The 115,343-nt window shown below is 59.2% G+C and carries 83 protein-coding genes, 3 tRNA genes and 3 rRNA genes; 42 read left to right on the top strand and 47 right to left on the bottom strand.

Annotated elements, in window-relative coordinates:
* Window positions 1–105 precede the first annotated feature (105 nt).
* Window positions 106–561, bottom strand: a complete 456-nt coding sequence (gene rplI, locus M8N44_RS08200; RefSeq protein WP_022398118.1) for a 50S ribosomal protein L9 — start codon at window positions 559–561, stop codon at window positions 106–108.
* Between the two features lie 245 nt (window positions 562–806).
* Between rplI and purH the strand changes: the two genes are divergently transcribed.
* Genes purH through acpS form a run of 3 tightly spaced genes read left to right on the top strand, consistent with a single transcriptional unit; the run spans window position 807 to window position 3,573 of the window.
* Window positions 807–2,354 (top strand): bifunctional phosphoribosylaminoimidazolecarboxamide formyltransferase/IMP cyclohydrolase, encoded by a 1,548-nt coding sequence (purH, locus tag M8N44_RS08195; protein ID WP_022398117.1) that lies wholly within the window; start codon window positions 807–809, stop codon window positions 2,352–2,354.
* A gap of 39 nt (window positions 2,355–2,393) precedes the next feature.
* Entirely contained in the window at window positions 2,394–3,134 is a 741-nt protein-coding gene (locus M8N44_RS08190) for a pyridoxine 5'-phosphate synthase (protein ID WP_022398116.1), read from the top strand.
* 37 nt (window positions 3,135–3,171) lie between these two features.
* On the top strand, window positions 3,172–3,573 hold the full coding sequence (acpS, locus tag M8N44_RS08185; RefSeq protein ID WP_215442325.1) for a holo-ACP synthase: 402 nt from the start codon (window positions 3,172–3,174) through the stop codon (window positions 3,571–3,573).
* A gap of 138 nt (window positions 3,574–3,711) precedes the next feature.
* Here the strand turns inward: acpS and M8N44_RS08180 are convergent, their stop codons facing one another.
* From M8N44_RS08180 to M8N44_RS08165, 4 genes are all read right to left on the bottom strand, one after another.
* Window positions 3,712–4,782: a hypothetical protein gene (locus M8N44_RS08180; RefSeq protein ID WP_102728693.1), complete on the bottom strand. Its 1,071-nt coding sequence runs from the start codon at window positions 4,780–4,782 to the stop codon at window positions 3,712–3,714.
* Window positions 4,783–4,784: 2 nt separating this feature from the next.
* Window positions 4,785–8,192, bottom strand: a complete 3,408-nt coding sequence (locus tag M8N44_RS08175; RefSeq protein WP_146021153.1) for a type 1 glutamine amidotransferase family protein — start codon at window positions 8,190–8,192, stop codon at window positions 4,785–4,787.
* A gap of 24 nt (window positions 8,193–8,216) precedes the next feature.
* Complete coding sequence (locus M8N44_RS08170) at window positions 8,217–9,266, bottom strand: carbohydrate-binding family 9-like protein (protein WP_102728695.1); 1,050 nt, start codon at window positions 9,264–9,266, stop codon at window positions 8,217–8,219.
* Window positions 9,267–9,952: 686 nt separating this feature from the next.
* Window positions 9,953–11,779 carry a phosphoenolpyruvate carboxykinase (GTP) gene (locus M8N44_RS08165; RefSeq protein WP_022398111.1) on the bottom strand — a complete coding sequence of 609 codons (1,827 nt, stop codon included), beginning with the start codon at window positions 11,777–11,779 and terminating at the stop codon, window positions 9,953–9,955.
* A gap of 252 nt (window positions 11,780–12,031) precedes the next feature.
* Between M8N44_RS08165 and M8N44_RS08160 the strand changes: the two genes are divergently transcribed.
* From M8N44_RS08160 to M8N44_RS08150, 3 genes are all read left to right on the top strand, one after another.
* Window positions 12,032–12,703 carry a peptidoglycan recognition protein family protein gene (locus tag M8N44_RS08160; protein ID WP_022398110.1) on the top strand — a complete coding sequence of 224 codons (672 nt, stop codon included), beginning with the start codon at window positions 12,032–12,034 and terminating at the stop codon, window positions 12,701–12,703.
* A 46-nt stretch (window positions 12,704–12,749) separates the two neighbouring features.
* Window positions 12,750–14,816: an ATP-dependent DNA helicase RecG gene (recG, locus tag M8N44_RS08155; protein WP_180975223.1), complete on the top strand. Its 2,067-nt coding sequence runs from the start codon at window positions 12,750–12,752 to the stop codon at window positions 14,814–14,816.
* 138 nt (window positions 14,817–14,954) lie between these two features.
* Complete coding sequence (locus tag M8N44_RS08150) at window positions 14,955–15,398, top strand: hypothetical protein (RefSeq protein ID WP_102721285.1); 444 nt, start codon at window positions 14,955–14,957, stop codon at window positions 15,396–15,398.
* A gap of 104 nt (window positions 15,399–15,502) precedes the next feature.
* Here the strand turns inward: M8N44_RS08150 and M8N44_RS08145 are convergent, their stop codons facing one another.
* The 4 genes from M8N44_RS08145 to M8N44_RS08130 form a co-directional block, all read right to left on the bottom strand.
* On the bottom strand, window positions 15,503–18,472 hold the full coding sequence (locus M8N44_RS08145) for a 4Fe-4S dicluster domain-containing protein (RefSeq protein WP_102728699.1): 2,970 nt from the start codon (window positions 18,470–18,472) through the stop codon (window positions 15,503–15,505).
* Between the two features lie 77 nt (window positions 18,473–18,549).
* On the bottom strand, window positions 18,550–19,128 hold the full coding sequence (locus M8N44_RS08140; RefSeq protein ID WP_102728700.1) for a DUF6714 family protein: 579 nt from the start codon (window positions 19,126–19,128) through the stop codon (window positions 18,550–18,552).
* A gap of 102 nt (window positions 19,129–19,230) precedes the next feature.
* Complete coding sequence (locus tag M8N44_RS08135; protein ID WP_102728701.1) at window positions 19,231–19,935, bottom strand: cytochrome c3 family protein; 705 nt, start codon at window positions 19,933–19,935, stop codon at window positions 19,231–19,233.
* A 32-nt stretch (window positions 19,936–19,967) separates the two neighbouring features.
* Window positions 19,968–21,173 carry a Gfo/Idh/MocA family protein gene (locus M8N44_RS08130; RefSeq protein ID WP_180971644.1) on the bottom strand — a complete coding sequence of 402 codons (1,206 nt, stop codon included), beginning with the start codon at window positions 21,171–21,173 and terminating at the stop codon, window positions 19,968–19,970.
* Between the two features lie 370 nt (window positions 21,174–21,543).
* Between M8N44_RS08130 and M8N44_RS08125 the strand changes: the two genes are divergently transcribed.
* The gene (locus M8N44_RS08125; RefSeq protein WP_022398103.1) at window positions 21,544–21,966 is read left to right on the top strand and encodes a hypothetical protein; all 423 of its coding nucleotides are present in this window, start codon (window positions 21,544–21,546) and stop codon (window positions 21,964–21,966) included.
* Between the two features lie 280 nt (window positions 21,967–22,246).
* On the opposite strand, the gene aroB is transcribed toward M8N44_RS08125, so the two are convergent.
* Together aroB and M8N44_RS08115 are read right to left on the bottom strand one after the other, a co-directional pair.
* Window positions 22,247–23,359 carry a 3-dehydroquinate synthase gene (gene aroB, locus M8N44_RS08120; protein ID WP_022398102.1) on the bottom strand — a complete coding sequence of 371 codons (1,113 nt, stop codon included), beginning with the start codon at window positions 23,357–23,359 and terminating at the stop codon, window positions 22,247–22,249.
* Between the two features lie 75 nt (window positions 23,360–23,434).
* Window positions 23,435–23,905: a hypothetical protein gene (locus tag M8N44_RS08115; RefSeq protein ID WP_146020123.1), complete on the bottom strand. Its 471-nt coding sequence runs from the start codon at window positions 23,903–23,905 to the stop codon at window positions 23,435–23,437.
* Window positions 23,906–24,890: 985 nt separating this feature from the next.
* Here M8N44_RS08115 and M8N44_RS08110 point away from each other — a divergent pair.
* The 6 genes from M8N44_RS08110 to M8N44_RS08085 all read left to right on the top strand — a co-directional run bounded on the left by M8N44_RS08110 (window position 24,891) and on the right by M8N44_RS08085 (window position 33,020).
* Window positions 24,891–26,402: ribosomal RNA gene (locus tag M8N44_RS08110) — 16S ribosomal RNA — on the top strand.
* Between the two features lie 170 nt (window positions 26,403–26,572).
* Window positions 26,573–26,648, top strand: a tRNA-Ala gene (locus tag M8N44_RS08105).
* 82 nt (window positions 26,649–26,730) lie between these two features.
* Window positions 26,731–26,807, top strand: a tRNA-Ile gene (locus M8N44_RS08100).
* A gap of 210 nt (window positions 26,808–27,017) precedes the next feature.
* Window positions 27,018–29,853: ribosomal RNA gene (locus M8N44_RS08095) — 23S ribosomal RNA — on the top strand.
* A gap of 237 nt (window positions 29,854–30,090) precedes the next feature.
* A 5S ribosomal RNA gene (gene rrf, locus M8N44_RS08090) occupies window positions 30,091–30,206 on the top strand.
* The 16S, 23S and 5S rRNA genes sit together here with 2 tRNA genes alongside, the layout of an rRNA operon.
* 255 nt (window positions 30,207–30,461) lie before the next feature.
* Window positions 30,462–33,020 carry an alpha-N-acetylglucosaminidase gene (locus M8N44_RS08085; RefSeq protein ID WP_102728365.1) on the top strand — a complete coding sequence of 853 codons (2,559 nt, stop codon included), beginning with the start codon at window positions 30,462–30,464 and terminating at the stop codon, window positions 33,018–33,020.
* Window positions 33,021–33,090: 70 nt separating this feature from the next.
* On the opposite strand, the gene M8N44_RS08080 is transcribed toward M8N44_RS08085, so the two are convergent.
* Window positions 33,091–34,959, bottom strand: a complete 1,869-nt coding sequence (locus tag M8N44_RS08080) for an OPT family oligopeptide transporter (protein WP_180975178.1) — start codon at window positions 34,957–34,959, stop codon at window positions 33,091–33,093.
* A 121-nt stretch (window positions 34,960–35,080) separates the two neighbouring features.
* Between M8N44_RS08080 and pyrF the strand changes: the two genes are divergently transcribed.
* The 3 genes from pyrF to M8N44_RS08065 all read left to right on the top strand — a co-directional run bounded on the left by pyrF (window position 35,081) and on the right by M8N44_RS08065 (window position 38,478).
* Window positions 35,081–35,866 (top strand): orotidine-5'-phosphate decarboxylase, encoded by a 786-nt coding sequence (gene pyrF, locus M8N44_RS08075; RefSeq protein WP_249853092.1) that lies wholly within the window; start codon window positions 35,081–35,083, stop codon window positions 35,864–35,866.
* A gap of 125 nt (window positions 35,867–35,991) precedes the next feature.
* On the top strand, window positions 35,992–36,765 hold the full coding sequence (locus M8N44_RS08070) for an energy transducer TonB (protein WP_022395974.1): 774 nt from the start codon (window positions 35,992–35,994) through the stop codon (window positions 36,763–36,765).
* 21 nt (window positions 36,766–36,786) lie between these two features.
* Window positions 36,787–38,478 (top strand): putative manganese-dependent inorganic diphosphatase, encoded by a 1,692-nt coding sequence (locus tag M8N44_RS08065; RefSeq protein ID WP_102722913.1) that lies wholly within the window; start codon window positions 36,787–36,789, stop codon window positions 38,476–38,478.
* A 111-nt stretch (window positions 38,479–38,589) separates the two neighbouring features.
* On the opposite strand, the gene M8N44_RS08060 is transcribed toward M8N44_RS08065, so the two are convergent.
* The 3 genes from M8N44_RS08060 to dnaX form a co-directional block, all read right to left on the bottom strand.
* Entirely contained in the window at window positions 38,590–39,630 is a 1,041-nt protein-coding gene (locus tag M8N44_RS08060) for an endonuclease/exonuclease/phosphatase family protein (protein WP_022395972.1), read from the bottom strand.
* 12 nt (window positions 39,631–39,642) lie between these two features.
* On the bottom strand, window positions 39,643–39,957 hold the full coding sequence (locus M8N44_RS08055) for a YbaB/EbfC family nucleoid-associated protein (RefSeq protein ID WP_102728367.1): 315 nt from the start codon (window positions 39,955–39,957) through the stop codon (window positions 39,643–39,645).
* Between the two features lie 81 nt (window positions 39,958–40,038).
* Window positions 40,039–42,204: a DNA polymerase III subunit gamma/tau gene (gene dnaX / locus M8N44_RS08050; protein ID WP_249853091.1), complete on the bottom strand. Its 2,166-nt coding sequence runs from the start codon at window positions 42,202–42,204 to the stop codon at window positions 40,039–40,041.
* 246 nt (window positions 42,205–42,450) lie between these two features.
* Here dnaX and M8N44_RS08045 point away from each other — a divergent pair, with 246 nt between their 5' ends.
* From M8N44_RS08045 to M8N44_RS08030, 4 genes are all read left to right on the top strand, one after another.
* A complete protein-coding gene (locus tag M8N44_RS08045; RefSeq protein WP_102722916.1) occupies window positions 42,451–43,200 on the top strand; it encodes a coiled-coil domain-containing protein in 750 nt (249 codons plus the stop codon).
* Window positions 43,201–43,247: 47 nt separating this feature from the next.
* Window positions 43,248–44,063 carry a hypothetical protein gene (locus M8N44_RS08040; protein ID WP_022395968.1) on the top strand — a complete coding sequence of 272 codons (816 nt, stop codon included), beginning with the start codon at window positions 43,248–43,250 and terminating at the stop codon, window positions 44,061–44,063.
* A 73-nt stretch (window positions 44,064–44,136) separates the two neighbouring features.
* Window positions 44,137–44,343 (top strand): hypothetical protein, encoded by a 207-nt coding sequence (locus tag M8N44_RS08035; protein WP_146018184.1) that lies wholly within the window; start codon window positions 44,137–44,139, stop codon window positions 44,341–44,343.
* Window positions 44,344–44,425: 82 nt separating this feature from the next.
* Window positions 44,426–44,518, top strand: a tRNA-Ser gene (locus M8N44_RS08030).
* Window positions 44,519–44,605: 87 nt separating this feature from the next.
* Here the strand turns inward: M8N44_RS08030 and radC are convergent.
* The 3 genes from radC to infA all read right to left on the bottom strand — a co-directional run bounded on the left by radC (window position 44,606) and on the right by infA (window position 47,134).
* Complete coding sequence (gene radC / locus M8N44_RS08025) at window positions 44,606–45,346, bottom strand: RadC family protein (protein WP_102728369.1); 741 nt, start codon at window positions 45,344–45,346, stop codon at window positions 44,606–44,608.
* Between the two features lies 1 nt (window position 45,347).
* Entirely contained in the window at window positions 45,348–46,838 is a 1,491-nt protein-coding gene (locus M8N44_RS08020; RefSeq protein ID WP_102728370.1) for an NAD(P)H-hydrate dehydratase, read from the bottom strand.
* Window positions 46,839–46,933: 95 nt separating this feature from the next.
* Complete coding sequence (gene infA, locus M8N44_RS08015; protein WP_031930865.1) at window positions 46,934–47,134, bottom strand: translation initiation factor IF-1; 201 nt, start codon at window positions 47,132–47,134, stop codon at window positions 46,934–46,936.
* 584 nt (window positions 47,135–47,718) lie between these two features.
* Between infA and rplM the strand changes: the two genes are divergently transcribed.
* From rplM to M8N44_RS08000, 3 genes are all read left to right on the top strand, one after another.
* Window positions 47,719–48,147, top strand: coding sequence for a 50S ribosomal protein L13 (gene rplM / locus M8N44_RS08010; protein ID WP_022396002.1), 429 nt, complete (start codon window positions 47,719–47,721; stop codon window positions 48,145–48,147).
* A 15-nt stretch (window positions 48,148–48,162) separates the two neighbouring features.
* Window positions 48,163–48,558 (top strand): 30S ribosomal protein S9, encoded by a 396-nt coding sequence (rpsI, locus tag M8N44_RS08005; protein WP_022396003.1) that lies wholly within the window; start codon window positions 48,163–48,165, stop codon window positions 48,556–48,558.
* A 291-nt stretch (window positions 48,559–48,849) separates the two neighbouring features.
* Window positions 48,850–49,110 carry a hypothetical protein gene (locus M8N44_RS08000; protein WP_146021118.1) on the top strand — a complete coding sequence of 87 codons (261 nt, stop codon included), beginning with the start codon at window positions 48,850–48,852 and terminating at the stop codon, window positions 49,108–49,110.
* A 4-nt stretch (window positions 49,111–49,114) separates the two neighbouring features.
* Here the strand turns inward: M8N44_RS08000 and M8N44_RS07995 are convergent, their stop codons facing one another.
* Entirely contained in the window at window positions 49,115–49,552 is a 438-nt protein-coding gene (locus M8N44_RS07995) for a 23S rRNA (pseudouridine(1915)-N(3))-methyltransferase RlmH (protein ID WP_022396005.1), read from the bottom strand.
* Between the two features lie 6 nt (window positions 49,553–49,558).
* Window positions 49,559–51,127: an excinuclease ABC subunit UvrC gene (locus M8N44_RS07990; RefSeq protein ID WP_257228257.1), complete on the bottom strand. Its 1,569-nt coding sequence runs from the start codon at window positions 51,125–51,127 to the stop codon at window positions 49,559–49,561.
* Between the two features lie 112 nt (window positions 51,128–51,239).
* Here M8N44_RS07990 and M8N44_RS07985 point away from each other — a divergent pair, with 112 nt between their 5' ends.
* From M8N44_RS07985 to ispF, 6 genes are read left to right on the top strand one after another with little or no spacing between them, the layout of a single operon-like run.
* Window positions 51,240–52,031: a MotA/TolQ/ExbB proton channel family protein gene (locus tag M8N44_RS07985; protein WP_022396007.1), complete on the top strand. Its 792-nt coding sequence runs from the start codon at window positions 51,240–51,242 to the stop codon at window positions 52,029–52,031.
* Window positions 52,032–52,067: 36 nt separating this feature from the next.
* The gene (locus M8N44_RS07980) at window positions 52,068–52,514 is read left to right on the top strand and encodes an ExbD/TolR family protein (protein ID WP_022396008.1); all 447 of its coding nucleotides are present in this window, start codon (window positions 52,068–52,070) and stop codon (window positions 52,512–52,514) included.
* A complete protein-coding gene (locus M8N44_RS07975) occupies window positions 52,511–54,943 on the top strand; it encodes a tetratricopeptide repeat protein (RefSeq protein WP_102728372.1) in 2,433 nt (810 codons plus the stop codon). Before M8N44_RS07980 ends, M8N44_RS07975 begins: the two co-directional genes overlap by 4 nt.
* 24 nt (window positions 54,944–54,967) lie before the next feature.
* Complete coding sequence (locus tag M8N44_RS07970; protein ID WP_102728373.1) at window positions 54,968–56,758, top strand: transglycosylase domain-containing protein; 1,791 nt, start codon at window positions 54,968–54,970, stop codon at window positions 56,756–56,758.
* Window positions 56,759–56,788: 30 nt separating this feature from the next.
* Window positions 56,789–57,553 carry an inositol monophosphatase family protein gene (locus tag M8N44_RS07965; protein ID WP_102722791.1) on the top strand — a complete coding sequence of 255 codons (765 nt, stop codon included), beginning with the start codon at window positions 56,789–56,791 and terminating at the stop codon, window positions 57,551–57,553.
* Window positions 57,554–57,579: 26 nt separating this feature from the next.
* Window positions 57,580–58,089, top strand: coding sequence for a 2-C-methyl-D-erythritol 2,4-cyclodiphosphate synthase (ispF, locus tag M8N44_RS07960; RefSeq protein ID WP_102728374.1), 510 nt, complete (start codon window positions 57,580–57,582; stop codon window positions 58,087–58,089).
* A gap of 865 nt (window positions 58,090–58,954) precedes the next feature.
* Here ispF and yidC read toward each other — a convergent pair.
* From yidC to M8N44_RS07875, 17 genes are all read right to left on the bottom strand, one after another.
* Complete coding sequence (gene yidC, locus M8N44_RS07955) at window positions 58,955–60,850, bottom strand: membrane protein insertase YidC (RefSeq protein WP_249853089.1); 1,896 nt, start codon at window positions 60,848–60,850, stop codon at window positions 58,955–58,957.
* A gap of 54 nt (window positions 60,851–60,904) precedes the next feature.
* Window positions 60,905–61,153, bottom strand: a complete 249-nt coding sequence (gene yidD / locus M8N44_RS07950) for a membrane protein insertion efficiency factor YidD (protein ID WP_022396015.1) — start codon at window positions 61,151–61,153, stop codon at window positions 60,905–60,907.
* Complete coding sequence (gene rnpA, locus M8N44_RS07945) at window positions 61,150–61,521, bottom strand: ribonuclease P protein component (RefSeq protein ID WP_180970901.1); 372 nt, start codon at window positions 61,519–61,521, stop codon at window positions 61,150–61,152. The genes yidD and rnpA overlap by 4 nt, the downstream gene beginning before the upstream one ends.
* A 62-nt stretch (window positions 61,522–61,583) precedes the next feature.
* Window positions 61,584–61,769: a 50S ribosomal protein L34 gene (gene rpmH, locus M8N44_RS07940; RefSeq protein ID WP_012420297.1), complete on the bottom strand. Its 186-nt coding sequence runs from the start codon at window positions 61,767–61,769 to the stop codon at window positions 61,584–61,586.
* A gap of 210 nt (window positions 61,770–61,979) precedes the next feature.
* Window positions 61,980–64,091, bottom strand: coding sequence for a glutamine synthetase III family protein (locus M8N44_RS07935; RefSeq protein ID WP_102728440.1), 2,112 nt, complete (start codon window positions 64,089–64,091; stop codon window positions 61,980–61,982).
* A 283-nt stretch (window positions 64,092–64,374) separates the two neighbouring features.
* Entirely contained in the window at window positions 64,375–65,211 is an 837-nt protein-coding gene (locus M8N44_RS07930) for a D-hexose-6-phosphate mutarotase (protein ID WP_102728375.1), read from the bottom strand.
* The gene (gene pdxH / locus M8N44_RS07925) at window positions 65,208–65,846 is read right to left on the bottom strand and encodes a pyridoxamine 5'-phosphate oxidase (RefSeq protein WP_022396019.1); all 639 of its coding nucleotides are present in this window, start codon (window positions 65,844–65,846) and stop codon (window positions 65,208–65,210) included. Before pdxH ends, M8N44_RS07930 begins: the two co-directional genes overlap by 4 nt.
* Window positions 65,847–65,866: 20 nt before the next feature.
* A complete protein-coding gene (gene nadC / locus M8N44_RS07920) occupies window positions 65,867–66,730 on the bottom strand; it encodes a carboxylating nicotinate-nucleotide diphosphorylase (protein ID WP_102728376.1) in 864 nt (287 codons plus the stop codon).
* Window positions 66,731–66,745: 15 nt separating this feature from the next.
* Window positions 66,746–67,642, bottom strand: a complete 897-nt coding sequence (locus M8N44_RS07915; RefSeq protein ID WP_022396021.1) for a polyprenyl synthetase family protein — start codon at window positions 67,640–67,642, stop codon at window positions 66,746–66,748.
* A 37-nt stretch (window positions 67,643–67,679) separates the two neighbouring features.
* Window positions 67,680–68,690 carry an aspartate-semialdehyde dehydrogenase gene (locus tag M8N44_RS07910; protein WP_022396022.1) on the bottom strand — a complete coding sequence of 337 codons (1,011 nt, stop codon included), beginning with the start codon at window positions 68,688–68,690 and terminating at the stop codon, window positions 67,680–67,682.
* A 155-nt stretch (window positions 68,691–68,845) separates the two neighbouring features.
* Window positions 68,846–69,535: a hypothetical protein gene (locus tag M8N44_RS07905; protein ID WP_022396023.1), complete on the bottom strand. Its 690-nt coding sequence runs from the start codon at window positions 69,533–69,535 to the stop codon at window positions 68,846–68,848.
* A 101-nt stretch (window positions 69,536–69,636) separates the two neighbouring features.
* On the bottom strand, window positions 69,637–71,016 hold the full coding sequence (locus M8N44_RS07900) for an L-serine ammonia-lyase (RefSeq protein ID WP_022396024.1): 1,380 nt from the start codon (window positions 71,014–71,016) through the stop codon (window positions 69,637–69,639).
* A gap of 69 nt (window positions 71,017–71,085) precedes the next feature.
* On the bottom strand, window positions 71,086–72,015 hold the full coding sequence (trxB, locus tag M8N44_RS07895; RefSeq protein WP_022396025.1) for a thioredoxin-disulfide reductase: 930 nt from the start codon (window positions 72,013–72,015) through the stop codon (window positions 71,086–71,088).
* Window positions 72,016–72,102: 87 nt separating this feature from the next.
* The gene (locus M8N44_RS07890) at window positions 72,103–72,924 is read right to left on the bottom strand and encodes an SGNH/GDSL hydrolase family protein (protein WP_146021119.1); all 822 of its coding nucleotides are present in this window, start codon (window positions 72,922–72,924) and stop codon (window positions 72,103–72,105) included.
* A gap of 130 nt (window positions 72,925–73,054) precedes the next feature.
* The gene (locus M8N44_RS07885) at window positions 73,055–73,639 is read right to left on the bottom strand and encodes a hypothetical protein (RefSeq protein ID WP_102728377.1); all 585 of its coding nucleotides are present in this window, start codon (window positions 73,637–73,639) and stop codon (window positions 73,055–73,057) included.
* Window positions 73,636–73,884 carry a hypothetical protein gene (locus tag M8N44_RS07880; protein ID WP_102728378.1) on the bottom strand — a complete coding sequence of 83 codons (249 nt, stop codon included), beginning with the start codon at window positions 73,882–73,884 and terminating at the stop codon, window positions 73,636–73,638. The genes M8N44_RS07885 and M8N44_RS07880 overlap by 4 nt, the downstream gene beginning before the upstream one ends.
* Before the next feature lie 23 nt (window positions 73,885–73,907).
* On the bottom strand, window positions 73,908–74,888 hold the full coding sequence (locus M8N44_RS07875) for a hypothetical protein (protein ID WP_102728379.1): 981 nt from the start codon (window positions 74,886–74,888) through the stop codon (window positions 73,908–73,910).
* Between the two features lie 200 nt (window positions 74,889–75,088).
* Between M8N44_RS07875 and M8N44_RS07870 the strand changes: the two genes are divergently transcribed.
* Window positions 75,089–75,634, top strand: a complete 546-nt coding sequence (locus M8N44_RS07870) for a GNAT family N-acetyltransferase (protein ID WP_180973164.1) — start codon at window positions 75,089–75,091, stop codon at window positions 75,632–75,634.
* Between the two features lie 361 nt (window positions 75,635–75,995).
* Complete coding sequence (locus M8N44_RS07865) at window positions 75,996–76,796, top strand: LamG-like jellyroll fold domain-containing protein (protein ID WP_102728381.1); 801 nt, start codon at window positions 75,996–75,998, stop codon at window positions 76,794–76,796.
* 101 nt (window positions 76,797–76,897) lie between these two features.
* Here the strand turns inward: M8N44_RS07865 and M8N44_RS07860 are convergent, their stop codons facing one another.
* From M8N44_RS07860 to M8N44_RS07840, 5 genes are all read right to left on the bottom strand, one after another.
* On the bottom strand, window positions 76,898–77,734 hold the full coding sequence (locus M8N44_RS07860; protein ID WP_102749493.1) for a hypothetical protein: 837 nt from the start codon (window positions 77,732–77,734) through the stop codon (window positions 76,898–76,900).
* 94 nt (window positions 77,735–77,828) lie between these two features.
* Window positions 77,829–78,503: a TatD family hydrolase gene (locus M8N44_RS07855; protein ID WP_022396031.1), complete on the bottom strand. Its 675-nt coding sequence runs from the start codon at window positions 78,501–78,503 to the stop codon at window positions 77,829–77,831.
* Window positions 78,504–78,506: 3 nt separating this feature from the next.
* A complete protein-coding gene (locus M8N44_RS07850) occupies window positions 78,507–80,234 on the bottom strand; it encodes a cation:proton antiporter (RefSeq protein ID WP_022396032.1) in 1,728 nt (575 codons plus the stop codon).
* A gap of 18 nt (window positions 80,235–80,252) precedes the next feature.
* A complete protein-coding gene (yaeI, locus tag M8N44_RS07845; protein ID WP_102722754.1) occupies window positions 80,253–81,107 on the bottom strand; it encodes a phosphodiesterase YaeI in 855 nt (284 codons plus the stop codon).
* The gene (locus M8N44_RS07840; RefSeq protein ID WP_022396034.1) at window positions 81,104–82,213 is read right to left on the bottom strand and encodes an aminopeptidase; all 1,110 of its coding nucleotides are present in this window, start codon (window positions 82,211–82,213) and stop codon (window positions 81,104–81,106) included. The genes yaeI and M8N44_RS07840 overlap by 4 nt, the downstream gene beginning before the upstream one ends.
* Window positions 82,214–82,294: 81 nt before the next feature.
* Between M8N44_RS07840 and purN the strand changes: the two genes are divergently transcribed.
* From purN to M8N44_RS07785, 11 genes are all read left to right on the top strand, one after another.
* Window positions 82,295–82,882 carry a phosphoribosylglycinamide formyltransferase gene (gene purN / locus M8N44_RS07835; RefSeq protein WP_102726386.1) on the top strand — a complete coding sequence of 196 codons (588 nt, stop codon included), beginning with the start codon at window positions 82,295–82,297 and terminating at the stop codon, window positions 82,880–82,882.
* A 140-nt stretch (window positions 82,883–83,022) separates the two neighbouring features.
* On the top strand, window positions 83,023–83,856 hold the full coding sequence (locus M8N44_RS07830; RefSeq protein ID WP_102728383.1) for an FKBP-type peptidyl-prolyl cis-trans isomerase N-terminal domain-containing protein: 834 nt from the start codon (window positions 83,023–83,025) through the stop codon (window positions 83,854–83,856).
* Between the two features lie 306 nt (window positions 83,857–84,162).
* Window positions 84,163–93,339, top strand: coding sequence for an autotransporter-associated beta strand repeat-containing protein (locus M8N44_RS07825; RefSeq protein WP_215709430.1), 9,177 nt, complete (start codon window positions 84,163–84,165; stop codon window positions 93,337–93,339).
* A 445-nt stretch (window positions 93,340–93,784) separates the two neighbouring features.
* Window positions 93,785–96,343 (top strand): DNA topoisomerase (ATP-hydrolyzing) subunit B, encoded by a 2,559-nt coding sequence (gene gyrB / locus M8N44_RS07820; protein WP_102728388.1) that lies wholly within the window; start codon window positions 93,785–93,787, stop codon window positions 96,341–96,343.
* 23 nt (window positions 96,344–96,366) lie between these two features.
* On the top strand, window positions 96,367–98,988 hold the full coding sequence (gene gyrA / locus M8N44_RS07815; RefSeq protein WP_022397204.1) for a DNA gyrase subunit A: 2,622 nt from the start codon (window positions 96,367–96,369) through the stop codon (window positions 98,986–98,988).
* A gap of 59 nt (window positions 98,989–99,047) precedes the next feature.
* Window positions 99,048–99,680: a lactate utilization protein gene (locus M8N44_RS07810; protein ID WP_102721756.1), complete on the top strand. Its 633-nt coding sequence runs from the start codon at window positions 99,048–99,050 to the stop codon at window positions 99,678–99,680.
* An 11-nt stretch (window positions 99,681–99,691) separates the two neighbouring features.
* On the top strand, window positions 99,692–100,963 hold the full coding sequence (locus M8N44_RS07805; protein WP_102726390.1) for a peptidase U32 family protein: 1,272 nt from the start codon (window positions 99,692–99,694) through the stop codon (window positions 100,961–100,963).
* Between the two features lie 443 nt (window positions 100,964–101,406).
* Window positions 101,407–104,952: an SUMF1/EgtB/PvdO family nonheme iron enzyme gene (locus M8N44_RS07800; protein WP_102749488.1), complete on the top strand. Its 3,546-nt coding sequence runs from the start codon at window positions 101,407–101,409 to the stop codon at window positions 104,950–104,952.
* A gap of 13 nt (window positions 104,953–104,965) precedes the next feature.
* Entirely contained in the window at window positions 104,966–106,828 is a 1,863-nt protein-coding gene (locus M8N44_RS07795; RefSeq protein ID WP_180975181.1) for a c-type cytochrome, read from the top strand.
* An 11-nt stretch (window positions 106,829–106,839) separates the two neighbouring features.
* The gene (locus M8N44_RS07790) at window positions 106,840–107,964 is read left to right on the top strand and encodes a Rid family hydrolase (RefSeq protein WP_102728391.1); all 1,125 of its coding nucleotides are present in this window, start codon (window positions 106,840–106,842) and stop codon (window positions 107,962–107,964) included.
* 78 nt (window positions 107,965–108,042) lie between these two features.
* Window positions 108,043–108,426, top strand: coding sequence for a hypothetical protein (locus M8N44_RS07785; RefSeq protein ID WP_102728392.1), 384 nt, complete (start codon window positions 108,043–108,045; stop codon window positions 108,424–108,426).
* A gap of 31 nt (window positions 108,427–108,457) precedes the next feature.
* Here the strand turns inward: M8N44_RS07785 and M8N44_RS07780 are convergent, their stop codons facing one another.
* From M8N44_RS07780 to M8N44_RS07760, 5 genes are all read right to left on the bottom strand, one after another.
* Entirely contained in the window at window positions 108,458–109,132 is a 675-nt protein-coding gene (locus tag M8N44_RS07780) for a phosphate signaling complex PhoU family protein (protein ID WP_022397210.1), read from the bottom strand.
* Window positions 109,133–109,160: 28 nt separating this feature from the next.
* Window positions 109,161–109,940, bottom strand: coding sequence for a phosphate ABC transporter ATP-binding protein PstB (gene pstB, locus M8N44_RS07775; RefSeq protein ID WP_022397211.1), 780 nt, complete (start codon window positions 109,938–109,940; stop codon window positions 109,161–109,163).
* 22 nt (window positions 109,941–109,962) lie between these two features.
* Window positions 109,963–111,717, bottom strand: a complete 1,755-nt coding sequence (gene pstA / locus M8N44_RS07770; RefSeq protein WP_102728393.1) for a phosphate ABC transporter permease PstA — start codon at window positions 111,715–111,717, stop codon at window positions 109,963–109,965.
* A gap of 19 nt (window positions 111,718–111,736) precedes the next feature.
* A complete protein-coding gene (locus M8N44_RS07765) occupies window positions 111,737–114,091 on the bottom strand; it encodes an ABC transporter permease subunit (RefSeq protein WP_102728394.1) in 2,355 nt (784 codons plus the stop codon).
* 96 nt (window positions 114,092–114,187) lie between these two features.
* Complete coding sequence (locus M8N44_RS07760) at window positions 114,188–115,150, bottom strand: PstS family phosphate ABC transporter substrate-binding protein (protein WP_022397214.1); 963 nt, start codon at window positions 115,148–115,150, stop codon at window positions 114,188–114,190.
* Between the last annotated feature and the right edge of the window lie 193 nt (window positions 115,151–115,343).

Genomic DNA, 115,343 nt, shown 5'->3' with positions numbered 1-115,343 from the left:
TGCCTTGTTTGTACAGGGAAGGGAAGTAAAAAGGGTGACAAAAAGAGGCCCGGTTCCCAAGGTGGGAACCGGGCCTGCCGGAAAAAAGAAAGGGATGCGCGCCGCTTAGGCGTTTTCCTTGACGACCACCTTGAGCGTGGCTTCCACCTGGGGATGCACCTTGATGGCGACTTCGTGTTCGCCTTCGCTCTTGATCGGCTTTTCAAGCTCAATCGCGCGGCGGTCCACTTCCACTCCCTGAGCGGTCAGGGCATCGTGAATGTTCTGGTTGGTGATGGCGCCGAACGCCTTGCCGCCCTGACCCACTTCAAGGGTAAGGTCTACGGTCAATCCGTTGATTTTGGCGGCCACTTCCTGGGCGGCGCTGAGTTCTTCCGCTTCACGCTTGGCGCGGGCGGCCTGAAGATTGGCGATGAAACGGCGGTTGGAGGCCGTTGCTTCGTGGGCGAGACCCTGGGGGATGAGGTAGTTGCGGCCATAGCCAGCCTTAACGGTCACCAGGTCGGCTTCCGCGCCGAGTCCTTCAATTTTTGTTGCGAGAATTACTTCCATCGTTGCCATGGCTAAAAAGAAATGGTTATTTGTGAGCGGTTGAAGTAGTAAGTATTCGCCCGAATGTCAAGACAAGAGCGATAAAAAGGGCGTTTTTTTATGTTTTGGGAGGAAAAAATCCCCCCGGCTGTCATGATAGGTGACATTGCGCTTGCTTCACGGGGCGGTAGTATGTAGGGAAAGGAACCGCATTTGTCGCGTTCGCTCCCGGAGAGGAGGGTTCGCCCGCGGGTACATTACAGATATTTGATCTTATGGCTATTCAGCGCGCATTGATATCCGTTTCCGACAAGACCGGCCTGGAGGAGTTTGCCAAGGGCCTGCACGAGTTTGGAGTAGAGCTTATTTCCACCGGCGGCACCGCCGCTTTCCTGAAAGGCCTGGGCCTTCCGGTGATTGAAATTTCCGACTATACCGGGGAACCGGAATTGTTTGAAGGACGCCTGAAGACGCTTCACCCCATGGTGCACGGGGGCCTGCTGCACCGCCGCGACAATGAAGAGCATGTGCGCCAGGCGAAGGAAAACGGCATCAAGCCCATTGACCTGGTCTGCGTGAACCTGTACCCCTTTGAGGAAACCGTCGCCAAGCCGGACGTCACGCTGGAAGAAGCGATTGAAAAGATCGACATCGGCGGCCCGTCCATGCTCCGTTCCGCCGCCAAGAACTACGCCTCCGTCACCGTCGTGTCCGATCCCGCGGACTACGCGCGCATTCTGGATGAAATGCAGACCCACAAGGGAGACACGACCCTGAAAACCCGCGAAAACCTGGCAGTGAAGGTGTTCATGCGCACCTCCAATTACGACAACGCCATTACCAACTACCTGGGCCACCAAAGCGCGGAAAGCACCAAGGGCAGCTTCTGCATCTGCGCGCCCCTGTACCAGGAACTGCGCTACGGGGACAACCCCCACCAGGAAGCCAGCCTGTACGGCAGCTTCGGGGACATTTTCAACCAGCTCCAGGGCAAGGAGCTTTCCTACACGAACGTGCTGGACATCGAAGGCGCCGCCGAGCTGATCACCCAGTTCCGCCGCCCGACGGTGGGCATCCTGAAGCACACGAACCCCTGCGGCGTGGGCCAGGATGACGAGGACCTGCGCAACGCCTGGCAGAAAGCCTTTGAAACGGACACGCAGGCCCCCTTCGGCGGCGTGATCGTGGTCAACCGTCCGATGACGGAAGGCCTGGCCCGCGTGCTGAGCGCCATTTTCACGGACGTCATCATCGCCCCGGAATACGATGCGGAAGCCCGCGCCCTTCTCCAGAAGAAGAAAAACTGCCGCATCATCCGCATGAACACGGAAGCCTGGATGAAGGCGCGCCGCGAACCCATCATCCGCTCCGCTCCCGGCGGCTTCATGACCATGAAGCGGGATACGGACGTGATGGGCCTGGACAATCTGGAAGCCAAGGTTGTGACCAAGCGCCCCCCGACGGAAGAAGAACTTACCGCCATGCGCTTCAACTGGCGCGTCGTGAAGCAGGTGCACTCCAACGCCATCGTCTTCGGCGGCACGGACCGCACGCTCGGCATCGGCGCCGGGCAGATGAGCCGGGTGGATTCCGCCCGCATTGCCGTCTGGAAGGCCGGACAGGCCGGCCTGGACCTGAAGGGCAGCGTGGTGGCTTCCGACGCCATGTTCCCGTTTGCGGACGGCCTCCAGGTAGCCATTGACGCCGGGGCCACCGCCTGCATCCAGCCCGGCGGTTCCATCCGGGACGAGGAAGTGATCGCCGCTGCGGACGCCGCGGGGATTGCCATGGTGTTCACGGGGCACCGCCATTTCCTCCATTAATTTGAATGATCGGCCCCGTCCCCTTGTCTTAAAACCGATATGTTGCTAGGTGTAAATATAGACCACATCGCCACGCTGAGGCAGGCCCGCTATGCGACCATGCTTGATTCCTTCAACGTGGAGCCGAGCGTTTTGGACGCCGCCTACGCGGCGCAAAGGGGCGGGGCGGATTCCATCACCCTCCACGTCCGGGGGGACCGCCGCCACATGCAGGATGCGGACGCCCTGAGCGTCCGTGAGAGCGTGGCCCTTCCCCTGAACCTGGAAATGGGGAATACCCCGGAGATGGTGGACTTTGCCCTTCGGCTGAAACCGGACTATGTCTGCATGGTTCCGGAAAAGCGTGAGGAAATTACTACGGAAGGCGGCCTGGACGCCGTCTTTCATGAAAAGGAACTGGCCCCCACCATGGCAAGAATGGCTGACAACGGCATTCAGGTGAGCCTGTTCATTGATCCGGAGCTGGCCCAGGTGGACGCCGCCGCCCGTCTGGGAGCGCCCATGGTGGAGCTTCATACCGGATGCTTTGCCAACCACGCCGGGAAGGAACGCACGGCGGAGCTGGCCCGTTTGAAACGCGCCGCGGAGCTGGCCCACTCCCTGGGCATCCAGGTGAATGCAGGCCATGGCATCAACTACCAGAATCTGGAACAGCTGATGGACGGCGTGCCTTACCTGCATGAGCTGAACATAGGCCATACGATCGTAGCCCGCGCCCTCTTTGTGGGGATGGAGCAGGCCGTGAGGGAAATGCGCCAGGCGATCGACCGCCTGAGCTGATATTCCCGTTTCAACTTTAACCCCCGGTTGCAGGAACATGAGCCGTATTGCAGGATTGGGAATGGATTTGATCGACCTGGACCGCGTGCGCCAGGCCCTCCAGAAAAACGGGGAGGCATTTGCCCTGCGTATCTGCACCCCGGATGAATGGGCCTATTGCCGGAAGCATGCGGACCCCGTGCCGAGCCTGGCGGCCCGTTTTGCGGCCAAGGAGGCCGTGGCGAAGGCCCTGGGAACGGGAATAGGGGAAAAATGCGCTTTTACGGATGTGGAAGTGGTGCGCAATGATGCGGGCGCTCCCTCCATCCTGCTGCACGGCACAGCCGGAGTGACGGCCCGGGAGCAGGGCGTCACGGGCTGGTTCCTGACCATGACCCATTCCCGCCTGAGCGCCGCAGCCGCCGTCATCGCCCTTGCCGAAGCCCCGGAATTTTCCTGACGCTTCAGAATCGCCGCAAGCCTTGGCCGCTCCCGGGACCGTTTTCCCTGAACCAAAGCCGGCTGGAACATACCGGGTCCTGAGCCCAGGAAATTTCTACAGGATGCCTTGCCAGCGGCGCCGATGAATACCGTGTTCCTACAGGTTTTCAAGGTTCTTCTTGATGACTTCCCTATTCAGTTCGCGGAGGGCGGCCAGAGTTTCAAAACTCGGCGCTTCGGAAAAATCGGTTTCCAGTTCTTTCACTCTCTTTTCATAGTCCGCCGCATGGCCGCCATCCCTTTTCAGGATGGAGATGTTTTTCCGGGTTTCATCCGCAAGCTCTGAAAACGTCTTCCGGTCGGGGATCGGGCTCCAATTGATGGACTTCAGGAAGCTCTCCACCTCCGGAACCGTCACGTTGAAGAATTCCGGGCGCACCTCCTCCGGCTTCCGGTCTTTGAAATAACTTATGGCAAAACTGAAGCTGTCCGACTCCGGCTTCAGCTCAAATTTGATATCATCTCCATGAATCCGGATCTGGCGGAGGGATTCTTTTTCAAAAACGATGAACGTGCCGAACTCCTTGTAAGCATAGCGGTTGAAGTTCATTACCCCGTTTCCCCCGGTTGTTTTCGTCAGAACCCAGTCCGGCTTTCCGCATGGTTTTTCCCCGTCTCCTTCTTTCAGGGCGAATTGCGACTTCAGTTCCGGCTTCCCGTAACCGTGAACCGGCGACGCCCAGACTTCATACAGTTGTCCGGGATAACTGACCTTGACGAACAGCCAGTCCGGGCGATCCTTGAACTGCGCTATCCTGACGTCCAGAACACTGTTTTCCGGGCGGAACGTGAATACGGCCATTTCCATCTTGCCGTTTTCTACGGTGTCAATTTTTTCCGCGACTTTCCGGTCCAGCAGTGTTTTGCCGTCCTTGCCGATCACGGCAAGGAAATTGACGGGACTCCAGCTTCCGGGAGTATTGGGGTTCCTCCAATATTCGATGCCGAATCTGAAATCCCCCCATTCCTGCTGAACCGGCTTGTTGTCATTGGGATTGGTAACGGTGTGGTAATTGATTTTTCCGTTGCCAAGGTTGACGGTATGGCGGGTCACAAGGACGGGAGTTCCCTTGCGGTCAAATTTCTCTTCTTTCTTTTCAATGGAGGGGGCGGCGTACAGCAGTGTGGTGCACAATCCGGCCAGTACGGTCAGGGTGAGTTTCTGCATGATTATTTTACCTCTATTTCGTGTTGGGTATTCAAGCCTGTAGCCGCGTCTTCAATGGTGATGCGGTATGCGCCGGGAAGATCGTTAAAGGCGAAATCCAGCGGGTATTCCGTCTTGCCGTAAATGGTTTTGCTGCGGTGCAGAATTTCCCTGCCGTCCGGGGCCGTTACCGTAATCCGGTACGCGCGTTCCCGGGGATTGGCCGGTCCGGAAATCTTAAGCAGGGCCCGGGCGCCTTTGGCCACCTGGGCCGGAGCGGTTACCACGGGCGGCTGCTGCTCCCGGTCAAACAGGGCAAAGCAGCGGAACGGCGCATTGGAGAATTTAAAGACAAGCTTGTCTGATTTCCCCACCAGTCCTTTGCGGCACTCATAGATGTATTTTTCTTCCGGCAATTTGGCGGTGAATGATTTGCCGAGGTCCTTTTCCTGGCCGAGGGCGCCCAGCAGTTCGAATTCTCCGGCCTTCCGCGGACGGACCATCAGGGTGTCGCTGAAATCGGGGATGACGGCCAGAGGACGGACTCCGGCGTTTTTCACCACCTGGTCAAGGAACGTGTTCAGGGAGGAGCCGGGCAGGGAATTATTTTCCAGAACGGAGAGGGAGGCATTCAGCAGGATGGCGTTTCCTTTGCCGGCCTTGCGGAGCTGCAGGCCCGGATTGCCGTGGACTGCATGGGCCTTTTCTCCCGCCAGGGCCAGGGCTCCGCTTGTGCTTTCATAAGGCTGGATTTCGAGCTCTTTCGCCTGGCCGAACGTCAGGTTCCCGAAAAGTTCGCCCAGGGGGTTCACAGTGCGTTTTTTCAGGTTTTCGTTCAGGATGGCGATATTGGCGTCAGCCAGTACGGTGCCGCCGGATTTGACGAAATCCAGAATGGCCGCGCACTCTTTGTCGCTCAGGGAGGAAGCTCCGCAGAGGAAGAGGAGCCGTGCGTTTTTCAGGCGTTCCAGGGTATTGGGCGAGACGAAATTGAAGCCCAGCCCGCGCTGGTAGCAATACCGGAGCAGCGGATTCATGCTGGCGTCCGGCTTGACGCAGCGGCTGTCCGCCTGGGCGGCGGAATTGGAGGTGTGGCTGTAGTAGAACAGGATGCCGGTATCCGGAAACGGGGTTTTGATCAGCAGCTGTGCGAGGCCGTAGTTCAAGTCATCAAGATAGGGCATGTACTGGCGCAGGTATTCCGCCTCGGAGAGATCGCCGGAATGGCTGGTTTCTCCCAGGGCGGGGTTGATCAGGAACCAGGCGTGGCCGTTGATCGCTCCCTGCAGCAGGTGTTCCCAAAGTTTGTATGGATAGGATGAACGCTCCGAGCAATACCCGCCCCACCAGATGGTCCGGACCCGGTCCGCGCCGAATGCGCGCAATGCCTCGTTCTCCTGCATGCCGCTGTAAGGGCCCCAGAAGTCCAGCCCTTTAATCATTTCTTCAAGGTTGCCGGGAGGGGAGCCTTCCGCGCCTACCCGGGCTCCGGGATGAACCTTTTTGATTTCCGCCGCCAGGAAATGATGCATGTCCACGTACATTTTTTCAATATATTCCCGGTGGTCATTGTAAGCGACCAGATTTCCCGTTTTTTTGGCCGCGTCCAGCCGGAGGTGGGGCACTTCACCGAATCCGGCATAGGAGGCGCCGTATTCAAGGTTCAAGTTTTCCATGGTCTGGTACTTCTGCCGCAGGAAATCGGCGAACGGCTGTTTATCCGATTCTCCGAACCCGGCGTCGTAAGTGTAAAAATTTTCGTCGCCCAGGTTGTACAGCATGGGGCTCAGGTCTTTCAGGTATTCTGCCTGGCGTCGCAGATCGTCGCTCCAAAGTTTCCGGACCAATGGATGGTAGAATGATTCGTCACCGTTCAACGTACCCAGCTGCTCCATATTTTCTTTCTGTTCGGACCACAGCTTGCGCAATACCCTGGTTTCATTGTTCGGCCCGGCTTCCATCCCGATCCGGCAGATGTACGGACACAGTTTTTCGTTCCGCAGGGCGTTTTCAATATCTCCCTTGGTGAAAAATTGCAGGGATACGTTCCAGCCGAGGCGGTCAATGATCCGTTCCCCGAAGGCCGGGTTGAAGGTGCAGCCAACCTGGCCCCAGGTAAGCTGGAGATAATCCTCCAGGGAATAATCCGGGAAAATCACCGGATTTTCAGCATGTGCCGCATTGCCCCGGGCATCGTAAACGGTGCACCGCAGATAACCGCCGATGGTCGGCATCCGGTAATTTTCAAGGTCGAATGAAAGCTCTTTCTTTCCGGCTTCCAAAGGAAGGGTCTTGCTGAACCATACATTGCGGTAGGGAGCGTCCATCAGCTCCACTTTGGCGGAATAACCGTCCTGCGCGGGTGAAGCCAGTTTCAACGTGACGGAGAAGGGGCCGCGGTCCTGCACCAGCCTGGGCGTTTCCACTGATACGGCCCCGAAAGCGGATTCCACCGTAAAGGGAAAGGCGCCGAAGTTGACCAGCGCGCCATCCCGGCGGACCAATACGTCTGCGGTATATCTTCCCGCCGGAAGGTTCGTGAAATCAAGGCTGTTCCGGATGACGGAATTATCCGCCTGCCGGATACGGCCCACAGCAACGGTTTTTTCCGGAGGGGTTACGGCAAATTTGCCGTTGTCCTGCCGTACTGAGAATGCCGGCAGTTCCACTCCGCTGGCGTAATAGAGCACCTGGGCCAGAAAAGCCTGAGACGTTTCATAGAGGAAGAACCAGTCCGTGGTGTAGCTGAAATACGGCGTCAGCCCCACCCCTGGCCGGTAGCCCGCGCCGTAATCGACTTCAACGATCCGGCCATTGCCGAACTGCCAGGCGTTGAAAATACGCGATTCAAAGTTTTTAGGCCTGGTTCCGGGAAGGCTGTTGCTTCCGGCAACCCATTCCGGCCGGGGCAACGGCTTGGCGTACGGTTTTTTATAAGGCAGTTTCTTAAGTTCGGACCAGGGTTCGCCGGATTGAATCCGGACCAGGCCGGTTCCGTTCCGCACCATCGACATCAGGCGGAATTTCTGCTCATCCGGCAGGACCGCAAAATCGACGTTTGCCACGACCACCAGATCATAATCCTTTGCCAGTTTGGCGGCCAGTTCCTGGCGTTTGTCGGCGGTGCTCAGCCCCGCAATCGGATTGCTGTAAATATCGTCCGCTCCGATGCTATGTTCATTGGCTGTGAGAACCACTTCATATTCAAAGCCCGGGAAGCGCTGGACCAGCTCAATGATCTCGCGCGAGGCCGTCTGCTGCATGATAAAAAGTATTTTCTTATGGGGAAGCTCGCCTTTTTCATCCCATGCGGCATGGGGCGTTTTCAGGGTCATTCCGGCCTCATTAATGTAAGTGCCGTCCAGTTTGCCGAATACGGGAGCAACAAGGCCCGTCAGCAGGATGCAGAGCAATAGCGGTAACCGTTTCATCAATTGGTATCTTTCTTTTTTGAGTTAATTCAGGCTTTCTTCCAGGGCAATTTTCCATTTGAGCGCCCGGCAGCGCTCTTTCAGGACGTAAAGGCGCCTTAATCCGCTGACCGTGGTTTTTTCTTTCTCCAGAACACGGCATTCACGGTTGATCGCATCCAGTTCTTCCCGGTACTTTTTAAAAGCGGATTTCCCGCAGGCCCGTGCCAGTTCGGCTGATAGCTTTTCAATTTCCGCGAATTCATTGTTCTTCACCTGGCCGGGTTCCGTAAGGACACTTTTACCTTTATCTCGCAGGATCAGGGTGTCGCCAGCCATGGCGCACCATGGCTCTTCCGCGGAACGCGACAGCAGGGCGGATATCTTTTCCGGCGAGACGGTGTCATTTGCTCCCTGGAAGTAAATATAGCCGAAGTTGCGCGGGCTCGAATATCCGCCCAGCACCGAACTGGCGGCTCCGGCAAAATTTCCGCCGGAGTAGGCATAACGGACGTGGCAGAACATCCAGATATCGGACGTTTCCGCTTTGGCGGGCAGGTCGCTCCAGGGGAAAAACGCTTCAATCGTCCAGCGGTCCTTGCCGATGGAGGTCCGGGCGGTCCAGTCGGTGCCGCTCCAGTCATTCTGATAAACGGCGGCGTCCCGGCGGCGGAAATCGGCGCGCGTTCCGATGCAATTGACCTTGAAACAATGGTAGCTTATTCCATTGGCCCTGGCATCGAAAAAGATTTCGGCGCAGTCGTCGGTCCAAATGGCGGCGTTGTCAAAGTCGGTAATGATCTTCCTCAATTTTTCCGGATGCTCCTCGAAATTGATGATGCCCAGGTAGATTCCTTTTTCATCATACAGCATACGGAATTCCGTCTTGAGTTTTCCCGGAGTCGGCTCCGCGCAATTGTAAACATAATAATGACGGAATACGGCCGCTTTTTCCCAGGCTGCCTCGTTCAGGCAGCCGTCGACCACCGGCGCTTTTCCCTCAACCGGGCTGACGACATAAAAGGAAAGCTCGCGGGGAGGGGCGGAGAGCGCCAGTCCGCTGACCAGGCTCAGTATAATGAAGCTTAATTTCATCTCTTTAACATCCTTGAAATGCCGTTTCCTTATATATCATGACCCTATTGAACCGGGTACTATGCAAGCCGTCCCGGATGAATGCGGAGGGATAAGTGGCCGCGGCATCATGCCGGGAATGACCCAGCAACACATGCCGCGGCCATAAAATTCCATCAAAACACACGGTTGGACATATTCTTACTATACCCGTTTTTCGATTTCTTTCTTTCAGAAGAACCCGGAATAAAAATAGCGGCTCAAGTAAAAATAAAACTGCAACCCACAAGATTGCTGAATATTTTACTCAGGAAGAAAACGATTTTTGCTTTTCTATCCATGCAGTATCATTACAACTCTTTAAGCCCTTCATTTTCCACGTACCCATAACATGGAAAGGACACGGATTTCCACGATCTTTTAATCGGTATCCGATGGCTGTTGGAGATTTTTGACCATGCCGTAAGAGTGAGCTGGCTGCATGGGTGAATCCCCCGGCATCTTCCTGAGCTTCAGGATTCGTACGTGCAGCGTCCCGTCATTCAAATTCCACTTCTTTTTGTAAGCTCCCTGTTTATGCCAGTTGCCGCAAGGGCGCGCGGCGCTCCATGAGCGTGTTTGGAGAAGATGCGGGGGAATAAAAAAGAGGCTGTCCCGCGGATGGGACAGCCTCTGCTGTTGAGTTGACGCTCAGTCAGGAGTTCCGCTTAGGAGAAGCTCTTGATGAGGATCTGGCGCTGTTCTTCCAGTTCGGCCGGGAGCTTTTTGCCCACCTTGTCGAACAGTTCGGTCTGGCTTTCCAGTTCAGCCTTCCATTCGCTCGGGTTGAGAGCCATGTTGGCGTTGAACTGTTCTTCGCTGTAGTCGATGCCGGTCTTGTCCAGTTCGTCGTAGGTCGGGGAGACGCCCAGCACGGTCTTCTGGCCTTCCGCCTTGCCCTTGGCGCGGCGGAGGATCCAGTCGAGGACGCGCATGTTGTCGCCAAAGCCCGGCCAGATGAAGTTGCCGTCCTTGTCCTTGCGGAACCAGTTCACGTTGAAGATCAGCGGAGGATTGGCAACGGTCTTGCCCATGTCCAGCCAGTGCTGCCAGTAGTCGCCCACGTTGTAGCCGATGAAGGGAAGCATGGCCATCGGGTCGCGGCGGACCTGGCCGATGTTGCCGAAGGCGGCGGCGGTCATTTCGGAACCCATCGTAGCGCCGACGTATACGCCGTGCGTCCAGTCGCGGGACTGGAAGACGAGGGGCATGGTGGTGGCGCGGCGGCCGCCGAACAGGATCGCGGAGAGGGAAACGCCTTCCGGGTTCTGCCATTCGGGGTCGATCGTCGGGCACTGGGCGGCGGGAGCGGTGAAGCGTGCGTTCGGGTGAGCGCACTTGCGGCCACAGTCCGGGGTCCAGTCATTGCCCTGCCAGTCGATGGCGTGGGCGGGAGCGGGGCCGTCCATGCCTTCCCACCAGACGTCGCCGTCGTCGGTCAAGCCTACGTTGGTGAAGATGACATTTTCCTTGATGGTGTCCATGGCGATCGGATTCGTCTTGTAGGACGTGCCGGGAGCCACGCCGAAGTAGCCGTTTTCCGGGTTGATGGCGTGGAAGGTGCCGTCTTCATGGGGCCAGATCCAGGCGATGTCGTCACCGATGATGGAGGTCTTCCAGCCGGCTTCACGGTAGGAGGCGGGGGGAACGAGCATGGCCAGGTTGGTCTTGCCGCAGGCGGACGGGAATGCGCCGCCCACATAGGCCTTCGTGCCGTCCGGGGATTCAATGCCCAGAAGGAGCATGTGTTCGGCCATCCACTTGTTCTTGCGGGCGATGGCGGAGGCGATGCGCAGGGCCAGGCACTTCTTGCCGAGCAGGGCGTTGCCGCCGTAACCGGAACCGAAGGACCAGATTTCTTCCGTTTCCGGGAAGTGGCAGATGTATTTTTCTTCGTTGCAGGGCCACGGCACGTCGATCTGGCCGTCTGCAAGCGGGGCGCCCACGGTGTGGAGGCAGGGAACGAAGGTTCCGTAGCCGTCGCGCTTCGGGTTGCCGCCGCCCTTGACTTCGTCTTCCAGACGCTTGAGAACGGTTTCGCCCATCTTGGTCATGATGCGCATGTTGACCACGACGTAGGGGGAGTCCGTGATTTCAATGCCGATCTTGGCCAGGGGGGAGTCCAGGGGACCCATGCAGAAGGGGATCACGTACATGGTACGGCCCTTCATGCAGCCCTTGAAGAAGCCCTTCAGTTTGGCCTTCATTTCAACGGGGTCGGCCCAGTGGTTGGTCGGGCCTGCGTCTTCTTCCTTCTCGCTGCAGATGAACGTGCGGTCTTCCACACGGGCCACATCGGAAGGGGTGGAACGGGCGAGGAAGCATCCGGGGCGCTTCTCGGGGTTCAATTTGATAAAGGTGCCCTTTTCTACCATCATGTTGCAAAGCTCATCATTTTCTTCCTGAGAGCCGTTGCACCAATAGATGGAGTCGGGTTGGCAAAGCTGGGCGATTTCGTCGACCCACTTCTTAGCTGCTTCGTGAGTGGTACTCATGGTGGAAATAGTGTATGCACGGAAATGGCCGTTGGCAAGTCTCCCGTGCGGCTTTTTATGGGGCGGTTTGGTTGCTCCCGGAGGGGAAACCCCGTGCAGGGGAAGGCGTTGCCCTGATTCCGGCGGTGGCCGCTCCGGAGCGTTCCGCGGGGGCTCCCGTTTCCCCGCTGCTGTGCTCCGGGAAGGGTGAAAAAGCCTGTTTTGACTGGAAATCTGCTTGCCAGCTCGCGCCGGATAGTCTAGGGAAGAATCATGAATGTTAGAACGTTGATGGCAAATGCGGTGTTTCTGGTGCTGCCGGCCCTGCTGGCGGCGTGTTCGGACGCCTCGCGCCCGCCCGCCGTCAGCTTCAAGATTCAGAACGTTCCCCCCGTGCCGCGCACCATGTCCCAGATGTCCCGGGAAGTGCACATCAGCCGCGATTTCATGTCCCCGCGCTCCCGCGCGCGGCGCGCCTCCCATTCCATGCATCCGCGCTTCATCACCATCCACAGCACGGCCAACCCCACGGGAGACGCCGCGGCGCATGCCCGTGCGCTGAAAAGGGGGGCCATGGGTTCCCTGAACTGGCATTTTACGGTGGACCAGTACCGGGCCATCCAGCATATTCCGCTGAACGAGACGGGGCGCCATGCGGACCGCGGCGGTCCCGGAGACATGTATTCCATCGGGATTGAGATGGGGGAGGTGAGGAGCCACAACCCCATCGTCACCTGGAACCGTTCCGCCAAGCTGACGGCGGTGCTGATGAAGCAGTACAACATTCCCCTCCGCAATGTGGTGCCCCATTATTACTGGACGGGCAAGAACTGCCCGGCCCCGCTGCTGACCAACGGCCGCCCGGGGCATAAATGGAGCTGGTTCGTCTCCCGCGTGGATTATTACAGGCGCTGTCTGGAAACCCGCCCCGCCGCCGCTCTCTGACGGGCGCGCAGGCATGATGCGATCTGTGAGGAATACGCCTGGACCCATGGCCGGAGAGCTGCTTTTAACGTCCCCCCTGGAGGAGTGCGCCTTCATCCGCCCCAGGGAGCTGGCGGCCATGCAGGCGGCGGGAATGGCCTCCGTGCGGGATTTGCTGTTCATGCTGCCGCGCAGGTATGAGGACCGCCGCATGTTTGACCGTTATGATTCCCTGTCATCCGGTGCGCCTGTCTGCCTGAGGGGGCGGGTGGTGGACGTGGGCTGGAAAGGCTGGGGAGGGAAGGGCGGCAAGGGCCGCGGGCGGTATGTGGAAGCCGTGCTGGTGGATGAGCAATCTTTGGGGCAGGCCCGTTTTTCCTGCCTGTGGTTCAGCATGCCGGGCATAGCCAGGATGCTGTGCGCCGGGCAGGAGATGATCGTGTACGGGCGCGTGAAGCCGTATGGGAAGAAGCTCAGCATCGTCCATCCGGATTTTGAGATCATCCGGGAAGGGGACGACCAGTCCATCCATTTGAACCGCATTGTTCCCGTTTACAGCGGCCGCATGGGGATTGCCGTGCGCAGGCTGCGGGAAATCGTGTGGGAGGCTCTGGCCCGGCTTTCCCCGGCTCCGGAACCGGAGATTTACGAGTTTGTGCCGGACATCCCGTGCAAAACGGCGTTGAGGGACCTCCATTTTCCGGAGACCGCGGAAGTGCGCGACCGGACCAGGCGGCGGTTTGCGCTGGAGGAGTGCCTGGCGCAGCAGTTGAACGTGGCTTACAGGAGAAGGCGAGCGGATGAAGTGCCCGGCATGCAGACGGCAGGCTCCAGCCATCTGGTGAAGGATTTGGCGGATTCACTGCCGTTTGAGCTGACGGAGGCCCAGAAGCGCTGCGTGAGGGAGATTTACCGGGATATGAAGGCGCCCCGTTCCATGAACCGCCTGCTCCAGGGGGATGTAGGGTCCGGAAAGACGCTGGTGGCCCTGTGCGCGATGCTGCTGGCTGTGGAACACGGGTATTCCGCCGTGATGATGGCCCCCACCCAGATTCTGGCGGAACAGCATTATTTGAAGTTCCGGCAGATGCTGGACAAGCTGGACGTTCCCGTGTCCCTGGTGACGGCGGACAGGAAGGAGGAATCCCACGTATCCTTCGGGAAGCAGGGGGGGATTGTGGTCGGAACGCATGCCCTGCTGTACGGGAAGAACGTGCCGGAACGTGTGGGCCTGGTCGTGATTGACGAGCAGCACAAATTCGGCGTGAACCAGCGGGAAAAGCTGATTGACCGCGAAGAGCGCCCCGACGTGCTGGTGATGACCGCCACCCCCATTCCCCGCACGCTGACGCTGACTTTTTACGGGGAGCTGGACGTTTCCATCCTGGACGGCGTTCCCGGAGGCCGTGGCGCGGTGGTTACGGCCATCCGCACGGAGAAGGACCAGGAAAAGGTATTGAAGTTCGTCCGGAGCCAGTTGGAGGAAGGCAGGCAGGTTTACGTGGTTTCCCCTCTCATTGACGGGGAGGATTCCCGGAAAGGGAAAGCCGTGACAAAGGAGCTGGACGAGTGGAAGGCGCTGCTGCCGCATGTGGATGTGGGACTGCTGCACGGCAGGATGTCCTCCGAGGAAAAGGAGGCGGTGATGAAGGACTTCCGCGCCAACCGCATCAGCGTGCTGGTAGCTACCACGGTGGTGGAGGTGGGGGTGGATGTGCCGAATGCTACGGTCATGATTATCAATAATGCGGAGAGTTTCGGGCTCTCCCAGCTCCACCAGCTCCGCGGGCGCATAGGCCGCGGGGCGCACAAGTCCTACTGCATCCTGATGACGGAGGCCCGGCCGGAGGATGAACAATGGGAAAAGCTGCATATTGTGGAAACCACGGCCAACGGTTTTGACCTGGCGGAACAGGATTTGAAGCTCCGCGGTCCCGGGGACGTGCTGGGCACTTCCCAGAGCGGCCTGAAGGGCGTGCGCTTTGAGGAATGGCTGCTGGACGCGCGCCTGATTCACCGCGGGCGGGAGCTGGCGGAGGCCATTCTGGCGGAGGACCCCAATCTGGAATCCGCCAAGTACCGCCCCCTCCGTTTTCTGCTGGAAAACGGGGAGGAAAAACGTGTGACGGGGTAAGATTGTCTTCCTGCCGTTTGCTGACAGTCAGACGGTAAGGACTGTATGACAGATATGGGGTGCAACGGTTTCTCTCTTGGAATGAATCTAAAGAGGCAAAGAAGATATTTCTTCTTCAACCCGAACGCCGATAAAACAATGATTCAAACGTACCAAATACTCCCCGTGGTGGCCATCGTATGCTCCGCCTCCGCTCTTGCTCAGAACGCTGCCGATCCCGTGCAGATGGTTAAGCAGAATGTCGACCTGATTTCGTCCGCCAACAAGGTTCTGGACGACGTGAAGGACAATGCGGCGGTTGAAATCGCCATCAAGCAGCTCAATGCCCTGACCCAGCAGGCCAAGCAATTGGACAAGGCCATGGAAAAAATGAAGCTCACTTCCGAACAGGCCATCCGGATCACCAAACTGAACGGAGATGCCCAGGATACCATCGTGGACATGCTGGAAAATTGCGAACGCATTCAGAAGGACAAGCTCATGACGCCCGCCCTGCTCAAGGCGGTGAACAATTTCGCTGACGCCGCCAACATTGAAGTGGTGGAAACGATTACGACCGTGGAACAAATTGTGGAAGACTAAATGATCAGCTTGTAAAGACCTTTGACTGGTAGGGCCGCTCCCTGAAAGGAGCGGCCTTATTCTTTGGTGGGAAAGGCGTCTTTAACAAGTCTTCCGGCGGGATTTCATGCTTCCATGGCGGGGTTGGGATTCCCGGCCGGGGCCAGGTATCCCGTTCCGGGGTCCGTGCCCAGGGAGGAAAGAAGGCTCCTGTGGCGCGGCAGGGATTTGGCGCGGGAGACGGCGGCGGCGGGGTCCAGCACGTTGCCGAAGGTGATGGCGCCCATAGGGCAGGCGAGCTGGCAGGCTGTTTGCGCCGCGCCGTCCGGCAGGAGCAGGTCTTTCTCCGTCACGTGGATGGAAGTGGAGGGCTGGCCCGGGTGTTCCTTCATCAGGCGGGATTTGTGCCTGATTTTGGCGCGTTCCACCATCTGGACGCAGTAGGTGCATTTTTCCATGACGCCGCGGGAGCGGACGGTCACGTTCGGATTGCGCTGGAGGCGCGTGGCTTCCCCGGAGGCCTTGGCATAATCAAAAAAGTTGAAGCGGCGCGCCTTGTACGGGCAGTTGGTGGCGCAGTACCGGGTACCCCAGCACCGGGCATATACCATGGCGTTCAGGCCCTCCGTGGTATGGACGGTGGCGTTCACGGGGCACACGGACTCGCACGGGGCCTTGCCGCACTGCTGGCAGGCCACGGGAATGGCGGTGAGTGCCCCTGCCTCCGTGAAATACCGGTCAATGCGAATCCAGTCCAGCGCGCGTCCCTTCGCCATCTGGTCACGGCCCACCACGGGAATGTTATTTTCCGCCCGGCAGGCGATCACGCAGGCATTGCAGCCGATGCAGCGGGACGTGTCGATCGCCATCCTCCATTGGTACACGCCCTCCGCGCCGGACGGCGTGAACGGAGCCGGAGAGGCGCCGGACTGAAGGGCGAAGGGGGAGGGCTGCACGACGGGGCTTTGAACAGCTTCCGTACGTTCCGGAAGGGCGCGCAGGGCGGCCTGTTCCGGGGAAATTCCACAGCCTGCCGTTTTTTTCACCTGACTGCGGAATGCATAACCGTCGGAATTCTCCTGCCTCTCCGCTACGTGGTTCATGCCGCCATACCCCAGGGGAAGAACCATCAGATTCTCCGCCACTCCGGGAATGGGGCAAAGGATGGCTTCCATCCGTCCGCCGGGGACGGTCAGAGTGCAGAGCATCGGCCCGGAATCCACGCCTCCCAGCCGCCGGAAGGTGGCGGGGGAAACCTGTGCGGACGCCGCCCAGCTGACGCCCGTTACGGGGTCCGGGCATTCCTGCATCCAGGCGTTGCGCTTCCAGCGGCCGTCCCCGATGGAATAATCCGGGCAGAATTGCAGTTCCAGCAGGCCGTTTTCCAATCCGCTTCCGCCGTTGCCGGAGGGAGCAACGGGCGCTTGCTCCATGGCGGTTCCGAGGGCTGTTTCTTCCTGCGGGGACAGGGGGGGATAAGCCGTTTCTTCCGAATAGCCGTGCTGGAGCGCCTGTGTCCAGGCCGCAGTCTTGTTTTCCGGATTCACGGCGCGTTCAAAACATTTGCGCGCCCGGTGGTAAACGGGGGAAAGGTGCGTGGGCGAATTGTCCGCCGTGATGAGGTGTCCCTTGGTGGAAAGCAGCCCGGAAAGCACTTCTTCCGCAGAAATGCCCCCGTACAGGGGAAGAATGACGGGCTGGCGGTAGCAGAATCTGCCGCGGCAGTCCCGTTCCACTCCCCATGATTCCAGAAAATGGGCCGCCGGCAAATGCCATCGGCAGGCGCGTGAGGTTTCATCCTCATACATCCCCAGATGAATGCTCTCCGTTCCGTTCAGGGCTTCCGCCAGTGCGGAGCCGTGCCCGGAATCCAGCACGGGATTTCCCGAATCCAGCAGGAAGGCGATATCCACCTCTTTCTTCCGGATATCCCGGATGAAATCCTCCAGCGTTCCGTGGGGCGGCGTGGACGGAGCCTTCAACAACTGGACGCACGTTCCGATAGAGCCGAGAAGGAGGTTGAGCTTCCAGACGCTTGCGGACAGTTCCGGATGATTGTCCCCCAGCAGGACCACGCTTTCTCCGGGATGGCTGGATAAATCGTCCGCGCAGTGGCGGAGCCAGGTGAATTCCCTTTCCGTCAGGGAGCGGTCCGTCTGCCGGGGAGGCTCTAGCGTCTGAAGGGAGGTTTTTTTACCGGAGAGATAGCGGAACAATTCCTCCAGAAAGACCGCCAGGCGCGCGGGGGAAACGGGCAGCCTGTGGTCGGCATGGGCTCCGGTCAGGGAAACGCGGCCCTCCACGGCGTAAAGGCGCGTGCGGTTCCGGTTTTCTTCCTTGTAATGGAGGCCCTCCGGGGAACGGGCGGCAATGAAATCACGCGTATTGCCGTAGGGATTCTCATGAAGGAAATCGCAATCCAGGGCAAGGATGCGTTTGGCGCGTGCGAAACGCACGCGGAAGCGGGCCTTCTGCGGCAAGCCTGCCTGCATGCCGGAGCCCGGCGTGGGAACGGGAGAATAGCGGTAAATCCGCACGCCGGGGTTTTTCCTGCCGATTTCCTCCAGCATGGAGTGCATCAGGGGAGAATCCGTGGCGGGAAGAAGGATGCCGATATGGCCGCCGTCCCGCAGGTTGCGGGACCAGGAGGAAAAGGCTCCGCGGAATTCGTCCCCGGAAGCCGGCTTGCCGTTAAAGAGGATATGCTTGCTGCGGCCTGGGTCGTAAAGGTCCAGAATGGAAGCCTGGGCCGTGGCCGGCAAGCCCGGGCCTTCCGGATATTGCAGGGAGGGAAGCAGCTTGACGGGACGCCCTTCATAACAGGCGGCCAGCACGGGCAGCGCGCTCCCGCCCATGGCCAGGCAGGTGGCGTAAGCCGTTTCCACGCCGGGCACGGACCATTCCGGTCCTTCATTATAGGGAACCAGGTATTTTTCCACACGGCGGCAGGCCGGAAGCCCCACCCCCACCAGGACTGCGCCCGCGCCCATCCATTTCATGAAGGAGCGCCGTGTCATTTCCCGCTCTTCTTCCGGAAGAAAAGCGGGGTGGCCCTGGGGAGCTTCATTCTGGTGAAATGGGGGAAGGGGAGTCAAACCGGAGGATGATGTGGATTAACGGGAAATGGGAACGGCTTGTTTTAGGCAATCCGGAAGGTGAAATCAAGCGGTGATTACCGGCTGCACCCATCTTCAGGGCAGCGGAAGTCCGTGGAAAAAGGGCATCCGTCCTTTTTTTGACGGTATCCAATGTAATTCATTACGGCCTCAAGCTGGGGATCGTTCAGCAGGATGGCCCTGGATTCATAATCCCCGCAATTTTCCGGAACGAGGGGAAGGTAGTCCATGGCGTCGCAGGTTTCAAGCTGGCCGCGGAGGTCCAGCGTCAGCCATGCCGGCAGGAGAAAACGGTATCCCTTTGGATCGGTAAAAACCAGGGCGTCCCGGCATGCCCGGATCATGGAAGGGGTGATGCGGCGCCAGTCGGTCCGCTCTTCACAGGGACCGATGGCGTCACAGGTTTCCCTGGGGGCGTACATGTCGATGAGTTCCGTCGTCATCAGGCCGATGCCGTCTTCCAGAATGACGCCGTCAAAGGCGGAATCTATTTGTTCCAGGAGAAGTTCTTCTTCATGCGAAACAGGTTTGGGGGCGGGGAAGGGGTTGGAAAATTCCTGCTGAAAATAAGCCAGAATATGCGGGACCGCTTCTTCCGGAGGGCAGGAGTAAACAATGCCGAGGTCCAATTCCATAACTTCATCATACAGTAACGGTCCGGCATTCATCTATCGCGAAAATGGAAGGTATGATGACTGGAAAGGCATGTTTGCCGGGAGCCGGCCTGCGCCCGGTGGTCAATGGTGGCAGGCGGTGCAGTCCATTCTTGGCTGAATCTTCCACTGGTGTTTCAGGAAATCTCCCAATTGAAGCGGAGTTTGGATGCGGTTTCCCTCCCCGTCCCGGATGGAATGCGTGCGAAGGTAATCCGCGGCGGAATAATGGGAGCTGGCCGTCTCCTCCAGCGGGCGCAGGTGCGGGGCGGGGTCGCGGTGGCAGTCCAGGCACCACTGCATGCGGGCATCGCGCGGAGCGCTGATGCGTTCCATGCCTGCCACGTCCCCATGGCAGGAAGTGCAGCCGATGCCGCGGTTCAGGTGGGCCATGTGGTTGAAATAGGCATGGCCGGACAGGCGGTTGACCATGACCCAGCGGACCGGTTCCCCCGTATAGCCGGGAAATTGGGGGTCCGCCGCCGCTCGCAGCGGAGCGATGAGCGGGCTGTCCGGGAGAATATGCTGGTGGCAGCCCAGGCAGGACTTCGTATCCGGAATGCCGGCCCTGGGAGAGCGCTGGGCGGCGCTGTGGCAGGCCGTGCAGCTCATCTTCAGGTCTCCGGCGTGGAGCTTGTGGGAAAAACGCACCGGCTGCACGGGTTCATACTCCGGAATCTGGAAATTGACGTAATACACCCCACCCAGCGCCAGCGCGGCGGCGAGCGCAATCAGCGCGACGCCTCCGTAAAAGCGCCTGTTGGTATTGGGTGGAAAGATGTTGGCCATGGTCCGGTAGAGAGAAAAGGCGGGACCCGCCGTCAGGCCGCTCTGCCCGGCCGCGGAATGCGGGCGGGAGGCAGAGGCGTATCCATCGTCAGGTCTTCAGGCACCAGCCGCGTGGCGCTCTTCTTAATCTGTTCCCAGGTGATGCGCTGCCCGGTATGGGCCGCTTCACGCCCCATGATGGCGACCAGCGTTTTATTGGCCGCGCTTTCCAGCGTTTGTTTCCAGGTTCCGGAGCGGAGGAAACGGTAAAAGGCCACGTGCGTGTCCGCGTACATATTGCCCCGTTCCCCGCGGAAACGCCAGCGCTTATCCGCCTGGATATGGGGGCGGTACGGGGTGACCAGCATCCCTTTTTCACAAACCGTCCGGTCCACGATCTCCCCGTGGCAGCCTACCCACTGCCTGCATGAAATGTGGGCGGCCACGTTGTGGTCGTACTCGAAATAAACGTCGTAATGGTCCCACACGTCGCCGTCGTCCCGGCGCTGGGCGCGTCCTCCGGAGCCGAAGGCCGCCAGCGGAAGCTGCTCGTTCATGGACCATACCATGCCGTCGATCGTGTGGACGATCTGTTCCACGAACTGGCCGCCGCTCAGCCAGTTCCAGGCGGTCCAGTTGCGGAGGGCCCACGCCACGTCCGTATCCGAGGAAGGGCGGGAATCCAGAGCCAGCGGGGATTTGGGGGGCGTGGTGTAATACAGCCCGTCAAAGGAAAGCACGCGTCCCAGTTCTCCGGAGGAAAGCTTGCGGTGGGCTTCCTCATTCGCCTTGTCATAGCGCCAGCAGAACCCGTCCAGAATCACCAGATTTTTAAGCTTTGCCAGACGCGCGGACTCCAGCACGGAAAGCACGCCGGGAACGTCCACCGCCACGGGCTTCTCCGCATAAATGTGCTTGCCGGCGTCAATGGCCGCCGCCAGATGCTCCGGACGGAAGGCGGGAGGCGTGCAGAGCAGCACCACGTCAATATCCGTTTGAAGCAGCTTCTTGTAACCGTCCAGGCCGTCGAACAGGCGGCTCTTGTCCAGCTGGACGCGGCTGCCGTACTGTTCCGTCAGCAAATTGGAGCCGAAATCAATCCGTTCCCGAAACACGTCCGCCAGCGCCCAGACTACCGTTCCGGGGTCGGCGTCCAGCGCGTTCTTCATGGCGCCCAGGCCGCGGCCTCCGCAGCCTACCAGGCCCACCTTGAGCGGTCTTGCGTCCGTCAGGGCTTCCGCGGCGTTCAGACAGGGCATGGCTGCCAGGAACCCGGCCGTTCCAGCGGCGGTTCTCAAAAAACGGCGTCTGTTCCAAATAGGGTAACCCATCTCAGCGGAATTATACGGCGTCAGCCCATGGAATCAAACGCTGTATTGAAATGGTGACGCAAAAAGTAGACGCAACCTCCGTTTCCGGAAATTGCGTCTACTGAGGGAACCAATGAATGCACTATATTCTGGCTATTAGGTTGAACAGGGCTACTCCCCCTGTTCAGAAAGCAAAGCGCACGCTGCGGAATATTTTGTCTGAAAAAACATTTCGTGAGAGTAAAAAACTGATTTGACTCCGGAATCCCCAGTGTTCATGATAAATCCAATGAGGCCTCCGGCTTTCCAACCAATCATCATGATGAAGCAAAATCTCATTCCTTTTACAGCGGTTTTGGCGGCATTTGCCCTTGTTTCCTGTGACGGCGGCAAAAAACAGGATCAATCCCCGGATGCCTCTGCCGCCAGCGAACAGGCCGTTCCCAAAACGCCGGGAGAAAAAATCCTGGCCGTTCTCCTTCTTATTCAGGACCAGGCTACGGCAAACGCCCATGCGGCGGAGGTGAAGGAGCTGGCCGTGGCCCTTCCCAAGGACATTCCCCATCAAGAAAGCGTGAACATCATGAATGAACTGCTCCGTCTGGCCAGCCGGGAATGCTATGGCTCCCTGTCCCTGGAAGACGCCTTGAAGGGCATCCAGTTTGACGCCGGGGAATACACGGGCAGCGTGCCTCTGGACGTGGATGGCTTTGAACCTACCCCGGACGAGCCGAAAAAGTAAATTCCCCGTGCCGGGAAACGATGGACTGTTTCTGCGCCTTTCCCATCCCGTTCTTCCGGGAAGGGAGAGGCGTTGCTTTTCGGGCGCCGGATACGGAAAATAAATGTCCCGGCTTCCAGGCTGTTCCGGAGGGGACGGTTTTTCTGCGGTTCAGGGAAACACTCTGAATCTTTCTCCTGCTGGAAAAACATGCTGGAGGAAAAGGAGCGGAAAGATGCTCCCCTTCCGTTCTCCGGAATTTTTTTGCCCGGCTGATGGGGCAACGCCGTAAAAAGGAAGCTCAGGGCAGGGGGCGGCGCAATTCTTCAATGGCTTCCGCCATATCTTCCCGCGTAATCTTCTTGGAAATGCCTGCTTCCCCCGCCTTGGAAAGCAGAACGAAGCGGATGGTTCCGGCCCGGAACTTCTTGTCGGACGCTGTCTTCTTGAGAACCGTTTCCGTATCAATGTCATCCGGGAGAACCAGGGGAAGTTCCAGAGCCTGGAGGGTGCAAAGAATCTTCTTGGCGTCGGAAGAGCTCAACCCGGCTTTCCGTTCGCTCAGGAACAGGGCGGCGCGCATGCCGAGCGCCACGGCTTCCCCGTGCAGGATGGTGCCGTAGGGAACAGCGGCTTCAATGCCGTGGCCGATGGTATGGCCGAAATTGAGCAGGGCGCGGATATCCAGTGTTTCCAATTCATCATTCTCCACGATGCGGGCCTTGATCGCCACGTTCCGGGCAATTAGATCGGGGAGTTTGGCGATGGTATTCAGGGAAAAGCCGATGGAAAGCTCCGGTCCCAGGCCTTTCAATTCATGGAGCATGGAAGCATCCCGGATGGCCGCGTGCTTGGCGGCTTCCGCCAGGCCTTCCGCCAGCGTGCGGCGGTCCAGGGTCACCAGTGTGGTGGGGTCGATCACGACAACGGCCGGCTGATGGAACGCGCCTGCCAGGTTTTTCCCTTCCGGAATATTGACGGCAGTCTTGCCCCCTACGGAACTGTCCACCTGGGCGACTACCGTCGTAGGAATCTGCATGAAAGGAATGCCGCGGTAATAAATGGAAGCTACGAAGCCGGCCAGGTCTCCCACCACGCCGCCGCCCAGGGCGGCAATGCACCCGGTGCGGTCAATGCCCGCCCGTACCAGCTCGGAACACAGTTCCTGGGCCTGCAGCATATTCTTGGACGCTTCTCCGGCATCCACCACATGCAGGCTGGGCATGAACCCAGCGCTCTCCAGGGACTTCATCACGCGTTCCGCATAAAGCGGGGCTACGCAGGTATCCGTAATAATCGCAATCTTGCCGTCCAGTCCGGCGCGGTAGGCAAACTCACCCACGCGGTCCAGCGCGCCGTTTTCCACGTGGATATCGTAGGAACGTTCCCCGAGAGCAAGAGAAATGGTAGGCATGGGGCCAGTATGAGGCATTCCGGAAGGAAGCTCAAACGGAAAGTGCGAAGGAGGCAAAGAAGATGCAATCCGCCTCTAATGCGTCCTTGTCTTAGGCGCCAGCGGGGAAAGGGTTTCCAGAATAACCTTTAAATGTTCCGCGCGTGCAGGCGTAAAGCCGCCGTCATCCTTCCAGATGATATTGCCGTTGCCGTCCAGCAGTACAATCGCGGTCTCCGCCTTCTTGTGGAGGGAAAGCCTGCGGCGCACGAAAGCCTGGTCGTAATAGGAAATAAGGGAATTGGTCTTCATGTAGAAATCCGGAATATCCCCCAGGGCCTGTGTAAAGGCGGGAACGTCCCCCTCAATGGGAGGCGGCTGCAGGACCAGCAGAATATTGTACTCCACCGGGGTGGGCGTATGCTTGTACTGCTTGCGGAGGTCTTCGCAGAACGGAAGCCACTTCTTCATGCTGTACAGGGTTTCCGGATGAAAAACGGTCAGCATGATATGGAAGCTTTTAGGCACGATGGGTGGAAGGGAAACGTTATCCCCCAGCAAATTCATGCCGTTGATATCCGGAAAACGGTAACGTCCGTTCCCTCCTCCATAAGGATGCTCGGGGTCGGGCGTTGGCAAGTGGATTTCCTGATTCTTCATGCGCGATTAGACAAAATTCAGGCGGGGATTGTTCATGGGAAGGGTTAAGTGAGACAGGTCGCGGAAAAAAGAATCTCCGTCCGTGCGTGGCCTTGGAGAAAAAGAAAGTAAGGGATAGAAATAAAGGTATCGGCAAAGAAGGCGAGCCGTCGGCCCTTGTAAAAGGAAAAAAGAAAACCTCTTCCCCCTTGAGCTGTTGAAACTCCTCGCTCGGCCAGCCCTTCTTCCCTCCTTCTTTTCTCCGGGGCGCCGATATCGTAAAAAGGAAGAACCCCCCCTCTCGTTCTCGCCGGCAAAGGGAAGGGCTCCTGGACCTTTGGGAAGACTGCTGCGCCATCTGAAAAGAAAATGTTCAAAAAAATGGCACGAAGAAGGGGGAGTATGACAAAAGCCTAACTATTTTATAAATTGGAAGTTATGAATGGACGTGATAAAATGGGTGAAAGACTCTCACAAAAAACGACTCGAAAAAAATTGACAAGGGAGGTGAAAATGGTAGACTTCTCGGCACGCCAACACGGCGACGGGATGAAAAGCCCGGCGGCAGGAGGGACTCGAAAGAGGGCCTGAATGAAGCCGGGGCCGGCCACCCGGAAGAGCCTCATTAAAGGGGCCGATAAGAAGATTTCAAGGGAATGACTACCGAACCCGCCGAGGGTTTTCCCGAATGCGTCGAGAGACGTGTGAGGGAGAAAAAACCCAAAGGAGCGACCTAGCTCCGAGAGGGGCGGATTGGTAGAAGCAAGGGGAAAGAAAAAAGGTCGTGACGCGCGCCGTGCTTGGCAGAGCGAAGAGGACTTCAAGAGACACAACTTGAGGGAAGAGCTGACTGAAGCATGGCGCAGATGAAATCGAAAGATTCCATTTGGTCCAGCAATTTCAAAAATTATATTTGATGGAGAGTTTGATTCTGGCTCAGAACGAACGCTGGCGGCGTGGATAAGACATGCAAGTCGAACGAGAGAATTGCTAGCTTGCTAATAATTCTCTAGTGGCGCACGGGTGAGTAACACGTGAGTAACCTGCCCCCAAGAGTGGGATAGCACCGGGAAACTGGGATTAATACCGCATAAAATCGCAAGATTAAAGCAGCAATGCGCTTGGGGATGGGCTCGCGTCCTATTAGTTAGTTGGGGAGGTAACGGCTCACCAAGGCGATGACGGGTAGCCGGTCTGAGAGGATGTCCGGCCACACTGGAACTGAGACACGGTCCAGACAACTACGGGTGGCAGCAGTCGAGAATCATTCACAATGGAGGAAACCCTGATGGTGCGACGCCGCGTGGGGGAATGAAGGTCTTCGGATTGTAAACCCCTGTCATGTGGGAGCAAATTAAAAAGATAGTACCACAAGAGGAAGAGACGGCTAACTCTGTGCCAGCAGCCGCGGTAATACAGAGGTCTCAAGCGTTGTTCGGAATCACTGGGCGTAAAGCGTGCGTAGGCGGTTTCGTAAGTCGTGTGTGAAAGGCGGGGGCTCAACCCCCGGACTGCACATGATACTGCGAGACTAGAGTAATGGAGGGGGAACCGGAATTCTCGGTGTAGCAGTGAAATGCGTAGATATCGAGAGGAACACTCGTGGCGAAGGCGGGTTCCTGGACATTAACTGACGCTGAGGCACGAAGGCCAGGGGAGCGAAAGGGATTAGATACCCCTGTAGTCCTGGCAGTAAACGGTGCACGCTTGGTGTGCGGGGAATCGACCCCCTGCGTGCCGGAGCTAACGCGTTAAGCGTGCCGCCTGGGGAGTACGGTCGCAAGATTAAAACTCAAAGAAATTGACGGGGACCCGCACAAGCGGTGGAGTATGTGGCTTAATTCGATGCAACGCGAAGAACCTTACCTGGGCTTGACATGTAATGAACAACATGTGAAAGCATGCGACTCTTCGGAGGCGTTACACAGGTGCTGCATGGCCGTCGTCAGCTCGTGTCGTGAGATGTTTGGTTAAGTCCAGCAACGAGCGCAACCCCTGTTGCCAGTTACCAGCACGTAAAGGTGGGGACTCTGGCGAGACTGCCCAGATCAACTGGGAGGAAGGTGGGGACGACGTCAGGTCAGTATGGCCCTTATGCCCAGGGCTGCACACGTACTACAATGCCCAGTACAGAGGGGGCCGAAGCCGCGAGGCGGAGGAAATCCTAAAAACTGGGCCCAGTTCGGACTGTAGGCTGCAACCCGCCTACACGAAGCCGGAATCGCTAGTAATGGCGCATCAGCTACGGCGCCGTGAATACGTTCCCGGGTCTTGTACACACCGCCCGTCACATCATGGAAGCCGGTCGCACCCGAAGTATCTGAAGCCAACCGCAAGGAGGCAGGGTCCTAAGGTGAGACTGGTAACTGGGATGAAGTCGTAACAAGGTAGCCGTAGGGGAACCTGCGGCTGGATCACCTCCTTTCTATGGAGAAAGTGCATGAAAAATGCACAGGTCGGATCTCTTCCCGAGGGAAGAGAGAGCGGAACCCGCGAGGGCCCGCAACGAACCAAAGATGTGTAAACAGCCAGTTCGCTTGGAGCGAAACTAGGCACGACGTGCGTGACGACCTTTTTTCAAAAAGAACCGCAACTGGGGGTATAGCTCAGTTGGTAGAGCGCCAGCTTTGCAAGCTGGATGTCCGGGGTTCGAGTCCCCGTGCCTCCACCAGTTTCGGTAAGAAGGCGGGAGCCGGAAAACTTTAGTAACTAAACTTTAGTATTTGGTAACTGTCTCTCAGAGACCCAAAGCCGGGCCTGTAGCTCAGTTGGTTAGAGCACGCGCTTGATAAGCGCGGGGTCACAGGTTCAAGTCCTGTCAGGCCCACCAAAAAAATCGATTATTGAGGGAAAGCGAAAATTGACATCTGCGTGGCAAAGAAAACAATTGCTGAGAAGCAATTGCTTTCCAACAAAGTGGGTAGTTGAAAAACAACTACAATACACAATTTAAAACATGCATACCAAGAAATAAGACAATACAGTAAGTCACGAAAGGGCTTTGTGGTATTGTGGAAGTGGTAAAAAACTTTTGCAATATGATGAAGTAAGTAAGGGCGTACGGTGAATGCCTTGGTGCCAACAGGCGAAGAAGGACGCGGCAAGCTGCGAAAATCCTCGGGAAGCTGCAAGCAAGCGATGATCCGGGGGTATCCGAATGGGGTAACCTGATCGAGGCAATACTCGATCGTTCATACCTGAATACATAGGGTATGAAACGCGAAACCCGCTGAAGTGAAACATCTCAGTAAGCGGAGGAAAAGAAAGAGAAATCGATTCCGTAAGTAGTGGCGAGCGAAAGCGGATGGAGCCCAAACCGAAGGTACTCCTTCGGGGTTGTAGGACCACGAGATATTCGACCATACTGGATAGTAGAACAGCCTGGAAAGGCTGGCCGTAGAAGGTGAAAGCCCTGTAGACGAAATCCAGCGTGGGAATTAGTGGAATCCTGAGTAATACATCACACGTGGAACGATGTATGAATCAGCGCGGACCACCGCGCAAGGCTAAATACTAGTTGGCGACCGATAGTGAACAAGTACCGCGAGGGAAAGGTGAAAAGAACCGCTGTGAGCGGAGTGAAATAGAACCTGAAACCGTATGTCTACAAAGTGTCAGAGCAGAGCAATCTGCGATGGCGTGCCTTTTGTTTAATGAGTCTGCGAGTCAGTGTTTGTGGCAAGACTAAGGGCTTCCGGCCCGGAGTCGCAGCGAAAGCAAGTCCGAATAGGGCGAATTAAGTCGCAGGTACTGGACCCGAAGCGGAGGTGACCTACCCTTGGCCAGGTTGAAGCATGGGTAAAACCATGTGGAGGACCGAACAGGTGAACGTTGAAAAGTTCTCTGATGAGCTGAGGGTAGGAGTGAAAGGCTAATCAAACCCCGTGATAGCTGGTTCTCTTCGAAATGCATTTAGGTGCAGCGTCACGTGCTGATGCGCGGGGGTAGAGCACTGACAAGGCTAGGGGGCACACCCGCTTACCAAACCTTATCAAACTCCGAATACCGTGCAATGGAACGTGGCAGTGAGACAGTGGGGGATAAGCTTCATTGTCGAGAGGGAAACAACCCAGACCAGCAGCTAAGGTGCCTAAATAACGCTCAGTGGAAAGGATGTGGGATTACACAGACAGTGAGGATGTTGGCTTAGAAGCAGCCACCATTTAAAAAATGCGTAATAGCTTACTCATCGAGTGATCCTGCGCCGAAAATGATTGGCGATCAAGCGTTATACCGAAGCTCTGGACTTTACCTTACGGTAGAGTGGTAGAAGAGCGTTGCATGCGCGTTGAAGGGTGATGGCGACTGACCCTGGAGCACATGCAAGTGAGTATGCAGACATGAGTAACGTAAAGCCGGGTGAAATCCCCGGCCGCCGTAAACCCGAGGTTTCCAGGGCAACGTGTTTCGTCCCTGGGTTAGCCGGGACCTAAGCCGAGGCCGAGAGGCGTAGGCGATGGATATCAGGTTAATAATCCTGAGCTCGCGACCCTTAAACTGGGGGGACGCATGAGAAAAGATGACTAGGTTATTGAATTCCGAGTTGAGTCCACGGACTCAGCGCATCATTGGATCGAGTGCCAAGAAAAGCCCCAGCGTATGCTAAGCGACCCGTACCGCAAACCGACACAGGTGGGTGGGTAGAATATACCAAGGCGTAAGAGTGAAACCTGGTTAAGGAACTCGGCAAATTAGCCCCGTAACTTCGGAAGAAGGGGTGCCTGCAGCGATGCAGGCCGCAGAGAAATGGCCCAACCGACTGTTTATCAAAAACACAGCACTCTGCAAAGACGCAAGTCGAAGTATAGGGTGTGACACGTGACCAATGCCGAAAGATTAAGGCAAGGGGTTAGCCGCAAGGCGAAGCTCTGAACCCAAGTCCCGGTGAATGTCGGCCGTAACTATAACGGTCCTAAGGTAGCGAAATTCCTTGTCGGGTAAGTTCCGACCTGCACGAATCGTGAAACGAGTTGGGCACTGTCTCAACCAGGCGCTCAGTGAAATTGTAGTGGCGGTGAAGATGCCGCCTACCCGCAGAAGGACGGAAAGACCCTATAGACCTTAACTGTAAGCTGTCATTGTTTCTTCGGTTTTAATGCTCAGAGTAAGTGGGAGACGCTGAAGACGCCCTTTAGGGGGCGTCGGAGTCATCAATGAGACACCACCCTTTGAAACTGGAGGATCTAACCCTGAGCCGTGAATCCGGCCAGAGGACCGTGTCAGCCGGTCAGTTTTACTGGGGCGGTATCCTCCCAAAGAGTAACGGAGGAGCGCGAAGGTGGGCTCAGCCCGGTTGGCAACCGGGTGTCGAGTGCATGGGCATAAGCCCGCCTAACTGTGAGACCAACAAGTCGAGCAGATGCGAAAGCAGGCCCAAGTGATCCGGCGGTAGAAAGTGGAATTGCCGTCGCTCAACGGATAAAAGGTACCTTAGGGATAACAGGCTGATCACGCCCAAGAGTTCATATCGACGGCGTGGTTTGGCACCTCGATGTCGGCTCGTCGCATCCTGGGGCTGGAGAAGGTCCCAAGGGTCCGGCTGTTCGCCGGTTAAAGCGGCACGCGAGCTGGGTTCAGAACGTCGCGAGACAGTTCGGTCCTCTATCCTCTGTGGGCGTTGGAAAATTGAGGGGTTCAGACCTTAGTACGAGAGGACCGGGTCTGACGCACCACTGGTGCATCGGTTGTACTGTCAAGTGCATGGCCGAGTAGCTAAGTGCGGACGGGATAAGCGCTGAAAGCATCTAAGCGCCAAGCCCATCCCAAGATGAGTTTTCCCTATAGGTTCGTGGAAGACCACCACGTTGATAGGTCGCAGGTGTAAGTGCAGCAATGTATTGAGCCAAGCGATACTAATCACCAATAGACTTCATCATATTACATCACTCCCGTTCGTGAATAACAACTTGCTGTTGTCTTGTTCATTGGATGTATGTTTAAAAGTAACACCACCAGCCACGCAGATGTCAGTTTACGCTGATTCCTTCCCCTCGTAACGAGAGGAAATCTTCTTAGCCACACACACAACAACCCTTAAAAAATCCCCCTCAAAGCCCCCCCAAGGGCTCCCGGGCAGGCAGGATGAAGAAAATGAAAAACTCTTCCCCCTGAAGCCCGGTGGCCAGAGCGCAGTGGTCCCACCCGGTCCCGTTCCGAACCCGGAAGTGAAACGCTGCCGCGCCAATGGTAGTCGGACGATAGGTCCCGCAAGAGTAGGTCGCCGCCGGGATTTTTTTTCATCAGGCCCCGCCAGTTCCTCAACTGGCGGGGCTTGTTCGTTTTCTTGATGGCGCGATCTTGAATCTCCTTCTCTTCCTATACTTTGCTAAAAGGAATATTTGGTACATGCCGCCTGTCCGAGCCGTCGCGCCTTTGCTTCCTCCAAGCTCTTCGGTAGAAAATTAATAGGGGGGCTATCCAGCTTTTCCCGCCATTGCATTACTCCTTGAAAGACGCCGCGGATTTTGCATGTATAGTTGGTGCTATGCTTTCACATGCTTTTGCAGTCGGTTCGGTTCTGGGAACGGTCATGTCCCCGCTTGTTTGCGTCTCTGCCGCGGAAATGTCTCCCGTAGCGGCCGCTGAAAGCGTGGTGGCTCGTGTGACTCCATCTGCAAAAGGCGCCGTGTCGTTCCGCTTGAATCCGGCCATGGGCAACAAGATTACTATTTCTGGCGCTCCTGGTGGCATCCGGGTGGAAGCATCTGACGTGCGCCGTCTGGTAGCGGGGTACGGATGGTATCTGAAAAATATTGCCAAGGTGCATTTTTCATGGAACGGAGACCGCCTGACGCTTCCCTCACCCCTGCCTGCTCCGTCCACCCCTGTCACGATTGAGTCCCCGTGGAATACCGTTTTTGCGTATAATTACTGCACGCTGTCCTATACGGCGGCTTTCTGGGACTGGAACCGCTGGCAGCGCGAGATTGATTTTCTGGCTCTGAGCGGGTTTACGCACGCGCTGGTGACGGCAGGCCTGGAGAAGACCTGGGAGGATTTCCTCATTGGCTTGGGATATCCCCGTGAAAAGGCTCTCCGCTTCATCCCCAATCCCGCTTTTGCCGCCTGGTGGAATATGGGCAACCTGGAAGGACACGGAGGACCGCTGACCCAGCAGCAGATTGACAGGATGGCGCAGCTGGGGAGGCGCATCGTATCCCGCATGGAGCAGCTGGGCATGACGCCCGTGCTTCAGGGTTATGTGGGGTTTGTGCCTGCGGATTTTGCGGAGAACGTGCGGATGAAGGGCCTGAAGCTTATCCCGCAGGGGGAATGGGTCAATTTCAAAAGGCCATGGGTTGTGGACCCCACTTGCGAGGCTTTTCCGAAGCTGTCCGCGGACTGGTACAAGGCTCTCCGCAAGGTATACGGCATTTCCGGAAAGATGTTCGGCGGGGATTTGTTCCATGAAGGCGGCTGCAAGGGCGACATTAACGTGACGCGCGCGGCACAGGCGGTGCAGGGCGCCATGCAGAAGGCTTCACCGGGTTCTTCCTGGGTGATCCAGGCCTGGGGAGGCAATCCTTCCCGCGAGCTGCTGGCCGGTACGGACCCGAAGCATGCTCTTGTGCTGCAGCTCACCAAGGACATGGCTGACGGTGGGAAGAATTTGAGGACTTTTGACGGCATTCCCTGGGTCTGGTGCGAGCTGGCCAACTTCGGCGGCAATACGGGACTATACGGAGGGGTTCCCCTTCTGTCCCGGCTGGGGAGTGATTTGGCCGGCTACAGGGATAAGGGCCTGGTGGGAATGGGCACCTTGTCCGAAGGGCTGGAAACGAATCCCCTGCATTACGCCCTCTTCAGCGACCGTTTATGGACGGCGGAGGATATTCCCGTCCGGGACTGGCTAAGGAAGTATGCGCGCCAGCGTTACGGCGCCGCTCCGGCAGCGGTTGTGCGGGCTTTGGAAATCCTGTCTTCCTCCATTTACAATCCCGCCCGTTCGCAGGAGGGGTGTACGGAGTCCATTATCTGCGCCCGTCCGTCCTGGGACGTCCGCAAGGCCTCCACGTGGTCCAGCGGAGAGAGGTATTACCATTTGGGCGACATCGTTAAAGCGGCCCGCGGTTATTTGAAGGCGGCCAATGACCAGCCGTCCCTGGTGAAGGAGGAGACCTTCCGCTATGATTTGGTGGATGTCGTCCGCCAGGCGCTCGCGGACGCCGCTTTTTACCAGCTCCAGCGGGTCAGGAGCGCTTTTGACGCCGGAGACGTACCTGCCTACAGGAAGCAGGTGAAGCTTTTCCTGTCCCTGGTTTCGGATATGGACGCCCTCCTGGCGACGGACAGCCAGTTCCTGCTGGGAACCTGGCAGAAGAAGGCGCTGGATTGGGGGAGCACCCGGCAGGAGAAGGCCTTGATGGACAAGTCCGCCAAGATGCTTATTACCACGTGGATTGACCAGGCTCCCCGCGCGCTGAATGATTATTCCAACCGCCAGTGGGCCGGGCTTGTGGCCGATTTTTATCTGCCCCGCTGGAAGAATTTTTTTGAATCCCAGCTGGATGTGCTGACTGGAAAGAAGGACCGTGCCGCCGCCCAGGCCGCCTTCATGGATAAGACGGTCCGGGAGGAATTGGCCTTTGCCGGAAATGGAAAGGTGTATTCCACGAAGTCGTCCGGGGATGCTCTGGCCGTCGCCAACCGCGTGATGAATGCCCACCGGGAAATGCTGGACGCCCTGAGCGCGGAAGAAAGACATTCCACGGGAACTCCGTGGGACCTCCAGCAGGGATCCCCGCTGCAATTTAACGTGACGGACCAGGTAACCGGACCAGGCACGTACACCGCCACCTTCCAGTGGAAGAACGGCCCCAGCGCCCTGAAGATTCATTCCGTCAAGTTGTACGAGGGGAACAGGGAGGTGGCCGCAGATAACCATGAAGGCTGGACCGGCGTGGAGAATAAGGATAATTCCTACAGGCTTGATCTGAAGAAGTACCGCACCAACCTGGATTCCTATATCCTGAAGGCGGAGGTGAGCGGCGTTTCCCCAGGAGATTCCAAGGGGGAAATGACGTTGAAGAAGAAAGCCCGCTGACGCGCCATCGGCCCTGGGCTGGACCTTCGGAATATGCTTTTTTCCGGAGAGCCGGAGTCCGTCAAGGTATTTAGCGTGCCGCCTGGTAAATGCTGAACATCAGGATGGCCATGCCCGTCAGGGCCGCGCCGGCAATGATGCCGGAGGCGGTGGGGATTTTATATTCCTTGGATTTGGCCTTGAAAAAGCGGTCCGCGGCCCAGCCGAGCACGGCCCCTGCAAAGAAGAGGAAGGAGTCGTTCCACTGGATGGCCCAGGCCAGCCCGAAGCCGATGGGGGTGGGGAGCCATTTTCCCGCGGCGGGAAGGTAGCGGGGGACAAGCACCAGAATGAGGCCGAGGATGCCGCCCGCGATGATGGAGAGAACCTTGATGCTGTGCAGGTGGCTGAAGCCCATGCCCAGCGCTTCCGCCGTGGCCGCCCATGTTCTGGCTCCAGGAGCATTGAAGGCCTGAAGCGCGTCCACGTCTGGGACCATGGAGCGGAAGGCCAGCACGGAGACGAGGGTTCCCAGGAAGATTCCGGAAAACTGGGCGATGAATTGCTTGCGGGGATTGGCCCCCAGCAGGTAGCCCACCTTGAGGTCCACGAGCAGGTCTGCCGAAGAACTGGAGGCTCCGGAGGTGATGTTGGCCGCCATCAGGTTGGCCGTCACGTGTCCCGGCGCGATTCCGCCGAAGATGAGCTGCGTGACTTTCCCCATGGCTCCGGTGGGCGTGATGTTGGCCTCCCCGGTGATCCGGCAGACGACCAGCGCCAGGAAGAAGGAGATGACTACTGCAATGCAGCTCATCCAGTACGGAACGTCAAAGGTGACATGGGCCAGGTAGCCGAGGGCCGCCAGGGAGACGAGCTGCCCTGCCAGGAACCAGCTCATGGGCGTTTCTATTTTTTCCACGTCCGTCAGCTCACGCCTTTTGGTCAGGGAAAACATGGCGCCCAGGGAGGAGAAGGAGCGGGCGATGCTTTTCCATTGGAACAGGAAGGCCACGATGCTGGCGACGACCATGCAGGCGGTTCCTCCCCACAGGGTCCAGCCTACGCTATCCCGGTAGCCCGCTCCCGCGGGAAGCAGTCCCTGGCTTTCCAGCCACGGTACGTAAAGCGCCCAGCAGACCGTGCCCCCGATGAAGAGGCTGAGGGAAGTTTTCATGCCTACCAGCGCGCCCGCGCCCACGAACATGAGGTCCCATTTGAAGAAAATGGTGCGCTGGTACCAGTTGCCCAGGATTTGCTGCTGGGCGGCGCCCAGCCATTGTTCCCCTCCCGCCGCCATGGCGATGGCGTTGGCGGAGGCGAAGAGGGCGGAGTAAAGGAGCGCTTTGGCCTGTCCAGCCGCCTTTTTGCCTTCTGAATAGAGCACCTTGAGGGTTTCCGCCGTGGCGATGCTGTCCGGAAACCTGATTTGCTCAATGTTGATCATCTGGCGCTTCATCGGAATGGCCATCGTGACGCCCAGCACGGCAATGAAGAATATCCAGGCGAAGGTGACGCCCAGCGGCATGTGCTGCCCCGTCAGCAGGAGCAGGGCGGCCACGGCGGAGGTGAGCGTGCCTCCCGTGGAGTAGCCCGCGGAGCTGGCGGCGGACTGCATGCACGTGTTTTCCAGAATGGTCATGGGGGATTTGGAGATGCCCAGGCGCACGAAGGCGTTCCACAGGGCAAAGGAGATGATGCCCGCCGTCAGGGCCACCCCGAAGGACCATCCCATCTTAAGGTTGGCGTACAGGTTGGTGAGGGAGAGGATGGAGCCGAGGAGCATTCCTACGATGACGGCTCTCCAGGTAAGCTGCTTCATTCTGTCTCCGGAGCCCAGGTAGACACGGTCATACCATTGCTGTTCGATTTCATCCGGCGTGCCCCGGAAGCCGTCCAGGGGCAGCGGCTTTTCCAGGCAGGAGAGAGGAGCGGGGGAAGACTGGGATTCCGTTGGTGCCATACGGGCCGGAACATAGCATGTGCGGGCGCGGTGGAAAAGCCGTATCTGCCTTTTCCTTTCCTCCGGAACGCCCCCCGCTTGGGGCTTGCCTGCCCGTGGAGCCCGTGGTTTAATGAACGGCATGAGCCAATCTTTTACGGATAAACTTGCCGCCCGCATCAGAAAGACCGGTTCCGCCCTGTGCGTGGGGCTGGACCCGCGCCCCGTCATGGATGATTTGCAGTCGGTTCCCTCCCTGTTGAGGAAGGTCGTGGAAGAAACCGCTCCGTATGCGGCGGCGTTCAAGCCGAATATCGCGTATTTTGAGGCCATGGGCCTGCGCGGCCTGGAGATGCTTGAGGAATTGCTCCCGGATATGCCGGAGGATGTGCCCGTGGTGCTGGACGCCAAGCGCGGCGACATCGGGGAGACGCAGAAGTATTATGCGCAGGCGTATTTTGAACGCCTGGGCGTGGATGCCGTCACATTGAGTCCCTTCATGGGTTATGATACGCTGGAGCCTTTTCTGAATTATGAAGAGAAGGGCATTTATCTGCTGGCGGTCACTTCCAATCCCGGTTCCGCGGACGTGGAGAGGCAGGAGCTGGCCGACGGCCGCAGGGTTTATGAACTGGTGGGGGACATGGTGCGCCGTTCCATGCAGGAAGGGCGCAAAACTTCCGTAGGCATGGTGGTGGGGCTGACCAATGCGGATTCCTCCATTCTGGAGCGCATTCCGGACGCTCCCCTGCTGATTCCCGGCCTGGGAGCCCAGGGCGGCGATCTTTCCAGCCTGAGCGGTTCCGGCCATGCGGCCCCCCCCCTGATTAACGTGTCCCGCGGCATCATGTACCAGAATCCGGAGCTTGGCTTTGCGGAAAAGGCCGGCAGATTCGCCCAGAGCATCCGGGAGGCATTGGGTTATTGATGTCCATGCGTTTTTCCGGCAGATAACAAAATGATAACGGGCTGCTTATGGCGGTGCAGGCGCTTGTCAAAGGGAAGGGCGCTGGTATATTGAACGGGCACTGCCCTTCTCCCTGCCCGTTTTTTATGGATGAAAAGCCCGGAATTGTAAGATTCACGCCCCGTTCCACTTCCAAGTCCGCCATGCTGATTGCGGTGGCGGTGGCCGTGGGCGTTCAGGTGGCTTTGTGCGCCGTGCTGGTAGCCATTCATTTTCAGGAGCTGTGGCTGCCCGCCGTGCAGAACGGGGAGGTGGAAATGGAGTTTGTGCCTCCTTCCGAGGAGGTTCTTCAGGAGCTGGCGGAAGTTCAGCCCGTGCCCGTAGAGCCGGTCGCGGCCCCTTCCACGGTCAGCCCCGTTCCGGAAATTTCCGCGGATGAAGACCTGCTTGCGATGAAGCTGCCGGAGAATGAGGATTGTTCCGACATGAAGGATTTTCTTCCGGAGGAGACTCCCACGGAGTATTTGCCGGAGGAGCTTTCCAGCATGCGGATTTCCATGAGGGAGGTAAAGCCCAGGCGTCCCGTGAAGACTCCGGCGGTTTCCCTGCCGGGGCAGCCTAGCCCGGATGAGAACGTGACTCCTGATAAAAAGGTGCGTTATAAACATGCTCCGTCCTTGCCCAATTCCGTCAATTCTTCTAGAGTCGGGAAGGTGAATGCCGTGGTGAAAGTAGTGGTGGGGGTGAATCCCCGTGGCGAACCTTCATCCGTCAATCTCCTTCAATCAACGGGAAATGCGGAACTGGACCGTCTTTTCATGCGCTGGGTGAAAGAGAATTGGACTTTCTATCCGGCAGAAAAAGACGGCGCGCCCATTGCTTCCAAGGTGGTGGTGCCCGTCAGGTTGAATATAGATTAACCTGCGCAGGAGATAAGAGAGATGCTTCCGGAGAAAATAGAGAAAAGGCCCATTTACGTGATCGGCCACCAGAATCCGGATACGGATGCCATTTGTTCCGCCATAGGGAATGCGGAGTTTTTAAGAACCCATGGCGAACCTGACGCGGTTGCCGCCAGATGCGGGGAGATGACGCTGAGGACATCCTGGGTGCTGGAAAAAGCCGGGGTGCCGGAACCGGTGCTGATTCATGACGTGACGCCTACCGCGGGAACCATCTGCCGCCGTGACGTGATCAGCGTGAGTCCGGACGACACGTTCCTGACGGCTTACCGCCGGATGACGGAGAACTCCCTTCAAACCATTCCGGTGATTGACGCGGACCACAATCTTTACGGCCTGCTGCGTTATTTTGATTTGCTGAGCCTGCTGATGCCCCTGAACATGACGGAGATGAATGTGCGCTCCGTTTTTTCCAGCCTGAGCAACATTGCCACCACCATTGACGGCAAGTGCCTGACCGGGGAGACCCTGAGCGAGGAGGAAACGCAGAATATTCTTCTGGTGGGTGCTTCCAGCGAGCCGAGCGTCCGGACGAGGCTTGCCAATTACAAGAGAAAGGGCATCGTCCGCGATCTGATCGTTATCTGCGGGGACCGCCCGAATGTCCAGCTGTATGCCGTGGAGCACGGCGTGCGCGCTCTGGTGACCACGTCCGGGGCTTTCCCTTCCCTGGATATTATTGAGACGGCCCAGACGACGGGTACATGCATTTTAAGCACCCCGTGGGATACGGCCAGCGTGGGGCAGCTTATCCGCTGCTCCCGGAAGGTGAGGGAACAGGTCCACAAGGATTACACGGTTTTCCCGGAGAACATGCCGCTGCCCGAGTTGAGGCAGGCCGCCGTGAAGCGCAAGCAGGCGCTGTTCCCCGTGATGAGCATCAAGACGAACAAGATGATCGGCGTGCTGAGCAAGACGGATCTGGTGGATCCGCCCCGTACGCGCGTGGCCCTGGTGGACCACAATGAGTTTTCACAAGCCGTGAAGGGAGTGGAGGAAGCGGAAATCGTGGAGGTGATGGACCACCACCGCCTGGGCACCCAGCTTTCCACACGGGACCCGATCCGCTTCCTGAATGAACCCGTGGGCTCCACTTCCACCCTGGTGGCGCGCAGGTTTTACCACCGTGATGCGGAGCCTTCGCAGGCGGTGGCGATTTGCCTGTGCGCCGGGATTCTTTCAGATACGCTGAACCTGACGTCTCCCACGACGGCGCGGGCGGACCGGGAAATGCTGGAATGGCTGACCGGCATTGCCAGGATAGACGCCAAGAAGTTCACGGAGGAATTTTTTGCCACCGGTTCCCTGCTGCGTTCCAAAACGGCGCCCTCCGCGATTGTCCAGGCGGACAGGAAAACCTTTACCGAGTACGGGCACAAGATCAGCATTTCACAGATTGAGGAAATAGGCATGTTCGGCCTGAAGGAAGTTCAGGATGATCTGGTGAAGGAGCTTCAGAAGCTGGTGGAAGAGGAAGGATTGAAGCTGGCGTGCCTGTTGGTCACGGACATTGTCACGCATGATTCCATGCTGCTGGCCGTCGGGGATGAAGAGGTGCTGGAGCACATCGAGTACGAGCGGCTGGGCCCCAACTTGTTTTCCGCCGCCGATGTGGTCAGCCGCAAGAAGCAGCTTTTCCCGGCTATTTCCCGTGCGCTGAAAACCTTGTAGGTTTCCGGAGAAAATTCTTTCCCCATAAAGTAAAAGCGCCTCCGTTTGGGGAGGCGGATGGAAAAATTCCTTCTGCCGGAGCGGAATGGCGCGACCGTGTGGAAAGGGGAATCAGGGCATGGCAATGTCTGCCAGGATGGAGCGGCGGACGGTGTCCGGTATCAGCACGGTGGCGGCTCGCTCGGGTTTGAGCGGCGGCGTGCAGAAAACACGGTCCAGGCGCAGCAGCGGGAAGTTGACGGGTTGAGTGGCTCCGTATCCGGCTCCCTTCAGTTTGAAGCAATCCTGAAAATCGGCGCTGAGCTTGGCGAAAATAGGGGATTGGGGCGCGGCGCTGAAGTTTCCGGCCAGGATGATGGGCAGTTCACCGTGCTGGCTTCCTACCTCCCGCAGGGTGTCAAACAGGTATTGAAGCTGTTTGCGGTGAATGAACCGGAGCGTGTGGAAGTATTTCCAGCAGGCGGGGGAGTACAAGTCAAAGCGGTGTTCAAAAGGCTCCAGGCTGATGTTGATGAGCCGTATCGCCAGGGAAGAATTTTCCGGTATCCAGTCCACGATGAGTCCGGCTGTGTCCGTGATGCTTTGGGCCGGACCAATCTGCCCGTGCCGCACGATGATGGCACAGCTGCCTATCTGCTTGATGTAGGAAGTGCGTCCGAAAATGCTGTAGGCGAATTTGAGTGTCCGGTTGTGGTTGCTGCATCCCTGGATGAAGATGACGTCTGCGCGGAGTTTGGAGATTTGTTCAATGGGCGGATTTTCCACACAACCCCCGTACAGGGTGAGAACCCTGATTTGCCGGGCATCCGGAGCCGGCGGCATTTTGTAATACTCCATTCCCGTTCTGGAAATGGGAGGAAGAAAGTCCGTAATGACGATGCCGTACGCAAACCAGATAATGACGCCAAGCAGGCCTATCCGGGAACCGAAGACCAGCCATGCAATAAGCGCCGGGAAGGAGAAGATGAGGCAGCATGCCCAAGTGGGCAGTGACGTCATGAAGGCCATCGTGTCCGAACCGGTCCAGAAGATGGTGACGACGATGACCCACAGGCACAGAGAGACGCCGCCCAGCGCTATTCCCAGGTGGTTGACCCCGGATAACGCTGGCAGTGGTTCCGCCAGATGTTTGCGTCTTCTGAGCCGATGCACGGTGGTGGTAGGTTAAAAGCCCATGCCGGGAGGGAGGCCCATGCCGCCCGTCAGTTTTTTCATTTCCGCCGCCGCGGTTTCCTTGCCCTTGGCTATGGCGGCATTGATGGTTTGCAGGAGCAGGTCCTGGAGGAATTCTGAATCGGACGGGTCGATGATGGAGGGATCAATCACCAGCTCCGTGAGGTTTCCGTCACAGGTGGCGGTGACTTTCAGCTTGCCGCCCGCGCCTTCCGTGGCAACGGTCTGGGAGGCCAGCTTTTCCTGGGCGGCGGCAAGTCCGGCCTGCATTTGCTGGACCTGCTTCATCATTTTCATCATGTTCATGGCTGTCGTATTTGGAAGTATGGGTTGATGTTGTTTATTGGGAAATGATGCGGGCGCGGAATATCTCCATGGCGGCGTCAATCAGGGGGTCCGTATAGTAGGAATTATCTTCATCTTTCTCCCGGGCGGGTTCCTGAACGGCTGCGGCGGGTTTTTCCCGCGGCGCCTGGGGTTTGGGAGAAGGTGCGGAGGCCGCGGGGGGGGAGGCGCCGGCAGCGGGGCCAGTTCTTCCTGAACCGGCTCCGGCACGGAGGAATCCTGGCGGATGGAAATGGTGACGGGGACTCCGCCGCGTTGGGAAAGGTCCGCTTCCAGGGCCGCCCGCAGGGGGCCGGATCCGAGGCTGTCCATTCCCTGATGGTCGGAGGGATGAAAGGAGATGGCGACGAATGCGCCGTCATGGCCGGAGAAAACGCTGTTGGCCAGAAAGTCCGCCTGGAGGGGGAAGTTGGCGGCGGCACGTTCCAGCGCCGCTTTCCAGTCCTCCTCCGTGATGGTTCTTCCGGATTGCGGGGCAGGGGCTTCCGGTTCCTCTTTTACCATGGGAGCAGGGGTGCGGGAAGGAGCGCTTGCCGTGTCGAACAGGTTGTCAAAGAAGCTGCTGGTGCGCCTTTCCGGCGGGAGGTTTTCTTCAGGGTCCATGAAAGTGGGTTCCGGAGAATCCGGAGGAGCCACCGGGGCATCGGAGATGGCAGAGGCGGGACGTTGAGGCTCTTCCGGGGTGTCGGAAGTGGGCTCCGGCCGCGGTTCAGGTGCGGGACAGGAAGGCTCTTCCTGCGGAATGGCGGGGGAGGGGGATTTTGCAGCAGTTACGGGAGGTTCCGGCGCGGGATCAGTGGGCTGCGGTTCGGGTTCTTCTGCGGGAGCCGGGGCTGGTTGCGCACTGGCAGGTTCGCTCGCCTGTACCGCGGGAGCCGGGAATGGGTTGGCCGGGGAAAAGTCCGGAACCGGGTCCATCAGGTGTTCTTCCGGAGCGGGCTCCGGTTTTTCCGCAGGAAGGGGCGGCTGGGCGTTTGCCGGAGGCTCCGGCGCAGGGACCGGAGCGGCGGGCGCGGGCATCTCCTGTTCCTGGCGCGGAGCGGGCGCCGGAGAGGAGGATGGGACGGAGGATGCCAGGGGGGCGCCTTCCAGCGCCATGATAATATCGCTGATGCTGGCTTCCGCGAGAGCGTGAACGGCCTTGATCAGGCCCATTTCCAGATGCAGCCTTTTGTTGGTGGACCAGCGCATCTTGTCTTCCGTTTCCGCCAGCACTTCCACCAGGCGCAGGATTTTGTCCGTCTGGGTGCGTTTGACGAGTTCGGAAAGTTCCTCCTTGGAGGATTCCGGCAGGGAATCGAAGCTGGCCTCCGGGTCAACCTTGGAGACCAGGATTTCACGCACGGCGGAGATGATTTCAGAGAGGAACTGGCCCATGTCTCTTCCAGCTTCCGCCTGTTCATGCAGGAGGTGCAGGAGGGAGGGGAGCTCCTTGTTCAGAATCAGCGCCAGCGCATGGGCTACGGTTTCCCGGGACGTGATGCCGAAGATGTGAAGCACCTGCTGTTCTTCAATGTGGTCTCCGCAGAAGGAAACAAGCTGGTCCAGCATGGATTGCGCGTCCCGCATGCCTCCGTCCGCCACCTTGGCGACGGCAAAGGCCGCTTCCCGGCTCAGGCTCACTCCTTCCGCAGAGGCGATGTGAAGCAGGTGTTCCGCAATGATTTCAGAGGGAATGGGGCGCAGGTCGAAGCGCTGGCAGCGCGACAGGATGGTCGGCAGAATCTTGTGGGGTTCCGTAGTCGCAAAAATGAATTTGACGTGGGGGGGCGGCTCCTCCAGCGTTTTCAGCAGGGCGTTGAAGGACTCCTTGGTGAGCATGTGCACTTCATCTATATAGACGATGCGGAAATTGCCCCTGCTGGGAGCGAATCGCACGTTGTCCCTCAGGTCACGGATGTGGTCGATGCCGCGGTTGGATGCGCCGTCTATTTCCAGGACGTCCAGGCTGCGCCCTTCCGCTATTTCCTCGCAGATGTCTTCGTGCGGGTCAAAGTCCACCCTGGGACCGCCGCTGCAATTCAGGGCTTTTGCAAAAATTCTGGCGGTAGATGTTTTTCCCGTTCCGCGGGGGCCTACAAAAAGGTAGGCGTGGGCGAGGCGGTTGTGCTCAATGGCGTTTTTCAACGTCTGGACGACATGATCCTGTCCAAGGACGTCATCGAATGTCAGAGGACGGTATTTTCTGGCAAAGACCTGGTAACTCACGGTTCAGAAAGACTAGAAGATGAGTCCGTGTTTGAAAAGAAAATAGAGCGTAATTGTTTTAAAATGTTGATAAGAGAACTCTTGCGGTATCCTGTTACGGAGCTTCCCTGAAAAAAATATCAAGAAAACAGTGAGGATGACATTTTGATGTTGAAATCTGAAAATGTTCATGCCAATCTCACAAAAGTAACAGGAACCTTCTCATCTCTATTATTTCCTATGTGGGTCAAAGTATCAATAGCAGCCTTGGTCATTGCTCTTCTCGGCGGAGCCATGTATTATCTTGATAACGAGGAAGCTCTAACCAAGGAGCGTAAGGAATGCGTCTCCCGTTATAAGAACCTGAACGGTCTTCGCGGCGAGTTTACGGAAGAAAAGACAAAATATGTCGACTTCCTGGTGAAGAATGAGGCTTTGACGAACGATATCAACGCCCTGACCAAGCAGAAGGACGAGCTGGAAGCCAAGAACCAGGAGCTGGCCGCCGCCAATGAGGCCAAGAAGACGGACCTCCAGGCGCAACAAACAGCCTTGGCGGAACTTCAGTCCAAGAGCAAGGACATGGAAAGTATCCAGGCCATTGCGGACAAGATCAAGGGACTGGAAGAAGAATCCAAGCAGCTGGAAGTAGTCAAGCAGGCGGAGCAGGGCAAGCATGACGCCATCGTTGCTGAAACGGAACAGCTTGTCGTGAACAATGCGGCCCTTCGCCAGCTCAAGGCGGACCAGGATGCGCACCTTTCCCCGCCCAATCTGAAAACGCGGGTTTCCCAGGTGATTAATGATTTCAATGTAGTTGTGATTGACGGCGGTGCTGCCGACCTGGGCGTAGTGCCCGGCTCCAAGCTGGCCGTGATGAGGGACGGCAACAAAATTGCCGAACTTGACGTAAGCGCCGTTGAATCCCGTGTTTCCACGGCCACCATTCTCCCCAGCACGGTAACCGCCGGCGAACGTGTTGAAGCCGGAGACGTCGTTGTATCCGTTCGTCCCTAGTCCTTTCCCGGTTCAATACACACCATACACTCTCACATACATACACAATGAAAACTGTCTTAGTAGTTTTATTGATTCTTGCAGCAGGTGCGGGCGCCTGGTTCTCCGGTCTCAGCGGCCTCTTCGGCGTCAACGGCCAGTATCAGGACTTCAAGGAGATGATCACCTACCGCAAGGTTCTGGACAAGGAAATCCGGAATTGGACGGGATTGCGCAATGACATGATCAAGAACCGCGGTTTGGCTGCGGAGGAAAACCTGAGCCTGACCTCCAACAAGGCCTCCGTGACCCAGCAGCGTGACGAACAGCTCTCCAAGGAAACGGAGCTGAAGGAAGAAGAAGTCCAGCTGAATGCGGACCTGTCCAAGATCAACAAGCAGATGGATGAGCTCAAGGCCAAGCTGAACGACTTCGGCGTTTCCAGCGTGCAGGAAATCCAGGCGAAGATGGAATCCATGGAAGCCTCCAACAAGAAGCTTCAGGAAGACATTGACCAGATCAAGAGCGCTACGGAAGTGGCCGCCAAGAAGCGTGCCGAGCAGGCTACCGAGCTGGCCGGACGCCAGAAGGAACAGGCCGAATACCGCGCCGCCCTCGCCAAGAATGGAGATGAATATCCCGTTCTGTCCGTGGACCCGCAGTGGGGCTTTGTGGTGATTGGCGCCGGGCAGGGCAGCAACATTGATCCGAATACGGTTCTGCTCGTTACCCGTGACGGCCGCAGCATCGGCAAACTGAAGGTGACCTCCCTGGAAAAGAACCAGACGGTGGCTGACATCGTCAAGGACAGCGTGCCTGCCGGCATGAGCATCCAGCCCGGCGACATGGTGCAGCTTCTGCGTCCGTTGCAGTCCGCCAAATAAGGTTTCTGCCGCGTATTTTCCTTGAACCCCGCTGTGCCCTCCGGCATAGTGGGGTTCAACTTTTTAAAAGGAAATGATGAAACGATTCACAGCCTCCCTTTTGCTTACGTCTTTCTCCCTTCTTCTGGTCTCTTCCTGCTCCTGGCTGATGGAGCCGAAGGAACGGGAGCGTGTTCCGCAGCCGCCCCCCGGCCCGGAAAAGAGCGCTCTTCCCCATAACAAGACCCAGAGATTTGAAGCGGAAGCTACGCTGGGACCGCTGGCTTCGCCAAGACGTTAAAGGCGTTCAAATAACGGTTGGCGGTGATTCTGTTCTTTACAGCATCCCGCAAACCGGATACAAACGCTTCCGATTTCCAAGCGGAGAGATGGCTGAGCTGGTCTAAGGCACTCGACTCGAAATCGAACGTGGGCTTTAAAACCCACCGTGGGTTCGAATCCCACTCTCTCCGCCAGTTTTTTTTAAGAGAAAGCCCGTCGCAAGACGGGTTTTTTGTTTTTATCAGGCGTCGTTCCGGAAGGAAATTCGCGGGAACCGTTGTTTAATGATAGAGAGGGAGACCCTTGTCGGCTTCCCGGAGCCGGTCTCCGTTGGGATGATTGTAGCTGTAATAGTTTCTGTGAACGGTTTCGGTAGGTTTTCCGATGATCACGTGGTCCAGGAACCGGACGCCCAATAGCTTGGCGCATTCCCGCACGCGTTCGGTCAGGAGGTCGTCCATACGGCTGGGTGCCGGGTTCCCGCTGGGATGGTTGTGCGCCAGGACGAAGCCGTAGGCATTGTGGATGACGGCGGGACGCAGAATGTCGCGCGGATGGGCGATGGATTCGTTCAGGGTGCCGCTGGAAATTTCCACGGGTTTGATGAGACGGCTTTTGGTATCCAGCAGCAGGACGAGTACCGTCTCCTTGTCCTTCCAGCGCATGGCTGTTACCAGGTAGTCATAGACGTCTTCCGGCGTCTGGATAGGTTGCCGGGCCAGCGTTTCCCGGAGAGCCCGCGCTCCCAGTTCAAAGGCGGCGCTCAGCGTGGCCGCTTTCGCCATGCCTATTCCCTTGCAGATGTCCGCTATTTCTGCGGCCTCCATGTGGGCCAGGGCGTCCAGAGAGCCTGCCGACTGGATCAGGTCCGAGGACATGTCCAGCACGTTTTTTCCCTTGATGCCCATCCGCAGGAAGATGGCGAGCAGTTCCGCATTGCTGAGGCTGTGCCTTCCCTGGCGGAGCAGCTTTTCCCGCGGCAGGGATTGGAAGGGAAGATCCTGGAGTTTTCGGTAGGCCATTTTAGTAACAGAGACGTGAGGTGGAAAGAATGGCGGCGGGCAGATGGCGCAGCGTGTCTCCCGCCGTCAGTGTCTGCTGGGTGGAATCTCCGGCGGAGATGGCTATTTCAGAAGCTCGCCCGCAGAGATAGGTTCCCAGAACGGCGGAGACCAGCAGGGATTCCCCCTGGGCCATGAATCCGCCGCAGACGCCTGCCAGCACGTCTCCCTGGCCGGCGGTAGCCATGCCGGGGCCTCCGGTGATGTTGTAGAAGAGAGGTTTTCCCTGCTGGGTGACGATGGTGCGGGCCCCTTTGTAAATCAGGGCCGCTTCATGCTCCGCCAGGAAGCAGTCTGCGATGTCCGCCCGGATGGCGCAGTTGTCCGCGTCCGGCAGCAGACGGCGGATTTCCCCATGGTGGGGTGTCGCCAGAATATGTTCTCCCAGGCTCCATTGCATGGCGGCGGCCAGATTAAGGCCGTCCGCATCCAGGACGGTGGGAGTGCCGGTTTCCAGAATGAGGCGGATGGCTTCCGCGTCTTCCTCCGATACGGAGCCGATGCCGGGGCCAATGAGAAAGGCGCTGAACGTCCGGATGGAGACGTCCGCATAACTGTCCACGGGTTTGACCATGATTTCCGGCGGCATGGACGGCGCTATGAGGGGATAGACGTTCCGGTGGACGTGGAGCGTCACCAGTCCGGCTCCGGCCCGGAGGGCGGCTTCACAGCAGAGCCTGGCAGCGCCCAGCATTCCTTCCGATCCGGCAATGACGCCGATGTGCCCGCGTTTGTTCTTATAGTCCGTATAGGGTCTTGCAGAGAGGAATTTAGTGAGCCGGGAGGAGGTGATGAGTTCCGTGGCGGGAAGCGCCTGCACATAGAGGCCGGGAAGGTCGATGCAGGCCAGGCGCCCCGCATGCAGGGTGGCGTCGTCATCCAGCAGCCCCTGCTTGACCGCTCCTATGCACATCGTGAAATCCGCCTCTACGGCATTTTCCTGGGGCATCCCCGTATCCGGGTCAACTCCGGTGGGAAGGTCGATCGCCACCGTGCGCACAGCTCCGCAGCGGTCCCGCAGGTAGTTCATTTCCGCGCAGAGGGCGGAGATTTCCTTGCGGAGCAGCCCTTTTGCTCCAATGCCCAGCAGGCCGTCCAGCAGAATCATGGGCTTGCCCGTACGGGGCAGCGGCGCTTCCTGGTATTCCTGGGGCGGAGGAGATATTTCAGCGAGCTGCCGCACGGGCAGTTCCCCCCATTCCGCGCGCGGGTAGGCGGCGCGGAAACCTGTTTCCCAGCCATGCTGTTTCAGGATATTGAGGACGGTGAGGGCGTCTCCGCCGTTGTTGCCTTTCCCCACGTAGGCTATGCATAACCCGGGGACGGGAAAGAACTGCATGACGGCTTCCGCAATGCCGGCGGAAGCCAGCTTCATGAGGGTTCTGGCCGGAGTTCCGTTGATGATGAGCTCGCGTTCCGCGATCTGCATATTTTCCGTGGAGCAAACTTTCATGGCGCGCTGATGGGATCAGTGTGCACTGTACGTTAAAAAACCTTCTCCTGCAAGCCGGAGAAGGTTTTTCGCAAAAGGAGTGAATCCGGGGGCGGTTAACCGATGCGGAACGTGATGCGCGCCTTGGTCATGTCGTAGGGGGACATTTCCATGCGCACCTTGTCGCCCACAACGATTTTGATGAAGCGCTTGCGCATCTTGCCGGAAATGTGGGCCAGCACTTCGTGCCCGTTGGGCAGGCGCACCTTGAACATGGTGCCCGCCAGCACAGCGCAGATGGTGCCTTCCACTTCAATTTCGCTTTCGGAGTTTTCTTCCTTGGGGGCCGATTTGCTGAAATGCCTCCTGCCCTTGGTGTGGCGGCCCCCGCCTCCCTGCGGGCGCGGCCGGTTGGGCCCGCCTCCGGGGCGTGGTCCTCCGCCTGTTCTGGCGCCTCCCGGGCCAGCGGACTGTCCGGCCGGGCGTGCCGGGCCGGTGCCACTCCCGGCGGGCCGGGGCTGTCCGGGACGGCTGGCGTTGCCGGCCGGTCTTGTGCTGCTGCCTGCCGGCCTGGGGCCGGGGCGGGAATTCTGACCGCCGCTGGGGCGGTTGCTGGGTCTTGGATTCGGGCTGATAGGATTCTCCTTGTAAGGTTAAAATGAACGCGCGTGTACGAATTTTCGCGCAGGCGAATAATAGGCCATATTTCCACGAGGGCAAGTCCTGAATGTGGAAACGCCGCAATTAAGCCGCGATTCTGCGGAAGGGACGGAAAAAAGGCCGCAAAAGGGGAGTAAAAGAGAAAAAGTATTTGACATTTACGCGAATAATCATTAGGAATGCGCCCCCGAATTGGAAGATTACGGCAGGATGCCGAAAAACGAGAACGAAGAATTGAACCATGAAGACCTTCTCAGCCAAACCGCAAGAAGTAGAGCGCAAATGGTATGTTATAGACGCTGCCGACAAGGTGCTCGGCCGTGTTGCCGTTGAAGCGGCTAACATTTTGCGTGGCAAGAACAAGACAATTTTCACCCCCCACGTTGATTGTGGCGACTTTGTCATTATCGTGAACGCGGACAAGGTGGTGCTGACCGGCAACAAGGAAAACGCCAAGATTTACACCCGTTTCTCCGGATACGTCGGCGGCAAGCAGGTGGACACTCCGCGGAAAATCCGCGCCCGCCGCCCCGAACTTCTTCTGGAACTGGCCGTCAAGGGCATGGTGCCCCACACCCGCCTGGGCCGTCAGCAAATGACCAAGCTGAAGGTTTATGCCGGCGCCGGTCATCCTCATGAAGCCCAGCAGCCCACTGCCATCACTCTCTAATTGATTTCCCCAGACATGAGTCAGACAACCCCATACAACGCCACCGGCCGCCGCAAGACCGCCATTGCACACGCTTGGCTTACTGAAGGTGCCGGCCGCATCACGATCAATCGTCGCGGTTTTGAAGAATACCTTCCCACCGTCCAGTTGCAGAACGCCGTTCTCCAGCCCTTCCAGGTTACCAACACCATGAACAAATTCGACGTGAACGTCGTCACCAAGGGCGGCGGCATTCACGGCCAGGTGGGCGCCATCCGCATGGCGATTGCCCGCGCTCTGGTTCAGGTTGATGAAGCTTCCCGCGCCCAGCTGCGTGAATTCGGTCTTCTGACCCGTGATTCCCGCATGAAGGAACGTAAAAAGCCCGGTCGTCCCGGCGCCCGCAAGCGTTACCAGTTCTCCAAGCGCTAAGCTTGGCTGGCTGCGAAGGAACTGGCTTTACCATTTCTTTCTCGGAAAAGGAGTGCTCCCTGCGGAGTACTCCTTTTTCGTTGCAGGGGAAGCTGGTTGCTGTTACGATTAATTATTATGGAAGAAGGTCGGCAGCAGGACGGAATTCCGGATTCTTCTCCGGAAGAAGAAAAAACGGAAAGAAGCGTTTTCCCTATTGCTCCTTTACTGCTTGCTCCGCTTTTTCTGGTGATAGCCTCTTTTCTGAAACATTCCCATCGCATGGCGGGCAATGTCTCCGGCCTCAGGAAGGTGGAATACGGTCCCGCTTTCCCTTTGTTTCAATTTGCAGGCGTGGCCTTGTATTTCTATCTGGCTTACGTGGCCTTTAAGAAAGGCTTTCCCGGCTGGGGCTGGGTGTTTGGTTCCCTTGCGGTGGCGTTCAATCCTTTTCCGGCGTTTGCCACGGGAATTGCGGGCGACTCCATGGCATGGGGTGTGGCCGTGCTCGCGGCCGTTTCCGTGACGGTGAAAGCCTTGATGGACTCACCGCGGCAGCAAGGAAAGCTTTAGCCGTTTACCGGTGGTACGGCGTTCCCGCCAGAATGGTATGGCAGCGGTAAAGCTGTTCCAGCAGGACGACGAGCGCCAGCTCATGCTGGAGGGTGAATTTGCTCAGGGCCAGGATATGGCCGCACCGGGAACGCAGTTCTTCCGTGTGGCCGTCCGAGGCCCCGATGAGGAACGCGATGCGGCGCACGGAACGCATCTGCCAGTCCCGCGCCAGTTTGACCAGCTTCTCCGTGGTCCAGAGTTCTCCGCGTTCGTCCATGGCGATGCGCAGGCAGCCCTCGCTGGCGGCCAGCAGGCGTTCTGAAACGTCTTTGGAGCTTCCGTCTTTGACGAGTTTGAGTTCCGTCTTGCCGAAAGGCTTGAGGCGGTTGAGGTAGAGTTCCACGCCTTCCCGGGCATAGCCCAGGGCCGGCTTGCCTGCGGCCAGAATCAGGAATTGCATGAGAAGTCAGGAGTTGGAGGATGAATTGAGGTAGTTCAGCAGGTTGCGGGCCCAGGTTTCCGAAATGCCGCGGATGGCGGCGATGGAAGCCGGGTCCGCCCTTTTGATGGCGGCCACGGACTTGAATTTTTCCAGCAGCATGCTTTTTTTTGCCGCGCTCATGCCCGGGGCGTCGTCCAGGGCGCTTTCCCGCATGCGCTTCCGGTAAAGCAGTTCGTTATAGCCGTTGGCGAAGCGGTGGGCTTCGTCGCGGATGCGCTGCATGAGCTTGAGGGCTCCCGTGCTGTGCGGCAGGCAGAGGGGCTGTGGCTGGTGGGGGAAGAAGATTTCCTCCCGCTGCTTGGCGAGGCCGACGATGGGCATGTCACCCAGTCCGATGGCTTCCAGATCGGCCAGGGCGGAGGAGAGCTGGCCTTTGCCGCCGTCCACCACCACCAGGTCCGGAACCTTGATGGGGGCTTTTCCTTCTCCGCTGAGCTTCTTGAGCCACTGGTACAGGGTCATGTCTGCGGGCCGTGAGGCTACGGCGTCGCTCTCCGCCAGAATGCGGGAGTAGCGCCTCCGGATCACTTCAGACATGGAGGCGAAGTCGTTCTGCCCGTCCACCGTGCGGATGCGGTAGCGGCGGTAGGCCTTGTTGTCCGGTTTGCCGTTGGTGAAGCGCACCATGGAGGCCACGATGTGGTTGGAGGAGACGTTGGAAATATCAAAACATTCCATGATGGCTGGAGGCTCTTCCAGGCCCAGGGCCAGCCCCAGTTCCTTCATGTCTTCTTCCGGGCGCACGGTGCCGGGCAGGTTGGGCGTTCCCTTCTGGAACCGCCGCGCGGGCTCCAGAACCTTGACCAGGTTGTCCCGGATGTCCCGCAGGTACGCTGCGCGCTCGAAGTCCAGCTCGTCGGAGGCCTGCATCATTTCCCGGGTGAGCTCGTCCAGAGTGCTTTTTTTGCCGGTCCCCTCCAGCAGGCGCGCCGCCTGGTCGAAGTTCCGGTTATAGTCGCTCACGGAAATGCGCCCGATGCACGGGGCGGAGCAGTTGCGTATCACGTCCGCATGGCAGTGCTTGAACTCGTGGAGACCCGGATTTTTGGCCTTGCAGGTCCGCAGCCGGAAATGCCGGTTCAGCCATTCCTGCGTGGCGTAAAGCGCCTGGGAGTGGACAAAGGGGCCGAAGTAGCGCGCTCCGTCGTCCTTGCGCACCCGCGCCAGCTGGAAGCGCGGCAGTTTTTCCCCCTTGGGAATCTTCAGCAGGGGATAGCGCTTGTCATCCTTCATCTGGATGTTGTAATGCGGGCGGTACTGCTTGATGAGCTTGCTTTCCAGCAGAAAAGCCTCCTGGTCGTTCCTGGTTTCAAAGTAGTCGAATGACGCAATGGCATTGATGAGCGCCCTTGTCTTGTGGTTGGACAGGGTGGCCCCCGTGGGGGAAAAGTAGTTGCCCAGGCGGCGGTGGAGGTCCTTGGCCTTGCCCACGTAAATGGTATTCCCCAGGGCGTCTTTCATGATGTAAACGCCGGGTTTATGCGGAGTTTGCCTCCAGAGTTCCTTCAGAGATGGTTTCTCACGATCTGCCACGGGGATTATTATGCCATATGCGGCAAGAAATGAAACTGCGGAAACGTACTGCATTACGGCTACTTGGCTTGCCTAGGAAGACTTCTTCTGTATAATCCCCTACGTCTTTTGTATGAATCCTGTACCGTTTACCACGCTGGCTGCCGCCATGGACTTTGTGGTGGGAGATAGAAATTATCCCCTCTCCGAGCTGTTTATGAAAGGCGGCTTCATCATGTGGCCGCTGCTCCTGTTATCCATCGCCGGGGTGGTGGTGCTGGTCATGTGCTGTTTTTCCACCCGCGCCTCCGCCGTTCTGCCCACCAAGCTGGTGGAGCAGGCGGAATCCTTCATCCGCAAGAGGGATTATACGGGCCTTTCCATCCTTTGCAAGGATGGGGACTCCTGCTACGCGCGCGTAATGCTGACGGTGGCCAGTTTCATGCTGCGCAATCCTTCCGCCCAGTTTGAGGAGGTGAGGGAAATAGCCGCCGCGGAAGGCGGCCGCCAGGCGGGCTTCCTGAGCCGCCAGATTTCCTGGCTGTCGGACATCGGCGCCCTGGCTCCCATGCTGGGCCTGCTGGGAACCGTAGTCGGGATGATGAAGACCTTTTTTGAGATCGCCAACGGTGATTTCTCCGGCGGCAAGCAGCGCATCGACATGGCGGGCGGCGTGGCGGAAGCCCTGATTACGACCGCGGGCGGCCTGATGCTGGGGATCCCCGCCATCCTGGCCTATGTGTACTTCCGCAGCCGCGTTCACAAGCGCGTGGGGGACCTGGAAGCCGCCGTGACGCACAGCGTTTCCGTAGTAGCCACCCAGCTCCAGAAGCCGCGTGCCGGCGTAGCCGGAGCCTTCCATGAGGAAGAACTTCCCAGGGTTCCCGTTGACCCCACCTCCCTGCGCGACGTGCGCGGGCTTTAGCCGGAAGCGGCCATCCCCACCACACCGGAAGAACGTATGAAATTCCACTATAAAATGCCCAGCCCCATCGGGTTCCAGCTCGCGCCCATGCTGGACATCGTGTTTCTGCTGCTGGTGTTTTTCATCGTGACCCAGACGTTTGAGGATGACGAGCCGGACCTTTCCATCAACCTCCCCTCCGCGGAGACTCCCAAGCCCGGTGAAAACGTTTCCAATGAAATCATCGTGAATATCCGGAAGGACGGCACCGTGGTGATCAACCGCCAGGCGTATACCATGCCGCAGCTGGAGGACAAGCTTCTTTCCGTCGCCCGGCTGGATAAAACCATGCTCGTCCGCATCCGCGTGGATGAGAAGGCGGAATCCGGCGTGGTGGTGCATGTGATGGACGCCTGCCTGAAGGCCGGGCTGAACAATGTTTCCTTCTCCACGCGGCCTCCGGCTCCCTCTTCCGTCAATGTTCCCAACCCCCAGGCTTCATGAAAGCGTTACTTTTCATCAATGCAGGTTTAATGACTTTGGCGGCGTTCGCCGCCGCGCAGGAAAACATTCCGGACGCCGCTCCCATTGCGGACGGTCCGCTGGTCGCCAATCCGGAGCAGGATTCCCTGGACATGGCGGACATGCTGTACAAGCAGGCCCAGGAACCGGCGACGAAGGCAAACCGGCAGGAATATGGCCGCCTGCTTGATTTGAGCCTGCGCAAGTATCTTGAATTTGCCCAGCGTTTCCCCCAGTCCGCCCAGGCTCCCCTGGCGGAGTACCGCGCCGCCATGTGCCTGGAGGAGCTCGGCAGGAAGGAGGACGCGCACACCCTGTTCCGCAGGCTGACCCAGACGGGCGGCCCGGCTCTGGTTGCCGCTTCCGCCTACCGCCTGGCGACGGACGCCTCCGCTGCCGGGGAAACGGACAAGGCTATCCAGTATTACCAGCTCGTGGTCCGCAATGCGGAACAGAATGATTTGAAAGTGGACGCCCAGTACCGCCTGGGACGTCTGTTTCTTGCCAGCGGGAATCCGGACGCCGCCGCCACCATGTTCTGCGCGGTGATAGGCAATCCGGAAGCGGATGCGAAATTTGTTTTGGTGTCCCGGATGGGGTATGCCGCCCTGTGTGCGGATACGGGCCGTCTGGGTGAAGCCTATTCCGAATACCGCAAGGTGCTGGAAACGCCAGGCGTGGATGACAGGAACCGGGGCATCGCCACCCTTCAGGCCGCCATGCTGGCAACCAGGCTGAAAAAGACCGCGGAGGCCCAGAACCTCTATGAACGGCTTTTGAAGGACGAATCCCTGAAGGAAATGGCGCCGGAAGCCCGCATGGGGCTGCTGCTGGGGCTGTACAACATGGGCAAGTACAAGGAGATCCTTTCCCAGCACGAGCAGCAGAAGGACATGAAGATGCCGACCAAGGACGGCCAGGTGCGCCTGCTGATGCTTCTGGGCCAGTCTGCCTACAAGCTGAAGGAGTACCAGAAGGCGGCGGATTTCTTCCTGGAGGCGGAGAAGGCCGTTCCCTATACGCAGGAAGCCATGCAGGCCTCCTTTTACCGTCTGCTGTGCTATAATGAACTCAAGCAGAAGGACCTTCCCCAGCGGGCACAGAGCTTCCTGAACCATTACGCCAAGGCCTTTCCGACCAGCGAACTGCACGACATGGTGCGCCTGATGGCCGCGGAGAACCTGTTCAACACCAATCCGGCGGATGCCGCCCGGTTTTACGCCAGCATTGATTTTGACAAGGTGCCCCCCAGGATGCGCGCGGATATCCTGTACAAGAGCGCGTGGGCGATCGCCCAGGCCGGGAACCGGGGCGTGGCCGCCAAACTGCTGACGGATTTCATCAACGATTTCCCGCGGGACCCGCGCATTTGCGAGGCGCTGACCCTGCGCGGGGACATGTACGCCAAGACCAAGAAGGAAGCGGAGGCCCTGATGGATTTTGACCGGGTGATCGCTCGCTGGCCGAAGGCGGAATCCGCCGCCGCCGCGTGGCAGCGGGCCGCCCAGATTTATGCGGGCCGCCAGGATATGGTGAACATGGCCAAGTATTATGAAGGCCTGATTCAGAATTTCCCGAAGGCGTCCCCCGCCGCTCTGGCGGAAGCTCATTTCCTGCTGGGGCGTGCGGCGTTTGATCAGGGAGACTTCAAATCCTCCATCAGCCACATGGCGGAAGCCAAGACGCTGGACCCCCAGAAGTACGGGGAACAGGTCAATGTGCTTTCCGTTCTGTCCTATCACAAGCTCCAGGACGTGAATAAATTGAAGGAGGCCCTGGAAACCCTGCAAAAGGAAAACCCCTCCGCCGTGGCCCGCGTGCCGGACGTCATCCCCGCATGGCTGGGCCTTCAGGCCTATGGCATGAAGGACCTGGAAACGGCGGACAAGTACATGACCTGGGCTACGCAGAACGACCAGCTTCAAAATGTGAAGAAAGTGATCTGGCGCAACCTGGCGAAGGTGCGCCTGGCGCTCAAGAAGTATGACCGCGCCCTGGTGGCTTCCAACAACTTCCTGAAGGATGAGGACCAGCCCTACCGCCGTGCGGACGGCATGCTGGACAAGGCCTCCATCCTGCTGGGGCTGGGCAAGTACTCGGACGCCCGGAAGACGGCGGAGGAAGCGCTGGCCCTGGGAGTGGAAGGCCCCCTGATGGCCTCCCTGAAAATTGTTCTGGGGGACATTTCCTATGCGGAGAAAAAGTTTGATGAAGCAGCCAAGCATTACGGCGTCACGGCCGAGTTGTTCGTCAATGACGCCGAATTGAAACCCAAGGCCCTGTTCAAGGCGGCGGAAGCGCTGGACAAGGCTGGCCGCAAGTCGGAGGCTTCCCAGTACCGGGCGCGCCTGCAGAAGGAGTTCCCGGATTGGAAGCAGGATGACGAATCACTGCCCCCGGATGCCCGCTAGGCGTCCCCAAGGATCGGAACCGGAATGGAGAACAGGCGTAAAAGATGGTATGATCTGTTCGGATTGCTGCCGCGCAATCTGGGCCGTCTGCTGCTGTGGCTGGGCCTCATTCCTATTGCCTTCATCATCGTCCTGCTCGTTTACGCCTGGAGGGCGGACCAGTATGAACTGGACGAGGTGCTGGCCCCACTGGAAAATTGCGCCGCGTATGACCGCAACGGCCAGTGGATAGGCACCCTGACGGACCACGACCGGGTGTATGTGGCCCGCAATGAACTGCCTGACAACCTGGTGAATGCCTTCATTGCCCGGGAGGACGAAGCCTTTTTCGATCACGGAGGAATCGTGTATTCCTCCATCATCCGCTCCATTTGCCGGAACCTGACCACGCTGTCCTATGCGCAGGGGGCTTCCACCATCACGATGCAGCTGGCGCGGAATTGCTATGAACTGGGGGGGAAGACCCTGGACCGCAAGGTTCTGGAAATGGCCGTGGCGCGCCGCATAGAAGGCAAATACTCCAAGGATGAAATTCTGACGGCCTACCTGAACCGCATTTACTTCGGACAGCAGTGCTACGGCATTGCGCAGGCGGCGGATTTGTACTTCGGCAAAAAAGTAGCGGACCTGACGCTGGCGGAATGCGCCACGCTGGCCGGGCTGGTGCGCGGACCTTCCATTTACAACCCGGTTTACAGTCCGGAGGCGGCCGTCAAGGTGCGCAACGCGACGCTGGAAAGGATGTTTGAGTGCGAATTCATCACCCAGGAACAACTATGGCAGGCGTCCCGCGAACCGATGACGGTGGCGGGAGAACGGGAAGCGCGTCCCGGCTCCTATCCCATCCTGGTCATTTCCCGTGAGCTGAGTGACCTGGACTGCTGCGACGAGCAGGAGGGAACTTCCAGCATTTTTGTAATGACTACGCTGGATTTGGAATTCCAGCGGATGGTGGAGGAAATAAGCGAGCCTGCGCTGACCGCGCTGGAAGCTTCCCCCGTGTGGGCCGGACTGCCCAGGAGAGTGGACAACCAGTTGAAGAATTGCGTGCAGGCAGCCGTGCTGTGCGTGGATTCCCGCAAAGGGGACCTGCTGGCCGTGACGGGGGGGCGCTCTGCGCTGGACGGCGTGGACCGGTGGCAGACGATGGTGATGCCCGGCGACCTGTTTACCCCCGTCGTCAACCTGTGCGCCGTGGACCAGCGCAGGACTGTTATTCGCAGCAGTCCTGAAGTGACCGGGCGCGGGGTAGGGTTCAATACGGTGATAGAAACGGCGCAGAAGGCCGGGTACAAGGGGGACCTTCCCCGTTCCCCGGATTTGTATGCCGGCAGGTTCCGCGCGCCTCTCTCGCATGCCGTCAATGCGCTGTACCTCATCGGCAACGACGGGCGCAACGTGCAGATTTCCTCCGTCAGGCAGGTGGGCACCACCAAGAAAAACCTGGTGATGGTGAACGCTCCCTCTCCGGAAGAAAGCCGCCGGGAAATCCTGCCGCGTGAATCCGCCCACCTGGTAGCGGCCCTTCCTCCCTTCCGTTACGACGAACGCTCCAGGAAGACGTCCGTCAATGTCAGGCTGCCGGAAAACACGGGGCATTTCTCCGCCGTCATGGGGCGTTATTTCACGGTCTTTGTCTGGGTGGGCTTCGACGAGCCGGATGAAGCCGTCTATAAAAAGAAGGGCGTTGCCTCCGCACTGGCGAAGACCTCCGCCGCGCTGGCCGGGGAAGTGTATGACCGGGCGGAGGAAAACCGCCGCAAAGCCGTCCGGGAGCGCCGGGAGAAGGAAGCTCCTGCGGAGCAGGACACCTGATGGCATCCAATTTTCCATTAATAGAATATCATGAACCACTCACCTGAAATGACCGCGGCCATCCTGGCCGCCAAATCCGCCGGAGCCTTCCTGAAAAAGCATTTTTACGACCAGAAGAAGGTGGATGAAGCCAGCCAGAACGACATCAAGCTGGAGCTGGACAAGCTCTCCCAGAAACTGATTACGGAGGAAATCCTCTCCGTGTTCCCCACCCACGCCGTTTTGGGCGAGGAAGGGTATACCGGAGACCGCAACAGTGAATATGAATGGATTGTGGACCCTATTGACGGGACGGTGAATTACTTTTACACCATTCCCTGGTTCTGCGTCTCCATCGCCCTGCGCCGCCGCGGGGAAATAGTGCTGGGCGTGATTTACGATCCCATGATGGACGAATGCTGGCATGTGGAAAAGGGAGGCATTCCGTACATGAATGACCATCCCATGCATTGCAGCCGCCGGGAAAAGATGGCGGAGGCCGTGGTGTTCGTGGGACACGGCAAGACGGACGGTTCCAAGGAAAAGGGAATCGAACGCTTCGCAAAAATCGCCTGGCAGGTACGCAAGGTGCGCAACAACGGTTCCGCGGCCCTGGCTCTGGCGTATATTGCCTGCGGCAGGTTTGACGCCTATGTGGAAAGCGTCATTTCCATCTGGGACATCGCCGCCGGGGTTCTGCTGGTGGAAGCTGCGGGAGGGAAGGTTGTCCTGGAACCAAAGGAGGACAATCCGGAACAATTCGCCATCGTCGCCTGGAACGGCCGCATTCCGATCATGGAAGCGCTGGACGAATAACTTGAACGACATTGCCGCAGTATTGTATGAAAGACATGATTGCACTGACCGGGCTGGGATATGACATCCACCGTTTTGCGGAAGCTCCGCGTCCCCTGATGCTGGGCGGCGTGCACATTCCTTCCGCCCGCGGGCTGGACGGCCATTCCGATGCGGACGTTTTGTGCCACGCCATTGCAGACGCGCTGCTGGGTGCGGCCGGATTGCCGGACATCGGCTACTGGTTCCCGCCGGGAGACCCTGGCTGCAAGGATATTTCTTCCCTGGACATCGTGGCGAAGGCCGTTTCCCTGATTCGTGAGCGCGGCGGCCGCGTGGTGAACGTGGATTCCTCCCTGATTGCGGAAGCTCCGCGCATCTCTCCCTACCTGGAACAGATGAAGGGCGCCCTGGGAACCGCCCTGGGCATCTCTCCGGCGCGCGTGGGGGTGAAGGCCACCACCAATGAACAGCTCGGCGCGCTGGGCCGCCGGGAAGGCATCGCCGCCTTTGCCGTGGCGGCTATTCTGATGCCGGAAGATTTGACTGCGCCGTAAGAAGACGTCCGCCATATTTCCTTTTTTGGGCTCTTTTTTCAGAAGGGGTGCGGGGGCGGCTGTGCCGCAGGCTGGGGTTCAGGCTTTAGAGCGGCAGACGGATTTGGAATCCGGAGTCAAGCCTACAAAACTGAAAGAAAAACGTTTTCAGGGGATTGAACTTGCCAATATCCTGGGAATTGCCATAGGGAGTTCGTGATGTGACGGGCTTTCTTTTCGTTCCGGCAATCATTAATAACCGTCTTTACACTTCGGCGGCGGTAGCCATCAGAGCCGGGTGCCCTGTCTCCCGGACGGTATGCGGCTGTGAAAGGGAACGGTGGAATATTGATGGAGGGCGGTTTTGCGGTTGCGGCGCCTGGGAACGGAAGGCTCCCTCCTTTCGTTGTTGAAACTCTTTCTGTAGCGCAGCGGAAGCTTCTTATCCAATAGCCCCCGGGCCTCTCCACAGGCGGTCCATCAGGACCGGGATGCCCTGTCTCCCGGGGCGATATGCGGCTGTGAAAAGGAGATGGGAGAAATATTGGCGGAGCGTCAATTTGGACCGTTTTGGAGCATAGCGAAGGGCAGTATTTCCGGCTATGGAATCCATACCGGATTCCAAATTCGCTAAGTTGATTCTGGTGGGTGTTTGGCATTTTCTGCCGGGCCGCTCCAATTAGCTACACAAAGAATATATGACGAGGAAAACCGGGCTTCTCCGAATGGAGGAGTCCGGTTTTTTTGAGGGGGCTGCCGTATGGAAATTTCCCTTTTCTTCCAGCGCTTGTCATGGAGGGATTTTCTTTCCATCATCCGCCCCAATAAAAAAGTGCGGCCGTGTGAACAGCCGCACTTGCAGGGAAGAGAGAGTAAAGGCGCGCCCCTACTTCTTGGGCGTTATGTTGCGCATGTTGCGGCCCTTGGCCTTGCGCTGCTGTTCCTCCAGGGCCACGCGCTGCTGGTCCATCATCCTCTGGAAGAAGCCGGGCTTCTTCTTTTTGGCGGCGGAGAGCACGGGCATGGGCAGGCGGCGGATGAGGGCCGTCTGGCCGATGGAAATCAGGTTCTGCGTGGTCCAGTACAGGGCCAGGGCGGAAGCGAAGTTATAACAGAACAGGAAGAACATCAGGGGCATCAGGTTCATGATGATGCGCTGGGAGCGTTCGCCCGCCTGCGGGGTCATCCGCATCTGGACAATCATGGTCACGGCCATGATGAGGGGCAGGATGTTGATCGGGATGCCGAACAGGTGGCCTACGGTGTCGGGCAGGGACAGGTCCGTCATCCACAGGCAGAAGGGCTGGCCCCTCAGCTCCGCGGAATACTGGAGCACGCGGTAGAAGGCGAAGAAGATGGGGATCTGGATGAGCATGGGCACGCAGCCGCTGGCAGGGTTGATGCCGTATTTCTGGTACAGCTTCATCATCTCCATGTTCACCTTCTGGGGGTCGTCCGGATATTTTTCCTTAAGCTTGGCCATCTCCGGCTGAACCAGGGACATGCGCTTCATGGCCATGTAGGATTTCTTGTGCAGCGGCCAGATGAGCGCGCGGACGACGATGGTCATGCAGATGATGGCCACGCCCCAGTTTCCGAACCATCCGTGGAAGAGGTTGAGCAGCCAGTTCATCGGCACGCTCAGGAAGACGAGCCAGCCGTACGCCATGATGTCGCTGATGGCGGGGTAGGTGAGGTTCAGGTCGCGCAGGTAGGCGTTGAATTTGGGACCGGTGTAGATGTCGTAGGTGAGCGTCTTTATTTCGTTGGGCGCCATGGTCAGGTTGGGGATGCCCATGGCTACGGTGACGCCGGGCACCAGCGTGTTGTTTTCATGCGCCAGCGGGAATTCCTGGCGGGTGGCGTACACGGTGGAGCCCTTGGATTCGTTCTGGGGAAGAAGAATGGTGGCGTAGTACTGGCTCATCACGCCGGCATAGGTCAGGTCCTGCAAGGGGCCTTCCAGGACGCGTGCCTTTGCGGTGCTGAAAAAGCCGCCCGTGAAGTAGGAGGGCACTTCCTGTTCCAGGGAACCGTCCGCATGGTAGAAGAAGTGGGTGTAGGTGTCCTTCGGTTCACTCTTGGCGATGGGGTAGGCGCTGCCGCCGAAGATGCCCATGTAGCGCAGATCCTGGACGTTGGGGGATTTGTTGAGCAGGGAGACGGTCAGACGGATGAGGTACTTGCTGCCGGGCAGTACTTTTCCTTCCAGATTCTTGACGGGGTGCAGGGTGTAGGTCTTGGAGATGAAGAGCTGCCGTGCGGGATCATAGCCCTCCAGGGTGACGGAGTCCGCCGTGCGGCTGACTTCCTTGTACACGGTGTTGTCATAGGACGGGTCCTGGGTGGCGTCCATGTTGAAGACGAGCTCGCCAATGCCCCTCTGCTGGGCTTCGTTGATGGTGATGTTGTGGTCCGCGACTTTTTGGGAGTCCACAATGTCGTTGTGGAGGGTAACGGCGCCGATGGAGCCGCCGATGCGGTTGAAGGTGTACGTGATGAAGGGTTCCTGCTTGCCGTCCGCTTCCTGCGTGGCCGTCAGCGTGATCGGGCTGGTCTTGTCTTCTTCAAGGGCCTTGTTGACGGAAGGCTGTTCCGGGGCGCTGGGAGCGGCGGGCGCCTGTGCTCCGGGAGCCGGGGCGCTTGCCGGGGCGGCGGCCGTCTGCTGGGCGGGGGCGGGGGCGGCGGGGACGGGCTCTTCCTTTTTATTGTTGCCCATGTAAATGTTCAGGCCCAGAAGGGCGGCGCAAACGCCTATGACGATCCATGCTGTGCGATCCATAATGTGATATAGCTTGATTGAAGTTGGTTGGGAGGGAGGGGAGAGAAAGGTAATTTAATGCGGCGTGCGGGCCGGAGGCACGGGATCATACCCTGAACCGCCCCACGGGTTGCATCTTAAAATGCGCCATGAGCCAAGAAGAAAGCCGCGCCAGGCTCCATGGACCCGGACGGCCTGGATGAAGTACTGGGAACAGGAGGGAGTATAGCGGCAGCCGCTGCCGGGGCCCCCCAGCGCATGCAGGGGGGCGCTGATGAAGGTTTGGTAGCCCCGTACCAGGGCAATGAGCAGCCATTTCATCATGCTTTGTCTTGTTCCCGGGAAAGAAGTTGAAGTTTGAGCTTGCGGGCGGCTTTCTGCCAGTCCCGCTCCAGGTCTGCATAGCTGGCTTCCACGGCCCGCCAGCGGAGGACGCACACCAGGTGCACGCCGTGTTCAAAGGGGGCTCCGTGCGCCCTCAGGATTTCCCGTACGCGTCTCCGCAGCTTGTTGCGGACGACGGCGCAGCCGATTTTTTTCGTGCAGATGATGCCGAATTTGGAGGGTTCCTCCGGATGTTCCAGCGGGGCTGCACTTAAAACAATAAGCCGACCTGCTACGGATGGTCCCTCGTTGCGCACCCGGGCAAATTGGAATGCCCTGGTCATGCTTTGTTGACGAGTAAGACGCATCTCCCGCGGGTCGGCCCGTGAAAAAGTTCCAAGGAGGCGTTAACCAAGTCCTGGCGGCTGAATTAACGGCCGTGCTGGATGGTATGGCGCTTGTACTGGATTTCGGCTCCCTTGGGAAGCAGGCGCTTGCGGCCTTTGGCGCGGCGGCGGCGAATGATGTCTGCTCCGTTCTTGGTAGCCATGCGTGCACGGAATCCGAACTGACGCTTGCGGCAACGCTTGGATGGTTGATAAGTCCTCTTGCTCATGATGTTGAAAGATGCTTCTTGTGAATTACTAGATTCAGTGCCGTCCGTCTAAGCGGCCTATGCACAACCGGACGGAAAGGATAACTATTTTGGCTGTTTTGTCAATCCGTCAGGCGATTAATTTGCCCTTTTTCTTGGGGAAGGTACTGGAATAAGTGATGTTTATGGTTGATAGCCAGTTATTTTCTGTTCCGGAGGGAGCCCTTTGTTTTACAGAAAGAGCAGTTCCGCATAGGTGGGAACGGGCCACAGGTCTGCGTCCGTCAGGCTTTCCAGCATGTCGATGGTGCTTCTCAGATTGTCCATGCCCGTCTGGATGACCTTCGTCTCGGCTTTGTCCACGGCGCGGCGGAGTTCCTGCACCTGGGTGGGGAGAAGGTCCAGCAGCGTGCCGATCTGGTTGGCGCGGTCCGCGGTGGCTTTCATGCCCGCCTTGATTCCGGCGGCTTTCATCTGGGCTATGGCGGTGGTGAGCTGCGTGAGCTGTTCCGTCACGGCGGGGATGTAGAGGGTTTCCACCATCAGAAGGGCGGTTTCCGCTTCAATGCTGATTTCCTTGTGGAATATTTCCGTCTGGATTTCATGGCGGGCGTGGAGCTCCACGGGGCTGACCACCTTGTATTTTTCAAAGAGGGTCTTGGCCTTGGGCGTTTCCAGCGCGGCCAGGGCTTCAATGGTGCCGGGAACGTTGGGCAGTTTGCGGCGTTCCGCTTCTTCAATCCAGGCTTCCCCGTAGCCGTCTCCGCTGAAAAGGATGCGCTTGTGCTTCTTGATGATGTTCTGAAGCAGCTTGTTCAGCGTGGCATGGAATTCCTCCGGCTTGTCCTTGACGGGTTCCAGGATGGTGCAGATTTCATCCAGGCTTTCCGCCACGATGGTGTTGAGCACCGTCATGGGCCAGGCGCAGGTCTGGGAGGAGCCTACGGCGCGGAATTCGAATTTATTGCCCGTGAAGGCGAAGGGGCTGGTGCGGTTCCTGTCGGAGGCGTCCAGGGGGAACATCGGCAGGGTATCCACGCCGATGTTGATGGTTTTCTGGGTGCACGCCTTTTTGGTGCCGCCCTTTTCAATCTGCTCAATGATTTCATCCAGCAGATCCCCCAGAAAGATGGAGATGATGGCCGGAGGCGCTTCATGGGCACCCAGGCGGTGTTCGTTTCCGGATTTGGCGACGGAGGCGCGCAGCAGGTCCGCGTGTTCGTCCACGGCCTTGATCGTGGCGCAGAGCAGGGTGAGGAAGATGGCGTTTTCCTGCGGGCTGGAACCCGGGTTGAGCAGGCTGCCGTAACCGGGCGCGGAGAGGGACCAGTTGTTGTGCTTGCCGGAGCCGTTCATGCCGGAGAAGGGCTTTTCATGCAGCAGGCAGACCATGTCATGCTTGTTGGCGGTCTTGCGGAGCACTTCCATGACCAGCATGTTGTGGTCCACGGCCAGGTTCTGGCTTTCAAAGATGGGCGCAATTTCAAACTGGCCGGGCGCAACTTCATTGTGGCGCGTTTTGGCCGGAATGCCAAGTTTCCAGAGGGCTTCGTCCACGTCCACCATGAATTCCAGCACGCGGTCCTTGATGGAGCCGAAGTAGTGGTCTTCCATCTGCTGGTGCTTGGGGGGGACGTTGCCGAAGAGGGTGCGGCCGCACATCATCAGGTCCGGGCGCAGGGCGTAAAGCTGCTTGTCCACCAGGAAGTATTCCTGCTCCGCGCCCAGATCGGCGCTGACGTGGATGTTGGACGGGCCGCCGAAGCAGGACAGCAGGCGCCTGGCCTGGCGGGTGACGGCGGTCATGGAGCGGAGAAGGGGAGTCTTTTTGTCCAGCGCCTGTCCCTTATAGGAGCAGAAGGCGGTGGGGATGCAGAGGGTTGCGCCGTTTTCCGTCCGCTTGATGAAGGCGGGGCTGGTGGGATCCCAGGCAGTGTAGCCGCGGGCTTCAAAGGTGGCGCGGAGGCCGCCGGAGGGGAAGCTGGAGGCGTCCGGCTCGCCCTGAACCAGGCTCTTTCCTGAGAATTTGAGTTCCAGGTTTCCTTCCGGGTCCACGTCCACGAAGGAGTCATGCTTTTCCGCCGTGCTTCCGTTGAGGGGCTGGAACCAGTGGGTGTAATGGCTGGCGCCCTTTTCCAGAGCCCACGTCATCATGGCCTGGGCCACTTCATTGGCAATGTCCGGGTCCAGCTTTTCGTCCTTGCGGATGGTAGCCAGCAGTTTCTTGTAGACGGGACGGGGCAGGTAGTTGCGCATGGTCTCCATGTTGAAGACATCCTGACCGTAAATTTCCGCAATGAAGGTTGCGGCGTTGCCAACATCGGAAGGTGGGTTTGTATGCATCTTGGTAGGGAACGCGCCAAAAGGCTCGGAATCTACCAAACCTTAAAAGGGGGGTTTTTGCAAGCCGAATCCTGCCGGAGAGCTCCACGGAGGGATGATTCAGGGAACAAAAGTTCCGGGGGAGTCCAATTTCACCTTTTGAAGGGGAGGACGGAAAGGCTGCCGTTCTTCATGCTCCCCTGTCCGGAAGCGGTACGGAACGGCCTGGGAGGTCATTCCCCGCGCATGGGGTTTCCTGCCAGCCGTCCGTTCATCCGGAGGCGGAAGGGAGGGGGAATGCCTGCTATTCCAGCGGTCCCACCGTGATTTTCTGGCACAGGGTGTGGGATTGTCCGGAGGCGAGGGGAATGCAACGGGAATCGGCATTGCCCATTTCCACGCACAGGAATTTGTTCCAGGATTCCGCGCCCAGATCCGCCATGTTTCCGGCTCCCTGCTGTCCCGGGTTCCAGATGATGACGGAAGAGGCGTGGTCCCGCTCCACGGTGATGGCGCGGTTCAGCACGAAGTCTTCCAGCACGATTTTCCCGGAACAGGCCGGGCAGTCGTAAACGCGGTCCAGGCACCCCAGGGGGGCCAGCGGGCGTTCTCCGTGCTTCATGGGCTGGGCCGCTTCTTCCCGGAACGGTACGTCGTCCAGCCCGTGTACGCGGCATTTGGTCAGGTTGCCGACGGCAAAGTAGTTGTGAAAGGCTTCCGTGAGCTTGCAGGGCTGCATGCGGGCGGTGGTTTCCAGCTTCATGGCCAGCGTGCGGCCCAGCGCCAGGCGCAGGATGGCGGCGGGGTAGGATTCGTCTTCCGGATAGAAGGCCAGGGAAAGCAGGGCGTTCCCCCGCTTGTCCGTCTCCTGGTGATGGAGGCGCCATTCCGAGGTGCGCGCCACGCCGTGGGACGGTTCGCCCTTCCGCGGACCGAACCAGGGCCAGCAGACGGGAATGCCGCCGCGGATGGCTTTGCCGGGCGCAAAGACCGCATTGGGGGAAAGGAAGAGGCATTCTTCCTGCCCCTCCGGCTTCCATGACGTGAGGTGCGCCCCTTGCAGGCACAGGGTGGCTGTACAGAGCGGTGTTTCCACGTCCAGGAAAGTGACTCCCTGGTCTGTTGCTCGCCGGGTAATCATGGCTGGAGGCGTTCGATCGTCCAGGAACCGTTTTCCTGGAGCTTGTACATGAAACGGTCGTGAACGCGGCCGGGACCGCCCTGCCAGAATTCAAAGGTGTCCGGAATGATCCGGTAGCCGCCCCAGAAGGAGGGCAGGGGGATTTCTCCCTTGGAGAATTTGTTTTTCAGCTCCATCAGCTTCATTTCCAGCAGTTTTCTTCCGGAGATGACGGAGCTTTGCTGAGAGACCCACGCGCCAAGCTGGGATTCCTTGGGACGGGTGAGGAAGTATTTCAGGGATTCCGCGCGGGAAACCTTGACGGCCTTCCCGTAAATGATGACCTGGCGTTCCAGCATCACCCATGGCAGCATCATGCAGACCTGCGGGTTTTCTTCAATGTCATGGGCCTTGTGGCTGCCGTAGTTGGTGAAAAAGACGAAGCCTGTCTGGTCAAAGTATTTGAGCAGCACCGTACGCAGGGAGGGCCTGCCGTGGGCGTTCACCGTAGCCAGGGAAAAGGCGTTGGGTTCCGGAATGTCCGCTTTCAGGGCCTGTTCAAACCAGGTCTGGAATTGTTCAAAGGGGTTTTCCGCCAGGTCTTTTCTGTGAAGCTGGCCCTTGAGGTATTCTTCTCTGAAATTGGACAGGTCCATGATAGGGTGAAAGGTAAGTGTTATTCCACGCTGAAATCCAGCCCCAGGTCCAGGGAGGGGGCGGAGTGGGTGACGTAGCCCACGGAAACGAAGTCCACGCCGGATTCCGCAATGGCGGCCACCGTGTCCAGGTTGACGCCCCCGCTGGCTTCTATCAGGGGTGTGGCGCGGTCGCCGCGCATGGCGACGGCCTGCTTCAGCATCTCCGGCGTCATGTTGTCCAGAAGAATGTGGTCCACTCCTTCCAGCTTGAGGAAGGCTTCCACCTGTTCCAGAGTGTCCGCTTCCAGCTGGATTTCCACGCCGGGCTTTTCCGCGCGCAGCCTGTTGATGCACTGCTGGAGGTGTTCCGTGTTGCCGTCCGTCATCAGGTGGTTGTCCTTCACCATGGCGCGGTCATAAAGGCCCATGCGGTGGTTGGTGCCTCCGCCGTGGGCCACGGCTGCCTTTTCCAGCAGGCGGTAGCCGGGAGTGGTCTTGCGGGTGTCCAGGATGCGGGCGCTGGTGTGGGAAACGGCCTTCACGTATTTCCTGGTGAGCGTGGCTACGCCGGAAAGGCGCTGGATGAAGTTGAGCGCAGTGCGTTCCGCTCCCAGGATGGAGCGGGCGGAGCCTTCAATGAGCATCACCACGGCGCCGGGCGCCACGGCCTCCCCGTCATGCAGGTAGACTTCCACCTTCAGGGAGGGGTCCACCTTGCGGAAGACTTCCGCCGCCACGTTGACGCCGGAAAGAACGCCCTTTTTCCGGGGCGTCAGAATGGCTCTGGCGGTCAGGTGTTCCGGGACGAAGTATGTGGAAGTCACATCCCCGGGGCCGAAGTCTTCGGCCAGCGCCAGATTGATCAGGGTTTCCACGTTGTCGGATACGGTTTCTGCGGGCATGAAAGAAAATGCGGCTTAATATTCGCGGTTGAGGAGATAGTTGGCCAGTTCCACCAGGCGGGTGCGGCGTTCTTCCGGGAAGATCATCAGGGCGTCCAGGGCCGCCTGGGTGCGGCATTTCGCTTCGGAACGGGCTCCGTCCATGCCTATCAGGGCCGGGCAGGTGGATTTCTGGGCGTTCACGTCCTTGCCGGCGGTCTTGCCGAGCTTTTCCGTGGAGGCGGTCAGGTCCAGAATGTCATCAATTACCTGGAAGGCGAGGCCAAGGTTGTAGCCGAAGTCCGTGACGGCTTCCAACTGGGCTTCCGTGGCGTTCGCGGACATGGCGCCGAAGCGGAGGGCCGTGGTCAGCAGGGCCGCCGTCTTCCCTTCGTACACGGCGCGCACTTCCGGTTCGGAGAGCTGCTTGTGCTCCCCTTCCAGGTCCAGAATCTGGCCGCCGATGAGCATCGTGCTGCCGCCGGTAGCCGCCAGTTCCCGGACATAATCCCGGACAGTGTAGCGTTCCGTGTCGTCCACCTGGGCGATCACGGCAAAGGCTTCCGTCAGCAGGGCGTCTCCCGCCAGAATGGCTACCCCTTCCCCGAAGGCCTTGTGGCTGGTGGGCTTGCCGCGGCGCAGGTCGTCATTGTCCATGGCCGGCAGGTCGTCATGAATAAGGGAATACGTGTGCATCATTTCCACGGCGCAGGCGGGCACCAGGGCATTCACCGCCAGACCGCCGCAGGCTTCCGCGGCCGCCAGGCAGAGCACGGGGCGCATTCTCTTGCCGCCCGCGAACATGCTGTAGCGCATGGCCTTGTGGATGGTTTCAGGGCTTTCGTCCTCTGCGGGCAGAAGCCTGTCCAGCGCGGCGTCAATCAAGGCGCACTGTTCTGTAATGTAGTCGTTCAGGGATTGTTCTTCACACATGACGTTAAGGAATGGGTGCGGGGATAGTAGATATAGTTCAGCGGCCGACCAGAAGTTCCGCAATCTGTACGGCGTTCAGGGCTGCCCCTTTCCGGACCTGGTCGCCCACGACCCAGAGGGTCAGGGCATTGTCGATCGCCATGTCCATGCGCATGCGCCCCACGTAGCAGGTGTCCCCGTTGGTGCTGTCCAGCGGGGTGGGCCACACGCCTTCCGAGGGATTGTCCATCACGGCGACGCCGGGTTTTCCGTCATAGGCGCGGCGAGCCGTTTCCACATCCACAGGCTGCTCAAACTGGGCAGTCACGGAAATGGAATGGGAGCGGTACACGGGCACGCGCACGCAGGTGCACGTCACCTTGAGGTCGGGAAGGGAAAGGATTTTGCGGCCTTCATTGAGCATTTTAAGCTCTTCCTTCGTGTAGCCGCTTTCCGTGAAGGAGTCGATCTGGGGAAGAAGGTTGAAGGCGATCTGGTGCGGATAAACGTTTTTCACCACGGGATGGCCGTCCACCACGGCGCGCACCTGGGATTCCAGTTCCGCAATGCCGTGCTGCCCGCTTCCGGAAACCGCCTGGTAGCTGGAGGCGATGACGGTTTTCAGCCCGAAGCGCTGGTGCAGGGGGAAGAGGGCCATCAGCGTAATGATGGTGGTGCAGTTCGGGTTGGCGATGATGTTGCGGGGGTGGTTGAGGGCCGCTTCCGGGTTGATTTCCGGCACCACAAGGGGCACGTCCGGGTCCTGGCGGAAGGCGGAGGAATTGTCGATGACCACGCAGCCCGCGGCCGCGGCAATGGGGGCGAACTTCAGGGAAATGCCGCCGCCTGCGCTGAACAGGGCGATGTCCACGCCGTCAAAGGATTTTTCCGTCAATTCTTCCACAGTCAGCATTTCTCCCCGGAAGGCGACCTGTTTTCCGGCGGACCGGGCGGAGGCCAGAAGCTTCAGGGAGCCTACGGGAAAGTTGCGTGTTTCCAGGCAGGACAGGATCTCAACGCCCACCGCTCCGGTGGCGCCGACGATGGCAACATGGGGTGCTTGGTTCATGGTTGTGTCAGAAAATGGCGGAATTCGGTCCGCATGGGTATGATGATAAAGGTTTTTTCCCGGAAAGGCAATACGGGATCGGCAGCAGATGAACAGCGCAGGTCAATATGCAAGGTATAAACAATATTAACTATTCACTGTTAACTATTACATGCCTATTTAACCCATTTGCCCACGCCTTCCGGCAGCCTGCCGTCGGAGACAGGGCCGTAGCGGGTGGATTCCGTGTTGCCCCAGAGGGGAACGCCCACGATGCGCTTCCACCAGCCGGACATGCTGGCCCCCGTGTAGCAGCCGAAGCTCCAGCAGTCGGACCGCGGGGTGAAAATGTCCCGGCGGATGCGGTTCAGGTCTGTTTCGTGAATCCATTCCGTGGAGACGGCCATGATGTTGTTGCCGTAGTCCAGCATCCACGCAAAACAGTTGGAATGGCCGAAGTAGTAGAAGGATTCCACGAAGTCTCCGCGGAAGCGCGGGGAGGAATTCAGCGCCCGGATGGCCTGGTCCGCGCTGTCCACCCAGACGAGCTTGATCTTGTACTTGGAAGCCAGGTCGGCAATCCAGCGGGTATAGGGCTTGCCGTCCTCCCTGCCCCGTGTCGCATAGCCCGGACGGTAAACGATCCAGGTGATTCTGGCGGAGGGGTCCTTCTGCTGGATCTGGGCGATGCGGATGGTGGAGGCCCTTACAAAGTTGGCCCACCAGTTGTCATGCCTGTCAGGCTGTATTCTCAGTCCTTCCCATTGTCTGAGGGCGGGACCGCCGCACATGACGACGTGGACGGCATGGGACAGTCCCGTGCCGCCCGCCAGCAGGGCCAGAGCGAGAAAAAGGCGTGAAAACATGCCCGCACCCTACCTTTGCTCCCCGTGTCTGTCAACCCGCCGGAGTGTTTTTTACCGGAACAGACGCACATGGAATCCCATGGGATGATTTCCGTTTCCCTTTAGCAATTCACCACGTTCACGGCCAGGCCGCCCTGGGCGGTTTCCTTGTATTTGGACTGCATGTCCCTTCCGGTATCCAGCATGGTGCGGATGACTTTGTCCAGAGGGACGAAGTGGGCGCCCGTGCCGCCCAGGGCAATGCGGGCGGCGTTGATGGCCTTGATGGCGGCGATGGCGTTGCGTTCAATGCAGGGTATCTGGACGAGCCCAGCGATCGGGTCGCAGGTGAGGCCCAGATTGTGTTCCATGCCTATTTCCGCGGCGTTTTCCACCTGGTGGGGCGTTCCTCCCAGGTACTCCGCAAGCGCGGCCGCGGCCATGGAGCAGGCCACGCCCACCTCCCCCTGGCAGCCGACGTCCGCGCCGGAGATGGAGGCGTTTTTCTTGTACAGGATGGCGATGCCACCCGCGGTGAGCAGGAAGCGATGCACGGCGTCCGGATACGGTGAAACGCAGAATTTGGTGGCGTAGTTGAGAACCGCCGGAACAATCCCCGCCGCTCCGTTGGTGGGGGCGGTGACGATGCGGCCGCCGGCCGCGTTTTCCTCACTCACGGCAATGGCGTACAGGTTGATCCAGTCCATGATGGAGAGAGGGTCTTTCAGGGCCGATTCTCCATGCACCAGAAGGGATTTGCGGAGCGTCTTGGCGCGGCGGGGCACTTGCAGGACGCCCGGCAGGTTGCCGCGCGCGCTCATGCCGCTGGAAATGGACTGCTTCATGGTGGCCCAGATCAGGTTCAACTTTTCACGGACTTCCCGTTCCGGAAGCAGGGCGCATTCATTGGCCATGACGATGGAGGAGAGGGGGCATTCCCGTTCATCCGCCATGCGCAGCAGTTCTTCCGCGGATTCATAGGGGAGGGGGAACGGCTCCCGGTCCGGTTCCTCCGGATGCAGAAGCTCCTGCTCGGAAGCGACGAAGCCGCCCCCCGTGGAATAAAACACGGCGTCTTCCACCGGTTCTCCCTCCTGGTTGACTGCGGTGAACAGCATCCCGTTCGGGTGCAGGCGCAGAGGCTGGTAGTGGGAAAGGTCCAGGTCGCGGGTGGGGGAGAAACGGACGGTTTTTTCCTCCGTGACAGGGAGCGTTTCCTGCTGGTGCAGGCGGGCGATTTTTCCGGGAATGCTGCGCGGCTCCACCGTGTGGGGCTCTTCCCCCAGCAGGCCCAGCATGATGGCCGTGTCCGTGCCGTGCCCGTGGCCGGTGGCCGCCAGGGAGCCGTAGCATTCACAGCGGATGCCCGTGATTTCCGGCAGCCGGGGGGAATGGCGTATCTGTTCCAGAAAACGGTGCGCCGCCCGCATGGGGCCTACGGTATGGGAGGAGGATGGTCCTATCCCGATGCTGAAAAGCTCAAAAATGCTGTAATGGTGCATGTCCGTTTTCCTGTAGCGGGGCGGGGCGGAATTTCCCGCGGAAACTCCGCCCCGTTCCGGAAGATGGGCTTACAGCCCCAGCAGGTAGCGTTCCGCTTCAATGGCGGCGCCGCAGCCCATGCCGGCGGAGGAAATGGCCTGGCGGTAGTGAGGGTCCGCCACGTCTCCGGCGGCGAACAGGCCCGGCGTCTTGGTCGCCATCAGGCCGGGTTCCCGGATGATGTAGCCGGCGTCGTCCCGGTCTACCAGATCCCCCAGGAAAGACGTATTCGGCGTGTGGCCGATCGCCATGAAGACGCACTTGACGGGCAGTTCCGTTACATCCCCTTCCACCAGGTCCTTCAGCATGACGGCCTCCAGTTCTCCCTTGTCGTCCGTCTTGTAGCTCACGATGGTGGAATTCCACATGGGGAAAATCTTTTCATTGGACAGCGTGCGCTCCGCCATGATTTTGGAGGCGCGGAGCGTGTCCCGGCGGTGGATCAGGTACACCCTGGAGGCGAAGCGCGTCAGGAACATGGCTTCTTCACAGGCGCTGTCTCCTCCGCCCACCACGCACACGGGCACGTCCCGGTAAAAGGCTCCGTCACAGGTAGCGCAGGCGGTGAGGCCGTGGCCTACCAGCCCTTCCTCCCCGGGTATGCCCAGGTAGCGGGCGGAAGCTCCCGTAGCCACGATGATGCTGCGGGCTTCGTAATTCTGGCCGCTGGTCTTCACGGTGAACAGCCCGGTGGCTTCATCCCTGATGACGCTCTTGACGTCTTCATACGCAAACCGGGTGCCGAACTTTTCCGCCTGCTGCTGCATCAGGAACATCAGGTCCGGCCCCATCACGCCGTCCGGAAAGCCCGGGAAATTTTCCACCTCCGTGGTGGTGGTCAGCTGGCCGCCGATCTGGGAGCCCGTAATGAGAAGCGGAGAGAGATTGGCGCGGGCGGTGTAAATGGCCGCCGTGTAGCCTGCGCAGCCTGCGCCGATGATAATGACTTGTTCGCTCATAATATGTGTAAGTGATCGCCGCAAGGTTAAAGGAACGGCGCCCGTTTTGCGAGTAGATTTTGCGCTATGCGGCAGCAGAGCGGCGGCCTATGGCCCTGCGGCTCCGGGGCGGTTTCCGGCAGAAGAGGAAAAGAGCTGTTTGCACGTATCCCTGGCGACGGTTTGCAGTATTTTGGCCCTGTCTGCGGGAAGGCTGCACAGCCGCACTCCTTTCAGGGACAGTTTGGCCGGGAGGCCCAGCGGAGACTTTCCGAACAGGGTGCAGTACATCACGCAGGCCGCCAGGTAGCTTCCCGCCTCCGTTGGGTGCTGGCCGTCCGCCTGGTACAGGGCAATTCCGGGATGGCGTTTGAGGCAGTTTTCCCAGGCAATTCCCACAGGGGCCACGGCGGCTTTTTCCTTCCGGGCGAGATTCAAATACGTGGCGAGGAGGGCTTTTTGCTCCTGCGGGTCCGGAACGCCGGAGGCGTCCTTTCTTCCCCACGTCAGCATCAGGACGGGCGTTCCCTGGGCGGCGCGTACCTGGGAGCACCATTTGCCGCCGAATTCCATGGTCCGCTCCGGGGCCACGACGGGAGTGGCGCTCTGGTCCTGGAGAATGACGAAGTCCCAGGCCGTTCCTTCCAGCTTTTCACGGGCGCGCCCGTCATTCCAGTGGGACTGGAAGGAGGCTGCCGGAGCCGCGTGCATGTGCACGTCCGGCCGCAGTCCTTTGGTGTCAGCCATGGCCTTGACCATGGCGGGCATGCGGTTGAAAAACGTATAGCTGTTTCCCAGGAAAAGAATATGGCTCCCGGAACGTGCAGGGGCACAGCGCGGCCAGGGGCTTTCCCCTTGCGGTTTTTCCTGCGCCTGGAGGGTGCATGGAAAAGCTGCCCAGGTGAAAAACAGCAGCGGGAAAATTTTCATGGGCGGCATCATGGCTTTAGCTGAATTCTAATGTTTCCGGAATGAAACTTCAAATGGATTTCATGAAGCACGCCACTTCTCTTTATGCATCAGGTAAAACGTGAATTGAATGGAGATGAAGGGGAAGCGTTCAATCCTTCCGTTTCGGCAAACCCTTGTACAGGTACCGGGCTTCAGGAATCCTGCCGACGGTTCTGTCAAGCAGGGCGGGGATATCCTTGTCGCCGTAGCCGGCCATGCGGAGGTATTTTTTGACTTCCACCGCTTTGGTCGGGAAGCACTGCATTAATTCGCGGACGAATATTCTTTCCCTTCTGGGTATGATGTTCTTAAGTTTATTGTTTCTTGCCTCGTTGGTCGCGAGCCTGTTGGCGAATTCGCCGGCTGCTTCCCGGTCGCCGGTGAGCTGGGGGGCATGGTCCAGAAGCATTTCCGAACAGATCCAGGTGGCCTCAAAGGCGTGATCGAAACTGCTCCGGAATTGCTGGAGAACCAGTGCTCTCGCTGTTAGAAAAAACCGCAGCGCTTCCTCCTTTTCCGGCAAGGTGGAATGCTTGTCCGTTAAGGCGGCTAGCGGCATGCTCCGGGACATGAAATCTTTAACTTTATAGTCCAGGTTAGTGTGGTTCATCAGCCACATGACGTTGCTGTGCCGGTTAACGTCGATGAATGGCGCGGTCGCAATCAGGCGGCACAGGAAGAGGCCGTCGGTCAATTCCTGTGGAGTGACATTTTTTTTCTGTAAAGGCTGGCCTCCTTCAGCATTTTGTCGGCTTCCTGGTAGAAGGGAATGATGCTGTCCTCGTCGAGCAGTCTTTTAAGTTGGAGCAGTTTCGTGTTCTGCTTGTTAAGGTTCCTGGTGGCTGAGGGAATGGGCAGGCGGATATCGGAGAAAGCGGGAGAATGGAACAAAAGGAGGGCCGTCCAAGCCAGGAGAATAGGTACATAAACAGGGTTCATGGAATGATATGGAAAAGGATTATTTATGAGTTGGTATGAAGCACTTTGCCTGTCGTACTGCGTGTCACGGTGCGGCGGAATTTGGAGACGGTTACTTTGACGTTTTGTAATCCTTTGGTTGGAGAATTCTCATCGGTTTCTTCTCCGTCATAAGTGAAATTAAAATCCTGGGGATAGGGTTTGCCATGAATCAGAAGGCAGCCCTTGTCACCGGAACGGACATGCCAGCCGCATGCCCATGAAAAGGGCTTGGGAAGATTGGAAGCCTGCAATTGGGGCAATCGAATTCCGGGTTTAAACTTCCATCCGATATAGTCACTGGGAATTGCCTTGTTTTTGGCGTTGGGGCGGAACAAAACGGCGCCGGGATCATGTTCCGGTTTGAATCCTTCCGGATCATTCGCCCGTTCAATGAAGGCGATATTACTGAAACTCACTTTTAATGGATGCAGGGTTAAATCCAGGACGGTGGATGCTCCCGCATGGTCTTTTTCTCCATCTGCTGCACACTTGGGCATTCGTTTCCCCGTATGTACTGCCATGATTTCAGATGGAATAAAAATATGAAGAATCAGAGGTTTTCTCTCCGGCAGTTCTTCGTCGAGATTTGTTTTGACTCGGATTGTAAGAATCTTGTTTTCAGTAATATCCTTGTTGAAGGTTAGAATTGCCTGATTATCTCCATCCTCCGATTTTTCAACGGTGGCCAGATTATCCGGTTCCATGGTCCATTCTATGGAATCCAAATCCACCTCTTTTAACCGCTTCCCGGTCACGGTCAGTTCAACTTCTTCTCCAATACCCACATCAGTCCGTTTTTTGTCGTCCTCCTGGTTTCCTCCGTCAATCATGCATTGGGCGGACGCCACATCCGTCTTTGATTCAATATACAGGGAGCAGTCGTCCATGTCTGGAGTTTCTTCCGCATGAAGAACCGTATTGGCGCCTCCCGGAAATATCAGGAACAGCAGAAGAAATAAAAGGCGGAGAATCGGTGTAAACATGGAGGATGGATGAACTATTTCTGCACTCTTATCACTCTATCTTCTTATTTTATTTATTGTCAACGGTTTATATAATATGTTAGAAAAGTGGTGAATCGTCTGGAAGGTGAATGGGTTAAGTCTGGCCACGTTGTTGCATGACTGGGGAAGTTTTTCCGGGAGCCTTGCCGAAGGAAGACGGGTGTGGTTGGATATGGGGCATGAAGCCTGAATCGCTGACCAAGCACCGTGCGACGGGAGTGGATGATCCTCTATTCCTGGATTCCCTGGATATTTACCGGACAAGTTTTCCGGTGCACGAACAGCGGCGCGTCCAGGATTTTCCGCTGGCGTTTCAAGACCCGGGCTTTTGTTATGAGGTATTTTTAAACGGGGCAGGCCGGGTGGTTGCCATGCTGGTGAGCTGGCAGCGTGAGGCATTCGTGTATCTGGAATATTTCGCCGTGGATGCCTCCCTGCGCGGACAGGGCGCCGGCCAAAGGATTCTGGAAGAATTGAGGGACGCTTTTCCCCACAAGGTTATTCTGGAGATTGATCCTCCGGAGGACGGGATTTCACGCCGCCGCCTGGGGTTTTACCAGCGGCACGGCTTTGTGCCCAATCCCCAGTTTGATTACATTCATGCCCCTTATACGGATGAAGGGAAGCCTTTCCCCCTCCTGCTGATGACGCATGAAACCTTGCTGGACGAGGAAACGTACCGGAGCTTTGTTGATTTCCACCACAATCACGTGGTGGCGAGGTAGGCGCATTTCCGGGAAAAGGGCCCGCCAGAAAAAGAGCTGTTGAATCCGGCGTCTTCTTCCTTTCCGTTTTAGCGTATTGGTTTTTATTTCCTGATCCTGTCACATCGTTTCCGTGCGTTCAAAATGCCGGGAGGATTGAGTATGATGGGGAATGATTTGCCAACGGATAACAAATCCGGTGTCAAGCGTGTATTTTTGATAAGTAAAGATTTATATTTCTCTTTTAATAGAGCGGCGGCCTTCCTTAAAAACGCTTCTTTAAGAAAAAGAACAGGCGGTTCCTTGTTCTATTTCAATTTATTTCATCATTTACTGCTTGTTTTTTTCAAATACCGGATTTGTTATCCGTTTCAGTGGACGCATGTTCAATCCCCATGGCCATTTAACTTTCAAGGGAACGGCAGTGGCGGCAGCCTTATGCCTCATTTCCGGCGTACAGGCTTCTTCCCTGTTGTACGGACTGGATTTCAACCAGCTTGGGAGCAATCAGAATTTCATCAATCTGGGAAGCGGTTCCACTGCCATTTCAAAAACGACCGGGTACATCAATTGGAGTAATAGTATTACACCCATGACGGACGGCGGTTATTCCCACTGTCCCAACGGTGGAACGTTCAACATCACCAGCACCAATGGCATTGACGGCCTGAATTTTGCCACCGGTTTCAGCGTGGGCATCCACATGTATTACAGTTCTTCCAGTGCTGACTGGAAGGATGCTTTTTCCATGACGATAGCGGGCACGACGATCAGGGTGGAGATGACGGCCGCCAATAAATGGGTGATTTACAACGGGGGGAATATCGGAATTCCGGACGGAACCGAGTTGTTTGCTGCTTCTGATGATACATGGAACTACCTTGGACTGACGTTCAAGGGAAATGAGATGCAGGTTTACCACGATGGCGAGCTTGTCAAAACGGTCACGACGAGTCTTTCCGGTGATTCCAAGGTTACCAGCATCAAGGGGAGCGGGGATCACAATCCTGGGGCCAACGGCCTTTTCGTCGATAACCTGGCTGTGTACGACAGCGTGTTGAACGGAAACGATTTTGCCTACCTGGATACGCACGGCATGCCCTTGTCCATCCCGGAACCGGCCACCGCTACGCTGGGGCTTCTCGGGCTGACGGCGCTCCTGGTGCGCCGCAAACGTGCCTGAGCTTGGTTTTTCTGAACATTAAAAGAGCCGTTCCTCATTTCCGTGGAACGGCTCTTTTAATTTATAAACGAAGTGGGCCTTGGTCCGCAGGGCGCGGAGAATCAGCTCCATGCCCGGTCAACGGCTTCCTGTTCTTCCGGTCCAAGGCGCCTGGAAAGCCGTTCCCTCATGCGCAGCCGGTATTCGGGAATGCTCCAGGAATGGAGCGGCTGAACGGCGGAGTTGGTGAATTGCCAGGAGGGGATGGGCACCACCACATCCAGGACTTCTCCGGCCCTGGACGGCATTCCGGCCAGTACCGCTGCAATGGCGGAGGAAAGCTCCGGACGTTCGTCCAGAACATCCAGCAGCCATCCGCAGCCCAGGTCCGTGGGAATGGCTTCCGTTCCGGCCAGCAGGTCCGCGAGGCGTTCGGAAGGAAGTTTTTTGGAGATGGAGGCCAGATAAGGGGCAAACCGCATGTCGCCCAGGCTCATCAGGGCGTCCAGCGCTGGGGCCATGCTCGCTTGGCCGGGTAGCGGATTCGCACAGATGATGTCTGCCAGCCCGGCGATTCCGGGAAAGCGTTCCTCCGGTTTGGGGGAGGCCAGCGTGTAAATCAGGAAGGAGGCCTGACGGCGGATGTCCGGGGCCTCATCCGTCATGGAGAAGGGCAGGAGGGCCCGCCATCCGTCCCCCTTGCGCTGGCGGATGAAGGTGGCCAGTTGCAGCGCGCATTTGCGCCGCGCGTCCGGTGCGCAGCAGGACTGGAAGATGTTGTAAATGGTGACGCCTTCTTCTTCCCTGCCCATTTCATTGCAGGTGACCAGCCCATAGGCGATCATGGCCAGGGGCCACTGGTCCGGACCGATTTCATCCCTGCGCGAGGGATCCATGACGAGGGCGGCAAGCCGCTTGATTTCCGACAGAGAACTGGTTTGATCCTGAAAAAGGCCCATGCCCGCATGATAGCCGGCGGCAGGAGCCTGCCAAGGAAAAAAGCCGCTGTTTCCTGCCACCCGCGTTCCGGCAGGGCGTTGCGCCTTCCGGCGGCTAGCGGGCGGAGATTCTCTCCATATTGTCCGCAACCAGGGCGGCCAGTTCTTCCTCTTTCATGGAGAGGGCTTGCGCGGCGTTCCGGTAAAGCTCCGGCAAGGCCTCCGGGTGTTCGTCCGATTCCAGCGCCAGCCGATGGAGCGGGATGGAGGAAAGGAGGCCCGGGCGATCCATTTCACGAGGCCCCACGGAGAGAAGCCAGTTGCCGGAAGGGAGCTGCGCGCCGGGGTTCAGGGCACCCGTCCAGCCGTGCAGCACGGCTTTCAGCCGGGGATATTCCTTCAGCATTCCTGCCAGCGTGCCCCACGCGCGGCAGCAGTGCAGGGCGGCGGGGCGGTTCAGGCGCGCGGCCAGCTCCAGGTGCTGTTTCAGCGCTTCCCGCTGTAGGGGCAGCCCCGGAATGCCGCGGCGGCACTTGTCCAGCCCCGTTTCCCCAATGCCCGCACGGGGGAATTTTTTCAGGAAGGATTCCAGCAGGCGCATTTCCTCCTTCCATGCAGCCGGGTTCAGGCGCCAGGGATGAATGCCGAAGAAAGGCGTGACGTTTTTATCCCGTTCCGCCAGAAGGGCCACCTGCTCCCAGTCCGCCGGGGAGGTGCCGCAGATGAAGCGCGGCGCCGTGCCGGGTGCGGCAGGAGCGGGGTGGGTGTGGGCGTCCGGAAGATTCGTCATTGTTTAATGGGACAGCGTGGGCGCGTCTGCGGGTTCAATAATATCAAAGCTCAGCTTTGCCAGGCGCACCGCGGCGGCGCCCGTTTCCATTTCATCATGGATGACGTTGGCGATGCCCGCATGATGCAGGGAAGCCACTTCCGAACGGAATTTGGCGCGGGCTATCACCGTGATGTTCGCGTTGGCGCCCTTGATCTGCATGTAGGTGGACAGGGCCGGGGCGGGGTCCGGGAACGTGAAGGCGATCAGCCGTGCGGTGCGGATTCCCGCCAGGTCCATGGTGATCTGGTGCTGGATGTCCCCCAGGAAGGCCAGATGGCCGTCATTGAGCAGGGTCTTGACGGTGTCCGCGTTCAGGTCGATGATGATGCAGGGGATGCCGTACTGGGACAGGCTTTCATGCAGCCTCCTGCCTACGGGACCGTAGCCGCAGATGATGGCGTGGTTCTTGATTCCCTCCACGCGCGTGATCATGGTTTCCACGCTGAGGCGTTCCCTTTTTGTCTTCAGGCCCGGAATGCGCACCAGCAGGGGGGTGAGCTTCCGCGCCGCCTTCATCAGCAGGGGCGTCATGCCCATGGAGACGGCTGCAATGGCGTACACATTGGTGGTCACCAGCGCCGGAATGGGGGTGATTTCCTGCATGAAGGGAATGAGCACCAGGGAGAATTCCCCCACGTTGGTCAGCGCGGTGGAGGCCATGATGCCCATGCGACCGGGGATTTTCAGGAAGCTTGCGGCCACGATGCAGGCCACGAATTTGATCGCGAGGACAAAGGCGGCGAAGGTCGCCACATGGCCGATGTGCTCCCACAGGTCGTCAATGTCAATCAGCAGCCCGGCGGAAACGAAGAAGATGGTCAGGAAAAGGTCCTTGAAGGGGAGCACTTCACTGAGGACGCGGTGGCTGTAGTAGGAGCTGCTGACGAAAAGCCCGGCGGTGAAGGCCCCCAGCGCAATGCTCAGGCCCAGCAGGCTGGCGAGCATGGCGATGCCGGAACAGATGGCGAAGACCATCAGGGTGAAGAGCTCCCGGCTCTTGGTCCGGGCCACGGCCAGCATGATGCGCGGGAGCAGGTAGTGGCCGATCAGCCATGCGGCCCCCAGGAAGACGAGCCCCCGCAGGACGGCCATGCCGATGTTGAGAGCGGTTTCCCAGGAGTCGGGCGTGGCGGCGAAGATCTGCGGCATGATCGCTACCAGCATGATGGCGGCAATGTCCTGGAACAGGGCGATGCCTACCGCCATTTTTGCCCCGGAGGTGCCGCTCAGGCCGAATTCCTGGAAGGATTTCAGCGCCACCGCCGTGGAGGAAAGGCCCATGATGGCCCCGACTGTCAGGGAATGGCTCATATCCATGCCCGTGGCGTAATGGAGCCCCAGGCCGAAGGCGGCGGTGCAGATGAACATCTGAATGCCGCCGCCGACCAGGGCCGTTTTCCGCAGGTGCTTGAGCTCGTCAATGGAAAATTCCAGGCCCAGCGTGAACATGAGCAGGATGATGCCCACCTCGGAAAGGGCCTGGATGCTGACGTCGGAATTGGGGATGTGGTCCAGGATGCCGCAGTTGGCCAGAATCACCCCGCAGATGAAGTAGCCCGCCAGCAGGGACTGCCGGAAATGGGCCAGAATGAGGGCAATCGCAATGATGCCCATGAAGACGACGGTGAGCAGGGTGAAGAAGGGAGGCGCGGCGTTGGGGCCTCCGGAAGCCAGCAGAGAGAGAACCATGGCGGTCGGGAAAAGGGGCTACGGAATGGTGATGAGGTTGATTTCCGGCGGGCAGTTGAAGCGTCCCGGCCCTATGTAGCCTATGCCGCGGGTGACGAAGACCTGCTTGTCTTCATAAGGATGGAAGCCGGAGTACATCGTTTCCCCCTCTGACGTCAGCAGGGGGGTGGAAAAGAAGGGCAGTTTGATCTGGCCGCCGTGCGTATGGCCGGAGAGCATCAGGTTCCAGTGATAGCCGCCCAGCAATTCCCTCCCCTTGGGGTTGTGGCTCAGGACGATGGTGGGCATCACGGATTCTTCCCCCAATTCCCGCGGACTCATGCACCGGTCCGGAAAGAAGTCCCCCTCGCGCAGGTCTCCCAGTCCCACCAGCTTGAACTCCGCGTTCCCCAGCCTGGGGATGGTGACGAAGGCTGCGGAATTCCTCAGCAGGGTGAAACCGCCTTCCTTCAGGATGCGCTCCACGTTGTCCACCAGGGCCATGTCATGGTTGCCCAGGCACGCGTAGGCCGGGGCGATGGAAGAGAGCCGTTTCATCTGCGTGATGTAGTCTCCTGCGTGGGTGGCCCGCAGAAAATCCGTGTACAGGTCTCCCAGGAACACGATCATGTCCGGCCTGGCCTGTTCCGCCATGGCCGCCGCTTTTTCCAGCAGGGGAAGATTGGTGTGGACGTCTGACAGCACCAGGATGCGCAGTCCGGAAAGTCCCGGAACGCAGCCCGCTGGAGCGGTGTTTTCACTGAATTCCAGATGGTTGGCCTCCCAGTTCATGTAGGAGGCCAGCAGGGAACCCAGCAGAATGACTGCCGCGGCTGCGTACAGGAGTTTGCGGAGCAGGGAGCGTTTTTTGGAGGGGGTGGAGTCCGTAGTCATGATTGGGCGGGATTGAGAATAGCCAGTTCCGGCATGGTGAACAAGCCGTTGCGGCGCACCAGGACGCCGTCCAGGTAAATATCGCCTCCGCCGGCTGCTGCCGTCTGGATGCATACCATGTCCCAGTGGATGCGGGACTGGTTGCCGTTGTCCGCCACGTGGTAGGCCTGTCCCGGCGTCAGGTGGAAGGAGCCGGAGATTTTCTCGTCAAACAGGATGTTGCGCATGGGGCGGGTGATGGCCGGATTGACGCCAAAGGCGAATTCCCCCAGCCGCCGCGCGCCGGGGTCCGTATCCAGAATGGAGTTGAGCTCCGCGGTCTTGTCCCCCGCCTCCGCATGCACCACCAGGCCGTTTTCCAGCGTCAGGCTGATGTTGTCAAAGGGAATACCCTGGAACAGGCTCGGGGTGTTGAAGGAAATGCGGCCGTTGGCGCTGTCAATGACGGGTGCGGTGAACACCTCCCCGTCCGGCAGGTTGCATTCCCCCGCGCACGGGATGGCGGGCAGCCCCTTGATGGAAAAGGAAATGTCCGTTCCCGGTCCGGTGATGCGCACGTGTTCCGCCGCCTCCATCATGGCGGCCAGCTTCTGCATGGCGGGGCGCAGGGCGCCGTAATCCATCAGGCAGGTGCGGAAATAGAAATCCTCAAACTCTTCCGTGCTCATGGCGGCCTGCTGGGCCATTCCCTCTGACGGCCAGCGCAGCCCGCACCAGCGCGTGTGGCGGATGCGCCTCTGGGAGACGGGGTTCAGGGCCTTCATGGCAACGGCCATATTCTTCTGGGGAACGGCGGACAGCTCAAAGGCGTTCCCGCCGCCGCGTATTTCTATATAGGCGTCCATCTCCTCCATTTCCGCCAGGCGGTGGCGGCCGATGATGCCGTATTGCTCCTCCGTGGCTCCGGAGAGCATTTCCCGGTTCAGCCGGGACTGGTTCAGGCGAAGGAAGGGCATTGCGCCTGCGGCGCGCACCTCCCGGATAAGGGCTATTCCCATTTCCTCCGGAATATCCGTTAATTCCAGCAAAACCCGGTCTCCGGGACGCAGGGTGGTGGAATACCCTGCAAGCTGGGCCGCCAGGGCCTGAAAACGGGTGTCTCTCATGCCTTTATTAGGCGAATACCGGGGCCTTTTTGTCAAGCCGGAGACTTGCCACGGGCAAAAAACTGTGGTTTCATCCCCCGGATGTCCAAGTTGCCCAAATTAGGAATACTCGGTTCCGGTTCCGGTTCCAACTGCCAGTCCATTTATGACGCCATCCGGTCCGGCTCCCTCCGGGCGGAAATTGCCGTGGTGATGTCTGACAATCCGGACGCCTACATTCTGGAACGCGCCCGTTCCTGGGGCATCCCGGCGGAGGTGATCGACTGCGGGGGATTTAAAACCAAATTCCCGGAGGCGTCCCAGGCCGCCGTCGCCGCGCGCCTGAAGGAATACGGCGTGGACTGCGTTTGCCTGGCCGGATTCATGCGCCTGGTGAAGCATCCGTTGCTGAAGGAATTCCCTTCCCGCATTCTGAACATTCATCCTTCCCTCCTTCCTTCCTTCCCCGGCCTTCATGCCTGGGAGCAGGCCGTGAAGGCCGGTGCGGCGGAAAGCGGCTGCACCGTTCACTACGTGGATGACGGCATGGACACGGGCCCCATCCTGGGGCAGGCGCGCGTGCCCGTGCTGCCGGGGGATACGCCGGAAAGCCTGCACGCCCGCATTCAGGTGCAGGAGCATGCCCTTTATCCCGCCATGATCGCCCGCGTTCTGGAAACGCTCGCATAACCCGCTGCGTCTTTTGACCGGAGGACGTTCCGCCGCTCCTGGAGGAACGGATGACAGGATGACTGATTCTCTTGTCTTGTTCTGTGAACGGAATCCGTTAAAAAGGAGTCCTCTTTTCAAACAAAGGATAAAAAACAACCATGAAGATGAACCCTTCCATCGCCCTGTTTGCCGTTTCCGCCCTTCTGGCGGGTGTGGCGGGCGCGCAAGAAAAGGCTGCCGAAGCTCCGGCGGCCGACCAACCCAAACAAGAGAAAGAAATTACTGTGTCTCCCGAACAGATGAAAAAGGACCTGGGCTATTTTCTGGGTTTCCAGAGCGGACAGCAGCTCGGCTCCATTCCCACCCTTACCTTTGACGACCTGGACCAGGAATCCTTCCTTCAGGGCATCAAGGACGGCATGGTCCGCAAGCCCGCCAAGGACCAGGAACAGCTGAAACCCGCCCTGGACGCGTTCCAGAAGCAGATTGACGAACGCATCTCCGCCAAGGCCAAGTCCAATCTGGAAGCCAGCAAGAAGTTCATGGAGGAAAACGGCAAGAAGGCAGGCGTGACCACCACGAAATCCGGCCTCCAGTACAAGGTGGTGAACAAGGGCGGCGAAGAAAAATTTGACGAGAAGAAGTTCAAGAACCCCATGTTCAAGGTGAAGTACAAGGGCACGCTGCTGGACGGCACCGTGTTTGACGACACCAAGGGCAAATCCGTGGAACTTCCCCTCCAGGTCATCCCCGGCTTTGCCGAGGCGCTGACCACCATGCCCGTCGGCTCCAAGTGGATCGTGTACATCCCTTCCGAGCTGGCCTACGGTGAAAACACCCCCGGCGCTCCGATCGAGCCCAATTCCCCGCTCATCTTTGATCTGGAACTGGACGGCATTTCGGAAGCCCCGGCTCCCCAGGGCGGTCCCATGAGCATTTCCCCGGAACAGCTCCAGGAGATGCTCAAGCAGAGCGGCGCCCAGCAGCAATAAGGTAAGATTTCCAAGCCAGGGCCGTTCCCGTGAGGGGACGGCCTTTTTGTTTTTGCAGGTACCGCCTTCATCAGGAGGGTGAACGGTCAATCTGGGAATTTATAATCCTTCTTCTTCTTTAAACTTCCATATCTTGCTTGTATTAAAAGTATTGCATTAATAATTTTTGAAATGGATGGAGAGATAGTTTAAAGAAGCCTGTTTTATTCCCCTTCATGATTTGCTTAAGAAGAGTCATTAACGAAAATAGGCTTGCCAACGGATTATAAATCCGGGTATTACTGGTCATAATATCATTGATACAATATGAGACTTCATCTCCCCCCTTCTTTGCGTTCCGCCCTTCTTGCATCCCTGGTTTCCTTCTCCGGTTTTTACTCTTACTCCCATGCCGCCACATCGGCGGATTTCTGGCAGGCTCCCGCGTTTGGCGGTCCTGATTTTACGTGGACGGGGGCAGGGGGAGGCGATGCCGTAGATACGGCGGGCAACTGGGAAGGGGACGCCGCCCCCTCCCGCCAGGAGAATAAGGGCCCGCATTTGATTTTTAATGATGTAGACGTTACGGTTACGGGCACTCCTCCCAACACTTCGGATGGCGGCGGCATCTCCGTGACGGGGAACAGCAATGTGTCCGTTAGCCTGGGACAATGGGGCGGCAGTGTTTACGTAGGCGCCGGATCCACTCTTTCCACCACCTTCAGCAACCAGATCAAGAGCATGGAGGCAGAGGGGCACGCTAATATTTATGTGGACGGCACGCTGAACCTGACCACTCCGGGAGGCAATCTCAACTTTGACAACGGTACCGGTTCCGGCAGCCACTACTGGCACATCGGGCTTGACGGGATGATCAACCTGTCAAATACCACTACAGTGACCAAGAATGACCGGACGTGGAATGTAGAGGTAGTGGTTGCGGGCGCCATGGAAGCGCTGACGGTTACCAACCGCGAGCTGGTGGACGATGCCCTGCTGACCCGCTATTTCATGTCCACCGGGGCTGATCTGGGGGCTTCCCTGGATTCCCTTCTTATTTGGAAGCAAACCGGGGAGGACACCTATGAGGCATTGACGAGAGTCGATTCCGCCGACCAGCTGGGAGCCGGCAATTTCGTGCTTGTCTCCAACGGTTCCGGCATGTCCGTGCAGTATCAGGGAACAGGCTACAATATGGAAACGCTTGTCTGGAATTCCACTACCGGTACCTGGAGCAACACTGGAACGGGCTGGTACAAGAGTGGAGATGGAGGCAAGACGGATACTTCCTTCCTGAACAATGACTCCGTTATTTTCACGGCTGCGGAAGGGGTTAAAACCATTGCGTTGACCGGCAACATTATCGCCGGTACCGTAACGTTCCAGGACGGGACGAACTACACCTTGAACATGGGAGCCGGGGATTCCCTTCAGGCGGAAGCCCTTTCCCTCGGCAGCCAGGCGACGCTTACGCTTGGGGACGCCGCCATTACGGGGGGAACCTTCACGCTCGGCAATAATGCGGGCCTCCTCGTTTCCGAAGGGAAGACCGCAGCGATCGCTTCTTCCATCACCTTCGGCACGGGCAATACCTTCACGCTGGGGAACAACGCTTCCCTGACGCTGGGAGACGCCACGCATCTCATGGAGTCCTTCTCCTCCACCGTCATGGGCGGGACGAACTCCTCCCTTTCCGTCTGGCTCGGCAATACGGACGGGAGCGTCACCCTTTCTCCTGGATCCACGCTGAAGGACATCACCGTATATGGCAATTACGCCGCCAATACGGCCAGCCAGCCTGCGGCGGACACGCTCAACGGAGCAACCCTGCATATCGGCAACGGCGCCAATTTCATCATTCGCCCCGGAGCGGGAACGATTCGTCCTTCGGACCGCATCGTCGTTGAAGGCGGCATGTACGTCCTGATGAACCACAATGCCGCGGATACGGTCACGATCGCCTCCGACATCGTAGGAGGAGCGGGCGTCACCCAGGATAGTTCAATCACCTTCCGCCGCAGTGAAAACCTCAACCTGAATATCTCCGGCAACGTTGACTATGCAGGAACCATGCAGCTGGACCAGGCTTCCGGCGGTTACGGTCCCCGTGTAACCTTCCTGAACAATACGGTTAACCTGGGCGGCTTGGCCGTCAATTACTGCATCGGGGGCTTCACCCTCACCAATTCGCAGGCCACCATCGGAACCCTCAGCATGTCGAGCAACTGGGCGAGCAGTTCCATTCAGGTCAACTCCGGTTCCGTCGTCAACGCTACGAACGTGCGGCTCCTCAAGAACGGGACCCTTTCCATCAACACCGGCGCCGAGTTGAATGTCACGGGCACCAACAGCGACCACGGAACCGGCCGCAGCTTTATCGTGGACAACGGCAGCACCCTTACTCTTAACGGGGGGCTTCTTACCGGCTCCGCTGCGCTGAACCTCGGGTACAGCGGAACGGGGACCTTCCTTGCTTCCAGCGGCACGGCCAACCTGGGCGGCCTGGACTTCTGGGCCAATGGCAATGGAGTATTCCGCGGGAGATTCCAGTTGGGAAGCGCAACGGCCGGAACGGCCCGCGTCAACTTTGGCGGCAACATCGTTAACTTTGCCAGCGGCAGTGAAATTACGCTCGGCATGGGAACGCTGGGAGCCACGGCCAACTGGTCCGTGACCTACAATAACGAGTTCACTCCCTCCTATATCACGCTGGCGGCTTCCAACGGAAGTTATGTGGATACCCTGGACGCCGGGGACAAGACAACCGGAAGAACCATTACCTTTAATACCGGCCTGACCGGCAGCGGCAAGCTCACGAAGATCGGCGCCGGCACCCTGGTGCTCAATGGAGCTGCCAAGGTGCCGGTTCCCGCGGAAGGTGAAACCGCCGCCGTTCCTGGTTTCACCGGCACGGTGGAATTGAGGGAAGGCGCGCTGACCGTGAAGGACTCCAGCGTCATCGGGCAGGGGACCCTTCTTATCAACGGCGGCCTGACCGTAGCCGTGACTTCCGCAGACGGTTATTCCCTGGATGCCGGCTCTACGCTGGGAACCATCAATCTTGACGGGGGCACCGCTACTTTGGCGGCTGCTCTGACCCTGAACGGAGGCTCCCTGAGCTTTGGAGCCCTGAGTACGGATACCGCGGCATTAACCGTCAATTCAGTGGCGGGCACCGGCGCTACGGCTCTCCAGATAGGCCTTTCCTCCGTCACCGCCAATACGGAATATGCCCTCCTGCACGGAACGGGCATGACGGATACGTCCATGTTCACGCTCGGCGGCTCCGCGGCTGAACTTTACAAGGCTACATTCACCGTCAGCGATGATACGCTGTACGTCTCCCTGTCCGACAAGGACGGCTTGCTGAGATGGAAGAGCGGCAACTGGAACACGGACACCTCCAATACCGCCTGGGACCTTGACGGCACTCCCACGGCTTACGCCGATGGACAGACCGTGTACTTCTCCGATGGTGCGGACGTGAACAAGACTGTAACGATCGTCGGGAATGTTGCTCCGGGTAAAATTAATGTTTCCGGCACGGATTTCATTTTTGCTGGTGACGGCTCCATTACCGGGGATACGACGCTGAATCTGCTGGACGGAGCTTCCCTGACCATCAACAATGCCAACTCCTATAGCGGAAACACCGTATTGTATAACGGCAGCAAGCTCGTCGTCGGCAATGCCGGCGCGCTGGGCACAAGCACGGTTCTCCTCCAGGGCAATTCCATTCTGGAGCTGACCACGGGCACGTGGAACGGCTTGGGCACGCGCCTGAATGCCAATTCCACGGGTACGCTGAAGCTGAGCGGGAATGCCTCCGGCACGACGACGGCCGCGCTGACTGGCGTCAAATATGATGTGGGCGCGGGAACTACCCTGACGCTTTCCGCCGGAACTTACGGAAACACGATCACCGGCGCCGGTTCTCTGATATCTGCTGCCGGCACAACGGTTTTACAGGGTGATGTCAATATAACGGGAAGCTATACTTTGATGGCGGGTGCGAATGCGGCTGCTTCCTGGACGCTGGATTCCGGCGCTTCCCTGACGGCTGGAAGTTTCATCGGCCGTAATGAATACAACGGGACGACGACGCTCACTGTCAAGAAGGATGCTTTCATGAACATTACCGGCACCCTGCGGATTTCCCGTGACGGGAAGGGGGTCATGAACATTGAACAAGGCGGCATGGTCCTGGCTCAGACGCTGGATCTGGGGCAGAATTGGGCCGGAGCCGCCGCCAAGGGCGCCACCATTAATCTGAATGGCGGTTCCCTGCTTCTCGGAGCGGGAGGCATGACTGCGTCCGGCAATACCAATACGATTGTCCTGAACATGAATTCCGGGACCCTGGGAACGACGGCGGCGGAAGGCTGGTCCTCCGCCTATAACATGAATCTTGCCGGCAACGTGACGGTTGATACCCGCCAATACGATGCGGGAACCAAATCATACAATGACCAGTCTTCCACCAACATCACCCTCGGGGGCGTCCTTTCCGGCGCCGGCGGTTTGACGAAAGTCGGTTCCGGCACGCTGACCCTCTCCGGACAGAATACCTACACGGGCTTGACGAACGTCCAGGCCGGCACGCTGGCATTCACGAATGCGAACGCCATGACCCTGGGCAGCATCTCCATGGGCGCGGGCGCCAAAATGACCACGGCCTCCGCCCTGACGCTGAACAGCGGCGCTACGCTGACCTTTGACATGACTGGAGTCGTGGCAAACGGCCCGATCATCAATATCCAGGCAGGGGCCCTGGCTCTGACGGATGCCAACTGCACGCTGACCATCAACAACTATGGTGAACTGGAAGCATCCGACTACGTCCTGGCCCAGTGGGCTGCGGCGGGCAGCCTGACCACGGATTCCTTCACCTGGACGCCGGACATCACCCGGGAAGGCTTTGAATACTCCGTCGTGGTGGAAAACAACCAGCTCGTGCTGAAAGTCGTGGACGTCAGCGGAGACAACGGTTTTGTCTGGGACGGCGGAACGGACCGCAAGTGGATCAACACCAGCATTGACGGCTGGACCACCAAGCTGACGGGCGTGGACACGCTGAACGACCAGGAAATCTATTTCTCCGCTGCGGAAGCGGGTGAAGTGAAGGTCTCCGGTACCGTGACTCCCAAGAGCGTCGTCTTCAACAGCGGTACTTACACGCTGGTCAGTGATCCGGACAACGCGGGTTATATTGCGGACTCCGTTGCCCCCACTACGCTCACCGTGAACGGCACGGCCAACGTCACCCTGAACCTGGCGAATACCTACACCGGTGGCACAGTGCTCAACGGAGGCACTCTTACCATCGGAGCGGACGACGCGCTGGGTACGGCGGGTGACATTACCTTTAACGGCGGTACGCTGGCTTATGCGGACTCCGCCGCCGGTAGGGACGTGACGGGATATGACGTTTCCAGCCGCGTCAAGGTTGGAGACGGAGGCGCCCTGAACGTTTCCGTAATCGGGGCAGGGGACACTGTCTCCTGGGCCGGACTGACGGCTGACGTCATGGGCGCGGGCACCACGCTGACCAAGACGGGGGACGGCACGCTGGCGCTGGGATACTCCGGGAATACCCTGGCCCACCTCACCGTGGAAGAGGGAACGCTTGCCTTCACGGGCGGAGCGACCATCGGCGTGAACCCCAATAACGCCACCATCGTCCGCGTAAGTGAAGGCGCCTCTCTGGCCCTCTCCGGCGGAACCGTCAACCTGCACGCCCAGCTTAACGGCGCGGGCACCATCACCATTGGGACGGCGGATGCCGCGGGACAGGTCAACATCTCCAATACGGGCAATACCAATTTCACCGGCCGTCTGGAACTGCTCGGAAACGGGGAAAATATGAGTACCAATGCCAACTGGGCGGCTTTCGGCGCGGGGAATACGCTGGGAGGCGGCACCATTTTCATCGACGGCAAGGGCTTCCATTTCTCCGCGGGCACGACGGCGGCCAACTTTGAAATCGGCGCAACCCACGGCACGGTGCAGAACGGTTCTTCCGGCGCCACGTACACCTTCTCCGGTAATCTTTCCGGTTCAGGCGCATGGGGCATGTCCACGAACGTGCGGATGACCAATATCCTCACGGGCTCCCTCAAGGACTTCACGGGAACCCTGTCCACCGATGAAACCTCCGCCAACAACAGCCGCCAGGTCTGGAACTTCGGCAACGGCGGCGCGAGCGTCACGGGTGCGGGGAATGCCATCTTTGGAGACGGCGCCATCCTGGCGGGCAACACGGGGTCTGCGGACGCCGGGCTGGCCGCACAATACAACGTCAATTACAATAACGCGGAACTGGTGCTGAATGCGCTGGTGCAGGGCAACTCCAACCTGACGCATGCAGGCACGGGCACCCTGATCCTGGATCAGGCCAATACCGCTACGGGAGCCCTCGGCATCACGAATGCCGACGCCGTGGTCCAGCTTGGCACGGCGGACAAGGCCGGCCAGTGGGCCGGCACCGTGCTGAACGGAGCGGGAACGCTGAAAATCGTTAACGGATCACTGACCTCCGCCATGACGCGGGGAGAAGGCGCCACCGCGGGCATCGTGGTGGACTCCGCCGCCGCCATCAACCTGGGGGGCACCAATGGCGACATGCTGAAAGGCATCACCCTGGCTGCCGGAGGCAAGCTCACCAACGTCTCCGGAGACATTACGGTGGGTGCGGGAGCTACGGAAACGCTGAACCTTACCCTGGGCGCGGACAACGTCAACCAGGGAGCGGCCGGTACGGCCATCATTGACCAGGGAGACGGCAAGCTTGTCATCAATGATTCCGCCACGGTCAATCTGGATATTGACGCCATTGTGAACACCCTCGTCGCCCACAAGGACGCCGGGGTGGAAAGCTGGCTGACGCTCACGACCGGAACGCTGGAATGCGCCAATCTGGGCGACATCCAGTTCAGCAAGATCCTTTCCAACTACGGCATCCGCGTCACGGGCACTGACGGCGGCAGCCTGGTCCTCAGCGGACAGGTCAGCGGCCTTTACATGGTGGACGGCACCGCCTCCTCCGATCCCGATACGGTTACGAACTACGGCACGCTGGGCATGTACGCCGGCGTGGTGATCGCCCAGGACAAGACGCTCACCGTCCAGTTGGCGGGAGCTCCCGGAGATACCGACGGCGACGGCGCGGTCATCAACAACCTGCTGGGCGCAACGGGAAGCACGCTGAAGGTGGAAAACACCAATGCGGACGGAGGCAACGCCGTTGTCATCCTCAACAACGAACGCCTGGAAACGGGGCTGCCCGCACCGGACGATTATGCCGGGGCGGACTCCATCATGGGCGGCAGCATCGTTGGGGAAAACGGGGTCACCTTCATCAAGCAGAACGCGGGCAAGCTCACGGTCAACGGCTCCTTTGTGACGGACACCCTCCGCATGGAAGGCGGCACGCTCACCCTGAACGGTGATGGCAGCAGCTTCAACCATGTGGTGCTGGCAGGCACGGCGGAAGGCGTGGTTCTGGATGTCAACCGTAATACCGTCATGGGAGACCTGACGGACAGCGGCGAAGGCGCGGACCTGAACATCGGCAGCGGAGCCACCCTCACCATTAACGATGCCAGCAGCCTTTCCGCCAGCACCATCCAGGGCAGCGGCACGCTTGCCCTTCATGATACGCTTGCCCTTTCCGGAACGGCTTCCCTCCAGGGCGGCGTACTGCTGGACCTGGTAAAGAACGGCGATTCCACGGGAACGCTTGACCTTGGTTCAACCACCGGCAACACCGTTGCCGGAATCAGCGGCCAGGGAACCTTGAAGAGCAATGGCGGCGCTCTGGCCGTCAATACCGGCAATTCGGGCAGCGGTTCCGTCTTCAGCGGCACGCTGGAAGGCCGTGGGCAGCTCAACATCTCCGGCAATGCGGGGCAGACGCTTGAAAACGTCATCACCGCCGCCGGCAGCAACTGGGCCATCAACAACACGGGACGCCTCAATATCAAGATGGGCGGCACGGTAGAAGACCCGAGAGCCAATACGGCTCTTACCCTCAGCAGCCTGACGCTGGGCGACGGGTCCAGCACGAACCTCACCTTCAACACGGACTACGCCGGACCCATCATCAGCGTGACCGGGAATATCAGCATCAGCCAGGGAGCGGAAATAACCCTCAGCTCTACCGGCAAGAATGAACTGACGCTGGGCGCGGACGGCAGCTACACGCTCATGCATGCTGATGGAACCATCGACCTGGGTGGAAGCGACAGGCTGGCTATCCTGCTGGATCCCTCCTCCTCCGCCTTCAAGAAATTTGAAAACGATGCGTACCTGGTGATGGAAAACGGCAACCTCGTTCTGGTGGCTACGGCATCCAAGGACAATAAATACGCCCGTCTTGCGGATACGGTCAATTCCAGGGCCGGTGCGGAACTTCTCTGGAACCTGCCCGGGGACCTGGCCGCAGACTCCATCCTCAAGAAGGTGGATGACGCCGTAGGAGCCCTGACGTCTTCCAACCCCTCGGAAGCGAAGCGGGTGATGGCAGCCGTAGCGGGCAGCACGGTCAACGCGCTGGGAACGGCCCAGAAGGACGCCCTGCGCGACCAGATGGGATGGATCAGGAACCGCACCACCCTCATGGGCGTCAACCCCGCCTACGTCAACGAAGACCTCCCCTACTTCCACATGTGGATGGAAGGCACGGGCTCCTATGCCAAGCTGGACACCAGGGGGGATGAAAGCGGCTACCAGCTCACCACCTGGGGCGGCACCGTGGGCATGGACGTGGACCTCAGCGACCATTTTACCATGGGAGCGGCCTTCACGGCCAACTACGGCGACCTGACGGCCAGCGCGGCGGACTCTGCGGACGGCCACCTGGACAGCTACTACGCCAACCTCTTCGGGCGCTACCAGAGCAAGCGCTGGGCGCACACATTGATCCTGACGGGAGGGTGGAACGACGCGAAGCTCAACCGCACGGTCAACTACGGGGAAGGCAGCTACAGGACGCAGGGCAACACCAGCGGGTGGGGCTTTGGAGCGATGTATGAACTGACCTACGACGTGTACCTCAATGAAGACAAGAGCAGCATCCTGCAGCCCCTGGCCAACGCCTCGGTAGTAACCACGAGAATGGACGGCTACACGGAAACGGGAGCGGGGAACGCGGGCCTGAACGTAGGCAAGCAGGAATGGACGACGGGAACGGTTGCGCTGGGCGGCCGGTGGATGGGGCTCATTGGCAGCAACATCTTCGGTCGAGAAGCGCTGGCTGAGTTCCGGGTGAACGCGGCCCAGGACATGGGCGACCGCCGCGGAGAAACCAATGTGGCGCTGCTGGGCAACCCCGGCTTCACGCAGAGAGTCAGAGGAGCGAAGGTGGGAATGACGGCTCTGCAAATCGGAGCGGGGCTGAGCGTGCCGGTGGGAACGCAGGGAACGGTCTTCATCAACGGGAACGCGGACTTCCGTGACGGAGCCAACTCGGTGAACGGGAGCGTGGGCTACCGGTATGACTTCTAAGGAGAGTTGAAGTTTGAGAGTTGAGAGTGGAGCGGAGACGCTCTGCTCTCCAAACCAGCAGGGTCGTTCCGGCATTGTCCGGGGCGGCCCTGCTTGTGTAAGGAAATAGCGTCCTCCGGAGTAATAGGCCGTGTGGGCTGAAAGGACAGAATGGAAAAAAGAAAATGGTGTCCATCCTGTCCATCAAGTCCATTTTGTCCACTACTCTCCCCGTGCCGCTCGCCGCCCTCCACACGGCACGCCCCTTCCGATTCTATAAAACGGCGCAGAATACTCCTGCGCGCCCTCGTCCGCTGTCTGATGTCAGAAAAATCCGGAAGGCGTGGAATAGGGCCTTTTTTATGCGATTGCGGCGGCTTTTCGCGGGGGTTGCCCCTACGCGCGCGCACGCGTTTTCTAACATTAGTCTTGCAAAAAATTAAGATAAGCGTAGTATATTTCAGTTATGTCCGAAGATACCAACGAGGTTGTTGAAACCACCGTTTCCACGACGGCGCAGCATGAATACGGCGCCGCGCAGATTGACAAACTGGAGGGCCTGGAGGCCGTGCGGAAGCGCCCCGGCATGTACATCGGGGACCCTGACGAAAGAGGCTTGCACCACTGCGTATTTGAAGTGCTGGACAACTCCATTGACGAGCATCTGGCCGGCTATTGCAGCAAGATTGACATTGTGATCCATGTGGACGGCTCCATTTCCGTTGTGGACAACGGGCGCGGCATTCCGGTGGATATCCACCCGAAGTTCGGCATCCCCGCCGTGGAACTGGTGCTGACCAATCTGCACGCGGGCGGCAAGTTCGGCCAGGGCGCCTACAAGTACTCCGGCGGTTTGCACGGGGTGGGCGCCAAGTGCGTGAATGCCCTGTCCGACTGGTTCAGGGCGGAAGTGCGCCGCGACGGCAAGCGCTACCAGATCAAGTTTGAACGCGGCAAGACGATCGAGCCCCTCCGCGCGGTGGGCGCCTGCGCCTGTGAAATCACGGGCACCACGATCACTTTTTTCCCGGACTCCACCATTTTCACGGATACCACGGAGTTCAAATTTGACCGCCTGACGACGCGCCTGCGCGAACTGGCTTTCCTGAACCCCGGCCTGGTCATCGAGCTGATTGACGAGCGGGAGGCCCCGGTGCGCCGGGAAACCTTCTTCTATAAGGAAGGCATTGTGGAATTCGTGCGCCAGCTGGGCCGGAACAAGGAATTGATCAATGAGGAACCCATCTCCATTTCCGGCGTCCGGAAGGTGGAAGTGGAGTACGACGGCAAGAAGATGGAGGATGACGTCCTGGTGGACGTGGTGTTCCAGTACAACAATACGTATGAAACGAACATCCTCTGCTTTGCCAACTCCATTTACAACGGGGACGGCGGAACGCACCTTTCCGGTTTCCGCGGCGCCCTGACGCGCGTCATCAACGGCTACGCGAAGGCGAACGGCCTGCTGAAGGAAAAGGACCCCTCCCTGAGCGGGGAGGACGTGCGCGAAGGCTTGGTGGCGGTCATCTCCGTCAAGATGCCCAACCCGCGCTTCTCCTCCCAGACGAAGGACAAGCTGGTGAACACGGAGATTGAAGGCGTGGTGGGCAACGTCGTGTACGAGGAAATCAAGACGTACTTTGAGGAAAACCCGGCGATGGCCAAGAAGATCATCGAAAAGAGCATCACGGCCGCCCGGGCCCGTGAAGCCGCCCGCAAGGCGCGCGAAACGGTCCGCAAGAGCGCCCTCTCCATCGGCGGCCTTCCCGGCAAGCTGGCGGACTGCTCCGACCGGGACCCCGCCAAGTGCGAACTGTTCATTGTGGAAGGTGACTCCGCCGGCGGCTCCGCCAAGATGGGGCGCGACCGCCGCACGCAGGCCATCCTGCCCCTGCGCGGGAAGGTGCTGAACGTGGAAAAGGCCCGCCTGGACAAAGCGCTGGGGAGCAAGGAAATTCAGAACATGATCACGGCCATCGGCGCCGGGATCGGGGAAGGGGACGATGAAGCCTCCTTCAAGCTGGACCGCGTGCGCTACCACAAGATCATCATCATGACTGACGCCGACGTGGACGGCGCCCACATCCGCACCCTGCTTCTCACCTTCTTCTGCCGCCACATGCCGCAGCTTGTCCGCGCCGGGTACCTGTACATCGCGCAGGCGCCCCTGTACCGCATCATCCGCAGGAAAAAGGAGGAATACGTGCAGGATGACGTAGCCCTGAACCGCAAACTGATTGAACTGGCCGTCAATGACGTGACCCTCCGCTTTGCGGACGGTTCCCGTTCCTTTACGCCGGACGAGCTCTCTGCCATTCTGGAAACGCTGGTCAACCTCCAGCGCTACACGGAATCCATGCAGGCGCAGGGCGGCTCCCTGGAAGACCTGCTCAGCCACCGGGAGGCTAACGGCGATTTCCCCGAATTCCTGGTGAAGGTGCGCAGCGGCAACGAAGAGGAAATCCTCTTCTTCCATGACATGGAAGCCCTCACTGCCTTTTCCGAGGAAAACAGGGACCTCTTCATCTTCGGCATGCCCACGGAAGAGGAACTGCTGGAAAACCCCCTCCCGGACCGGGAAGGGCCCAGCCGCCGCTCCATCACCCATGAACTGCATGAGGCCAAGGCTATTGCGCGCGCCCTGACGCGCCTGGCTGAACTCGGCATCCCCGGGAACATGCTCGTATCCATGGATACGCCCCTGTTTGAACTGGTGGAAGGGGAAGGAGACAAGGAACGGACCACGGCCCTCTTCTCCGTAATGGACATTCTGGAATCCGTCATCTCCATCGGCAAGCGCGGCGTGGAAATCACGCGATTCAAGGGTCTGGGTGAAATGGACGCCAAGGACCTGTTCAAGACGACGATGGACCCGGAACGGCGGGAGCTGCTCCGCGTCATCCTGAATGACGACAACGCCGTCAGGGCTGATGAAATGTTCACCATCCTGATGGGGGACGTGGTGGAGCCCCGCAAGAACTACATCGTGGACCACGCGCTCAACGTCCGCAACCTTGACGTTTAATTCCTACACTTTCTCCCAGAACCATGGAAAACAATAGAATCAAACCGGTGGACGTAGCCAGTGAGCTCTCCACTTCTTTCCTGGACTACTCCATGTCCGTCATCATCTCCCGCGCCCTGCCGGACGTGAGAGACGGCCTCAAGCCCTCCCAGAGGCGTATCCTGTACGCCATGAAGGAACTGAACCTGTCCCCCGGCGGGAAGACCCGCAAATGCTCCAAAATCGTGGGTGACACCATGGGTAACTACCACCCGCACGGGGACGCCGCCATTTACGGCACCCTGGTGAACATGGCGCAGGACTGGTCCATGCGGGACATCCTCGTCATCGGGCAGGGCAACTTCGGCACGCCGGACGGGGACCCCCCCGCCGCCGCCCGATACACGGAAGCCAAGCTCTCCGGCATGGGCGTGGCCCTGATGGCGGACCTGGACAAGGACACCGTGGACTTTGTTCCCACGTACGACAACGAGCACACGGAACCCACCGTGTTTCCCTCCGCCTTCCCGAACCTGTTGGTCAACGGCGGCACGGGCATTGCCGTGGGGATGGCAACCAACATGCCCCCGCACAACCTGGGGGAAGTGGTGGACGGCATCTGCGCCGTGATTGACAACCCGCTCATGACGGTGGATGAACTGCGCCAGTACATCAAGGGACCGGACTTCCCCACCGGGGGCGACGTGCTGGGCTTTTCCGGCATTGACAACTACTTCCGCACCGGGCGCGGCTCCGTGCGCATCCGCGGGAAGATAGACATGGAAATGACGGACTCCGGCAAGGACCTCCTCATCATCCGTGAAGTGCCGTACGGCGTGAACCGCGCCGCCCTCCAGGAACGCATCGCGGAACTGTACAAGGACAAGATCCTGACGGACATTTCCGGCATCCGCGACCTTTCCGACGAGAAAACCTGCATTGAAATCGAACTCAAGCGGGACGCCCGCCCGCAGGTGGTCATGAACCAGCTTTACAAGCTCACCTCCATGGAAACCTCCTTTGCGGTGAACATGCTGGCGATTCACGACAACCGCCCCAAGACGCTCGCGATGCTGGACGCCATCAACTTCTACATCGAGCACCGCCGCGAGGTGGTCGTGCGCCGCACGCGCTACCTGCTGGGGGATGCGGAAAAGGACGCCGAACGCCTGGAAGCCTTCCTGCTGGCCCTTCACCACATGGATGACTTCATCACCATCATCCGCGACTCCAAGAACAGGGAGGAAGCCCGCGAACGCCTCCAGAACTACACCTTCTCCACGCAGACGGCGGAAAGCCTGGGCATCCTGATCCGTTCCCAGGCCTCCGTGCAGGGGGACCGCTACATCTTTACGGAACGCCAGGTAAACTCCATCCTGGACCTGCGCCTGTACCAGCTCACCGCTCTGGAAAACGACAAGATTTCCGGGGAATACGCGGAACTGCTGGTCCGCATCAAGGACTATCTGGACATCCTGGCGAACGAATCCCGCGTGCTGGGAATCGTGAAGGATGAACTCATGGCCATCAAGGACAAGTACGCCACGCCGCGCGTCACGCGCATCATTCCCTTCTCCGGGGACATGGCCATTGAAGACCTGATCCCGAACGACACGATGATCGTCACCATCACGCACAGCGGCTACATCAAGCGCACCAACTCCGCGGAATACCGCGTGCAGGCCCGTGGGGGCAAGGGCGTGAAGGCCGCCACCACCAAGGGGGCCAGAAAGGATGCGGAGGCGGACTTCATCGAGCACCTCTTCGCCGCCCAGAACCACGACTACCTGATGTTCTTCACGAACACCGGGCGCGTGTACGTGGACCGCGTGTATGAAATTGACGAGGCCGCGCGCAGCGCGCAGGGCCGCAACATCAAGAACCTGCTGGACCTCCAGCCGGAGGAAGCCATCGCCGCCATCCTGCGCCTGGAACGCCGGGTGGATGAAAAGGGCAATGACATCACCTTTGCGGAAGGCAGCGGCAACGTGGTCTTCGCGACGAAGGACGGCACGGTGAAGAAAACCAGCCTGAACGACTTTGTCAACTACCGCAAGGCCGGCATCATCGCCATCAACCTGGAGGAAGGCAACACCCTGGTGAACGCGGAACTCACCACCGGAGAAAATGAAATCGTGCTCGTCACGCATGACGGCATGAGCATCCGCTTCCCGGAGGAAGCCCTCCGCACCCAGGGCCGCAACACCATCGGCGTGCGCGGCATCCGTCCGCGCGAGGGAGACTACGTGGTGGCCCTTGCCATTGTGGACCCGCAGAAAACCCTGCTGGTGGCCTCTGAAAACGGCCTTGGCAAGCGCACCTCCTTTGACGAATACCGCACGCAGGGCCGCGGCGGCACCGGCATCAAGACCATGAACTGCACGGACAAGACCGGGAAGGTGGTATCCGCCACGGTCGTTTCCGAGGAGGATGAACTGATGCTCATGACCACGGCGGGGCAGTCCGTCCGCATCAAGGTAGCCACCGTGCGCGAAACGGGCCGCGCCACCCAGGGCGTGAAGCTCATGACGCTGAACGACGGCGAAGCCATCCAGGACATCTCCATCGTCATTCCGGATGATGAAGACGAGGAAGGTGCGGAGGGAGCGGAAGACGCGGAGGCCGGGGAAGATTCCGGTGAAGCGGAAGCCCCTGCGGAAGAATAAAACTACATGGAACCCCGCTCCGGAATCAGCCGGAGCGGGGTTCTTCATCCGCCGTTTTTATGGAAGAAACCCTTTCCCTGCAAAAGTGCGCCGAACGCCTGGAACGGCGCGGATTCAGATGCTTTGTAGTTCCGGGCCTGAAGGAAGCCGCAGGCGTGATGCGCGGCCTGGTGCGGGAGTTCAACCCGGCGTCCGCCTCCTACGGAGACTCCATGACCTTGAAGGCCACGGGAATTCTTGACGACCTGCGGGCCAATCCGGACATTCAATTTTACGACGGCTTTCTTCCGGACATGGACCGGGAGGAAAAATGGGAAATCCGCCGCCGCGGCATGACGGCGGACCTGTTCCTGACCGGAATCAACGCCGTCAGCATGAAGGCAACCCTGCACTGGGTGGACATGGTGGGCAACCGCGTGGCTCCCGTAGCGTTCGGCCCACGGCACGTCATTCTGCTGGCCGGAGCCAACAAGCTGGTGGCCACGCCGGAGGAGGCGCGGGAACGCATCCGCCGCATCGCCCCGCTGAACGCCAAACGCCATGAAGACTTCAAGACGCCCTGCATGTACACGGGAACCTGTGCGGACTGCAACTCCCCGGACCGCCTGTGCAACATCCATATGTCCATTGTCAAATGCTTCCCCAAGGGAAGGATCACTGTCATCCTGACGGAGGAATCCGGAGGACTCTGAGCCGTTCTGCCATGCCCGTTCAATCCCGGATAGAAATCATGGCCCCGGCGGGGTCGTTTGAATCCCTGGCCGCTGCGTTGCAGGGCGGGGCGGACTCCGTCTACTTCGGCGTGGGGAAGCTGAACATGCGTTCCCGCGCCACGGCCAACTTTTCAGAGGAAGACCTGCCGGAAATCGTGGCCCGCTGCCATGAGGCGGGAGCTAAGGCCTACCTGACGCTGAACATCATCGTGTATGATGAAGAGCTGGAGGCGGTGCATGCCCTGTGCGGCTCCGCCCGGAAGGCCGGAGTGGACGCCGTCATCGCCTCCGACCTGGCGGTGATCGCCCATGCCCGCTCCATCGGGCTGGAAGTCCACATGTCCGTGCAGGCCAACGTCTGCAACATGGCCTCCGTCAGGTTCTACGCGCAGTACGCGGATGTGGTGGTGCTGGCACGGGAACTCACTCTGGCGCAAATCCGGCACATCATTGAATCCATCCGGAAGGAGGACGTGAGGGCCCCCTCCGGGGAACTGCTCCGGGTGGAAATCTTTGCCCACGGGGCGCTGTGCGTGGCCGTGTCCGGCAAATGCCACATGAGCCTGGCCGCTTACAACTCTTCCGCCAACCGGGGCGCCTGCTTCCAGAACTGCCGCCGCGCCTACCGCGTGACGGATGAGGAAACGGGCAATGAACTGGTGATAGACAACAAATACGTGATGTCTCCCCGGGACCTGTGCACCGTTCCGGTGCTGGACCAGCTTCTGGACGCGGGCGTCTCCGTGCTGAAGCTGGAGGGGCGCGGCCGCTCCTCGGATTACGTCAGAACGGTCACCTCCGTGTACCGGGAGGCCGCCCAGGCATGCCTGGACGGAACCTTTTCCGCAGCCAGGGCGGAAGCGTGGATGAAACGGCTGGAATCTGTCTTCAACCGCGGATTCTGGCAGGGCGGATATTACCTGGGCGTGAAATGGGGGGAATGGAGCGGTTCCGCCAACAGCCGCGCCGCCCTGCTGAAAATCCACATTGCCAAGGTGGAAAACTTTTATAAAAAGAACGGGGTGGCGGCCCTTTACCTGGAAGCCGGCGGCTTGTCCGCGGGGCAGACCATCCTCATTGCAGGCCCCACCACGGGAGCCGTCCGCGTGGAAGTGGAATCCATGCGGCGGGAGACGGCGGCGGGCATGGAACCCGTGGACGCCGCGCAAAAAGGGGAAACCGTCTACCTGGCGGTTCCGGAACAGGTGCGCCGCCGGGACAAGGTGTACCTGCTGCGCCCCCGCACGCTGGAAGACTCCTGAACTTCCTATTCCGCAGGAATGTAACAACAAGGCCGCCGGAAGAAAGGCAAACGGCTGTTCCCTCTTTCTCCGGCGCTTGTTTTTCCCGGATGCCGGGGATGAACGGAGAAATGCCGCTGCTCATTCTCCCGTTCCCTGTCCGGGAAGACGTTAATTCCCGTCGTCAGGCAGTTGGAGCAATGGGAGAATGAATTCAGGCCTGCCATGAAAAAAATCCTGGGCATGGAGGACGGGCGGTAGGATTCCCCATGCCGCTTTCTGCCGGAGCCGTTTTTCTACAACTTCCTTCCCTTAAAATCAGATATTGAATTCCGGAATTGAGAGTCCGGACGGATTTAATGATGGACTCACCCTCTGCTGATTAGGCAGAAAATTAATCGGTACGGAAATTCCCGTTGAATGAAAAAGAATTTCTCCTGCGTACTAGTGTAAAACTGTACGCCATGTTTGACTCATGTTCCATCCTGCGCCTTCTCTCCTGCGGCTGTGCCGTACTGGGAGCCGGAATACTCCACGCTTCCGGACTGCAGCCCTGGCTGCGGGAATTGTCCGGAATTCCGCTCGCGGCCTCCGCAGAGGGAAGAAACCAATGGATGCAGCAATTATGGGCGCGGACGGCGGAGCATGTATCTTCCCTTTCCGATCCGTCTGCCGCGGATGACTGCGGGGATGCGATGGCGCTGCTGGCTCCCGTGTTCCAGGCATGGCCGGACGGGCAGAAAGCCGGGGCCGCGCTGGCGGAAATCCTTTCCGTTCCGGCGGAGCGGGTGGGAGCCGTTTCTTCCTGGGACGGCCTGATGAAGCATCAGGAAGCCATTCTGGAAAAAGTCCGCTTCCTCCGGCTGAAGAAACTGACGGCTTATTATGATGCGGCCGCCATCCGCCGCGCGGTGAAACGCAACCGGGAAAAATACGGGGAACGGTACCCTGATGCTGAGGTTTTCCTGGCCCGGCTGGATGAGTGGGAGAAGAAGCTGGGGCCGCTGGACCGGTGGGTGGACCGGGCAGGGCCGGAGCAGGCGGACCAACTGCGTGAACTGGTGGAACTGCGGAAAAAGGCCCTTATTGAATCCCTGCCGGAACAGGACTCCCTGCGGGAATGGGTGAGCGTGCGGCGTTTCAACCCGTCCGGAAAAAGCTCCTTCAATCATGACCGCCCGGCCAACTGGCAGGGAATCTCCAGCATGCCGGGTCCGGGCCGCACGTACCGCAGCGGCATCGTGAAATTTAACGGCATCTCCTCTTCCTCCCCCGCGGCGCAGCTGCTGGGGGACGACCGCTGGATGGGGCATCTGGAAGTGGACTTTTCCGGGGAAAGGCTCATGTTCACCGGAAACCGCTTCGGCAAGAAGGAAAACAGGCCCTGGGACGTCTTTGAACTGGACCTGAAAACCGGGAAAACGGAAGCCCTCACCGCCCACATGCCGGCGGATACGGACAGCTACAACTCCTGCTACCTGCCGGACGGCCGCGTCATCTTCGTCAACACCTCCGGCATGCAGGGCGTGCCCTGCGTAACCGGGGTGGACTACGTGGGGAACATCCACCTTTACGACCGGGAGAGGAAGACGACCCGGCGGCTCACCTTTGACCAGGACAACAACTGGTTCCCCGCCATGCTGCCGGACGGCCGCGTGATGTTCCTGCGCTGGGAATACACGGAGAGCGCCCACTACTTCAGCCGCGTGCTGATGCACATGAATCCGGACGGCAGCGACCAGAAGGAATACTACGGTTCCAACTCCTACTGGCCCAACAGCCTGTTCAACGCCCGCCCGCTTCCCGGCAGGCCGGGCATGTTCGCGGGCATTGTGAGCGGGCACCATGGTGTCAAGCGGCTTGGGGAACTGGTCATCTTTGACGTGAACCGGGGCCGTACCGCCACGGAGGGCGCCATGCAGAAAATCCCGGGCTACGGAAAACCCGTGGAAAACGTCACCAGGGACCAGTTGGTGGATGGATTGAAAACTCCCTATTTTGCGGAACCGTATCCGCTGAATGAGGAGACCTTCCTGGCCGTCTCCTCCCCCTCCGGAGACAAGGGCGTCACTAATGTGGTCTGGTGCGACATGTACGACAACATTGTCCCTCTGACCGCTTCATCCTATTTCATTTATGCGGACCCCGCGCCGCTGCGCCCGCGCACAAAGCCGCCCGTGCTCCATGACCGCGTGAAGCCGGAAAGCAAGACGGCCACGGTCTATATCTCCGACGTGTACCGGGGCCGCTCCATGGCCGGAGTGCCGAAGGGGGAGGCAAAATTCTTGCGCGTGTTCATGTCCGAGTACAGCCCCCGCAACACCGGAAGCCACTATGCCATGGGCATGGAAAGCAACTGGGACTTGAAGGTGCTGTACGGCACCGTTCCCGTGAATCCGGACGGCTCCGCCATCTTTACGGCTCCGGCCAACCAGCCGCTGACCCTCCAGGTGCTGGACGGGGAGGGACGCGCCCTGGCGCTGATGCGGAGCTGGTTTTCCGCCATGCCGGGGGAAACGTTAAGCTGCATCGGCTGCCATGAACGGCAGAACTACGCGCCGCCCGCCAAGGCGGTCATGGCCTCCCGGCAGAAGCCTGCCGCCATCACCCCGTGGTACGGTCCGGCGCGCACCTTCTCCTTCATGAATGAAGTGCAGCCCGTGCTGGACCGCCACTGCGTCCGCTGCCACACCGCGGAAGACAAGGCCCGCGCGGGAGTCCCGGACTTCATGACATTGGAGGCCGTCAAGGGTGCTCCCGCTCCCGGGTCCGTCGCGTACTGGAACCTGCACCCCTACGTGCGCCGCAACGGTCCGGAGGGGAACTACCTGGGGCTGGCCCCCACGGAGTTCTTCGCGGATACGTCGGAACTCTACCAGCTCCTTAAAAAGGGGCACCACGGCGTGGAGATGCCGCAGGAGGACTGGAACCGCCTGGTCACGTGGATGGACATGAACGCCCCCTACCTGGGCGAATGGCCGGGAGAGCGCAATGAAGGATTGCTGAAACGCCGCTATGACCTGCACAGGCAATTCTCCGGAGCGGAACGGAATTACGTGACGATGAAGGATTCCCTGTTCCGGAGAAACGCCAGCGGACCTGTTTTCAACGGGGAAAGGCCCGTTCCGGGAGCCAGTGAAAAAAGCGTGCCCGTCCCGGAACCGCGGAATGAAACGCTGTCCGTGGATTTGGGGGGTAGCGTAAGCATGACGTTCCGCCGCATTCCCGCGGGAAAATTCAGGATGGGAAGTGAACGGGAAACCCCGGCGGAAAAACCCGCCTCCCCGGTGGAGATTGAACAACCGTTCTGGATGGGAGAGGCGGAAGTGACGCTGGAGCAATACCGCCGCTTTGACCCGGAATACCTCAATGGATGGTACGACATGCACTACAAGGACCAGGTGAGGCCCGGCTACGACATGGATGCCGATCCGCGTTTTCCGGCCGTCCGGGTGCCGTGGACCAGGGCCATGGAATTCTGCCGCTGGCTTTCCGGGAAAACCGGGAAAAAGGTGACGCTGCCCACGGAAGCGCAGTGGGAATACGCGGCCAGGGGCGGAGCGGATACGGACTTCTTCTTCGGGGAACGGGATGCGGACTTCTCCTCATACGCCAACCTGGGGGATGTGACGCTGAAGGAGCTTGCCGTCTCCGGCGTGGACCCCAAGCCGATTAAAAATCCCAACCGTTTCTGGGACTTCGTGCCGCGGGATGAAAAATATAATGACGGGAAGCTTCATCTGGCCCCCGTCAAGAGCTACAAGCCGAATGCCTACGGACTGTACGACATGATCGGAAACGCCGCGGAATGGACCCGTTCCGAATACAGGCCCTACCCGTGGAAGGAAGGGGACGGGCGCAATGAAAGCCTGGACTCCCGCGTTCCCCGTGCCGTGCGCGGCGGTTCCTGGTATGACCGCCCCCGGCGGGCCACGTCCTCCTGGCGCTGGGGGTATCCCAGCTGGCGGCCCGTGTACAACGTGGGGTTCCGCGTGATGATAGAAGACTGAATCTGAAATGGCCATGAAACTGACAAAAACGCTCTGCGCCTCCGCGGCTGCCCTCTGCTGCCTGCTGGCTTTCGCCTCATGCAGGCAGGGACCGGATTCCGTTGCCGGTCCTGCCGCTCCGGTGGATGTGAAGGTTTTTAATCATCTGGTTGCCGTGCTGGGGCATGAAAGCCGGACTCTGGAACTGGTGGACCCCGCTTCCGGAGAAAAGGTGAAAAGCATCCGGCTGGGCCAGCCGCCCAACGGCATGGCGCTTGACGGTGCCACCGCCTATGTGGCGGAAGGCGGACCGCGCGGCGTGGTGGAGGTGGTGGACCTGGAAAGCGGGGCGCTGAAAGGTTCCTTTCCGGCGGGCCATACGCCCATGGCTCCCGTGCTGCGCGGAGGTAAGTTGTATGTGGCGTGCCGGTTTGACTCCCAAATTCTGGAAATGGACGCCGCCACCGGGAACGTGCTGAATTCCTGGAACGTTCCCCGTGAACCGGTGGCGCTGGCCGTCTCTCCGGACGGCAGGAAAATATGGGCCGCCGGCCATTTGCCCGCCGGGAAGGCGGACGGGGATTTCACGGCGGCTGCGCTGACCCTGGTGGAAGACGGGAAGGCGGCTCATTTCCCGCTCTCCAACGGGACGCAGGGCGTGCGCGGCATGGCGATGAGCCCGGATGGCCGTTATCTGGCCGTGGCGCACGTGCTGAGCCGCTACCAGGTGCCCACCACGCAGCTGGACCGCGGCTGGATGAACACGAACGCCGTGACGGTTATTGATACGGAACAGCCGGACAAGCCGCACCCCGTCCTGCTGGACGACCCGGATGCGGGGGCGGCCAACCCCTGGGGCGTCGCCTTTTCCGGGGATGGCGGAAAGCTGTTTGTGACGCACGCGGGAACGCATGAGTTATCCGTGATTGATTTTCCCGGCCTGCTGGACCGCATGAAGCGGGAAAACCGGGAAAACGAACCCGTTTCCGAAAGGCTGGGCTTCCTGCACGGCCTCCGCACCCGCATTCCGCTGCCCCTGAACGGTCCGCGCGCCCTGGCTTCTGACGGGAAAAACGTTTATGTGGCCGGATACTTCTCGGACACGCTGGCGCAAGTCCCTCTCCAGGGGGAAGCGCAACCCCGGAAAATCGCGCTGAATGAAGGATTCCAGCCCTCGCGGGAAAAGCTGGGGGAACAATACTTCAATGATGCCTCCCATTGCTTCCAGGGCTGGCAGAGCTGCGCCACCTGCCACCCGGACGGACGCGTGGACGGCCTGAACTGGGACCTGCTGAATGACGGCATGGGCAACCCGAAAAACACGCGCACCATGTTCCTCTCCCACCGGACAAGCCCGGTGATGACGCTGGGCGTCCGCGCCTCTGCGGAGGTGGCCGTGACGGCGGGCTTCGTGCACATCCAGTTTCTGGAACCTTCCGGGGAACTGGCGGAATGCGTGAATGAATACCTGAAAAACATGAAGGAGGTTCCCAGCCCGTACCTGATGGCGCATATTCCCTCCAGGCAGCAGACGCGGGAGGCTGCCTGTGCCCAGTGCCATGCTCCCGGAGTGGAGCGGGGCTCCTTGTCCGAATCCGCGCGGAGGGGGAAGGAAGTCTTTAAAACGGCCGGGTGCGTGCAGTGCCACCCGCACCCGTACTTCACTACCAAGGAACTGGTGGCTACGGGGACGGCCACGGGGCTGGATGAAGGGAAAAGCATTCTGGTGCCCTCCCTGGTGGAAGTGTGGCGGACCGCCCCTTACCTGCACGACGGCCGGGCGAAGACAATCCGGGAAGCCGTCACGATGCACAACCCGGGGGACATCCGCGGGAAGACAAGTTCTTTAAATGACCGTGAACTGGAGGACCTGGTCAATTACGTACAGTCCCTGTAAAGGAGGACACCATGGCGGCGGATTTACCTGAAAAAACGGAATGGCGCGGAAAAAGCGGCGCGCAGGAACATTTCTTCTGCATGACGGCGGAACCGGGCGCGAGCTTTGAGGCGGAACTGCGTTCCCTGATGGACAGGTACCGTGAACTGGGCGGCGGCGGGGAAGATGAATTCCTGCTGCGCTTCCACGTCAGCGATCCGGTGCGCCAGTCGGAAACGCTGCGCCGGATGGCGGGGGAGCGGAACTCCTACGTCTCCGTGGTGGGGCAGCCCCCGGCGAACGGGGCCCGCGTGGCCCTGGAAGCATGGCACATCGGCGGAATGCTGGAAAAAAGACGGAAAGAGGACCAGTGGGGAACGGTGGTGACGGCCCGGCGTCCGCATTACCGGTTGTTTCTGGCGGGCAGGAAGGAAACCTCCGCTCCGGACAGCCACGGCCAGATGCGGGAGGAATTCCGCTGGCTGGACCGCGCGGCTGCCGCGCAGGGAGGAACCGTGCCGGAGCTGGTTCACCGCACGTGGATTTACTGCCGGGACATTGACAACAACTACCGCGGATTGGTGGAAGGCCGCAATGAATGCTTTGGCCGTTACGGACTGACCCCGGAGAGCCATTTCATCGCCAGCACGGGCATTGAAGGCTGTACGGAAACGCCGGGGCGCCTGCTGCACATGGACAGCCTGGGAATCGTCGGGCTGAAGCCGGGGCAGGTCCGTTACATGGAGGCTCCGGATTACCTGTCCCCCACGCACCTGTACCGGGTGGCCTTTGAACGCGGCGCCCGCATCGTGTACGGGGACCGCTCCCACTACTTCCTTTCCGGCACGGCCAGCATTGACGCGCAGGGAAACATTGTCCATCCGGGAGACGTGGCGCGGCAGACGGACCGCACCCTGGAAAACATGAACGCCCTGATGGAAAGGAGCGGCGGAAGCCTGTGCGACCTGAAGCAGGCTGTGGTGTACCTGCGCGACTGGGCGGACCGGGAAACGGTCAGCCGCCGCCTGATGGAATCCCCGCTGGCCGCCGTCCCCCATCTGCTGTTGAAAGCCCCCGTCTGCCGCCCCGGCTGGCTGGTGGAAATAGACGGAATCGCCGTCAATGGCGCCGGAGACGGTGCATTTGCTCCCCTGTAAAGGAACCGTTCCCGGAACAGCCGGGAGCGGCCGATTTCACTTGTTATCCCATGCACGGAAATGGTACCTTACCCCCGCATGACCTATCGCCTTAATACGGACCGCCTGGTGTTCTTTTCCGTGCTGTTGTGGGCGCTGCTGCCGCCGGGCGTTTTTGCCTGGGAAGGTAATCCCCCCAGTCCGGATAATGTGCGTTGGCTGGAACAATTCTGTTCCAGTTATATTCAGTTCCTCACCATGGGCGGGGTGTTGTGCGTGGTCATCGGCTTTGTATGCGCGGCCTTCATCTGGCTGGTGAACCGCCAGGACTGGGCGCGGAGCCTTAAAATCGGAATCCTGTTTATCGTTTCCGCCCTGTGCCTGGTTTTGTACGGCGGCTCCCTGTCCTTTGCCGTGTTCTACCTCCCCCTGGCCCTGATCAACCCCGCCGTGTACTGCTTCAGCGTGAGCAAGGCGGAATAATCGGGGGAATAATCGGCGGAAAATACGCGGTTTATTTCTCTTTTCCGTGGCGGATGTCCGTGGCTTCCTTCAGGAAGACGACGGTGGCGGCGATGGTTTTGGCAATGTCTCCGATGCGCTCCAGGGAGCGGATGATGAAGAGCAGGTTGACGTTGAGGGAGGGCGTGTTTTCCCTTTCCGGGGATACCAGCAGGGCCAGCGCCTTGCGGTGGGCCTTGTCCAGCTTTTTGTCCCGCAGGCGTATTTCCCGTGCGGCGTCCGCGTCCTGCGTTTCCAGGCACCGTGCGGCGTCCCGGAATTCGGAGACGGCCATGTCCAGCAGGGGGAGCACTATATCCGTGCATAGGGACTCCCGGCGCCTGATGGATGCCTTGGCGTGCCTGGCGATGCCCGTGACTTCCTCCATGCATTCCTGGAGCTTGTCCCCGCAGCGGGAAAAGGTGAGCACAAGCCGCAGGTCGGACCCCAGGGGATGGAACTGGGTGAGCACGGCGGCGCAGAGGGAGAGAACCTGGCGGGTTTCTTCGCTGAGCGGTTCCCCGTCCGCAATGATGCCGTTGGCCCCGTCGCTGTCCGGGCCGGAGATGACCCGTTCCAGGACGTCCATGTGTTTCAGCAGGCTGCCGCAGACGGCGTTGACGCGGGTGCGGATGGCGTTCAGGGCCGCGTCATAGTGGGGGAGGATGTGGTTGCCGGGAGGTGTCATGAGGTGAATGGCTTGGAAGTTGGGCTTTTTAGCTGAAACGGCCCGTGATGTAGGCTTCCGTTTCTTTTTCCGCGGGGTTGGTGAAGATTTGAGACGTTTCCCCGTATTCCACCAGGCGGCCCATGTACATGAAGGCGGTGCGGTCCGCAATGCGCGTGGCCTGCTGCATGTTGTGGGTGACGATGACGATGGTGAGGTCTTTTTTCAGGTCTTCCATCAGGTCTTCTATTTTCAGCGTGGCGATGGGGTCCAGGGCGGCGCAGGGCTCGTCCATCAGCAGGATCTGGGGGCGGTTGGCGATGGCGCGGGCGATGCACAGCCGCTGCTGCTGGCCTCCGGAAAGGCCGTAGGCGCTTTCGTGCAGCTTGTCCTTCACTTCGTCCCACAGGGCGGCGCCTTTCAGGCTGCGTTCCACGGTTTCATCCAGTTCCGCGCGCCTGCTGCGTCCCGCCACGCGGAGGGGGAAGACGATGTTTTCATAAATGCTTTTAGGGAAAGGGTTGTATTTCTGGAAGACCATGCCCACGCGCTTGCGCAGGGAGATGACTTCCACGCGCGGATCGTACAGGCTGGTGCCGTCAATGCGGATGTCCCCCTGGTGGCGGACGTCCGGAACCAGGTCGTTCATGCGGTTGATGTTGCGGAGCAGGGTGGATTTTCCGCAGCCGGAGGGCCCGATGAGGGCCGTCACGCGGTTGGTTTCAAAGGTCATGCCGATGTTGAAGAGAACCTGTTTGCTTCCGTAAAAGAAGGAGAAATCTTCCACTTCAATGATGGGATCGTCGTCTGGGGCGGCTGGTTCAGTCATGGGATGGTGAAGGAGAACGGGGTTAGAAGCTGGAGGCCGCGTATTTTTTGCGCAGGCGGTTGCGGATGAGGATGGCCGTGAGGTTCATGACCACCACCAGCAGGATGAGCAGCAGAGTGGTGGCGAAGACCATGGGCTGGGCGGCGTCCGAGTCCGGCGACTGGAACCCCACGTCATAGATGTGGAAGCCCAGGTGCATGAATTTGCGCTCCAGGTGGATGAAGGGGCCTTCCCCGTCAATGGGCAGGGAAGGGGCCAGCTTCACCACGCCCGTGACCATGAGTGGGGCCACTTCCCCCGCGCCGCGGGCCATGGCCAGAATGAGGCCGGTCATGACGCCCGGCAGGGCGCTGGGAAGGATGATGCGCTTGATCATCTGCCATTTGGAGGCTCCGCAGGCCAGGGCCGCCTCCCGCAGCCCGCGGGGGACGGCGGAGAGGGCTTCCTCCGTGGAGACGATGACGACGGGCAGCGTCATCAGGGCCAGCGTGAGGGAGGCCCACAGGATGCCGGAGGTGCCGAAGGTGGGCGTGTTGTCCACGGCCAGCTTTTTCCAGTAGAAGAGTTCGTCAATCGTTCCGCCCAGGTAGTAGACGAAGAAGCCGAGGCCGAAGACGCCGAAGACGATGGAAGGCACGCCCGCCAGGTTGTTCACGCAGATGCGCACGGCCTGCACCAGGGCTCCCTGCCGGGCGTATTCCCGCAGGTAGATGGCGCCGATGACCCCCACGGGCGTGACCAGCGCGCTCATGAGCAGGGTCATGATGAAGGTGCCGAAGATGGCGGGGAAGATGCCGCCTTCCGTGTTGGCCTCCCGCGGGTCATCCATGATGAAGTGGTACAGGTTGTGGAGGAAGACGCCGCATTTGCCGAAGAAGCCCAGGTCGTTCGGCTGGTAGCCGTAAACGATTTTGTCCATGCCGGTTTCCTTCTTCTCCCCGTCTCCCAGGGCATACACGAGCGTGTCCCGGCCCTGCTGTTCCCTCAGCCTGCCCGCTTCTGCGGTGTACCGGGCGTATTCCGCGTTGAGCTGCTCCACCCTGGCGCGGAGCCGGTCCAGTTCCCCCGCCGGGTCATCCATGCCTGTGAGGATGGGGTTTTCCCTGGGCGTGGCCGTGCGCCGTCCGTTTTCCTCCCGGATGTCATAGGAGCGTTCAATGGCCTTGATGTCCAGCTTGGCGTCCGCCAGCCGGGTGTTGACGGCGCCGATGTCTTTGGCGTCAATGGCCTTGATGTCGTCCCGCAACTCCGCTTCCCGGTCCAGCGCGCGGCGGAAGGCCGTCATGAATTCCGGGGAGGAGGCCGGGACGGTTTCTCCGGAGGCCAGCTTGAGCTCCAGCGGTTTGACCAGGGCTTTTCCTCCCTCCATGCGTTCCAGGCACAGGAGCCCTTTTGGGGTGGAGGAGGCGGTGACGTTGTGCGCGTCCACGTAGCGGTAGGATTGCCCGTAGGCTTCCTTGCTTCCGGTGAAGAGCTGGTATTCCCGCACGTCCTTCGCCATGGAGCCGGGGAGGGCGGGGTCCGCGGGCATGTGGCGCGTCTGGTCCTTCGTGATGCCGGCGTACAGGACAAGGGGTTTTTCCCCCTGTGAAGCGGGGGCGATCGTCAGTTCATGGACGGTTTTGGGCCAGAAGGCCTCCAGGCCGTTGAAGACGATGATGCCCAGCAGGCCGAAGATCATGATGAGGCCCAGGGAGAGCCCGATGGAGGTGAGCCAGATGTTGACTTCCCCCAGGGGGCGTTTGGGAGCGGGCGGAAGGCTGAAGTCCTGTTTCATGGAAGATGGAGAGGAAGTCTCAAATGACGTTGAAGCGTTTGCGGAGCCGCTGGCGCACGATTTCCGCCAGAGTGTTCAGAATGAAAGTCATGGAGAAGAGAATGAGGCCGCCCAGGAAGAGGACGCGGTAGTGGGTGGAGTCCTGCGCCGCCTCCGGCAGTTCCGTGGCGATGTTGGCGGAGAGGGTGCGCATGCCGTTGAAGATGTTCCAGTCCATGATAGGGGTGTTCCCCGTGGCCATCAGCACGATCATGGTTTCCCCCACGGCTCTGCCCAGACCTATCATCAGGGCGGAGAAAATGCCCGCGGAAGCCACCGGAAGGACCACGGTGCGGACCATCTGCCAGCGGCTGGCCCCCAGCGCCTCCGAGGCGGCGATAAGGGAAGGGGGGACGTTGCTCAGGGCATCCTCGGAAATGGTGAAGATGACGGGGATGACGGCAAAGCCCATGATGAACCCCACCACCAGGGAGTTGCGCTGTTCATAGGGCATGCCGAAGCCGTTGCGCCACAGGTCCGCGAAGCTGGCGGCCTGGAAGTCCCCCACGCCCCACAGTCCCATGACGCCGCGGCAGAGGCTGATGAGGGGCTGTTCCAGCCAGTAGCCCAGGTATTCCCAGCAGAACCAGGCGCAGAGCAGGATGACGGGAGTCATGACGATGTATTCCACGCCGCGGCTGAATTTGTTGCGCCAGGCCGCGGGCCGCGTGGTCCAGAACCACGCGATCAGGGCCGCCAGGCCGGGAATGAGGACGGCCATGCAGAGCAGGGCGGGCACCTTGTCCTCCATTCTGGGGGCCAGGTAGAGCGCGCCGAAGAAGCCCAGCACCACGGAGGGCAGGGACGCCATGATTTCCATGACGGGTTTTACCACCCGCTTGACGGAGGGGGCCATGAAGTGGGCCGTGTAAATGGCGGCCATGACCGCTACCGGAACGGCGAAGACGAGGGCGTACAGGGTGCCTTTCAGCGTGCCGAAGACCAGGGGCATCAGGGAGAGCTTGGATTCGTAGTCGTCCGTGCCGCCCACGGATTGCCAGAGCCATTTGGGGGAGTCATACCCTTCATACCAGATTTTCCCGGCCAGGGCTTTGGACCCTGCTTCCGGGTGCCTGTCTTCCATGGAGAAGAAGTGGACCTTTCCCCCGGCGTCCACGGCAATGGCGGAGTTGAATTCCGTGCTGGCCGCCAGCTGGACGGGGGTGAATTCCAGCGGGTCGCTGCTCCAGCGGACGTCAGCCGTGGTTCCGTAGCAGAGCCTGAGCTCACGCGGGGTGGAGACCAGGAAGGAACGGTTGATGCCGGAGGCGGCGTAATGCTGCACCGGGCCGTCCAGGGGGGGGAACTGCCTGGTCTGCCCGAAGAGGCGCACGGCGGGGCCGTCCGGGCGGGGGTGGGGATACAGGCTGAAAATTTTAAGGCTTCCCTTGTCGCCGCCTATCACCAGGGACATGTCTCCGAAGAGCCAGTTGACGGAGGTCATTTTTTCTCCGCTTCCCAGGGGGGACGGAATGGTTTGCCGCTTGACCCACGTTTCCCGGTCTTCATCATAGGAGAAGTAGAGGAGTTTGTCCGTGTCCGTAGCGATGACGAGGCTGTCTCCGGAGGCGCCGGGCAGCAGGGCGGCGGGGCGGCCTTCAAGCTGGTCCGTCAGATCATGGAAGCCGGAGGGGGCCAGCTCCCCTTCATGGAGCAGGGAGCGGGATTCCTCCAGCGTCATCAGCAGGAGGCGCGGACCCTGTTCCGTCTCCGCGGTCGCGGTGAAGATTTTCCGTTCCCCCGCGTCCGCGTAGGCTATGCGGGATATTCTGCCGGGAACGGAGCCGCTTTCCGTCAAGGGGTAGAGCGGGCTGGTTTCCGTTCCGGCCTTGTCCGGGCCGTGCGCGTTCGCCTGGCCGTGGATGTTGAGTCCGGAATGGACGGAGATAAGGCCTGCCTTGCCGGATTCCGTGGCGATGGCGTAGGCCGCCAGGGATGAATCATAGGAATGGGCGCAGACGGTTTCCCCGTCCGGCAGGGATACGGGAGCGGGGTTGAGGTTCCCGGTTGCCTTGTCCAGAAAGAAGACGTTTTTGCCGTTGTCATAGACGAAGGGGAACGTGCCGGAAGGGTCCAGGCCCCAGGTCCCCTGGACCGGGGCGGACGGGGAAAGGTGCTGCCGTTCTTCCACGTCCGCGCCCTGGAAGAGGGGAATGGTGACGGCCAGCAGGAAAAAGAGGATGCCGAAAACGGCTACAATGACGGTAAAGCCCCCGCCGATGATGGTTTTAGTCATGATGCGGTCAAACCACAGCGTGGTTTTTGCCACCTGGAAGCGTTCCGGAACGGGCTTGGGCTTCTTGGGGGGCGCGGGAGAAGGGACTTTGGCGCTCATGACGGCAGGCGGTGGAGAGGGGAGTTGGGGGCAGGACTCCGGCGGGAAGGCCGCAGTCCTGCCCCGGCATGTGTTGATGGCGTATGGAAGGGGTGTTTATTCAATGCTCTTGAGGACATCCGCGCTGACCTTGGCGGGAATCGGGTAATAGCCGTCCTTGGTCACGATTTCCTGGCCGTCCTTGGAGACGATGAACTTGATGAATTCCCTGGTCAGGGTGTCCAGGGGTTCGCCGGGCTTCTTGTTGACGTAAATCAGCAGGTAGCGGGAGAGCGGGTATTTGCCGCTGATGCAGTTGTCATAGGAGGGCTGCACGGCCACCTGGCCGCCTTTTTCCGCCAGGGAGAGGGTTTTCACGCCGGAGGTGACGTATCCGATGCCGGAATAGCCGATCCCCTGTTCGTCGGAGCTGATGCCCTGCACGACGGCGGAGGAGCCGGGCTGTTCCTTCACGGAGTTTTTGTAGTCCCCCTTCTTCAGGGCGATTTCCTTCACGAAGCCGTTCGTGCCGGAGGCGCTGTTACGGCCGTAGATGGAGATGGCTTTTCCCTTCATGGAGGGGACGCCCGCATCGCCCCAGTCGGAGATGTTGGAGCCCCCGCGCTTGAAGGTGGAGGAGAAGATGGAGTCAATCTGCGACAGGGAAAGGGCCTGGATGGGATTGTTCTTGTTGACGAAGAAGGCCACGGCGTCCAGGGCCACCTTGATTTCCGTCGGCTTGTAGCCGTATTTGGCTTCAAAGGCCGCTATTTCCTCCCGCTTCATCTGGCGGCTCATGGGGGCGAGCTGGGCCGTCCCTGCCGTGAGGGCGGGGGGAGCCGTGGAAGAACCTTTGCCTTCAACGCCTATTTTGACGCTGGGGTACTTCTTGCTGAATCCTTCCGCCCAAAGGGTCATCAGGTTGTTCAGCGTATCGGAACCGACGGCGCTCAGGTTGCCGGAAACGCCGCTGGTGGGCGCATACGGCTTGATGCTGCTGTCAACGGTTACTTTCTCGGCGGCCATGCTCAGGGAGCTGAGAGCGGCTGCGATGGTCAGGATTTTGGCGACAAATTTCATGGCGTCTTTTCTGTTGTGTTGCGTCTTCCGTTTCCCGGACGGTAGCGCCGTTCATGCCGGAAGACGGGGAAGTGATACCCTCCCGCCCCCATGGTGAGGAAGAGAAACCTGGTTAAGAAATCGTCACAAACTGCAAGGATGTGGTTGTGGGGGCTGTCTTTGGGGGAGATAGGGGAGATAGGGGAGATAGGGG

Source organism: Akkermansia massiliensis, from assembly GCF_023516715.1.
In the GTDB taxonomy this organism is placed as follows: Bacteria; Verrucomicrobiota; Verrucomicrobiia; order Verrucomicrobiales; family Akkermansiaceae; genus Akkermansia; species Akkermansia massiliensis.
This window is presented reverse-complemented; position numbering and strand designations above follow the sequence as displayed.

Excerpts from the sequence above, each read along its gene's own strand:
- M8N44_RS08125 (WP_022398103.1), top strand. The coding sequence starts at position 21,544 with ATGATGAAGCAAAATCTCATTCCTTTTACAGCGGTTTTGGCGGCATTT.
- M8N44_RS08070 (WP_022395974.1), top strand. The coding sequence starts at position 35,992 with ATGGATGAAAAGCCCGGAATTGTAAGATTCACGCCCCGTTCCACTTCC.
- pstA (WP_102728393.1), bottom strand. The coding sequence starts at position 111,717 with ATGAAACAGGACTTCAGCCTTCCGCCCGCTCCCAAACGCCCCCTGGGG.
- M8N44_RS07865 (WP_102728381.1), top strand. The coding sequence starts at position 75,996 with ATGTTCAATCCCCATGGCCATTTAACTTTCAAGGGAACGGCAGTGGCG.
- rpmH (WP_012420297.1), bottom strand. The coding sequence starts at position 61,769 with ATGAGCAAGAGGACTTATCAACCATCCAAGCGTTGCCGCAAGCGTCAG.
- radC (WP_102728369.1), bottom strand. The coding sequence starts at position 45,346 with ATGGCCTACCGAAAACTCCAGGATCTTCCCTTCCAATCCCTGCCGCGG.
- rnpA (WP_180970901.1), bottom strand. The coding sequence starts at position 61,521 with ATGCGTCTTACTCGTCAACAAAGCATGACCAGGGCATTCCAATTTGCC.
- M8N44_RS07970 (WP_102728373.1), top strand. The coding sequence starts at position 54,968 with ATGGAGAACAGGCGTAAAAGATGGTATGATCTGTTCGGATTGCTGCCG.
- M8N44_RS08020 (WP_102728370.1), bottom strand. The coding sequence starts at position 46,838 with ATGAAAGTTTGCTCCACGGAAAATATGCAGATCGCGGAACGCGAGCTC.
- M8N44_RS07790 (WP_102728391.1), top strand. The coding sequence starts at position 106,840 with ATGGCGGCGGATTTACCTGAAAAAACGGAATGGCGCGGAAAAAGCGGC.
- M8N44_RS07840 (WP_022396034.1), bottom strand. The coding sequence starts at position 82,213 with ATGAGAGACACCCGTTTTCAGGCCCTGGCGGCCCAGCTTGCAGGGTAT.
- M8N44_RS08035 (WP_146018184.1), top strand. The coding sequence starts at position 44,137 with ATGATGAAACGATTCACAGCCTCCCTTTTGCTTACGTCTTTCTCCCTT.
- M8N44_RS08055 (WP_102728367.1), bottom strand. The coding sequence starts at position 39,957 with ATGAACATGATGAAAATGATGAAGCAGGTCCAGCAAATGCAGGCCGGA.
- M8N44_RS07930 (WP_102728375.1), bottom strand. The coding sequence starts at position 65,211 with ATGATTACCCGGCGAGCAACAGACCAGGGAGTCACTTTCCTGGACGTG.
- yidC (WP_249853089.1), bottom strand. The coding sequence starts at position 60,850 with ATGGATCGCACAGCATGGATCGTCATAGGCGTTTGCGCCGCCCTTCTG.
- M8N44_RS08190 (WP_022398116.1), top strand. The coding sequence starts at position 2,394 with ATGTTGCTAGGTGTAAATATAGACCACATCGCCACGCTGAGGCAGGCC.
- M8N44_RS08080 (WP_180975178.1), bottom strand. The coding sequence starts at position 34,959 with ATGGCACCAACGGAATCCCAGTCTTCCCCCGCTCCTCTCTCCTGCCTG.
- nadC (WP_102728376.1), bottom strand. The coding sequence starts at position 66,730 with ATGCCCGCAGAAACCGTATCCGACAACGTGGAAACCCTGATCAATCTG.
- M8N44_RS07805 (WP_102726390.1), top strand. The coding sequence starts at position 99,692 with ATGCCCGTTCAATCCCGGATAGAAATCATGGCCCCGGCGGGGTCGTTT.
- M8N44_RS07965 (WP_102722791.1), top strand. The coding sequence starts at position 56,789 with ATGAACCACTCACCTGAAATGACCGCGGCCATCCTGGCCGCCAAATCC.
- acpS (WP_215442325.1), top strand. The coding sequence starts at position 3,172 with ATGAGCCGTATTGCAGGATTGGGAATGGATTTGATCGACCTGGACCGC.
- trxB (WP_022396025.1), bottom strand. The coding sequence starts at position 72,015 with ATGAGCGAACAAGTCATTATCATCGGCGCAGGCTGCGCAGGCTACACG.
- ispF (WP_102728374.1), top strand. The coding sequence starts at position 57,580 with ATGAAAGACATGATTGCACTGACCGGGCTGGGATATGACATCCACCGT.
- M8N44_RS07830 (WP_102728383.1), top strand. The coding sequence starts at position 83,023 with ATGAAGATGAACCCTTCCATCGCCCTGTTTGCCGTTTCCGCCCTTCTG.
- yaeI (WP_102722754.1), bottom strand. The coding sequence starts at position 81,107 with ATGACTACGGACTCCACCCCCTCCAAAAAACGCTCCCTGCTCCGCAAA.
- pdxH (WP_022396019.1), bottom strand. The coding sequence starts at position 65,846 with ATGGACCTGTCCAATTTCAGAGAAGAATACCTCAAGGGCCAGCTTCAC.
- M8N44_RS08175 (WP_146021153.1), bottom strand. The coding sequence starts at position 8,192 with ATGAAACGGTTACCGCTATTGCTCTGCATCCTGCTGACGGGCCTTGTT.
- pyrF (WP_249853092.1), top strand. The coding sequence starts at position 35,081 with ATGAGCCAATCTTTTACGGATAAACTTGCCGCCCGCATCAGAAAGACC.
- M8N44_RS08085 (WP_102728365.1), top strand. The coding sequence starts at position 30,462 with ATGCTTTCACATGCTTTTGCAGTCGGTTCGGTTCTGGGAACGGTCATG.
- M8N44_RS07785 (WP_102728392.1), top strand. The coding sequence starts at position 108,043 with ATGACCTATCGCCTTAATACGGACCGCCTGGTGTTCTTTTCCGTGCTG.
- M8N44_RS07910 (WP_022396022.1), bottom strand. The coding sequence starts at position 68,690 with ATGAACCAAGCACCCCATGTTGCCATCGTCGGCGCCACCGGAGCGGTG.
- M8N44_RS07900 (WP_022396024.1), bottom strand. The coding sequence starts at position 71,016 with ATGCACCATTACAGCATTTTTGAGCTTTTCAGCATCGGGATAGGACCA.
- gyrB (WP_102728388.1), top strand. The coding sequence starts at position 93,785 with ATGTCCGAAGATACCAACGAGGTTGTTGAAACCACCGTTTCCACGACG.
- M8N44_RS07800 (WP_102749488.1), top strand. The coding sequence starts at position 101,407 with ATGTTTGACTCATGTTCCATCCTGCGCCTTCTCTCCTGCGGCTGTGCC.
- M8N44_RS07905 (WP_022396023.1), bottom strand. The coding sequence starts at position 69,535 with ATGTTTTCACGCCTTTTTCTCGCTCTGGCCCTGCTGGCGGGCGGCACG.
- purH (WP_022398117.1), top strand. The coding sequence starts at position 807 with ATGGCTATTCAGCGCGCATTGATATCCGTTTCCGACAAGACCGGCCTG.
- rpsI (WP_022396003.1), top strand. The coding sequence starts at position 48,163 with ATGAGTCAGACAACCCCATACAACGCCACCGGCCGCCGCAAGACCGCC.
- M8N44_RS08170 (WP_102728695.1), bottom strand. The coding sequence starts at position 9,266 with ATGAAATTAAGCTTCATTATACTGAGCCTGGTCAGCGGACTGGCGCTC.
- M8N44_RS08135 (WP_102728701.1), bottom strand. The coding sequence starts at position 19,935 with ATGGCCAACATCTTTCCACCCAATACCAACAGGCGCTTTTACGGAGGC.
- gyrA (WP_022397204.1), top strand. The coding sequence starts at position 96,367 with ATGGAAAACAATAGAATCAAACCGGTGGACGTAGCCAGTGAGCTCTCC.
- M8N44_RS08165 (WP_022398111.1), bottom strand. The coding sequence starts at position 11,779 with ATGAGTACCACTCACGAAGCAGCTAAGAAGTGGGTCGACGAAATCGCC.
- M8N44_RS07780 (WP_022397210.1), bottom strand. The coding sequence starts at position 109,132 with ATGACACCTCCCGGCAACCACATCCTCCCCCACTATGACGCGGCCCTG.
- recG (WP_180975223.1), top strand. The coding sequence starts at position 12,750 with ATGGCCGGAGAGCTGCTTTTAACGTCCCCCCTGGAGGAGTGCGCCTTC.
- M8N44_RS07880 (WP_102728378.1), bottom strand. The coding sequence starts at position 73,884 with ATGAACCCTGTTTATGTACCTATTCTCCTGGCTTGGACGGCCCTCCTT.
- M8N44_RS08040 (WP_022395968.1), top strand. The coding sequence starts at position 43,248 with ATGAAAACTGTCTTAGTAGTTTTATTGATTCTTGCAGCAGGTGCGGGC.
- pstB (WP_022397211.1), bottom strand. The coding sequence starts at position 109,940 with ATGACTGAACCAGCCGCCCCAGACGACGATCCCATCATTGAAGTGGAA.
- M8N44_RS07850 (WP_022396032.1), bottom strand. The coding sequence starts at position 80,234 with ATGGTTCTCTCTCTGCTGGCTTCCGGAGGCCCCAACGCCGCGCCTCCC.
- aroB (WP_022398102.1), bottom strand. The coding sequence starts at position 23,359 with ATGCCTACCATTTCTCTTGCTCTCGGGGAACGTTCCTACGATATCCAC.
- M8N44_RS07915 (WP_022396021.1), bottom strand. The coding sequence starts at position 67,642 with ATGTGTGAAGAACAATCCCTGAACGACTACATTACAGAACAGTGCGCC.
- M8N44_RS07890 (WP_146021119.1), bottom strand. The coding sequence starts at position 72,924 with ATGAAAATTTTCCCGCTGCTGTTTTTCACCTGGGCAGCTTTTCCATGC.
- M8N44_RS07825 (WP_215709430.1), top strand. The coding sequence starts at position 84,163 with ATGAGACTTCATCTCCCCCCTTCTTTGCGTTCCGCCCTTCTTGCATCC.
- rplI (WP_022398118.1), bottom strand. The coding sequence starts at position 561 with ATGGCAACGATGGAAGTAATTCTCGCAACAAAAATTGAAGGACTCGGC.
- rplM (WP_022396002.1), top strand. The coding sequence starts at position 47,719 with ATGAAGACCTTCTCAGCCAAACCGCAAGAAGTAGAGCGCAAATGGTAT.
- M8N44_RS07810 (WP_102721756.1), top strand. The coding sequence starts at position 99,048 with ATGGAAGAAACCCTTTCCCTGCAAAAGTGCGCCGAACGCCTGGAACGG.
- M8N44_RS07795 (WP_180975181.1), top strand. The coding sequence starts at position 104,966 with ATGAAACTGACAAAAACGCTCTGCGCCTCCGCGGCTGCCCTCTGCTGC.
- M8N44_RS07985 (WP_022396007.1), top strand. The coding sequence starts at position 51,240 with ATGAATCCTGTACCGTTTACCACGCTGGCTGCCGCCATGGACTTTGTG.
- M8N44_RS07760 (WP_022397214.1), bottom strand. The coding sequence starts at position 115,150 with ATGAAATTTGTCGCCAAAATCCTGACCATCGCAGCCGCTCTCAGCTCC.
- M8N44_RS07995 (WP_022396005.1), bottom strand. The coding sequence starts at position 49,552 with ATGCAATTCCTGATTCTGGCCGCAGGCAAGCCGGCCCTGGGCTATGCC.
- M8N44_RS07870 (WP_180973164.1), top strand. The coding sequence starts at position 75,089 with ATGAAGCCTGAATCGCTGACCAAGCACCGTGCGACGGGAGTGGATGAT.
- yidD (WP_022396015.1), bottom strand. The coding sequence starts at position 61,153 with ATGATGAAATGGCTGCTCATTGCCCTGGTACGGGGCTACCAAACCTTC.
- M8N44_RS08140 (WP_102728700.1), bottom strand. The coding sequence starts at position 19,128 with ATGGAATTGGACCTCGGCATTGTTTACTCCTGCCCTCCGGAAGAAGCG.
- M8N44_RS08180 (WP_102728693.1), bottom strand. The coding sequence starts at position 4,782 with ATGCAGAAACTCACCCTGACCGTACTGGCCGGATTGTGCACCACACTG.
- M8N44_RS07975 (WP_102728372.1), top strand. The coding sequence starts at position 52,511 with ATGAAAGCGTTACTTTTCATCAATGCAGGTTTAATGACTTTGGCGGCG.
- M8N44_RS07855 (WP_022396031.1), bottom strand. The coding sequence starts at position 78,503 with ATGACGAATCTTCCGGACGCCCACACCCACCCCGCTCCTGCCGCACCC.
- M8N44_RS08130 (WP_180971644.1), bottom strand. The coding sequence starts at position 21,173 with ATGCCCTGTCTGAACGCCGCGGAAGCCCTGACGGACGCAAGACCGCTC.
- M8N44_RS08150 (WP_102721285.1), top strand. The coding sequence starts at position 14,955 with ATGATTCAAACGTACCAAATACTCCCCGTGGTGGCCATCGTATGCTCC.
- M8N44_RS07980 (WP_022396008.1), top strand. The coding sequence starts at position 52,068 with ATGAAATTCCACTATAAAATGCCCAGCCCCATCGGGTTCCAGCTCGCG.
- M8N44_RS07875 (WP_102728379.1), bottom strand. The coding sequence starts at position 74,888 with ATGTTTACACCGATTCTCCGCCTTTTATTTCTTCTGCTGTTCCTGATA.
- M8N44_RS07935 (WP_102728440.1), bottom strand. The coding sequence starts at position 64,091 with ATGCATACAAACCCACCTTCCGATGTTGGCAACGCCGCAACCTTCATT.
- M8N44_RS08115 (WP_146020123.1), bottom strand. The coding sequence starts at position 23,905 with ATGAATTTGCTGGGGGATAACGTTTCCCTTCCACCCATCGTGCCTAAA.
- M8N44_RS08160 (WP_022398110.1), top strand. The coding sequence starts at position 12,032 with ATGAATGTTAGAACGTTGATGGCAAATGCGGTGTTTCTGGTGCTGCCG.
- M8N44_RS07765 (WP_102728394.1), bottom strand. The coding sequence starts at position 114,091 with ATGAGCGCCAAAGTCCCTTCTCCCGCGCCCCCCAAGAAGCCCAAGCCC.
- M8N44_RS08065 (WP_102722913.1), top strand. The coding sequence starts at position 36,787 with ATGCTTCCGGAGAAAATAGAGAAAAGGCCCATTTACGTGATCGGCCAC.
- purN (WP_102726386.1), top strand. The coding sequence starts at position 82,295 with ATGTCCAAGTTGCCCAAATTAGGAATACTCGGTTCCGGTTCCGGTTCC.
- M8N44_RS07860 (WP_102749493.1), bottom strand. The coding sequence starts at position 77,734 with ATGGGCCTTTTTCAGGATCAAACCAGTTCTCTGTCGGAAATCAAGCGG.